Source organism: Vibrio nereis NBRC 15637 (assembly GCF_001591105.1).
Taxonomy (GTDB): domain Bacteria; phylum Pseudomonadota; class Gammaproteobacteria; order Enterobacterales; family Vibrionaceae; genus Vibrio; species Vibrio nereis.
In genome coordinates this window covers 1-81,754 of the sequence record NZ_BCUD01000015.1, presented here as the reverse complement: position 1 = coordinate 81,754, position 81,754 = coordinate 1, and the positions used below count along the sequence as shown (strand labels likewise).

Annotated in this window: 79 protein-coding genes; 28 read left to right on the top strand and 51 right to left on the bottom strand. The window is 44.9% G+C overall.

The genetic code is table 11. The features are described from left to right. On the bottom strand, positions 1-263 hold a 263-nt coding region (locus tag VNE01S_RS14830; protein WP_156472005.1), incomplete at its 3' end, for a class I tRNA ligase family protein. Positions 264-466: 203 nt separating this feature from the next. Here VNE01S_RS14830 and VNE01S_RS14825 point away from each other — a divergent pair. From VNE01S_RS14825 to VNE01S_RS14810, 4 genes are all read left to right on the top strand, one after another. Next, entirely contained in the window at positions 467-961 is a 495-nt protein-coding gene (locus VNE01S_RS14825) for a peptidylprolyl isomerase (protein ID WP_053393778.1), read from the top strand. A gap of 65 nt (positions 962-1,026) precedes the next feature. Next, positions 1,027-1,758 (top strand): UDP-2,3-diacylglucosamine diphosphatase, encoded by a 732-nt coding sequence (lpxH, locus tag VNE01S_RS14820; protein WP_053393777.1) that lies wholly within the window; start codon positions 1,027-1,029, stop codon positions 1,756-1,758. Between the two features lie 101 nt (positions 1,759-1,859). Beyond that, the gene (locus VNE01S_RS14815; RefSeq protein WP_053393776.1) at positions 1,860-3,068 is read left to right on the top strand and encodes an EAL and HDOD domain-containing protein; all 1,209 of its coding nucleotides are present in this window, start codon (positions 1,860-1,862) and stop codon (positions 3,066-3,068) included. A gap of 21 nt (positions 3,069-3,089) precedes the next feature. After that, on the top strand, positions 3,090-3,584 hold the full coding sequence (locus VNE01S_RS14810) for a YchJ family protein (protein ID WP_053393775.1): 495 nt from the start codon (positions 3,090-3,092) through the stop codon (positions 3,582-3,584). A gap of 63 nt (positions 3,585-3,647) precedes the next feature. Here the strand turns inward: VNE01S_RS14810 and VNE01S_RS14805 are convergent, their stop codons facing one another. Continuing rightward, positions 3,648-3,929 carry a YeaC family protein gene (locus VNE01S_RS14805; protein ID WP_053393774.1) on the bottom strand — a complete coding sequence of 94 codons (282 nt, stop codon included), beginning with the start codon at positions 3,927-3,929 and terminating at the stop codon, positions 3,648-3,650. A 105-nt stretch (positions 3,930-4,034) separates the two neighbouring features. On the opposite strand from VNE01S_RS14805, the gene VNE01S_RS14800 reads away from it, so the two are divergent. Further along, entirely contained in the window at positions 4,035-4,850 is an 816-nt protein-coding gene (locus tag VNE01S_RS14800; RefSeq protein ID WP_053393773.1) for a DUF2989 domain-containing protein, read from the top strand. 54 nt (positions 4,851-4,904) lie between these two features. On the opposite strand, the gene msrB is transcribed toward VNE01S_RS14800, so the two are convergent. Then, on the bottom strand, positions 4,905-5,306 hold the full coding sequence (msrB, locus tag VNE01S_RS14795) for a peptide-methionine (R)-S-oxide reductase MsrB (RefSeq protein WP_053393772.1): 402 nt from the start codon (positions 5,304-5,306) through the stop codon (positions 4,905-4,907). A gap of 336 nt (positions 5,307-5,642) precedes the next feature. Between msrB and gap the strand changes: the two genes are divergently transcribed. The 9 genes from gap (at position 5,643) to VNE01S_RS14750 (ending at position 15,041) form a co-directional block, all read left to right on the top strand. After that, on the top strand, positions 5,643-6,638 hold the full coding sequence (gene gap / locus VNE01S_RS14790; protein WP_053393771.1) for a type I glyceraldehyde-3-phosphate dehydrogenase: 996 nt from the start codon (positions 5,643-5,645) through the stop codon (positions 6,636-6,638). 138 nt (positions 6,639-6,776) lie between these two features. Then, on the top strand, positions 6,777-7,661 hold the full coding sequence (locus tag VNE01S_RS14785) for a D-hexose-6-phosphate mutarotase (RefSeq protein ID WP_053393770.1): 885 nt from the start codon (positions 6,777-6,779) through the stop codon (positions 7,659-7,661). Positions 7,662-7,877: 216 nt separating this feature from the next. Then, positions 7,878-9,914: a methyl-accepting chemotaxis protein gene (locus VNE01S_RS14780; protein WP_053393769.1), complete on the top strand. Its 2,037-nt coding sequence runs from the start codon at positions 7,878-7,880 to the stop codon at positions 9,912-9,914. A gap of 115 nt (positions 9,915-10,029) precedes the next feature. Next, positions 10,030-10,848: a 23S rRNA (guanine(745)-N(1))-methyltransferase gene (rlmA, locus tag VNE01S_RS14775; protein ID WP_053393768.1), complete on the top strand. Its 819-nt coding sequence runs from the start codon at positions 10,030-10,032 to the stop codon at positions 10,846-10,848. A gap of 72 nt (positions 10,849-10,920) precedes the next feature. After that, the gene (locus VNE01S_RS14770; protein WP_053393767.1) at positions 10,921-11,850 is read left to right on the top strand and encodes a ChaN family lipoprotein; all 930 of its coding nucleotides are present in this window, start codon (positions 10,921-10,923) and stop codon (positions 11,848-11,850) included. Between the two features lie 146 nt (positions 11,851-11,996). Further along, on the top strand, positions 11,997-12,353 hold the full coding sequence (locus VNE01S_RS14765) for a hypothetical protein (RefSeq protein ID WP_053393766.1): 357 nt from the start codon (positions 11,997-11,999) through the stop codon (positions 12,351-12,353). A 234-nt stretch (positions 12,354-12,587) separates the two neighbouring features. Continuing rightward, positions 12,588-14,165: an alkaline phosphatase gene (locus VNE01S_RS14760; RefSeq protein ID WP_053393765.1), complete on the top strand. Its 1,578-nt coding sequence runs from the start codon at positions 12,588-12,590 to the stop codon at positions 14,163-14,165. Positions 14,166-14,275: 110 nt separating this feature from the next. Next, complete coding sequence (locus VNE01S_RS14755; protein ID WP_053393764.1) at positions 14,276-14,575, top strand: ribbon-helix-helix domain-containing protein; 300 nt, start codon at positions 14,276-14,278, stop codon at positions 14,573-14,575. A gap of 70 nt (positions 14,576-14,645) precedes the next feature. Continuing rightward, positions 14,646-15,041, top strand: a complete 396-nt coding sequence (locus VNE01S_RS14750) for a VOC family protein (protein ID WP_053393763.1) — start codon at positions 14,646-14,648, stop codon at positions 15,039-15,041. Positions 15,042-15,110: 69 nt separating this feature from the next. Here the strand turns inward: VNE01S_RS14750 and VNE01S_RS14745 are convergent, their stop codons facing one another. Both VNE01S_RS14745 and VNE01S_RS14740 read right to left on the bottom strand, forming a co-directional pair. After that, positions 15,111-16,742 (bottom strand): mechanosensitive ion channel domain-containing protein, encoded by a 1,632-nt coding sequence (locus tag VNE01S_RS14745; RefSeq protein ID WP_245649902.1) that lies wholly within the window; start codon positions 16,740-16,742, stop codon positions 15,111-15,113. 249 nt (positions 16,743-16,991) lie between these two features. Continuing rightward, positions 16,992-17,432 (bottom strand): YcgN family cysteine cluster protein, encoded by a 441-nt coding sequence (locus VNE01S_RS14740; protein ID WP_053393761.1) that lies wholly within the window; start codon positions 17,430-17,432, stop codon positions 16,992-16,994. 135 nt (positions 17,433-17,567) lie between these two features. On the opposite strand from VNE01S_RS14740, the gene VNE01S_RS14735 reads away from it, so the two are divergent. The 4 genes from VNE01S_RS14735 to VNE01S_RS14720 all read left to right on the top strand — a co-directional run bounded on the left by VNE01S_RS14735 (position 17,568) and on the right by VNE01S_RS14720 (position 21,368). Next, positions 17,568-17,816 carry a YkgJ family cysteine cluster protein gene (locus VNE01S_RS14735; protein ID WP_053394072.1) on the top strand — a complete coding sequence of 83 codons (249 nt, stop codon included), beginning with the start codon at positions 17,568-17,570 and terminating at the stop codon, positions 17,814-17,816. Positions 17,817-17,930: 114 nt separating this feature from the next. Beyond that, positions 17,931-18,641, top strand: coding sequence for a winged helix-turn-helix domain-containing protein (locus VNE01S_RS14730; RefSeq protein WP_053393760.1), 711 nt, complete (start codon positions 17,931-17,933; stop codon positions 18,639-18,641). 9 nt (positions 18,642-18,650) lie between these two features. Beyond that, positions 18,651-20,303, top strand: coding sequence for an ATP-binding protein (locus VNE01S_RS14725; RefSeq protein ID WP_082331624.1), 1,653 nt, complete (start codon positions 18,651-18,653; stop codon positions 20,301-20,303). A 57-nt stretch (positions 20,304-20,360) separates the two neighbouring features. Then, positions 20,361-21,368, top strand: coding sequence for a DUF2860 family protein (locus VNE01S_RS14720; protein WP_053393759.1), 1,008 nt, complete (start codon positions 20,361-20,363; stop codon positions 21,366-21,368). A 94-nt stretch (positions 21,369-21,462) separates the two neighbouring features. Here VNE01S_RS14720 and recR read toward each other — a convergent pair whose 3' ends face one another. The 7 genes from recR to VNE01S_RS14690 form a co-directional block, all read right to left on the bottom strand. After that, a complete protein-coding gene (gene recR / locus VNE01S_RS14715) occupies positions 21,463-22,065 on the bottom strand; it encodes a recombination mediator RecR (RefSeq protein WP_053393758.1) in 603 nt (200 codons plus the stop codon). A gap of 16 nt (positions 22,066-22,081) precedes the next feature. Continuing rightward, positions 22,082-22,411, bottom strand: coding sequence for a YbaB/EbfC family nucleoid-associated protein (locus VNE01S_RS14710; RefSeq protein ID WP_053393757.1), 330 nt, complete (start codon positions 22,409-22,411; stop codon positions 22,082-22,084). Positions 22,412-22,520: 109 nt separating this feature from the next. Further along, complete coding sequence (gene dnaX / locus VNE01S_RS14705) at positions 22,521-24,653, bottom strand: DNA polymerase III subunit gamma/tau (RefSeq protein ID WP_053393756.1); 2,133 nt, start codon at positions 24,651-24,653, stop codon at positions 22,521-22,523. 12 nt (positions 24,654-24,665) lie between these two features. Next, positions 24,666-25,211 (bottom strand): adenine phosphoribosyltransferase, encoded by a 546-nt coding sequence (apt, locus tag VNE01S_RS14700; RefSeq protein ID WP_053393755.1) that lies wholly within the window; start codon positions 25,209-25,211, stop codon positions 24,666-24,668. Between the two features lie 173 nt (positions 25,212-25,384). Then, positions 25,385-25,750, bottom strand: coding sequence for a YbaN family protein (locus tag VNE01S_RS14695; protein WP_053393754.1), 366 nt, complete (start codon positions 25,748-25,750; stop codon positions 25,385-25,387). A 45-nt stretch (positions 25,751-25,795) separates the two neighbouring features. Continuing rightward, on the bottom strand, positions 25,796-25,927 hold the full coding sequence (locus tag VNE01S_RS19720; RefSeq protein WP_156309737.1) for a hypothetical protein: 132 nt from the start codon (positions 25,925-25,927) through the stop codon (positions 25,796-25,798). Between the two features lie 165 nt (positions 25,928-26,092). Continuing rightward, positions 26,093-27,190, bottom strand: coding sequence for a response regulator (locus VNE01S_RS14690; RefSeq protein ID WP_053393753.1), 1,098 nt, complete (start codon positions 27,188-27,190; stop codon positions 26,093-26,095). A gap of 239 nt (positions 27,191-27,429) precedes the next feature. Here VNE01S_RS14690 and VNE01S_RS14685 point away from each other — a divergent pair, with 239 nt between their 5' ends. Further along, positions 27,430-28,305, top strand: coding sequence for a LysR family transcriptional regulator (locus tag VNE01S_RS14685; RefSeq protein WP_053393752.1), 876 nt, complete (start codon positions 27,430-27,432; stop codon positions 28,303-28,305). A gap of 64 nt (positions 28,306-28,369) precedes the next feature. Here VNE01S_RS14685 and VNE01S_RS14680 read toward each other — a convergent pair whose 3' ends face one another. The 3 genes from VNE01S_RS14680 to fadI form a co-directional block, all read right to left on the bottom strand. Next, positions 28,370-28,918: an NAD(P)H nitroreductase gene (locus VNE01S_RS14680; RefSeq protein WP_053393751.1), complete on the bottom strand. Its 549-nt coding sequence runs from the start codon at positions 28,916-28,918 to the stop codon at positions 28,370-28,372. 101 nt (positions 28,919-29,019) lie between these two features. Then, positions 29,020-31,146, bottom strand: coding sequence for a fatty acid oxidation complex subunit alpha FadJ (fadJ, locus tag VNE01S_RS14675; protein WP_053393750.1), 2,127 nt, complete (start codon positions 31,144-31,146; stop codon positions 29,020-29,022). Beyond that, positions 31,146-32,453: an acetyl-CoA C-acyltransferase FadI gene (fadI, locus tag VNE01S_RS14670; protein WP_053393749.1), complete on the bottom strand. Its 1,308-nt coding sequence runs from the start codon at positions 32,451-32,453 to the stop codon at positions 31,146-31,148. Before fadI ends, fadJ begins: the two co-directional genes overlap by 1 nt. Before the next feature lie 671 nt (positions 32,454-33,124). On the opposite strand from fadI, the gene VNE01S_RS14665 reads away from it, so the two are divergent. The 4 genes from VNE01S_RS14665 to VNE01S_RS14650 all read left to right on the top strand — a co-directional run bounded on the left by VNE01S_RS14665 (position 33,125) and on the right by VNE01S_RS14650 (position 37,541). Beyond that, a complete protein-coding gene (locus tag VNE01S_RS14665) occupies positions 33,125-33,631 on the top strand; it encodes a sigma-70 family RNA polymerase sigma factor (RefSeq protein WP_245649901.1) in 507 nt (168 codons plus the stop codon). Beyond that, a complete protein-coding gene (locus VNE01S_RS14660; protein WP_053393747.1) occupies positions 33,624-34,355 on the top strand; it encodes a DUF3379 domain-containing protein in 732 nt (243 codons plus the stop codon). The genes VNE01S_RS14665 and VNE01S_RS14660 overlap by 8 nt, the downstream gene beginning before the upstream one ends. Positions 34,356-34,621: 266 nt before the next feature. Beyond that, positions 34,622-35,914, top strand: a complete 1,293-nt coding sequence (locus VNE01S_RS14655) for an outer membrane protein transport protein (RefSeq protein WP_053393746.1) — start codon at positions 34,622-34,624, stop codon at positions 35,912-35,914. Positions 35,915-36,233: 319 nt separating this feature from the next. Further along, the gene (locus VNE01S_RS14650) at positions 36,234-37,541 is read left to right on the top strand and encodes an outer membrane protein transport protein (RefSeq protein ID WP_053393745.1); all 1,308 of its coding nucleotides are present in this window, start codon (positions 36,234-36,236) and stop codon (positions 37,539-37,541) included. A 79-nt stretch (positions 37,542-37,620) separates the two neighbouring features. Here VNE01S_RS14650 and VNE01S_RS14645 read toward each other — a convergent pair whose 3' ends face one another. The 23 genes from VNE01S_RS14645 to sixA all read right to left on the bottom strand — a co-directional run bounded on the left by VNE01S_RS14645 (position 37,621) and on the right by sixA (position 58,930). Further along, entirely contained in the window at positions 37,621-38,400 is a 780-nt protein-coding gene (locus tag VNE01S_RS14645; protein WP_174522342.1) for an MlaA family lipoprotein, read from the bottom strand. Positions 38,401-38,460: 60 nt separating this feature from the next. After that, positions 38,461-39,681: a c-type cytochrome biogenesis protein CcmI gene (gene ccmI / locus VNE01S_RS14640; RefSeq protein ID WP_053393743.1), complete on the bottom strand. Its 1,221-nt coding sequence runs from the start codon at positions 39,679-39,681 to the stop codon at positions 38,461-38,463. Beyond that, the gene (locus tag VNE01S_RS14635; RefSeq protein ID WP_053393742.1) at positions 39,681-40,160 is read right to left on the bottom strand and encodes a cytochrome c-type biogenesis protein; all 480 of its coding nucleotides are present in this window, start codon (positions 40,158-40,160) and stop codon (positions 39,681-39,683) included. Before VNE01S_RS14635 ends, ccmI begins: the two co-directional genes overlap by 1 nt. Further along, positions 40,157-40,711: a DsbE family thiol:disulfide interchange protein gene (locus tag VNE01S_RS14630; RefSeq protein ID WP_053393741.1), complete on the bottom strand. Its 555-nt coding sequence runs from the start codon at positions 40,709-40,711 to the stop codon at positions 40,157-40,159. Before VNE01S_RS14630 ends, VNE01S_RS14635 begins: the two co-directional genes overlap by 4 nt. Then, the gene (locus VNE01S_RS14625) at positions 40,711-42,669 is read right to left on the bottom strand and encodes a heme lyase CcmF/NrfE family subunit (protein ID WP_053393740.1); all 1,959 of its coding nucleotides are present in this window, start codon (positions 42,667-42,669) and stop codon (positions 40,711-40,713) included. The genes VNE01S_RS14630 and VNE01S_RS14625 overlap by 1 nt, the downstream gene beginning before the upstream one ends. Beyond that, positions 42,666-43,151, bottom strand: a complete 486-nt coding sequence (ccmE, locus tag VNE01S_RS14620) for a cytochrome c maturation protein CcmE (protein ID WP_053393739.1) — start codon at positions 43,149-43,151, stop codon at positions 42,666-42,668. The genes VNE01S_RS14625 and ccmE overlap by 4 nt, the downstream gene beginning before the upstream one ends. Then, the gene (gene ccmD / locus VNE01S_RS14615) at positions 43,148-43,354 is read right to left on the bottom strand and encodes a heme exporter protein CcmD (protein ID WP_053393738.1); all 207 of its coding nucleotides are present in this window, start codon (positions 43,352-43,354) and stop codon (positions 43,148-43,150) included. Before ccmD ends, ccmE begins: the two co-directional genes overlap by 4 nt. A gap of 3 nt (positions 43,355-43,357) precedes the next feature. After that, positions 43,358-44,110, bottom strand: a complete 753-nt coding sequence (locus tag VNE01S_RS14610) for a heme ABC transporter permease (protein ID WP_053393737.1) — start codon at positions 44,108-44,110, stop codon at positions 43,358-43,360. Positions 44,111-44,218: 108 nt separating this feature from the next. Then, the gene (gene ccmB, locus VNE01S_RS14605) at positions 44,219-44,887 is read right to left on the bottom strand and encodes a heme exporter protein CcmB (protein ID WP_053393736.1); all 669 of its coding nucleotides are present in this window, start codon (positions 44,885-44,887) and stop codon (positions 44,219-44,221) included. 2 nt (positions 44,888-44,889) lie between these two features. Next, positions 44,890-45,510, bottom strand: a complete 621-nt coding sequence (ccmA, locus tag VNE01S_RS14600; RefSeq protein ID WP_053393735.1) for a cytochrome c biogenesis heme-transporting ATPase CcmA — start codon at positions 45,508-45,510, stop codon at positions 44,890-44,892. A 192-nt stretch (positions 45,511-45,702) separates the two neighbouring features. Further along, complete coding sequence (locus tag VNE01S_RS14595; RefSeq protein WP_053393734.1) at positions 45,703-46,197, bottom strand: DUF2802 domain-containing protein; 495 nt, start codon at positions 46,195-46,197, stop codon at positions 45,703-45,705. Then, positions 46,197-46,691, bottom strand: coding sequence for a chemotaxis protein CheW (locus tag VNE01S_RS14590; RefSeq protein WP_053393733.1), 495 nt, complete (start codon positions 46,689-46,691; stop codon positions 46,197-46,199). Before VNE01S_RS14590 ends, VNE01S_RS14595 begins: the two co-directional genes overlap by 1 nt. Positions 46,692-46,728: 37 nt before the next feature. Further along, positions 46,729-47,769: a chemotaxis protein CheW gene (locus VNE01S_RS14585; RefSeq protein ID WP_061781651.1), complete on the bottom strand. Its 1,041-nt coding sequence runs from the start codon at positions 47,767-47,769 to the stop codon at positions 46,729-46,731. Next, a complete protein-coding gene (locus tag VNE01S_RS14580; protein WP_053397050.1) occupies positions 47,762-48,538 on the bottom strand; it encodes a ParA family protein in 777 nt (258 codons plus the stop codon). The genes VNE01S_RS14585 and VNE01S_RS14580 overlap by 8 nt, the downstream gene beginning before the upstream one ends. 9 nt (positions 48,539-48,547) lie before the next feature. Next, the gene (locus tag VNE01S_RS14575) at positions 48,548-49,684 is read right to left on the bottom strand and encodes a protein-glutamate methylesterase/protein-glutamine glutaminase (RefSeq protein ID WP_053397049.1); all 1,137 of its coding nucleotides are present in this window, start codon (positions 49,682-49,684) and stop codon (positions 48,548-48,550) included. A gap of 24 nt (positions 49,685-49,708) precedes the next feature. Further along, the gene (locus tag VNE01S_RS14570; protein ID WP_053397048.1) at positions 49,709-51,892 is read right to left on the bottom strand and encodes a chemotaxis protein CheA; all 2,184 of its coding nucleotides are present in this window, start codon (positions 51,890-51,892) and stop codon (positions 49,709-49,711) included. 9 nt (positions 51,893-51,901) lie between these two features. Then, the gene (locus tag VNE01S_RS14565) at positions 51,902-52,621 is read right to left on the bottom strand and encodes a protein phosphatase CheZ (RefSeq protein ID WP_053397047.1); all 720 of its coding nucleotides are present in this window, start codon (positions 52,619-52,621) and stop codon (positions 51,902-51,904) included. Between the two features lie 33 nt (positions 52,622-52,654). Then, positions 52,655-53,023: a chemotaxis response regulator CheY gene (gene cheY, locus VNE01S_RS14560; RefSeq protein ID WP_053397053.1), complete on the bottom strand. Its 369-nt coding sequence runs from the start codon at positions 53,021-53,023 to the stop codon at positions 52,655-52,657. A 43-nt stretch (positions 53,024-53,066) separates the two neighbouring features. Then, positions 53,067-53,801 carry an RNA polymerase sigma factor FliA gene (locus VNE01S_RS14555; RefSeq protein ID WP_053397046.1) on the bottom strand — a complete coding sequence of 245 codons (735 nt, stop codon included), beginning with the start codon at positions 53,799-53,801 and terminating at the stop codon, positions 53,067-53,069. After that, positions 53,794-54,681 (bottom strand): MinD/ParA family protein, encoded by an 888-nt coding sequence (locus VNE01S_RS14550; RefSeq protein ID WP_053397052.1) that lies wholly within the window; start codon positions 54,679-54,681, stop codon positions 53,794-53,796. The genes VNE01S_RS14555 and VNE01S_RS14550 overlap by 8 nt, the downstream gene beginning before the upstream one ends. 13 nt (positions 54,682-54,694) lie before the next feature. Continuing rightward, the gene (gene flhF, locus VNE01S_RS14545; RefSeq protein WP_053397045.1) at positions 54,695-56,167 is read right to left on the bottom strand and encodes a flagellar biosynthesis GTPase FlhF; all 1,473 of its coding nucleotides are present in this window, start codon (positions 56,165-56,167) and stop codon (positions 54,695-54,697) included. 29 nt (positions 56,168-56,196) lie between these two features. After that, positions 56,197-58,284, bottom strand: coding sequence for a flagellar biosynthesis protein FlhA (gene flhA / locus VNE01S_RS14540; protein WP_061781650.1), 2,088 nt, complete (start codon positions 58,282-58,284; stop codon positions 56,197-56,199). 181 nt (positions 58,285-58,465) lie between these two features. Further along, a complete protein-coding gene (gene sixA / locus VNE01S_RS14535; RefSeq protein WP_053397043.1) occupies positions 58,466-58,930 on the bottom strand; it encodes a phosphohistidine phosphatase SixA in 465 nt (154 codons plus the stop codon). A gap of 289 nt (positions 58,931-59,219) precedes the next feature. On the opposite strand from sixA, the gene VNE01S_RS14530 reads away from it, so the two are divergent. After that, positions 59,220-61,994, top strand: a complete 2,775-nt coding sequence (locus tag VNE01S_RS14530; RefSeq protein ID WP_053397042.1) for an insulinase family protein — start codon at positions 59,220-59,222, stop codon at positions 61,992-61,994. Between the two features lie 52 nt (positions 61,995-62,046). On the opposite strand, the gene VNE01S_RS14525 is transcribed toward VNE01S_RS14530, so the two are convergent. Then, positions 62,047-62,643, bottom strand: a complete 597-nt coding sequence (locus VNE01S_RS14525; protein WP_053397041.1) for a VOC family protein — start codon at positions 62,641-62,643, stop codon at positions 62,047-62,049. A 246-nt stretch (positions 62,644-62,889) separates the two neighbouring features. On the opposite strand from VNE01S_RS14525, the gene argS reads away from it, so the two are divergent. Together argS and VNE01S_RS14515 are read left to right on the top strand one after the other, a co-directional pair. Beyond that, positions 62,890-64,623 carry an arginine--tRNA ligase gene (gene argS / locus VNE01S_RS14520; RefSeq protein ID WP_053397040.1) on the top strand — a complete coding sequence of 578 codons (1,734 nt, stop codon included), beginning with the start codon at positions 62,890-62,892 and terminating at the stop codon, positions 64,621-64,623. 105 nt (positions 64,624-64,728) lie between these two features. Then, the gene (locus tag VNE01S_RS14515) at positions 64,729-65,157 is read left to right on the top strand and encodes an HIT family protein (protein ID WP_053397039.1); all 429 of its coding nucleotides are present in this window, start codon (positions 64,729-64,731) and stop codon (positions 65,155-65,157) included. A gap of 64 nt (positions 65,158-65,221) precedes the next feature. Here VNE01S_RS14515 and VNE01S_RS14510 read toward each other — a convergent pair whose 3' ends face one another. The 5 genes from VNE01S_RS14510 to znuA form a co-directional block, all read right to left on the bottom strand. Continuing rightward, entirely contained in the window at positions 65,222-65,452 is a 231-nt protein-coding gene (locus VNE01S_RS14510; RefSeq protein WP_053397038.1) for a FeoC-like transcriptional regulator, read from the bottom strand. After that, on the bottom strand, positions 65,449-67,722 hold the full coding sequence (feoB, locus tag VNE01S_RS14505; protein WP_053397037.1) for a Fe(2+) transporter permease subunit FeoB: 2,274 nt from the start codon (positions 67,720-67,722) through the stop codon (positions 65,449-65,451). Before feoB ends, VNE01S_RS14510 begins: the two co-directional genes overlap by 4 nt. Next, complete coding sequence (locus VNE01S_RS14500) at positions 67,722-67,949, bottom strand: FeoA family protein (RefSeq protein ID WP_053397036.1); 228 nt, start codon at positions 67,947-67,949, stop codon at positions 67,722-67,724. Before VNE01S_RS14500 ends, feoB begins: the two co-directional genes overlap by 1 nt. A 783-nt stretch (positions 67,950-68,732) precedes the next feature. Further along, positions 68,733-72,056, bottom strand: a complete 3,324-nt coding sequence (locus VNE01S_RS14495) for a helix-turn-helix domain-containing protein (protein WP_245649900.1) — start codon at positions 72,054-72,056, stop codon at positions 68,733-68,735. 267 nt (positions 72,057-72,323) lie between these two features. Continuing rightward, positions 72,324-73,205 (bottom strand): zinc ABC transporter substrate-binding protein ZnuA, encoded by an 882-nt coding sequence (gene znuA / locus VNE01S_RS14490; protein WP_053397035.1) that lies wholly within the window; start codon positions 73,203-73,205, stop codon positions 72,324-72,326. A gap of 79 nt (positions 73,206-73,284) precedes the next feature. Here znuA and znuC point away from each other — a divergent pair, with 79 nt between their 5' ends. Then, positions 73,285-74,070 carry a zinc ABC transporter ATP-binding protein ZnuC gene (znuC, locus tag VNE01S_RS14485; RefSeq protein WP_053397034.1) on the top strand — a complete coding sequence of 262 codons (786 nt, stop codon included), beginning with the start codon at positions 73,285-73,287 and terminating at the stop codon, positions 74,068-74,070. Continuing rightward, entirely contained in the window at positions 74,063-74,848 is a 786-nt protein-coding gene (znuB, locus tag VNE01S_RS14480; RefSeq protein WP_053397033.1) for a zinc ABC transporter permease subunit ZnuB, read from the top strand. Before znuC ends, znuB begins: the two co-directional genes overlap by 8 nt. 82 nt (positions 74,849-74,930) lie before the next feature. Here the strand turns inward: znuB and purF are convergent, their stop codons facing one another. The 7 genes from purF to VNE01S_RS14445 form a co-directional block, all read right to left on the bottom strand. Beyond that, on the bottom strand, positions 74,931-76,445 hold the full coding sequence (gene purF / locus VNE01S_RS14475; RefSeq protein ID WP_053397032.1) for an amidophosphoribosyltransferase: 1,515 nt from the start codon (positions 76,443-76,445) through the stop codon (positions 74,931-74,933). 35 nt (positions 76,446-76,480) lie between these two features. Then, entirely contained in the window at positions 76,481-76,972 is a 492-nt protein-coding gene (locus VNE01S_RS14470; protein ID WP_053397031.1) for a CvpA family protein, read from the bottom strand. A gap of 62 nt (positions 76,973-77,034) precedes the next feature. After that, on the bottom strand, positions 77,035-77,586 hold the full coding sequence (locus VNE01S_RS14465; RefSeq protein WP_053397030.1) for an SPOR domain-containing protein: 552 nt from the start codon (positions 77,584-77,586) through the stop codon (positions 77,035-77,037). Then, positions 77,587-78,852 (bottom strand): bifunctional tetrahydrofolate synthase/dihydrofolate synthase, encoded by a 1,266-nt coding sequence (folC, locus tag VNE01S_RS14460; RefSeq protein ID WP_053397029.1) that lies wholly within the window; start codon positions 78,850-78,852, stop codon positions 77,587-77,589. 44 nt (positions 78,853-78,896) lie between these two features. After that, positions 78,897-79,823 (bottom strand): acetyl-CoA carboxylase, carboxyltransferase subunit beta, encoded by a 927-nt coding sequence (accD, locus tag VNE01S_RS14455; RefSeq protein WP_053397028.1) that lies wholly within the window; start codon positions 79,821-79,823, stop codon positions 78,897-78,899. 175 nt (positions 79,824-79,998) lie between these two features. Then, the gene (truA, locus tag VNE01S_RS14450) at positions 79,999-80,793 is read right to left on the bottom strand and encodes a tRNA pseudouridine(38-40) synthase TruA (RefSeq protein WP_053397027.1); all 795 of its coding nucleotides are present in this window, start codon (positions 80,791-80,793) and stop codon (positions 79,999-80,001) included. 89 nt (positions 80,794-80,882) lie between these two features. Continuing rightward, positions 80,883-81,754, bottom strand: an 872-nt coding sequence (locus tag VNE01S_RS14445) for a FimV C-terminal domain-containing protein (RefSeq protein ID WP_281178103.1), incomplete at its 5' end; no start/stop codon positions are given.

Here is an 81,754-nt window from a genome sequence, read left to right as displayed (position 1 = left end):
AACGAATCACAGCTCTCGCCATTTTCATTGGCTCGCTTGATGATCTTGTCATCAATATCTGTAATGTTGCGAACAAATGTTAGATCGTAACCAAGGTAACGAAGGTAGCGAGCCACGACATCAAACGATACAAACGTACGGCCGTGACCGATGTGACAGAGATCATAGATGGTTACCCCACAGACATACATGCCTACTTTACCGGCATTGATTGGTTTGAATTCCTCTTTCTGTCTTGTGAGTGTGTTATATATCTTCAACATGATCTCTATCTGATTATTGGGTTGAACAAAAATAGTGGCTCAGTATATCAACTGCTGACCTGTTAAGTCATCCTTTCTCGACGTAAAAAGACGTCAATAAGGCCTATACTCATGACTCAAGCTTAACTTTTCACGTGTAAAAGTCAGAAAAGTTACGATAGAATCGCAGGTTCAAATCAAAAACATACGTAAAGGACATAGTCATGATCACCCTTCACACTAATTTTGGTGACATCAAAATTCAGCTAAACGAAGAGAAAGCACCAGAAACAAGCGCAAACTTTCTACAGTACTGCCGTGACGGTTTTTACGACAACACACTTTTCCACCGTGTTATCGATGGTTTCATGATTCAAGGTGGTGGCATGGAGTCTGGCCTACGTGAAAAGCCAACTCGCGCACCAATTAAGAACGAAGCAAACAACGGCCTAAGCAATAAAGTAGGCACGCTAGCTATGGCTCGTACAATGGAACCACATTCAGCAAGCTCTCAGTTCTTTATCAACGTAAACAACAACACTTTCCTAGACTTCCGTAGCGAAAGCCTAGACGGTTGGGGTTACTGTGTATTCGCTGAAGTGGTTGAAGGCATGGACGTGGTTAACAAAATTAAAGGTGTAAGCACAGGTTCTTACGGTATGCATCAAGACGTACCACTTGAAGATGTTGTGATCACTGGTACTACTATCGAAGAATAATGGTAGTTGGGAAGAGTGTCATTCACTCTTCCCCTCTTATCCTTTCCCTCAGGTAACACATTTTTATGCCAACGCTATTTATTGCCGATCTTCACCTTTCTCCTTCCACTCCAGACATCAATCACTGCTTCAGCCACTTTATGCATTCAGAAGCTATTCACGCGGATGCGCTCTACGTTTTGGGTGATTTATTCGACTTCTGGATTGGAGACGACGACAAGTCAGAATTTGCTAATTTTGTTCGCAGGGAATTTAAGCAGCTCACAGACTCAGGTGTGCCTTGTTTTTTTACCCAAGGCAATCGAGATTTCCTGGTGGGTAAACGCTTTGCAAAAGAGACAGGCGTCACTCTTCTTGGCGATGAAACGGTTATCGATCTTTACGGCACAAAAGCGGTCGTTCTGCATGGAGACACTCTTTGTACTCGTGATGTTGGCTACCTAAAATTCAGAGAAAAGGTCCACCAGCCTTGGCTACAATGGGTATTCAATCGGATCCCGATGTTTATCAAAAAGAAAATTGTCGCCAAAGTACAATCCGGTATTCGAGATGAAAAACAAACCAAGTCACTCGATATCATGGATGTCACTCAGAGCGAAGTAGAGCGTGTGATGTCAGTTCAAAATGTGAACTTGATGATTCATGGTCATACACATCGCCCCAAAGTTCACACATTTGAGTCTAATAACAAGACTAACACTAGAATTGTATTAGGGGATTGGTACACTCAGGGCTCAGTACTGGTATACGATAAAAATAGTTTTGACCTCCAGAACCGGCCTTTTGTAGAAAAATAGTACACTCTAGCGATTTCAGGCGATATCCAATAGTCTTGCTTTTTTCTTGCATCCTAATGCATTGGCTCGCGGTCAGACTGCCTACGAGAAAGGTATACATCTTGAAATATTCGTACATAGCAAGACAACCTATACTGGACATCAACAAAAAAACGGTTGGGTACGAGCTACTTTTTAGAGATGGTCCAAGCAACACATTTCCTGCGATTGACCCTGAGCAAGCCACCAGCCGTTTGCTCTCGGACCATTTTTTATCAACCCACTATGCAACCTTAGGCAATAAATTAGGGTTTGTTAACTTTCCCTATCAGAGCCTAATCAATAAGGTACCGACTTTATTTCCAGCCGAAAGCCTAGTGGTTGAGGTGCTGGAAGATTGCTCGCCGACGACCGAATTGCTCAATGCAATTAAAGAAATGGCTGCGCTTGGCTATAAATTTGCCTTGGACGACTTCGTCCCTTCCAAAGAATGGAAAGCATTCTTACCCTACGTGAGCATCATTAAATTTGATATTCGCCAGATCTCTTTGCAAAAAGCTCAGGTTTTCATCAACCGCTTTGATCGCACAAGCATTCAGTTCCTCGCGGAAAAAGTCGAAACCTATAAAGAGTTCGAGCAGGCTAAAAAGGCGGGTTTTGAGCTGTTCCAAGGCTACTTTTTCAGCAAGCCAGAAATGATCCAGCGTAAATCACTAGAGCCTTCCTTTGTGACTGTGGTCCAGTTACTGACTGAAATTTCTCATCAAGATATTGATTACGAAAAAGTCGAAGCACTGATCTGTAAAGACGTGACGCTATCTTACAAGCTACTCACCTATGTGAACTCTTCCTCGTTAGTGAGCTGCAAAATTCAGTCATTTAAACAGGCGCTGGTTTACCTAGGTGAAGATAAGCTTCGCAAGTTTATCTCTTTGGTTTCCCTAGCCTCTAACCATGACAAAAAGCCCGACTGCCTTTATGGCCTTTCAATACAAAGAGCCCGATATTCCGAATTATTAATACGCCAACTCAACCTACACATTGAGCCCGGGCAAGCTTTTTTAATGGGGATGTTTTCGCTCCTTGATAGCCTACTTGATAGGCCAATAGAACAGATCATCGAAGAAATCCCTGTTGATGAAAACATTAAACAGGCTTTGAGTGATGGGACAGGTGAACTCGGGCAAATAATGGCTTTAATCAGAGCCTACGAGCTCGCAGAGTGGGATAAAGTCACCCGATATTGTGAAGAGTTTCATTTGGATCAAGATGCGATAAGCAAATGCTACGATGATTCGGTAAAATGGACATCTGATTTACTCTCTATCTAATTTTCCGTATTTGGAGTACCTATGTCGTTATGTCCTTGTGGCAGTTCAAAACCTTATAGCAACTGCTGTGAGCCTATACACAACGATCCAACCCAAGCACACACACCCGAGGAGCTAATGCGCTCTCGTTATTGTGCTCATGAGAAAAAGTTGGTCGATTTTGTTATAAACACCTACCACCCTAGCTGTCATGCAGAAGAGCAGCGCGCTGAAATAGCAGAATCTATTGAAAGCAACTGGTGTGGTCTAGAAGTCGTCTCTAGCGAAGATAGTACTAATGAAAATGAAGGCTTTGTCACCTTTAAAGCCTATTTCGAGTCGAATGGCCAGCAATACTGTTTGGAAGAACGCTCTCGATTTATCAAAGAAAGTGACCAATGGTTCTATATAGACGGAACCTTCCCCAACGAGGAAGAAGACGAACGTTTGTCACAACCGATCAGCAACTTAAAAGTTGGCCGCAACGACCCATGCATTTGTGGCAGTGGTAAGAAATTTAAAAAGTGCTGCGGATAACACCGAAGTAATCCAATTGAAAAGGCAGAGTTAACTCTGCCTTTTTTGATCTAATATAGAAGGTTATTGATTTGGATTTACTCTAACAATATCTTCTTGATTCGTTTGAAATTGCTTTTTGAGTTCAGCTTTAGACTTAAAGCTAATTTCACCGCCCTGAGCCACTGTCATATGCTGTGCTTCTTGATTATGTTTAGACTGGTACAGCATTACAGCTTGCATACAAGAATCTCTTTGCTCTTGAGTTAATGGGGTACCTTCAGGCCACTTTCCTGTCTCAACAGCAAAAAGTAGACGCTCATATGCTTCAGGTGTGATGGCATCAATTAACTGCTTTGCGTCCATGGTGTATCCTTTGATTTAATTAGATAGCAAAGAACATAACCAGCCACACCGTTGAGTCAAGAAACGATCAATAAATAAGTCTAACGGATCACAAGCGACACCAATATGAATAAAACAAACGTTGTTACCCTCAGCATTTTATGCCTGTCACTCGTAGGCTGCTTCGAAAATAGGAAAAACACCGAGCAATTGTGTGAAGATAACCCTGCCCTACAGTGTCAGCGACTCAACGTTGATGATGGTCAGTGCCGTGTCCCTCGCACAGACTTAATTTGGCATCGATTTGAAAGAATTAAAAACCCCACACCGTCGAATCAAATCGAGGAATATGACCTTCTAGGTAAATACAAAAAGTGTCTAGAGTTAGCTTCTCAGATCCAAGCAATTGATCAAACCGAATTAAAAGAACGTCGCTTTCACGCGCTGGTCAATGCAGGGGAAGATATGGAAAAAGTGGTCGCAGAACTAAAACGTTCTCAAACTCCTGAAGCTCTGTACTTTCTGTGGAGCCGTACTGGTAGCGACAGCGCAAGGCGTCAGTTTCTTCAATTAGAAGGAAGCCCCGAGCTTGATACCGCCGAAATGCAATACGCGCTTGCTACCTTTTACACCAGTCGCAACAACCAAAAAACACATGACTTGCTGATCCGCTCCTTGGAGCTCACCAATCGAGACAATATTAATACTGAAGTATTTAAAACACTTGCCAGTACAACCTATCAAATGAAACGCAAGGAGCACGCTTATATTTGGGCGATCGTTGCCAATCAATTTGGTGTACCTATAGCTTCAGAATCTGAACTTCACCTTCTTTATGGCTTTGAGAAAAGCAAATATAAACAATTGGCGCTTGAGGCAGAGAAACTGAAAGACGCGATTGAGTCTGGAAAGTTTAGAAGAGATCAGCTTTCCGATTACTGATAGTTCAATTGAAAGGATAAAACAAAGAGCGGCGAGATATTCGCCGCTTTTTTATCAATTGTTGAAAATTAACGACACCGAATTTACACAAAAACGTTCACCTGTCGTCTTCGGTCCGTCTGGAAAAACGTGACCTAGATGGCTATCACATACTGCACATCGTATCTCAGTACGCACCATACCGTGACTTAGATCCTCTAAATAGCGAATAGCCTTATTATCTATCGGGGCATCAAAGCTTGGCCAGCCACACCCCGAATCATACTTGTTAGAAGAAGAGAAAAGCGGGGTATTACAGCATGTACATGAGTAAATACCTGTTTCTTTATTATGCAGTAACTTACCACTAAATGGAGCTTCTGTTCCTTGCTTTCTACACACTCTAAACTCTTCATCGGAAAGCTTCTCACGCCAGTACTCATCGGGCTTCTCGAGTTTTTCTCTTTCTTGATTCACAGTCGATATACTCCATTTTACATATACAAAAGTTGACTTTTTTTGCGAAAAACTTGCGAACAATTACGTTTGTGGCACATACTTTGACACCATAATGAAGCGATTATTCTGTAAGCTAAGTTTTAGGCATTTAAGCTAATTTTACGTCAACTGGTTAGAGAAATAATTAGTAATTCGTTCAAAATACAACCATTTATGGCTAATTGTGAAAAAAAGCGACGCTTTTTTTTGACTTTAAACAAGTTAAGTCGGATTATCGGTTGCAGATTTTGACTGGATTATGTAATTTTACTACCAGTTATCTTTAATCAGAAATTAAGTTGTGGAGCAACTATAATGACTATCAAAGTAGGTATTAACGGTTTTGGCCGTATCGGTCGTTTCGTATTCCGTGCAGCGCAAGAGCGCAACGACATCGAAGTAGTAGGTATTAACGATCTTATCGATGTAGAATACATGGCATACATGCTTAAGTATGACTCAACTCACGGCCGTTTCAACGGTACTGTTGAAGTTGAAGGCGGTAACCTAATCGTTAACGGTAAAACTGTACGTGTTACTGCAGAGCGCAACCCAGCGGACCTTAAATGGAACGAAATCGATGTTGACGTTGTAGCTGAAGCAACTGGTCTTTTCCTAACTGACGAGACTGCACGTAAACACATCGAAGCTGGCGCGAAGAAAGTTGTTCTAACTGGTCCTTCAAAAGACGCTACTCCAATGATCGTTATGGGTGTTAACCAAGACACTTACGCTGGTCAAGACATCGTTTCTAACGCTTCTTGTACTACTAACTGTCTAGCGCCTATCGCTAAAGTTCTTAACGACAAGTTCGGTATCGAATCTGGTCTTATGACTACAGTTCACGCTACTACAGCAACTCAAAAAACTGTAGACGGTCCTTCTGCTAAAGACTGGCGCGGTGGTCGTGGTGCTTCTCAGAACATCATCCCATCTTCAACTGGTGCTGCTAAAGCTGTAGGCGTTGTTCTTCCAGAACTAAACGGCAAACTAACTGGTATGGCTTTCCGCGTACCAACAGCTAACGTTTCTGTAGTTGACCTAACAGTTAACCTAAAAGAAGGCGCATCTTACGACGCTATCTGTGCAGCGATGAAAGAAGCTTCTGAAGGCGAGCTAAAAGGTGTTCTAGGTTACACTGAAGATGCAGTAGTATCTCAAGACTTCATCGGTGAAGTTCAAACTTCTGTATTCGATGCTAAAGCTGGTATCGCTCTAACTGATAACTTCGTTAAAGTTGTATCTTGGTACGACAACGAAATCGGTTACTCAAACAAAGTTCTAGACCTAATCGCTCACATCTCTAAGTAATGTAAGCTTTTAGCGAAAGGTGTCTTTGTAATAGAAGACATTGAATGAAAAGGCGGCTCTCGAGTCGCCTTTTTAGTATCTGGAATCCAGTGCTACGCAAGGTACACGCGTAGCTACTTTTCATCAGGAACGTTACATATGGATTTACAATCTCTTCCAGTACTTACTGCTCTATCCGATTGCGTGACAATCGTAGAAAAAGACTCTGTAAAAATTATTCGAGTAGATCATGAAAAAGCATCTGCTGGAATTGCACTACATGGTGGTCACGTCGTGTCATTCAAACCCAAAGATCAGGACGATCTTATTTGGATGAGTAATAAAGCTATCTTTGATGGAAAAACCGCTCTGCGAGGTGGTATCCCGGTTTGTTGGCCGTGGTTTGGCCGCATCGCCGCTCCCGCACATGGCTTTGCCAGAAATTCGGAATGGGAGCTGATCGAACACCGTGAAAACGACCATGGTGTCATTGTCGAATTAGGGTTAATGGCAACGGAAGAAAGCCACCAACTATGGCCTCACTTATTTAGTGCTCGATTAACAGTAGAAATTACAGAGCAACTGAAAGTGACATTAAAAGTTGAAAATATTGATGAAGCAGCATGGACCTTCTCCGGAGCACTGCATACTTACCTCAACCTTGGCGACATTGAACAAGTAAAAACAACAGGTATGGGGCCAGAATATATAGACAGCCTCCAAAATGATGAAGTCATCATCGGTGGTAATGAGTTGATCCTCACAGACACCATCGACCGTGTTTATACTCAGCCTGAATCAGCGATATTTGTTTCAGATCCTTTATTACATCGTACTTTAAATGTAGAAAACCTTGGCCATAACAGCGCAGTACTGTGGAATCCTTGGTATGAAGGTGCGAAAGGAATGAGAGACATGGAGGACAATGGATACAAAACTTTCCTTTGTGTTGAATCAGCCCTTCACGCTCCAACTCTGGAACAAGGTAAAACACTCCAGCCTGGTGAAAGTCACGAACTCGTCACTATAATCTCTGCTCAGTAAGCGTGCTCTCGTCGTAGATTTACTCTGCGGCGAGCTTTTCCCTCTTCCCAAACTCCAAAACAATACAAGAATCGCATATACCGACCCCACTAATTACAAAATAGTTAATAAAAATCAAACTGGGCAATCGCCTCTCTCGCTATGATCCTGCTCCCAAAACTCTTACACAAAACCATATCCAAGTATGTAGGAGTCAAAAAGACAGGAAAGCTGCAAATGTTCGACAAATTCAAAAACCAAAGCGTTGGTTTTCAATTAAAACTAGTCATATTACTTTGCTTGTTGGTTTCTTTTGTAGGTACTGCGACTCTGGTTTATCGTAACGCCTCTCAAGTACTACTAGAAAGCACCTTAAAAGATCATCAATCCAACATTGAAGCCATGGCTCTGACTATTGCTGGTGAATTCAATGCTTATTTAGATACGGCCAAAGTCTTAGAATCAACATTCAGAAATGGCTACTTAGACGGTGTTCAGGTAGAAGCCTATCACGTTGATTTTCTTGGGAAGCGTATTAACGACATCACCAAGCAAGGCAAAAGCCTTATCAACGATACCACCCTAGTTGATAATTTCACGCGTGATACAGGCGCGGTTGCGACAATATTTGCGCAGGTTGGAGATCGCTTCATTCGTGTATCCACGTCACTAAAAGATTTAAATGGAAAACGAGTGGTAGGCACAAGCTTGGGCAAAAACCACCCAGGTTACAGCCGTTTAATGAGCGGACAGCCGTACTACTCTCAAGTGACACTATTTAATAATCAATACATTACCTATTATGCTCCGATCAAAGGCACTTCTGGCCGCATAGAAGGGATCTCTTTCATTGGGCTTCCGGTCGATCAAGCCGCACACGATCTATTCGATTCTCTTTCTGAGATCACATGGGGTGACACGGGTTACACCATCGTGGTTGACAACAATAAAGATAATTTAGGTAAGTATTTACTCCACCCAACAATGACTGATTCAGACCCTTCGATTATTGATGTGTCTGATTACAACGGCAATAAACCGTTTTATCGCATCTTTGAGCAAAAAAGTGGCTTAATACGCTACCCATATCAGTATCAATCTACAGTCGGTGAGAAATACCTGGTTTTCACAGAAGTACCTGGCTGGAACTGGAAACTTCTTGGGGGCACCTTTATTAAGGAAGTGACAAAAGGCAGTAATGACCTACTGAAACTTATCGTCATTATCGCGTCTGTTGCTGCGCTAGTTACCTTTTTAATCTTAACCATTTTCTTAAACCGCAGCTTGCAACCACTGACCGTCCTTAACTCTTATATGTCTCGTTTAGCGAAAGGTGAAGTAAGTCTACAAATTTCATCCTCTCAGCAGAAATCCAAAAACGAAATTGTAAACCTTAACAATGGCGTTGCGAGCATGGCACATCAACTACATTCATTGGTTAATGAGATTAGAATGACCAGCGATGCGGTTCAAAATGCTTCGGAAAATGTGTCTGCTAATGCAAGCCAGAATCTCCAGCAAGCAGACCTTCAACACACACAGGTAGAGCAAGCAGCTACAGCCATCGAAGAAATGGCGGCCTCTGCTCAGTCTATTGCTCAGCAAGTAGAAGCCATCGCGGAAAATGTTCGACTTACTAATAGCGGTACTCAATCAGGTCTAAATATGGTTGAAGGTGTCTGTGTTGACGTTGCAGAGCTTAATAGCCAACTAGAACGCTCTGCGCAGGCCATTGAGCAAGTCGATGCTGAAAGTGCCTCTATCCAAACCGTCACCAAGATGATTGATGAAATCGCAGAACAAACCAACCTTTTAGCGCTGAATGCCGCCATTGAAGCTGCACGTGCAGGTGAACACGGTAGAGGTTTTGCTGTTGTCGCAGATGAGGTTCGCACCCTGGCTCATAGAACGCAGTCCTCCGTTCAAGATGTTGTTTCAATTATCGAGAGTCTCAATGGCTCGACAAAAAACGCAGTGCAATTAATGGTTCAAAGCCAAACAAATGCAAGCGATGTGTTAGCAAAAGCTCAAGACGCAGGAGCTGCGCTAGAAAACATCGCAACGCAAGTGAATGCCATTGCCGCTCAGTCAGATACCATTGCTGCCACGTCGGAAGAACAAGCAAATGTGTCCCAAGAAATTTCCGTAAACGCAAACACCATAAGCGAACTGAACAAAGATAGCCGATCCACCAGTGCGAATACTGCACAAAGCTCAGCAGAGCTACAAACGCATGCGAGCGAATTGAAACAAAAAGTGGGCTTCTTCCACTAACTAAGTCATTATTGGGCAGGCACTCCCTGCCCTTTTAACGCCCATCTCAGCTAACCGCTAGTATGCGAATATTATTCCTGTTAAAATTTCGCCCCCATTTTCACTCTAAGCTGCTATGTCTTATACTTGTCCTCTTTGTCACCAAACTCTTTCTTTCTCTGAACGCACCTACCGTTGTGAAAACAACCACGCTTTTGATCTCGCAAAAGAAGGTTACGTAAATCTCATGCCGGTCAATCATAAACGTTCAAAAGATCCAGGCGACAACAAAGAGATGATGCAAGCAAGACGTCGCTTTTTAGAAAAAGACTACTACCAGCCGATGAAACACAAAGTGGCTGAATTATGTGCGCAGTATCTACAAGACACCAATCACCAACTATTGGATATTGGCTGTGGCGAAGGCTATTACACAACAGAAGTTGCGAAGCATCTGCAGCAGCAATCATCAAGCGCACAAACCTTTGGCCTAGACATCTCTAAAGTTGCCATTCGTTATGCAGCCAAACGTTACCCAAACTGCCAATTCAGTGTTGCATCGAGTCACCGCCTGCCATTTGCTGACCAGAGTCTGGATGGCATTTTACGTATTTATGCCCCTTGTAAAGCAGAAGAGTTAGCACGTACCGTGCAAGAGAACGGTGTAGTAATCACTGTTACGCCAGCGGGACGCCACTTATATGAATTACGTGAGCACATCTATCAAGATGTTCGTCTTCACAGTGAGGAGCCTGAACAGATCGAAGGGTTCACGCTCGAACACCAAGAAAAACTCTCCTACACTATGGAGCTAGTCAACGGCGACGCCTTAGATTTATTGCAAATGACGCCGTTCGCCTGGAAAGCCTCCGACGATCTGCGCGAGCAACTAAACTCTTCTAAGCTGTTTAAATGTGAGGCAGATTTCATGTTGAGAATTTACCGCAAAGTTTAGTAGCGACTCTCATCATCATTAAGCTATAAAAGCCTCCAGTGTCTTAGTCAATCAGCATATGGAGGCTTAAAAATGCGAACTATCATCAAAGCATCGCTGCTATCACTTTTCGTTATGGGCTGTTCAACGACCTCCGTTCAACCCATCTCCAGTTTCTATGACTATCAGCTCTACTCACCTCAATCAGAACCGATTCAGCTAAGCCGTTTACCCGCGAATATCGCTTCCGCCGACGTGATTTTAGTCGGAGAGTGGCACACTCACGCAGGTGTCCATCGTTTTCAAGCGGATTTACTCAAATCGCTTCTCAAACAAGACCCGACGGTAGCCCTCGCTATGGAGCAGTTCAGCCGAGATAAACAGGCCGTGATGAATGAGTATTTGGCAGGGAAGATTGGTGAACAAATGCTGATTAAAAACGGCAATGCCTGGCCCAACTATGAAAGTGATTACCGCCCAATCGTCGAACTTGCCAAAAGCAATAACCTAGACATCATTGCTGCAAATGCACCAAAATCGATTGTGAAGTGCATAGGCCAGCAAGGGATCGGATATCTCAAGAAGTTAACCCATAAAGAACGTACCTTTGTTGCAGAAAAAATCGATACTTCCTTCTCTGCTTACAAAGAAAAATTTATGGCATCGATGCACCATGGAGCGCCAGCTCAAACGGAAAATCAATACGCAGCACAGATAACATGGGATGAAACCATGGCAGAAAGTATCGTACGTTACTTGCAAGACAATCCTGAGAGCAAAGTGCTCCATATCGCTGGAAAATTCCACACTGAGCAAGGATTAGGAATAAAAGCCTCGATATTAAAACGCAAACCCGACCTGAATGTGGTCGTCATTACCCCCACTGCAAGCTTGGACAACAACGCTGGTAATGACTTTCTCCTGAATGTACTACCGCCACCTGCACGCTATGTTCAAATGGAGAATAGGAAGCAAGCGTTTCAGCACCTAAGTAACCGAAGTGAAAGTGTAATCTGCCGCTAGATAAAAATCATGTGGTCATTGCACGTTTACCCTTTAAACAGGCACGATTTGTGCTTGTTTGGTTTTTAGGCAAATTACGCATTTTTCACACAAGTTTTGCAAACATTGGTCGATAAGTAACTTAAGGATAGTGTAAGGAGTTCAGTATGACACCAGTAGGAATGGAGCCAGTAAAGCTGACATCTACCCAGAAGACGCAATCTTCTGCCACAAAAGCGGAAGCTCAACCTGCATCTTCACCACTAAAAGTAGAGCAAAATAAAGTCACCCTATCTTCAGAAGGGAAAGCTTTGTTGGCTGCCCTTCAGGAAATTGAAAAAGACGCGAAAGTGGCTGAAAAAGGTGAAAAGAGTGTTGGGGACAAAGTCGAATCTTTTGCTCACGGTGCATTAGGCATGGATCACCCAGACAAAATAGAGAAAGAAGAAGATGGCTCATACTCCGCTGGGCAATACTTGTCCGCAGCGGCAACTGTCGGCGGCATTTTGCTTGCTTTAGTCTAGAGTTACATCCTTTTATTTTACATTGTCGCCTAACCTGCTTATTCACCCGCGGTCCCAAACAGAACTGAATGGGAGAGCTGCTTGTTATCCCAAATCGTGACAAATGCAGCCCCATATTGCGCTTACCTTTCAGTCAGAGCACTCCTTCACTGCAATACAAATGACACATAAGCGACATAAATCTTAAACTTTTCAATGATTAAATCCCTCCGCTTGTAAAATAAGGATTAATCAATGAAGCATATTTCAAAAACTGTAGTCGCTGCATTGGCCACTTCAACACTTTCATTCAACACCGTCGCGGCTGAGATCAAAAACGTTATTTTAATGATTGGCGATGGTATGGGCCCACAACAAGTTGGGCTGTTAGAAACTTACGCGAATCAGGCTCCAAACTCTATCTACAAAGGTAAACATACCGCACTGAATACATTAGCTCAGGAAGGGGTTATTGGTTCGTCTCTTACTCACCCTGAAGACGCGATTGTGGTTGATTCGGCCTGTTCGGCAACCATGCTAGCAACGGGCGTTTATACGGCGTCTGAGGTGATTGGTATCGACTCGCAGGGTAATCACGTTGAAACGGTTCTGGAACAAGCTCAACGCCTTGGTAAAGCCACTGGCTTGGTGTCTGACACGCGTTTAACCCACGCAACACCAGCGGCCTTCGCTGCCCATCAACCGCACCGCTCGTTAGAGAACGACATTGCCTCTGATATGTTGGCAACAGGTGTCGATGTGATGCTATCAGGTGGTTTACGCCATTGGATTCCGAAATCGACCAATAACAAAGGTGAGACATACCAACAGCTAGAGAAACTCACTCAAGGCGATGTGTACCTTAAATCTAAGCGTAAAGACGACCGTAACTTACTAACAGAAGCTCAAAAAAGTGGTTATCAACTCGCCTTCAATAGATCCATGCTCGATGAAGCAAACGGCAACAAAGTTCTGGGCTTATTCTCATATTCTGGGATGAATGACGGGATTGCGTATACCGAAAGTAAGAAAGATCCCAACCGCAGCCAGCCCTCACTGGCCGAAATGACAGACAAAGCCATTAAGACACTCTCTAAAGATGAAGATGGGTTCTTCTTAATGGTTGAAGGCGGACAAATCGACTGGGCTGGCCACAGTAATGACGCCGGTACTATGCTGCACGAAATGATCAAGTTTGACGAGGCGGTGAACGCTGTCTACGAATGGGCAAAAGATCGCGACGACACATTGGTGATCGTGACTGCTGACCATGAAACGGGATCATTTGGCTTTAGCTACTCGTCAAACAACTTACCAAAGCCACAGAAGCGTGAGGGTAAAGCGTTTGAACAACGCGATTATGCGCCAAACTTCAACTTTGGCTCATTTGATATTTTGGCTGGCTTGTATAACCAAAAAGTCAGCTACTACGGCATGCTGAAGCAGTTTGACCAGCTAGACGGTTCAGAAAAAACAGCGGCGAAATTGGCAGAAATCATTAACAAAAACAGTGAGTTCCCAATCACCGCAGAACAAGCAGCCAACATTCTAAAAAGTAAGCCAAACCCATATCGCTTGGCTGGGCACAGCTACCTAGCGGAAGAAAATGTTCCTGCGATAAACGATTTTGATGCTTTCTATCCATACAACGACCGCACAAATTTGATCGCACGTGAGCAAGCTACGGGGCAAAACATTGTTTGGGGAACAGGTACTCACACTCATACACCTGTAAACGTGTTTGCATGGGGACCTGCGGAAAAAATTCTGCCCGTATCGAAAATCATGCACCACTCTGAACTGGGTGAGTTCATAAAAGAACAGGTGAAATAAAACTTTATTCAAGCGCTCTAACCGGAGCGCTTTTTATTTCTCGCCATCTATTGACGAGGTACGCGATAGAGACCAATATTTGCACTTGGGCTTACTATCAAACAATCTACATGTGTGAAATATTTGCTAAACAACCTCAAGAAAACTACCAATTTATTACGCGCTCTATCCGCATCGACGGTCACGCGACCAGTGTAAAATTGGAATCCAGTTTTTGGCTCATCCTTGAAGAGATCGCTTCTGCACAAAATATGACAGTACCTAAATTCATCAGCACGGTGTACTTAGAGGCGTTAGAACACAATGGAGAAGTGAATAACTTTGCCTCGCTGCTTCGCTGTGCATGCCTAACCTACGCCAGACATCCGGAAGTTACTCTTCAGCTCGCTAAGCAAGAACAATTGGCCTAAAAGTGTCGTACCTGAGTACTACCAAGCACAGCGAGAGAATGTGTACCCTTAGCGAAAATAAGGAGTACCCATGACAAAAATGATTCATACCATGATCCGCGTAAGCGATCTGGAACGTTCAGTTAAATTTTACCGCGACGCACTTGAGCTAGAAATTAAAGATCAATACGTTTTTGACGGTTTTTCTCTCACCTACTTGGCGAACAAAGAAACCGGATTTGAGTTAGAACTTACACACAACCATGACCAAAGCGAACCTTATGATCTAGGTAACGGCTACGGTCACCTTGCTGTTAGTGTTAGTGACATCGAATCTGCTCACCAAAGAATTAAGAGTCTTGGTATCGAAGCTGGCGACATCAAAGCATTTGATCACCAACAAAAACACTTAGCGACTTTTTTCTTCATTATGGACCCAGACGGCTACAAAATTGAATTTTTGCAGCGCCAAGGCCGCTATTTATAAGTTAAAAAATTTATAAGTTAAAAAATTTATAAATCAAAAAATTGAAAAGAGCGCCATTCGGCGCTCTTATTAGTTCTCTGGTGTACTGTCTTCTTTCACCATATGTAAGTGAACATCCTGCTGCGGGAACGGAATAGAAATTCCCTCGCGATCAAAGCGCAGTTTTACTTCCTTAGTCACGTCCCAATACACATCCCAATAATCGTCTGTTTTTACCCATGGTCGAACAATGAAGTCGACGGATGACGTATTGAGAGTATGCACTCTGATATTCGGCTCAGGGGTGCGTAATACGCTTGGGTGAGACATGACAATGTCAGTGAGCACACTTTCAGCTTTTAGCAAATCATCCCCATAGCCGATGCCAAACACCATATCGACACGACGGACTCTCTCATGGGTCACGTTTTTGATCACATCCCCCCAAATCTTACTGTTTGGAACAATAATGATCTGATTATCAAAGGTCTTGATCGTTGTGTTAACTAAGCTCATGTGGCTTACTTTGCCATCTACGCCACCTGCAAAGACAAAATCCCCCACATCAAACGGACGATAAATCAGTAGCATCATACCCGCTGCAAAGTTAGACAGTGTATCTTGCAAGGCAAAACCAATGATCACACCAGCAATACCAAAACCCGTTAGGACTGGCGTCAGGTTTAAACCAATTTGCGACAAGCCCACCAAGATACCGATGATCCACACCAAGTTGCCCGACATGGTGATAAAGAAATCCTGCATCAACTGAGACAGCTTAAGATTTTTGGTGACCACCGCTTTACTCACCAATTTACGTACCAGCTTCGCGATCATTTTGGTTGCTAACAAAATGATTAGAAAAACAAAAAGCTGGAAAAGATGTTGAGGCGCGTTGTTTCCTAGCCAATCCCAAACGCTGGATGACCAATGGGATAAGATCGAAAACATGACATCAGTTTCTAACAGATCTTGGGTGATATTCCCGGTAGTCTCAAAAATTAAGCGTTTGTATTCTGACGTATCAAGTTCCAACTGAGCCGCGATAGAAACCAATGAGCTTAAGCTATCGACTGCAATATTCATTCGTTGCTTCAATACCAACTGGCTTAACTGCAAAGATGACTTTTCAGATTCAGGGCTGGCAGATAACTGCTTGCCAACAACCTCCGCTTGCTGATTAAAATACTCAACAGAAGCAGACATCACACGTAGACGCTTGGCTACCAATTCACGCAGTTGAGCACGCGCGGTGCTTTCGTCCACGTCTAGCGCTTTAAGCCATTCAATATTTTGCCAACTTGCTTCGATCGCGTTGTCGAAATAATGCTGTAGCTCTTGGTAATCGTTGATCAAGGCTAAGCGCTCTTCCGCTTTGGCATTATTGATTTTCTCGTTAATCTCTTTGATTCTTTCGTCAAGGTAACGCTCAGCATTTTGGGAGTGCTTTTGCTGAGCCTTAACTTGTGCGACTAGCGTCTCTTTCGAGATGGACTCCCGTTGGATCGCACCCGCTAATACCGAGCGCAATTGTTCATTCTTTTGAAATAGCTTTAGCTGAAGCGCGTCTTTTTCTGCGCCGCTTGTCATTCCAATAGCTTCGTTGAGCTCAACCATCTCTTGATTGAGCGTTTCAACCTCTAACTCTATTTTTGACAAGCTCGGTATATCGGGTTGCTCTGGTGTCGAGACCTCCGCAGCAACTGAGAGGCTAAACGCCATCAAAATACAGAAAACAATATGTAGAAAATGACGGTGGAAGGTTTTATCCATAACGACCCCGAAAAGAAACCCAAGTTTTTGTTTGTTATATAGATAGCGTTAAGTGTACACCAGCATCTTGCTAGATTCGGCTAATTTATGGAAAGGAAATGTTTATAAAAAAATCGCCACGTTCAGAGAAACGTGGCGATAGATTTAGGAATGAGTACTTATTTTTTGGGAGAGCTTTTCGATAAACCCTTGAAAAGGCTACGCTCTGTTAGGATGGTTTAAAATATGGTCTTCCCAATCAACCACATCAATTTCATACACCACTTTATTACGCACACTCTCACCTGCGGCATGCATGGCCGATTTCGACCCTGTAATTAAAGGGTGCCATTCAGGTAGAGGCTGATGTTCGGCCAGCAAACGGTAAGCGCAGGTATGGGGCAGCCAAGTAAAATCATCGATATCTTCACGGGTTAGCTTGGTGCACTCCTCACCGGAAGTAAAACGGTTTGGGTAATCTTTACACGAGCAAGTTTTGCTGTTTAACCAACTGCAAGCCACATTGGTGTAGTAGATTTCGTCCGTGTCTTCATCCATAAGCTTATGCAAGCAGCACTTTCCACAGCCGTCACAAAGAGATTCCCACTCTTGTTCATTCATCTGCTCTAGTTTCTTACTTTCCCAAAATGGCGCGCTCATAGATCTTACTTCGTTATCGGACAGGGGTGCGATTTATACCGCTGTGACGAAAAAAGTTCAAGGGCAATGTTTGTGCTGATAGCCAATAAGATTTCTGCTACTATCGCGCCCTTCATTTTTCACGAGGTTGTTTTCATGGATTGTCGTTTAGGCTGTGGCGCATGCTGTATTGCACCAAGTATCTCTTCTCCTATTCCGGGTATGCCAAAAGGTAAACCTGCGGGCGTCCGTTGTATTCAACTGAACGAAGACAACCTTTGCAAACTTTTTGGCAAACCAGAAAGGCCAAAGGTCTGTCACGATTTTAAGCCTTGCCCAGTAGTATGTGGTTCCACAAATCAGCAAGCACTAGAAAATATCACCGAACTAGAACAACTTACCTAATCTTCCCAGAATCAAGTTGTGCCGCAATTTTAGCCAAATAGTCACAAACGGTCACAGAGATAGCGCGATTTATTCGCTATAGTTCCTCCATTACAAGCGAGGCTATGGAGAGCTATGGATACCGCGCAACCGCACATAATGTTGGTCGAGGATGACCGCGAGCTAGCAGAGCTGATCAGCGATTTTCTAGAAACTTATGACTTTAAGGTTTCTACTGTCTTTGATGGGGTGTCTGCTGTAGAGGCCATATTAAACCAGCAACCCGATCTCGTTATCCTAGATGTTATGCTGCCAGGCCAAAGCGGCATGGATGTTTGCCGCGAAGTTCGTCAGGACTACCACGGCATGATTCTGATGCAAACGGCTCTCGATGATGACATCGACCAAGTCATGGGATTAGAGCTTGGTGCCGATGATTACGTCGTAAAGCAAGTTCAGCCCAGATTGCTTTTATCACGCATACGAGCGCTTTTAAGGCGACAAGAACGGCTGCAAACCCAAACTGATAAGCCCATTCATCACATCACCATCGGTTCGTTAACCATCGATACTCAGCTTCGCCAAGTAACGCGAAGCAACCAGTCTATCAAGCTAACAACCGCGGAGTTCGAACTTCTTCATCTACTTGCCTGCCACGTGGGGAAAGTCGTGTCACGCGATGACATCGCACAAAGCATTCGCGGGTTTGAATATGATGGACTGGATCGTTCAATTGATAGAAGAGTGTCACGACTTCGCCGAAGGCTTAATGATGATCCAAACGAACCTAAACTGATTAAAACCGTGCGTGGGCAAGGCTATCAGCTTTGCTCTATCTCAGACTAAGGAGTTGCTATGCTGCGCTCATTTGCCATTCTTTGGTTCGCTGTATTTACGCCTCTGATACTCCTTGTCATACCCACAGACCTTAACCCCTTACAAGCCTTGTCTAAATCGATGAGCGAACGCTTCTTTAAACCAATTTATTCTACGTCCGTCAATTTATTGGAAGAACAGCTCCTTGCTCAACCTCCCGAACAGTGGCAAGAAACGATAAAGCAACACAACCAGTTTTTTTATAACCCGCTAAAGCTCAAAACTCTGCAAGACTTTCAGTCCCAACCTGACATCATCAATGAGCTCAGGCAAGGCAATATCGCATTTGAGTTTGACTCTCCAATGGCATTGCTAAAACGAGTCGGCCGCTCACAACACGTTATTTACTACGCCCTGCAAGAGTCAGAAGAAAGCGTTGTCGCCAATCAAGCAAAAGGCGCGCTCTACCTTGCGAAGCAAGATCTTTTAAAACACCCCAAAGAGCAATGGGGTGAGCGCCTAGCGTTAAACCACAGCGATCTGCCCATTACCATTAAGCTGGTCGAAAAACCAAACGTTCCTGACATATTGCTTGAGAAATTGGAAGCAACGGATGACTTCATTGCATCTCATACACTTGCCGATCGTTCCACCATTCAATTACTCACTCAAGTGGATAACGAGCATTGGATTTTAGTGGCCGACGAAGGGTCACGAACCGTGAAGATGAAGCTGATTACCTATGCCGCTGCAGCGCTATTTGGCTTAGTTTCTGCAACACTGATCTTGTGGGTCTACCCGCTATGGCGGGATTTAAAAGGATTGGCACGCACAGCGAATGCCTTTGGTCGTGGTGTCCTTACTCGCAGGGCCAAAACGTCATCGCTCTCCGTGGTGTCACAATTGAGTGATTCCTTCAATCAGATGGCCAATAACATTGAACAACTCATTGCCAGCCAAAGGGAGCTAACACGTGCGGTAGCGCATGATTTACGCACACCACTCTATCGGCTTCGTTTCGCTCTGGAAATGTTAGAAGATGAGACTGTGTCTGAGGCTCAAAAAAATAAGTACCGCCGAACGGCTATCAGCAGTTTAGACAGCCTCGACCAACTTATAAATCAAACGTTACTATTATCCCGTTATAACCGAGTCGCTGATGTCAGCCACTTTTCAGTGGTTAAGTTTGGTCAGCGACTTGCAAGAGAGCTCGAAGACTTTCAGCTAGAGCACTACCACTTTAACGTCAACTTCCGATGCGAAGATGAGTTGTTAAATCTAGATATTCTGATTGATGAGCGGGGGTTGATTCGCGCAATTAACAATTTACTTTCTAACGCGGCTCGGTTTGCCAAACACACCATCCAAATCACTTTTACACGTATTGATAACAACCTGGCCGTTATCGTTGAAGATGATGGTATAGGGATTGATAAAACCATGCGAGACAAGGTTTTTGAGCCCTTTATTCAACTCGACAATCAAGAACGTTCCAGCGATAAAGGTTATGGGCTGGGGCTTGCGATAGTTAAGCAGATCGCACTTTGGCATGATGGGAAAGTCACCGTAGAACACTCTCAGCTGGGCGGGGCCAAGTTTGTACTCTGTTGGCCTGTACGCGTTAAGCAGACACAACGCAGCAATGTGACCGACAGTGACACAAATCGTCTCAAAACAGACAAGGACTTATAGATCTACCACTGCTAACTTGCATGGAAGCCATAATTTTCAATTCACAAGGAGATAGGAATGAAGTTAACTCCGTGGGTAGCCGCATTATCGGTATCGGCGCTATCCTTAATAGCGAGCACACCTAGCCTTGCTCAGCCTGGCAAGAATGATCTTAAACCAGGACTTAGCGGCGCTGTGGGCATTAACCTAGGTTTGGTAGATGGTACATCGCAGTTCAATACCTCAGACGATAACGCGATTACATCGGATCTCAATAATAATGGGAAAAGCTACACCAGTGCCGCCCCTATGCTTTTAGGTCGTCTTCAATACTCGTTTGGCGACACTGCCATATTTGTTGGTAACAGCCGCGATCAAATCGCAGAGGCACAATTTCAAGCCGAGGTGGGGGTGATCCGCCGACTTTATGCAGACAATACAATAACCGTGGCTTTTTTCGGTAATGTCCCGAGCATGGACGAAACCTGGCAAGACCCCTACTTGATCGGCTCTGAACGCGAAACCAGTGATCAAACCATCATGGGCGGAAGAGTGGCATTAGATTTTGGCCTGCCTATCCCCGTCTCTATGTCATACGCGATCGCAAACAGTGAGGTTGAAAATGACGAAATAGGGATCAGCTTGCCATTAAGCAATTATAAACGCTCACTTCTTAAGCGTGATAGCGTTTATCAAAGAGCGACCCTCGATCTCTCGATACCCATCTCAGCCAACTTACGCCTAACCCCTGGTGTACAGTACACACTTAGGGATGCCGATGGTGAAGCACAAAGCCACCAACATCGAGCGATTCAATTGGCGGTGTCCGGTAGTATTCAGCGCCACTCGCTCACAGCGACGTTACGCATATCCGAAACCGAATATGACGCGATAAACCCTGTTTTTAATAAGAAAAGAGACAGCGACAACCTGGGCCTGTTTGCCGTGTATAACTATATGGGATTATTCTCTTGGCCGGGATCGATGCTCAACGTTATGGCGGGCTATTCAGAGTCTGATTCAGACATCACTTTCTATGACAGTGAGAATTTGTTTATTTCTGCTGGGGTTGGCTTTAGGTTCTAATTAGGTTTGAGATAGACATCAGCCTAGCCTAACCAAACACCCTCAAAAAAGCCGTGTATCGACACGGCTTTATCAAATCACAATATGGTTAAGCTTAAGTCAGTTTATGGCGACCTAGTAACGAGTGCGACAGCGTTGTGCCATCCACCAGCTCTAGCTCTCCACCGACAGGCACACCATGAGCAATTCGGCTGGCTGAGACCTGGTGCTCTTTGCACAGCTCCGCAATATAGTGAGCCGTTGCTTCACCCTCTACTGTCGGGTTCGTCGCCAGAATCACTTCCTGCACATCACCACGGCGTAGACGGTAATCCAACACATCTAATCCAATATCACTCGGACCAATGCCGTCTAACGGCGACAAGTGTCCCATCAGAACAAAGTAACGACCCGAAAATTGACCGGTCGCCTCTACTGCAGCAATATCCGCAGGGCTTTCTACCACACAAACTTGACCATTTTCCTGACGTTTCGGATTGGTACAAATATGGCAGACTTCTTCCTCAGTAAAAGTACGACATTCTGTACAATGACCAATTTCGGTCATTGCCTGACTGAGAGCATCCGCAAGTTGCAGGCCGCCCTTTCTATCTCGCTGTAACAAATGAAAGGCCATACGCTGAGCCGACTTGGGGCCAACCCCAGGCAGACAACGTAAGGCCTCCATCAATTGCTCCAGCATGTGACTGGTGCGCATTAATTACCCTTGCTGATTAGAATGGCATTTTCATGCCTGGTGGTAGTTGCATACCGCCAGTAACGCCATCCATTTTCTCTTTTTGAGTTTCTTCAACACGGCGTGCAGCGTCGTTGAATGCTGCAGCAATAAGGTCTTCAAGCATTTCTTTGTCGTCTTCCATCAGACTTTCATCGATGTTGACACGACGCACGCTGTGGCTACCAGTAATCGTCACTTTCACTAGGCCAGCACCAGACTCGCCTGTTACTTCCATATTCGCGATTTCTTCTTGAAGCTTTTGCATGCGCTCTTGCATTTGCTGGGCTTGCTTCATTAGGTTGCCCATTCCGCCTTTACCAAACATGTTCTTCTCTCTGGTTGTGAATACCTAGCCCTTTTAGTATGGCTTAGATATTTAGCTTGTCATTGGAATATTAAATGGGGCTAAGCGATAAGGCTTTCAACCCCAAAAGTTAAATCGGTCTTACACTATCTTTATCGAGCTGCGCTGCAAATCGCGTCTCGATAAACTGTACGTTTTTGTCGTTTTCAAGGCTGGTAAACGCTTGTTGTAGCTTACCTTGATAGAGCTTATCTCTCAGCTCTAGTGGCGTTTCACCACTTTCGCCAATTTCAACGCTTAAGTGGCACTCTTCACCCATGATTTCATTAATGGCTTGCAGAAGTTCACTTTGCGCTTTATCCGTATTGAGGTGCGATTGCTCTGGCCTCAATGTAAGTGAAATAGATGAGCCATTTTTCTCAAAATGAGAGTTAAGCGCAAGCTGCTCTGTGAGTTTTGCCGTCGAAAGTTGGCTGATCAATTCTGCCCATTGATTTTTAGCACGAGACTCTTCCACCAGCTTTTGCGTCATTTCCGGCGTTTTTTCATGCTCTAACGCTTTTTTGAGCTGTGTTGGCGTTAGCTCGTCATTTTTTTGCTCAACCTGCGGTAAAGTCGGCTTCCACTGATACGGCTCGTCTTTTTTCGGCTCAGGTGTCGTCATCGACTGACGGGTTGATAGCGGCGACACCTGCTCTGAACCACCGCGCTTTTGTGCAACACGATCGATTACAGATTCTGGTTTTGCAGATGCCGCTTTAGCCTTTTTTGGCTCACCACTCTGACTAGGCGTTAACCCTTTACGCTGAGAGCGCAGTTGATGTCGAAGCCCACTGATAGGCGATGAGCTCTTAGGTTCAGCGTGCTGCTCCTGTCTAACCTGACCTCTTTCTGGCTGGGATTGTGGTTCTGGTTGAGCTGGCGGCACACTCTGAGGCTCACCATACATAGGTGGTGCATCATAATGTGGTGGCTCTGAATCGTAACTTGGCGGAGGCGCCATGTCGCCACTGCTTGGTGGTTGCATCTGAGATTGCATCGGCGACTGACTTGACGGCTGTGGTGCCGCGACAGGTTGTGCCTCCGGAGCTTGGCGTGGCGCAGCAGCATTACTTGGTGCAGCTGGTTGCGACGGTGCCGATGCCACAGAAGTTGAAATAACGTTTGCCGTGGGTTGAGAAGCTGGTCTAAATGCGATCATGCGCAAAACGACCATCTCTAGGCCAATGCGTTCAGACGGTGCCAATGGCAAATCCTGACGACCTTTCAGCGCAATATGATAATAAAGCTGAACATCTTGCGGGGTTAATGCTCGGCTCAATAGCTCGATCTTCTCTGCATCTGGCTGAGCTTTATCCAAGCTGGACGGTAAAGCCTGATACATCGCTAAGCGGTGCAGCTGAGTGGCGAGCTGTTGTAGCAAACCATCCCACTCCACGCCATTTTGAGCCAACTGAGCAACCGTATCTAGCGCAACTTGAGACTGTTTAGAACTGATTGCCTCTAGCAAGTGAAGCGCTTGGTCAGTATCGAGAGTACCCAGCATATGGGCGACATTGTCGGTACCCACACTGCCGTTACCTAACGCGATCGCTTGGTCGGCCAAACTTAGCGCATCGCGCATACTGCCATCCGCTGCGTGCGCAATCATACCTAGCGCGCGCGGTTCTGATGTCACGCTTTCTTGAGCAAGAATATGGTCAAGCTGCTCATGAATGGTGTCGACACTGATCGGCTTCAGATGAAACTGCAGGCAACGAGATAAAATCGTAACGGGAAGCTTTTGCGGATCCGTCGTCGCCAACAGAAACTTCACATACTCTGGCGGCTCTTCTAATGTTTTAAGCAATGCGTTAAAACTGTGACGCGATAGCATGTGAACTTCGTCAATAAGGTAAACTTTAAAGCGACCGCGAGCCGGTTTGTACTGCACGTTGTCTAGCAGTTCACGAGTATCTTCAACCTTGGTGCGAGACGCTGCGTCTATCTCTAATAAATCAACAAAGCGACCTTGGTCGATTTCTTTACAAGTATCACACTGCCCACAAGGCGTCGCGGTAATACCCGTTTCGCAATTGAGTCCTTTAGCAAACAATCGGCCAATGGTGGTTTTACCAACACCACGCGTACCGCTAAATAGGTAAGCGTGATGAAGCCTATTTTGAGCTAAAGCGTTTTCCAGTGCTGTTAATACGTGGTTTTGTCCTACAACTTCACTGAATTTTGTAGGACGCCATTTTCGCGCTAAGGCAAGATAACTCATGAATAATACCGATTAGTGACCTTCAAACTCACAGATGCTGTAAACGTTAAGACCTAAGCCTTCAAGACGCTTATCACCACCAATTTCAGGAAGGCTAATCACAAAAGCTGCGTGTTCAACAACACCACCTAACTCACGAATCAATTTCGCTGTCGCTTCAATCGTGCCGCCAGTCGCTAGAAGATCATCAACAACCAAAACTTTGTCACCTTCCGAAATTGCATCAACGTGGATTTCTAGTGTATCTGTACCATATTCTAGATCGTATGTTTGAGCGATGGTTTTACGTGGTAGTTTGCCAGGCTTACGCACTGGTACAAAGCCAACTCCCATCTCTAGTGCTAGTGGTGCACCAAACAAGAAACCACGTGCTTCCGTACCCACAACTTTAGTGAATCCCATGTCTTTGTACTTCGATAGCAAAAGACCGATGGTTGCTTGGTAAGCCTCTGCGTTTTCCATCAAGCTGGTCACGTCGCGGAAAAGAATACCTGGCTTTGGGTAATCCTGAATGCTGTTGATGCTAGATTTGATCAGTGAGATTGTTTCAGTTGTCATAATTCATTACTTGGATAGGCTACCTTTGAACTGGCGCTGTGCCCATCATTCAAAGTTGTAGCATTGGTTATCTGCACAATGTCGCTTTTCAATCAGGCTCATACTGCTGATTCAAAATCACCGTGCCTTAAATACAAACGCCCACAGGTTAGTGGGCACACTTCTTGGCAATCTTAGTGATTTTCTGGCTGCTCAGCAAGGCGCTCAATCACAGGCAATCGAATAAACCAGCTCAATAGGATTATTAGCATCACCACGAGCACAATTTTTAACCAAAAATGAGGCACAATCCAAATTGAAAAGGCGAAGCTCGCAACCATACACAACGCGCCGCGTATCTTGACCTTGCTGGTCACTGCACCGTGACGATGCCAGTTATCTAAAATAGGGCCAAAGGTTTTGTGTTGGTGAAGCCAACGATGGAAGGTGGGGCTGCTGCGCATGAAACAGGCGCTAGCAAGAAGGACAAAAGGTGTTGTCGGAAGAATAGGTAGAAATATGCCCAGAAAACCCAGGCACAAACTTATGCTACCAGCAATATTTAAAGCAAGTTTACGAATACTGATGGTGAGCTCCGGTCTAGTTTAGTAGCCCGCGTATCCGTTAACCACGCGAATCCAAGTAAGAGTCGCTGGAAGAGTTGGGATCAATAGGGCTGCGATAAATCCAAAAAAGTAAAAGATATTATACGGTTCTTTAAAGTCTTGGTCTGCCATGGGATAACTTCTCTAATGTAGGTGACGATTTATCGACCTAAGGTTAATTATCAGTTAACACTTTGGGTCATTTTTGTTTTGGCAGACTATACCTTATTCGCCAGTTAACAAACACCGACTAAAAACAGGGTTATTAGCAACAATTAACTCGATAAAGGCAGCGCATTACGCGCTACCCCCTCGGTAAATGTCTAAACTGAAACTGCAGCTTCCCAGACTGTTCAGTGTTATTTGGCAAGCCGAGTGAATGGGCATCTCTTCAATAAAGTTTTTCACACAGCTGTTGCCTAACAACGTATTGGCTTGGATATGCTTCGATGTATATCCATTAGCAAACATACACTCAAGACCAGCAGGAAGAAGAGATAACATTCCGGACGAAAGATCCGCCACGCCGAATAACGCTCTTACCGGAACCGCCCCCGGATAGCATTTCATGCCATTTTCCAGAAGGTAAGCGAGATCTTTTAAATCCGCATTGAAGCACTTCAAATTACGTAAGTAGTCATGGAACAGCGCCCTGACGAGTAGCGTGGTGGCGGCGCCATCATCACTATCCGCAGCAGAGTCAACGATATAAAAGGCAAATTGTCCGTTTATCAACCAAGCATAATCAAACACCACTGGCATCACTTCTGCGGACTGTAGCAACTTATAACTACATCGCCAGTCACCTTGCGAGGTATCTCTCTCAGGCAGCAGCGCATGGAGTAAGTCTTTAGCCGCATTTCGGTTTTCTTGCAAAAACTTCAAGTGCCAATGCAACTCCTGCTCTTCGGGCATTTCACCGCTGTCGACTCTGAACCATTGACTTGAAAAGTCCCTTTGGTCACTCAAGTGGTTGTCTGTATCTTCCAGAGTGTTTTCTATCGAACAGATTAAGTGCTTGTGGTTACTGATCGGCTTGGGCAAAAAGTCTTTGATACCAAACTTCAAAGCGTTGGCAACATCAGACATATCTTCCGTTGCTGATACAACAATAAGCGGCAATGATGGGTACTCTAGGCTGACTTCTTCGACAAATTCAATACCGTCAAGAATAGGCATCGACAAGTCGCATAAAATCAAATCTGGCTCAACATCCCTCAGCTTTCTTAAACCATCTAGGCCATCTTCCGCTTCTACGACCTTATAACCTTGAGAACTCAAGTACGAAGAGGTTATACGGCGAAATATAGGATCGTCGTCAACCAACATAATAAGTTTCTCTCCCGGAGTGACGTTGAACGCGTCACTGGAAGACACTTCTACTGACTTGTACATAAACCTTTGCCTCACACAACACTTAAGTACGACTAGTTTGTTATTTTTATTGATAAGCTTTTACGCTCTTTAAAAAATAGTTCTAAAAGCTCATTTCTACAAATATGCAACAATTTAAACTCGTTGCATACTGGATGTGTGGAATATCAAATTTCGGTACACTAGTTGATATGACGCAATCTTTAGCGTTTGATATAGATATAAATTAACCATGTTCGTAAATATATGTGTCCGAAAGAATGAAATTAGATGATCTCAACTTGTTTAGGCTTGTGGTCGAGAATGGGAGCTACACAGCAACTTCCAGGAAAAATATGATCCCTGTAGCGACAATTACGCGACGTATACAGGCATTGGAAGATTCCCTTAACCTCCGCTTACTCAACCGACATGCGCGTAAACTTTCTCTGACAGAAGCAGGGGAGCGTTTTTATAACGAATGCTCTCCCCTACTAGATCGTCTGACCTCGACAGCGGAAGAAATTTCTGACGAGTGCCGCGGTGCAGCCGGGAAAATACGCATTACTGCGCCATCCAACCTGACGAAAAGAATGATGATGCCGATGTTTAACGCGTTTATGAAAGCGTACCCAGACATCAACATTGTGCTGACAACCAGCAACCATTCTGACCAACTGGACCCGACGGAATGGGATGTTATTTTCCGTGTTGGGCCTCAGCGTGATTCCAGCTTGATTGCACGTAAGCTCAGTTCCGTCGAGGATATTTTGGTGGCAAGCCCTTGCTACCTCCAGTCCAACCCTGCGCCCAAGCATGCTGAAGAACTGCACCAACACTGTTTGCTTAAAGGATCGCCACTGCTGAAATGGCAACTCACCAACCAAAATGGTGAAACAGTCGTCAACAACGACAAAGGGCGGTTTCAAGCCAACGCGTTAAATGTTGTGCGTAATGCCTGCTCTGACGGCTTGGGGATCACACTCATGCCAGATGTGATGATTAAAGAATACATTGAAGATGGCAGTTTGGTTCGGGTTTTAGAAGACTGGAGCGCGAACCCACGCGATATCTATATGTTATACAACCATAAAGATCACTTACCTGAAAAGGTAAGGCTGTTTATTGATTTTGTGATTGCTTATAACATCCACTAAACGACAAAGAGCTTGGTATTGACGACCAAGCTCTTTTCTTTTCGACTGATTTCGTTAGCGCTGCTTATAAGTATTCGACAAACTTACTTAAATCACGCTCTGGCACTTTCATCGGTGTACAGCCCGGTGTTCCCAAGTACAGGAAGCCAACAATTTCATCGTCCCCTTCCAAGCCAAACGCTTTGTGAACTTCTTCATGGAACATCCATTTACCTGAGCGCCAAAAACCTTGAAAACCTTGAGCAACCGCAGCCATTTGCATCGCTTGAACCGCACACCCGGCAGACAGGTATTGCTCTAATGTAGGGACTTTTTCATGCTGAGTCACGTTGGCAATGACAGTGATAACCATCGGCGCGCGAAATGGCGCATTTTTGACTTTTTCGACAACTGCATCATCGCTGTTTTCAGCCACTGCCGCTTTCACCAATATATCAGATAGTTTGTTTAACCCTTCACCTTGCGAAATAACAAAGCGCCATGGAGTCAGCCCAGCATGATCAGGCGCCCTTAAGCCAGCTTTGATAATGTTCTCTAGTGCTTGACCTTCGGGAGCAGGAGCCGCTAGCTTTGCGATTGAACGACGGTTGAGCAATAGATCTAAAGCATCCATTTGAAATCCTTCTGTTTAAGACTTTTCTCAGTATTTTTCTTGATAATAACTCTCAATAAGAAAAAAGGCGAACGTTACCGTTCGCCTTGTCGGATACCAAACTACTGGTCGTAAAAAGACTGCTCTAAACCAGCTCGGGTCAATAGACCATCACATGGCGCAAATCTATCGCCGTATTTTTGTGCGTGCTCATTCATGATCTGAACCAAGTTCTTAATTCCTATTTGATCCATGTAGCGGAAGGGACCACCTAAAAATGGAGGGAAACCAATACCAAAAATAGCACCAATATCGCCGTCGCGAGGGCTACGGATAATCCCCTCATCAAGGCAACGCACCGCCTCATTGAGCATTGGTAATACGCAGCGCATCGCGATGTCTTTCTCCGGCAATTTCGACTCAGGCGTCAAGCTCAGCAGTTTGTAGACGGACTTATCCACGTCTTTCTTTTTACCCTTGTAGGTATAGAAGCCTTTGCCGCTTTTACGCCCTTTACGATCATCATTGAGCAAGACATCGAAGACATCAGGCCCTTTGAAGCGTTCACCCAATTCTTCAACCAAAATCGGCATGATCTTCGCGCCAATATCCACCCCAACTTCATCAAGCAATGTGATTGGTCCAACCGGAAAACCAAAGTTGAGCAGCGCGTTGTCCAATTGCTCAATTGGCTCGCCAGACATTAATACCTGCGCCGCTTCGTTCATGTAAGGCGCTAAAATGCGGTTGACGTAGAAGCCCGCACTATCCTTCACCACAATTGGGGTTTTACCCTGCTTACGTGCAAATTCGACCACGGTAGACACTGTTTCGTCAGACGTGCCATCATGCGGAATGACTTCAACAAGTGGCATTTTTTCTACCGGACTGAAATAGTGCAGCCCGACCACATTTTCTGGGCGTTGCGCTTTTTCTGCGATTTGATGAATCGGTAGCGATGATGTATTAGTTGCAAAAATGGTTGTCGGTTGAGCATGTTCTTCAATATCCGCCACCATAGTCTGTTTCAGTTCCAGATCTTCAAACACGGCTTCGATAACCATATCGGTATGTTTAAAGCAGGTGAAATCCGTACCACCAGACAATTGCAGCATTTTCGCTTGTACCTGGGCTTTCGACAGAATTCGGCGTTTTCGCTGTGCTTCAAACAATTTGTAGTTGTACTTTAACGCGTTGAGTACCCCATCGTTTGACACGTCTTTGATTCGCACGGGCACTTTCGCTTTTGCCACACTCACGTGACTAATGCCTGCGCCCATCAAACCTCCACCAAGAACCGCAGCGCGTGCCACTTTCTTTGGCTGAGCCTCTGTGCCGTTTTCTTTCTTCATTTCCGTTGTGGCAAAGAAGATAGAGCGCAGCGCCCTTGATTCTGGCGTCATCACAAGTTCACCGAAGCGTTCGGCTTCTTTCTTTTGTCCTTGTTCAAACCCGTGTTCTAAACCATAGCGAATGACTTCCAAGATGGCGTCGGCTGCCGGGTAGTTTCCTCGCGTTTTATCATTCGTCTTTTTCGCCGCTTGCTCGAAAATGACTTTACGCCCCAACCCTGTATTCGCCATCAGCTTCTCTTTTGCAGACGCCTTACGCTTCGCTTTTTTCTTGCCCGTATTCTCTTCTACAAAACTTTTCGCCACATCAAGCAAAATGGTTTCTGGCACAACCGCATCCACCACTCCGAGCTTTTTCGCTTTTTTCGCGCGCAGTTGCTTGCCTGTCAGGATCAAATCGAGTGATGGGAGTAGCCCTATCAATCGCGGAAGACGTTGCGTCCCCCCTGATCCTGGCAGCAAACCAAGTTGCACTTCAGGAAGGCCTAAACGCGTTTTATCTGACTCCGTACATACGCGATAGTCACACGCTAAAGCGAGTTCTAAGCCACCTCCCAGACACGGCCCGTGGATAGCCGCGACCACGGGATAAGGCAACTCAGACAACTGTTTAAACATCTGCTGGCCTTTTTCAGCCAGTGCTTGAGCTTCTTCAGCTGTTGTGCACGCTTCAAGCATGCGAACGTCTGCACCCGCCACAAAATTGTCAGGTTTAAGCGAATGCAGAATTAAGCCTTTAACCGAGCTCTTCTGCTCATCAAGTTGTACAAACACGTCTTCCATTTCTTCGGCAAATGCCGCTTGAAGCGTATTCATCTTCTCACCTGGTACGTCAATCGATAACCAAGCGATGTTTTGCTCATCAATCGTTAAATTAAATGCTTTTTGTTCGCCCATTACTCAACCTCCAGAACCATTGCAGCACCCAGTCCACCAGCAGCACACGCTGTATTTAGTGCTAAGCCGCCACCGCGTCGTTTCAGCTCACGTAGTGTTTGCGTGATCATACGTGCACCTGTCGCCGCAAATGGGTGACCGTAAGCAATTGAACCGCCCAGCACATTAAACTTATCCATATCAATCTCACCAATCGCTTTTGAGCGGCCTAAATGATCCTGAGCGAACTTATCACTCGCGAACATCTTCACATTTGATAATGTCTGTGCGGCAAACGCTTCATGCATATCGATGAGGGTCAGATCTGACAGTTCGATGCCTGCACGCTCAAGCGCTAATGGCGTCGAATAAGAAGGCCCCATCAGCATGTCTTTTTCAACACCGATAGCCGAAAATGCGTAAGAGCGAATATAGCCCATAATATCTAGGCCAAGCTCTTTGGCTCGACCTTCACGCATCAATATAATTGCTGCAGCACCATCGGTGAGTGGTGTACTGTTCGCGGCCGTCACGCTGCCATATTGACGATCAAAGGCTGGCCTTAATTTCGCGTAGCCTTCTAGGGTCGAGTCATGTCTGACATTGTTATCTTGCGAGATCCACTGTTTATAAGGTTCAGGAAATGCCGTCATCACCTCCCCTTCTATTTTGCCCTCTTTCCATGCTTGAGAAGCCAGTGAATGTGAGCGATGGGCAAGCGCATCTTGTTCTGCTCTACTTATCGCATGGGACTTGGCCATCTGCTCAGCAGTTTGCCCCATAGATAAGCCTGTCGAGTACTCAGCCACCGCTGGCGGTACTGGCATTAAGTCCTTAAAAGAAAGGTTTTTTAAAATCTTTAACTTTTGCCCAACGGTTTTGGTTTTACTTAAAGCAAGTAAGTTTGAGGCGAGTTTTTTGGAGACACCAATAGGCAAGACTGAGGATGAATCAGCACCACCAGCAATACCTGCGTCGATCGTGCCAGACATAATGCTCTCGGCGACATTGACTGCTGATTGAAAGCTCGTCGCACACGCTCGGCTCACGCTGTAGGCGTCAGTATGAATGTTCATGCCTGTACCCAAAACGATCTCTCGGGCAATATTGGGCGCTTCAGGCATTTGTACGACCTGACCAAACACCACTTGCTCAATTAGCTTAGGATCGATTTCGCTACGCGCCATTAGCTCGCTAACGACCATTTTGCCTAAGTCAACCGCTGGCACCTGACGAAACTCGGTACTTTGGCGCGCAAATGGGGTACGCAAACCAGCAACGATTGCAACACGCTCACCAGAGCGAGTCTTCAACTCCTGTCTGCCCATTGTTTCTCCTTGGATAATAAGAGGTCTGACCACGTATTGTAACGAGATTGTTAACGCAATCAAACTATCGTTTGAATAAACGTGATTTAGAATCGAAAAGATTAGGGAACCTTATTAAGTAAAGGCACACTAAAATAGATATTTGGTAAACACCAGAGAGATAACAGGATCTTAGCAATCCGTTGGCTTCAGCAACGATGACATTTCTTTAGGCAAAAAAAAACCACACAGAACTGTGTGGTCGGAATGTATAAAGCAATTAACTTACGCCAATTGAAATAATCAGTTTCCTGATTAGGAGAAAGTAAAGTCAGCCTTCAAAAGGAAGTGTCATCTTGCTCAACACGCCGGTGATACCGACTAGATGACAGGTGTTACTATAACCGCTGAATTACATTAGATTTTGAAGTAGATCAATTTTAGTGGAGTTTCTGGGCAGTAATCGCAGATATGTCGAATTTGGAGTGAATAGAGCACCTTTGTAGCACTACCTTTAGGTTCTCGCTTCCGTTAGCTGTTCTTTGTTGCATACCCACCTCCATTGTGAATATTGCCTATTATTTGATTGGTAAAGTAAGCAAAATTTTAAACCACAGAGCGGTAGGGAGGCTCTTGTGTCAATAATTAACTTCTTTGGGAAGAAAAAGTCCCCACCTCCGGTCAACTCGGATATGGACAAGCAAAGAAAATATGAAGCGCTAGTGAGAGCGTATCACCGAGACTTATACCGCTATGCTTATTGGCTGTGTAAAGATCCAACGGTTTCCGAAGATCTCGTGCAAGAAACTTGCTTGAGAGCTTGGAAGTCGCTCGACAGCCTTCAAGATGAAAAAGCGGCTAAATCTTGGTTAATCACGATTCTAAGACGAGAAAATGCGCGTCGCTTCGAGCGTAAGCAACTGGACTTAGTTGATATTGATGACTTTGGTAATGAAGCCAAAGTAAATGACGATCCACATCATCAAACTGAGTGGATTCAAGCCCAGATCATGAAGCTTGATGTCGATTACCGTGAGCCGTTATTTCTACAAGTGGTGGCTGGCTTCAGTGGTGAAGAGATTGGCGCGATACTAGGTCTAAATAAAAATACCGTGATGACTCGCTTGTTCAGAGCGCGTAATCAGCTTAAAGAGTTGATTGATCCAGAAAACAATCGTAGGGGGCAGAAAAATGGATGAATTAGAATTTCGTCGTCGCATTATGTCCGATCCAAAATATAGAGACAGTGAACTCACAGCTGCAATAAAAGGAAGCGAAGCTAATAGTAAGTTTGCCGATGAAATTTTAGATCTGGATAATCAAATCGCAAAAGCTATGGCGGTAGATGTGCCTGTCGACCTTGCCGATCGTATTCTGTTCAATCAAACCTCAACAGCGCAAGAAGATAAGATCATACGCCCTAGCTTTGCCAAACGAGCGATGGCGATGGCGGCATCAATTGCATTTGTCGCGGGCTTACTAGTTGGACAAATAAACTGGGGCAACCTTGTGGTTCCGCCAGCACAAGCAAATATTGCTGATACGGCAATCAAACACGTTCTAGATGAAAAACCTTTCGTTGATAATCTTGATGAGCAAGTCCAATCTGCCCAGATCAATGCAAAAATGCTTCCTTTTGCTCATCAGCTTAGCGAACAATTTCCATACCATGTCTATTACCTGAATCATTGTGGGTTTGGTAAATCCAACGCGCTTCATATGGTATTCCAAGGGGAGCTTGGCAAAGTCACCCTGTTTATTGCAGGTATGGCCTCTGCTCAATCAGAGCAGTTTATTCAAAAAGGCATGTCTGGGGTTGTCGAACCGATGGGTAACACAAGTATGGTACTTGTCGGAGAGCAAGGTGAAAACGTAGCAAAAATCGCAGAAAAGATAGTCAAAATCATCAAACCATCAATTTAACAAAATGATAACATTTTGTGATCCACTTCAAGGCTTGAAACATTATTTCAAGCCTTTATTTTTGCTATTTTATAGAGCTTTAACTCTAAAAAGGCGTTTTTTGCAGCATTTTCCTGCCAGATAAGCATCATTTCCTTAATTTTATCGCCCTAATTGGCAATGGTCGGATTTCTATATTTTATACTAGAGTCTAGTATCAGCCACCACTGAGCTTTTGCTCAAAAATATCGCCCACCTAGAGGCGAAAAAATAAGGATAAAGCAAGAATGAACAACTCGCGTCTGTTTAAGAAATCACTTTTAGCAGTGACAATCACAACCGCAACACTCGCTTCACAGCAAGCAATGGCTGCGGGTTTCCAACTTAATGCTCAATCAGCGACCGGTATTGGCCGCGCATTTGCTGGTGACGCAGTTATTGCAGATAACGCTTCTGTAATGGCACGTAACGCAGCAGCAATGGCACTATTTGACAAAACTGAGTTTTCACTTGGTTTTGAAAGCATCACTTCGATGATCGAAGTAAAAGATGCAACTTACACACAACTATTAGTAGATGGTGCAGGTAACCCTCTACAAGCTCCCACCCAAACAAGCGCTAATTACGACGATGCCGGTGATACTTCAATCGCACCAAATATCCATCTAATCGTGCCTGTAAACGATAAGTTTGCATGGGGTATCAATGCGTACACAAACTTTGGCACCAAGACAGAGTTTGCTGATAGCTACCCTGCTGGTGAGTACGGTGGTACGACCGACGTCAAAAGCTTTAACTTGGGCATCGCTGGCTCATTTCGTATAAATCAACAATGGAGTGTAGGCGCAGGTCTTGACGCTATCTACGGTAAAGGGGAGCTAAAGCGTTCTCTTGCCAGCGGAACGGAACTTCTTGATGTTGATGCAGATGGTTGGGCTCTTGGCTTTAACCTAGGCACAGTGTACGAACTAAACGAAAATAACCGCTTTGGTTTAGCGTACCATTACTCTCCTAAGCTAGAAGCAAAAGGTGATATTAACTATGCTGGTTACTTAGCTTCTAATAGCGCTATCGAAGATACGCTATACATGCCGTTGCCTGATATTCTAGAGTTCTCTGGTTACCACAAATTAGAAGGTACTAAATTCGCCGTACACTACAGTGTGCAATACATTGGCTGGGACTCATTCGACGTACTTCAAGCCAAAAAAAGTGGCAAGCTAAATGACTACGAATGGCAAAATGGTATGCACTACGCTATTGGCGGTACATACTACATGAGCAACGATTGGACACTGCGCGCAGGCTACATGTACGACACGAGCGCGCAAGATGAACTAACATCAATTTCTGTTCCAGATTCTGACCGTCAATGGTTCTCGACTGGCTTCACATACCACCTAGATGCTAAGTCAAACATTGACTTCGGCTTTACTTACCTAATGGGTGATGATGTTGAGGTGAAAGAAAATAAAGTTCTTCCTACAGGCACCCAAGGTGTATATTTAGCAACTCAAGTCGAAGGTACAACGCGTGCTGACGCTATCCTAATGGGTCTTCAGTACAGCCGCAGCTTCTAAGCTTAAGCAAAAGTATGTACTTAAGGGTCGGTTTATACCGGCCCTTTTTTGTTTTTATATGTTTTATATTGGACAAAGATATGCATTTTTGTTCGCTCATTTTAAGCTTACACCTGTAATCACTAAAGGCAGTTCAGTGCTACATGTGTACGCTGAAATCAAACCAAATGAGCTAAAACACTAGTTATTTTAACTACCTAAAATAATATATAAGTATAAAACACTAAAATCAGCCATTTCTCTGCTTAGCATTTCTAAAGTAATAACTCTAACCTTATGATCGTTCGACTAAATTTGAATGAATTCAGCGAACATTACAATGAAAACGAATAAGACTCTCTTATCTTTCGCAGTGGCTTGTGGCTTAGCGACTGTATCGTCAACAGCTACTGCAGCAGGTTTCCAGCTAGCAGAATACTCAGCAACAGGTCTTGGCCGCGCATACGCAGGCGAAGCCGCTATGGCTGACAATGCCAGTGCACAATGGCGCAACCCTGCAATGTTAACTTACCTAGAAGGTACGCAAGTTTCGGTTGGTGCAATCTATGTAAACCCAAATTTAGATGTGGATGGTTCTGTTGATGGTTCTGAATCATTGAACAAAACGCTTCCTAAAAGCTCAGCCAAGTCGTCAGACTTCGCTCACGATGCAATCATTCCTAACCTATACATTTCTCATCGCTATTCAGACAAGTTAGCTGTCGGTTTTGCGTTAGGCACAAACTACGGCATGGAAACCGAATTAGGTACGGGCTTTGCCGCATCACACTTTGGTGATGAAGCCAGTGTGACCACCGTAGAAGCTAACTTGAATACTGGTTACCAAGTTGCAGAAACAATTAGTATTGGTGGTGGCGTTCGCTATATCATGGGTGAAGGCAGCTTTGGGGCCTCGGCACCAAAGGTCAACGCTTTTGGTCTTGATGAGGGCACCCCCCTAAAATACATGGAAGGTGATGATACCGCTTGGGGCTGGCAAGTTGGTACAGCATGGCAAATCAATAATGACCACCGTATCGGTTTCAGCTACAAGTCAGAGGTTGAGCTGAAGCTTTCTGGCAATGCAAAAATTCTCCAGAAACAAGCAGGTTTCCCTGTAGCAAACGATAAAGGTTCAATGGATTTAGCACTTCCTCAAACTGCTGAACTAGCTAGCTTCCACCAATTAACCGAACAGCTTGCAATGCATATGAGCGTAAACTGGACAGATTGGAGTAGTTTTAAAGAGTTATATGCGGATCTAAATACTCTAGACTCCCAAACAGTCAAAGTGGAAAACTGGGAAGACAACTATCGCTTTGCAGTCGGTGCAACTTATCAAGTGGATCCAAAGCTGGCACTACGCACTGGTATCGCTTACGACACATCAGCAGTTAACGATAAGAACCGTACGATCACCATCCCAGAAACTGACCGTACTTGGCTAAGCCTAGGTGCAAGCTATGACGTCACCACGCAATTCACCCTAGATGGCGGCTTCACTTATATCATTGCCAAAGACGCACCAATCACCGAATCTCGTGGTTATGCTTCTGATGATGCAGCACAAGCTGTTGGAGGCAAGTTTGTCGGTGAAACAACCGGTAATGTTTGGCTAATCGGTGTACAAGCTAACTACCGTTTCTAATCTATTGCTTTCATGCGTACATTAAAAAGGCTTGGTCATCAGTGACCAAGCCTTTCTTTTTCAGTATTTATAAACTGACCTAGTAATCATCTAGATATTCGTCTAAGTACGCTTCCTCTTCTTCATCGTACTCGTCCGTTTCAACCTCCGCCTTAAAGTCTTGGCGCTGAAGGTAAGCATCACGAGTTAACGCGTAAGGATCTGGCGAGTTATCTAACATCGCCTCTTGTGGTACTAAGGCCGCACGGCTCTCTAGCCCCTCTAATGCCCATTTGCCTAACCCGGCCCAAATATTTAAGTAGGAAAGAGGCACGTAGGTACCATCCACCACATCCACTGATTCCCTAACCGTCCACGGGCCATACCCCGGAACCATCACATAAGGACCATTACCAACGCCATAGTGGCCGACAGCATCGCTAAATGCTTTTTCGTTGTGATCTGTGATGCCTGCCGCTGATGCGATATCAATGAGACCAAGTAAGCCAAAGGTAGAGTTAATCCAAAAACGGTTAAAGTGGTCAACGGCTTTGGCCCCATTGCCCATGAGTATGTTATTGACGATACTGGAAGGCTCGTCCAAGTTTCCCAAAAAGTTAGCAATACCTGTGCGGATCGGAGATGGCGTGTAATCGACGTACGCTACAGCAGCTGGTCTTACAATATACGGGTCTAGATAGTCGTAGTTAATCGTCCACATAGTTCGGTTAAAGCCTTCGAACGGGTCATTAACTTCAGACTCCAACACAGCTGATGTTTCCTCACCGTCCCTCTCCTCTTGTGGCGTTCCAGCGCAACCAGACAACGCTAGAGCAGCACACATTATTAGCCAAAACTGAGACTTAATACTATTCTTCATTATTATAATTTCCATAAAAAAGGCCGGTATAATACCGGCCTTTATTGTTTCTAATGGCGGTTATTGGTACTGATTATCGATGACAACCTGCACAGGTTCGCCCATTTTAGCGACTTCACTCTCACCAAACCAGTCCCCTTGTTTCGTTGCGACATTACCATCGCTGTCGATGCGAACTCGAACTAACAAAGAATCTAGAGCAGATAGCTTACGTTCCGCGATCATGCTATTGCCATCATCTAAAACCACTGTACGTGGTAATTGACCAACAGGGTAGCGAGCCGCAGCAACCGGCATAGGTGAACCGTCTGCTGTATGGATAGAGACAATCAGTGCCGCATTTTGATCGACATTAACGTTATCCGCTACGGAGATTGTGACAGATACAGACTTGCCAGTACCAACCTTCTGACCCATTTGTTTCTGTGCATTCTCAATACTGCGACTTAACATTTGGTAACGGCTGTCTTGAGGACCAATCATTTGCTGCATAATACTCCAGTAGCGAATGGCCGCAGGGAAGTCTTTACGCTCAAATGCATCAAAAGCTAATAGAGAGAAAACGCGTAAATCAACGTAGTCATTCTTGACAAGATCGCCAAGAATGCGGCGAGCATTTTCTTGGTCAACATCATCTTGAGACAACATTAAGGCTTGCGCGTAACCTAGCATCACATCGGAATCTTTAGGCTCTATGCTGTAGGCTTTTTTCATTGAACCAATGGCAGTATCGACGTCTCGGTTTGCCAGGGCAATACGCCCAAGCAACAACCAACCTGTTGAATCTTCCGGTTCGTAGTGTAGGCGAGTTCTTAATGCCAACGTTAAGTCGCGCATTTCATCTTCGCTTAACGCTGCGCCTTCTGGTGACATTAACTTTTTAGACAAAGCTGGCAAGTTCGCCGATACTTGATGCCACTCCTGTACATCGTCGTATGCACCTAGCTTGGCGTACAACCCGTACGAAATACCAACCACAAGTAAAACAGACGGGATCAACACAGCCATAGGAGAGATTTGACTTCCTGTACCTTGCTTATCGTCTGCAGGAATATCATCAAGCAGAGACTGCTTCAAATCATCAATAAGGTCTTGCTGATCCTCAACTAAGCCTTCATCTGTCTCTTCTTTCAACTCAGAAAGTCGGTCTTTATAAAACGCTTTGTTCATTTCATCACGTAAAGCCGCATCATTATTTGCTTTTTGTCTGTATATAGGCAGAGCAAGCAAAATACAGCTGAAGACAATAAGAACAACCGAAGCTACCCAAAAAAGTGTCATTACTGCTTATCCTCATTGTTCTTTTCGTTCAGCAGTTCGTGCAAACGTGCTTCTTTATCTTTATCCCAAGACTGATTCTTCTTCGGCTGAACTTTTTTAGCTCGGCTTCTAAGAATGATAAAACCAAAACCAAACACAACCACAAACAATGGGCCTAGCCATAAGATAGAGGTCGCCGCCGTAAACGGAGGGTTATACGTAACGAAATTACCGTAACGTGCCGTCATGTAGTCGATAATTTCTTGCTTCGACTTGCCCTGCTTGGTCATTTCGTACACTTTTTGACGCAGGTCGACGGCAAGCTCCGCGTTGGAGTCAGCTATGGTGTTGTTCTGACATTTTGGACAACGCAGTGTGTTACCCAACTCTTTAAACTGTTGTTCTTGCTCAAGCGTTTCAAATTCATACACCTGAATCGCTGCTTGCGCTGCCATCGAGAGTGTTAGCGCAGCAAACAGTGAAATGATTAACTTTTTCATTGTTTCGCCTCCGCCAGCAACTCTTCATATATTGGCTTGAGTTTTTCGTTCCAGTTACGAGTGTTTACATCACCCACATGGCGGTAACGAATCACACCATTAGCATCGATTAAGAAGGTTTCTGGTGCACCGTAAACCCCCAAATCTAGACCAAGCATGCCATTACCATCAAATAAGCTAATGAGGTATGGGTTGCCTAAGTCATTCAACCAGCCAACAGCTTTAGTACGATCATCTTTGTAGTTCATGCCAATGATCTTAACGCCTTCGCTAGCCAGCTCATTTAGGTACTGGTGTTCTGCGTAGCAAGTTGGGCACCACGTCGCCCAAACGTTTAGTAGCAGAGGCTCACCTTTAAAGATCTCTTGGTCGTATAGTTTGCCCGGCTCTGCAAGGTCTTCTAAACGAAACTCAGGAACAGATTTCCCAACCAACACGGATTCAAGTTTGGTCGGGTCATCACCATGAGAGTTTTTGATAAGCTGAGTAGCAAACACCGCTACTAAGCCCAAAAACACAACCAGCGGAATAAATAGATGTTTCTTATTCATTATGCCTCCTGAGCCTTCGAAGCCTTTCTAAAACGGTAGCGCTTATCGCTGATTGCAATCGCTCCACCTAAGGCCATAAGCAATGCACCCGCCCAAATCCAACGAACAAATGGTTTGTGGTAAATGCGAACTGCCCAAGACTTATTATCTTCTAAGCGTTCACCCATAGCGATGTACAGATCGCGTGTTACGCCACGATCAATAGCTGCTTCTGTCATCATTGAACGCGCGGTGTTATAGAAACGCTTTTCTGCATGCAGCGTATTTACATACTCACCATTACGCGTTACTTCAAAGTCAGCAATGTAACCATCGTAGTTCGGACCATCTTTGTCACGAAGACCTTTAAAGTAGAAATCATAGCCTTGGATCTCATAGTGCTCACCTGGTGCCAAACGTACATCTCTTTCGATACTGTAGTTCTGTACCATTGCGATACCGATCACTGAAACAGCTAAACCAATATGGCCAAACATCATCGCCCAGTGGCTGCGCTGCAGCTTTTTAATACCCACTGAGAAGCTATGACGATGCGTGGCACGCTCGTGCAACTCAAAGCCATGCATAAAGATGATCCAAAACGCCATCACCCAACCTAAGTACGCCATAAACTGGAAGTATTCAGAGAACAAGGTGACACAGAGGCCCGCAAGCGCAAGCGATGCGACACCAGAAATTGCCATTGGCTTAATCAAGCCTGACAGATCATCTCTTTTCCAGCGAATCAGCGGGCCAATACCTAACAAGAATGAGAAAGGAATCATCAACCACGCAAACAACATGTCAAAGAACGGCGCGCCGATAGAAACAGAGCCCAAACCAATCTGTTTATGCACTAGTGGTAGCAAGGTGCCCACCAATACAACCACAAGAGCGGCAATCAGTAATACGTTATTGGCTAAAAGAGCATTTTCACGAGAAGCGAGAGCAAAGTTGCCGCGAACTCGTACCGAAGCCCCTTTCAGCGCAAACAACAATAATGAGCCGCCGATAACAAAGACTAGGAAACCGAGGATAAACATGCCTCGAGACGGATCCGAAGCAAACGCGTGAACGGAAACCAAGATCCCTGAACGAACAAGGAACGTACCCAGCAGGCTTAGCGAGAATGCTGAAATGGCTAACAACACGGTCCACGCTTTAAAGGTGCCACGTTTTTCGGTTACGGCTAAAGAGTGCATCAGGGCTGTACCTGCCAGCCATGGCATAAATGACGCGTTCTCTACTGGATCCCAGAACCACCAGCCGCCCCAGCCAAGTTCGTAATACGCCCACCAAGAGCCTAGAGCGATACCAAGAGTCAAAAATAGCCACGCAGCTGTCGTCCAAGGGCGCGACCAACGAGCCCAAGCCGTGTCCAAACGACCAGTCATTAAAGATGCGATAGCAAAAGAGAAAGCAACCGAGAAGCCTACGTAACCCATGTACAGCATAGGTGGGTGAATAATCAGACCAGGATCTTGCAGCAGCGGGTTCAGATCACGTCCATCGACTGGAAAAAACGGAAGCGTACGTAGGAATGGGTTGGAAGTAACGATGACAAACAGCAAAAAGCCAACACTGATCATCCCCATGACAGCAAGTACTCGGGCAACCGATTCTTGAGGCATACCTCGACTGAATGTTGCAACCGCGATGGTCCAAGCCGCTTGGATCAATACCCACAATAATAGAGAACCTTCATGAGCCCCCCAAACCGCGGTTAGACGGTAATACCAAGGCAATTGGCTGTTTGAGTTGGACGCAACATAGTTGAGCGTAAAATCGTTCGTATAAAATGCCCACAGCAGCGCACAAAACGAAATAAAGAGTAATAAGAACATTCCCCAAGACAGTGGTCTTGCAGTGTTCATTAACATGGTGTTATTTCTGGATGCTCCTACCAATGGCAATATACTTAACAGCGCTGCCATGGCTAAAGAGACAATCAGAGCGAAATGACCAATTTCAGCAATCATTGACCGCTTCCTTGTTTTTGTTGTTCTGAGTATTGAAGAGGTTGATGATTCTTCTGCATTGCTTCTGCAATTTCTGGTGGCATGTATTCTTCATCGTGCTTAGCCAAGACTTCAAAGGCTTCAACGGTCGTCGCGTCTTTCAATACACCTTGCGCCACAATGCCCTGCCCTTCACGGAACAGGTCTGGAAGAATCCCATCATAAAGAATGGTTACTTTGGGACCTACGTCGTGCAGTTTAAAAGAGACTCTTAAAGATTCTGGATCACGATTCACCGACCCCACGACAACCATACCACCTATACGTAGACGCTGGCCTACTTCCGGTTTTGTACCGTCATCTTTACCGTTAACAAGCTCTGTTGGCGTATAGAACAAATCCATATTTTGGTTCAATGCATAAAGCATCAGGCCGATTGTCGCGCTGATACCAATAAAGATCGCAAGAACAATGCCGAGCCTCTTTTTGCGTCTTGGGTTCATAGTGTGTTCTCCAAATTCTTAGCTGCTTCAATTCGTGCTTGTCTATCGACTTTTGCTTGCACTTCTTTAAGTAGTGCCTCGCCACGTTTTACACTGACATAAAGTACTATCAACATAGATAAAAATGTAATGCCGAAAGCACTCCAGACATAACCGGCGTACCCGCCCATAGCGAAAAAGTCGCTCAAAGATTCAAAATGCATGACTTAGTTACCTCTCTGAGACTTAGCTTCAGCAAGTTTAAGCACCCAAGGACGGTGGCTCTCTTTACTGATTATTTCGTTACGTAAGCGCACCATAGTGACGACTCCGAAGAAAAACGCAAAGCCAAAGATGTTCAGTAACAATGGCCACAACATGTCATTTGAAATCGAAGGCTTCGCAAATTTAGTGATGGTTGCTCCCTGATGAAGCGTATTCCACCACTCTACGGAAAAGTGAATAATTGGTAAGTTAACCACGCCCACTATCGCTAAAATACCAGCAGCTTTTGCCGCGGTCTTTTGATCATCAAAGGCATGATAAAGCGCGATAACGCCAAGGTAGAGGAATAGCAGAATGAGTTCTGAAGTTAAACGGGCATCCCATACCCACCAAGTTCCCCACATTGGTTTACCCCAGATAGCGCCAGTCAAAAGTGCGATGAAGGTGTAGACTGCGCCAATTGGAGCCATAGCGGATGCTGCCATATCTGATAGACGTACTTGCCAGACTAGACCAATAAAAGCAGCGATCGCCATCGACATGTATGCGCCCATAGACCAAATTGCAGCAGGCACGTGGATGTAAATGATTCTGAAACTATCTCCTTGTTGGTAATCAGCAGGCGCATATGCTAACCCCCATAGACTACCAGTAGCTAAGCACAATAGGGCTAGTATGGAAAACCAAGGCAAAAGCTTACCGCATAGCTGGTAAGTAGACTCAGGCTTGGCATAGGGATGGAGCCATTTCCACATGTTTTGTTCTCACTCTTACTTCAGTTCGTCTTGCTCGAAAACATCACAAGACAATATTTAGTTTTATAATTTATATACAGGGAAAATTTCGTGCTTGATCAAACGCAATTAATTCACACTTACTCTCAGTGCCGCGCTAATAGCAAAAGGTGTCAGAGTGAATGCTCCCATTAACATTGCACCCAAAATGGCCAATTGACCGTTGTACGCTACGCCCAACGAAGCTGCATCTATTGCAGATGTGGCGAAAATCAAAATCGGAATATAGAGTGGCAATACTAATAAACTTAAAAGCACACCACCTTTTTGCAAGCCAACCGTTAAGGCAACACCGATAGCCCCAATGAAGCTGAGCGTTGGTGTTCCAACCAACAAGGTCAACACAACGGAAAGCCAAGTATTGAAATCAAGTGATAATAGAACCGCTAACAGTGGACTGATTACGATAAGAGGCAAACCAGTTAACAACCAATGGGCAATTACTTTTGATATCACGACAATCGGTAATGGGACTGGCATCAGCATCATTTGTTCCAATGACCCATCTTGGAAGTCGTCCCTAAATAGTCGCTCTAAAGACAATAACGCGGAAAGTAACGCCGCAACCCAAACAATGCCCGCTGCAATACGAGCTAACAGGTTTGGCTCAGGACCAATGCTTAAAGGGAAAAGCGTAATAACAATGATAAAGAACCACAAAGGGTTAAAAACATCGGCTTGACGACGAAACGCGATAAGTAGTTCGCGGCGAACAATGCTATTCATAGTGCCTAACATGATTAATTACCCAGCTTTATTTTTCTAAGTTTCGGGTTATCTGTGAACATGTCCTGGTGTGTGGTTAGCACGACAATGCCACCTTTCTCTGCATGACTGAGGAAGAGAGACTCCAAGACTTTGACGCCCTGCTTATCGATAGCGGTAAGGGGCTCATCGAGGATCCACAGTTTATGTTGGCTGAGCCAAAGCCTTGCGAGCGCGACACGGCGTTGCTGACCGGCAGACAACTGTGCGACAGGAACGTCTTCACGTCCCGCTAAGCCAACTTTAACTAACGCGCTATAGATCTCTTCCTTACTCATCGACTGCTTAGAATGCACACTGAGATAAAACCTTAAGTTCTCGTAGGCTGTTAGATCGCGCTTCACGCCTGTCGAATGGCCTAAAAACAGTAAGTCTTCATGGTATGCATCACGGTTCGACTCAATATTTTCGCCATTCCAGAAAATTTCTCCGGTATCTCTATCGCCTAGCCCCGTCACAATACGTAGCAAGGTTGTCTTCCCCGTACCATTTCTTCCCTCGATTTGGACTAGCTCACCAGAACCTATGGTAAAAGAGAGGGATTCAAAGAGAATTCTTTCATCTCGAATAGCGGTAAGTTGAGATACTTCTAACATGTGCAATCACTACTATAATTTTGAGCCGCTATATTACCACAGCCTTTTCGGCACAACACAGCTATAGACCTATACGAATCACGAAACTGCGTAAGAATCTGTTAACAATTATGCACATGGCGACTTATCTAGCCCTAAATGGCTACAACTTGATACAAAAAAGGTGCCCTAAGGCACCTTTATAAAAGTTAATTATCGTCTGACACGTCTTTGTCGAGCCAGAGATTTCTGATTATCTGGATTGCTTTCAAGCGGTGGGATTTTTTCTTTTCCAGTGATCTTTTTCTGTAAGGACATCATTAATTCAGCTTCCGCTTTAGGAAGCTCACACTCTTCAATGAGTTCATTAAGATCTGCCCCTAACTGCACCATTTTACTGGCTCTGGAATACAAACGACCATCATTGTCTGTTTGCTCTAGCTCCGTAATCCTTTCATTCAGATGCTTGATAATGTCTTGCTGTTCACTGGCTCTTTGACCTAACCCTACGACAACTGAACGGACTTCAAGCAACTGCTTATTTGCTTTCTGTAACTCTTTGTCCAAGCTGCGGTTCTGCTGTCGAAGCTGTTCAAAAGCTTTCGCCTGCCCGTGTTTCAAGCGAATGAACGCAAGAACAAACAAACCAACAACAAAGGCTAACGACCCAAAAAGAATTGGGTCATCAGTGATCCAACTAAAATCCATTATAGGTGAGCCATCTCATCCCATTCGTCATCTGTTAGTAGTTTATTCAGATCAACCAAAATAAGCAGTTTACCATCACGGTTGCTCACGCCTTGAATAAACTTCGCGCTTTCATCTGTACCAACACTTGGAGTGGTATCGATTTGAGATGAGCGTAGATAAACCACTTCTGCAACGCTGTCTACCAGAATACCAATAACTTGATGCTCTGACTCAATCACAATAATACGTGTATTGTCAGTAGTTTCGCCATCAATCAAACCAAAGCGTGAACGCGTATCGATAACGGTCACGACATTGCCACGTAGGTTAATAATACCAAGTACGTAATCTGGAGCTCCTGGTACTGGAGCGATTTCAGTGTAACGTAGAACCTCACGTACTTGCATAACATTGATGCCGTAAGTTTCTTCTTCTAGTTGGAACGTCACCCACTGAAGCACTTCGTCATTAGACTGATCTTTTCTTACTTCTACTTCATTAGTTTGAGACATACCTAATCCTCTCTAAGCCTAAATCGGCATAAATGTTCTAATTGTTTAGTGCTTTGACATCAAGCCCTGCATCAAGCATCGAGATTAACGCATCAACATGGATCAACGCACACATTTTTTCTTTGACCATACCAGCAAGCCACGGACGTTTTCCCGCCGTTTCTCGCCAGCGAACCATTTCGGGTTGTAGAGACTCCGTCCCCATTAATTGAGTAGAGGCTAATCCCCACATGCTTTCACCAAGCATCACAATATACTGGTAAGCTTCTTTATATGTATCATCTTGCAACTTTTCAGGCATTACCCATTTAGCTGTATCAACAACGTCTAACTGGGCTTCACGACTACTTTGCAAGCCTAAATACCAAGCTGGCCGACCAATTAAGTGGCTCAGTTCAGATATTCTGTGGATACCACCTAATTCATCAAGAGGCACTGCAAAGGTCACGCCGTTTACATCAAAATAAAGCACCTGAAACTGCACGTCGCGCGCGCGCGATTGCCATGCTTCACTTTCGTTGCTGCCCGCTAGAGTTTCTGGCGAGGCCTCAATGTCAATGTCCTCAACTGCTTGAGGCTCACTACTCACCACTTCCTGCTCAATCTTCGGTTCAGCGGTGATTGTTTCATTAACTACTGGAGCAGGTTCAACCTCCCACTCTTGTATTTCTTCCGTAACCTGCTTTAGCTTTGCCTGAGCAATGGTTTCAGTGTTCTGCTGAAGCACATGATCAATATCTAAATCATCGACTGGGTTACTTGATTCCAGCTGCTTTAGCAAGCGCTCCACATCTTCGAGATTGGGCACATCCACATCAGCAACTGGCATTGTATAATCCGTAAGATCAGCAATGCGCTCTGGCTCTGGCTCTGGCTCTGGCTCTGGCTCTGGCTCTGGCTCTGGCTCTGGCTCTGGCTCTGGCTCTGGCTCTGGCTCTGGCTCTGGCTCTCCAGCGATTGTTTCATTCGAGTCTGAAACTACAACCAGTTTCTGCTCTTGCTCCACGCTGTCTTCTAGCAACGCTGAAAAATAATCATCTAATGCTTGCTCACTAGAAAGTGTCGACTGGCTACGCATCAATCGCTAACCTCTCTAGGTAAATCAACAATTGCTTGTATGCAAACACACCTCGACTGCCTGTTGCAAAATGTGAGACAGGTAGATGCTTTAAACTGGCATCACGGAACTTCGTATCGATTGGCACAGCAGAAGACCACACTTGATCAGGGTAGTCTTTCTTTAATTGTTGTAAGGTCTGCAACGATGCACGCGTTCTTTTATCATACATCGTTGGAACAATCGTAACGCTAAAAGACTGACCACGAGACTTCTGCATAATGGCGAGTGTACGCACCATGCGCTCTAGACCTTTCATGGCTAAAAACTCAGTTTGCACTGGAATTAATATGCGGTCACTTGCTGCAAGCGCATTGACCATCATCACGCCTAGAATTGGCGGACAATCGATGAGCACATAATCATAACGGTGCTTCAGTGCCGCTAAAGCACGTTTCAAAATGAGCCCCATACCGCTTCGGTTACCCATTACTCGATCAAGGGTAGCCAAAGACATATGCGCAGGAATAATATCTATTCCTTCAATATCAGAATGTATCACCAACGGCATAACACTCTGTTCTGTAAATTCTTTTAGCTGAAACAGGTCAAACAAACTCGCAGGTACACCGTCTGAGTCATAGCCAAGATAGGTAGTCAGTGAAGCATGCGGGTCCGTATCAACAAGCAAGACACGTTTGCCCTGTTTACTGAGTAAGCCAGCAAGGGTAATCGTCGTTGTGGTTTTGCCAACACCACCTTTCTGGTTGGCTATGCTCCATACAATCATGAAAGACCTCTATGCCAACCCGACTTCGACCAAGATCCGATCCGCTATTCGATCAAGGGGCAAATCCTCTGTAGATATCCCTGCTTTAGCAACCGCTTGAGGCATACCATATACAACGCAGCTGTCTTCATCCTGAGCCCAAATGGTTGAACCTGCATTTTTTAGCATTCTGGCACCTTCACGGCCATCCGCTCCCATGCCCGTCAACACCATGGATAGCACTTGATCTGAATACACTTTCGCAGCACTACCAAACGTCACATCAACGCAAGGTTTGTAGTTCATACGATCGCCACCGTCTAGGATGCGTAATTTTGCAGCCCCGGGACGACCTTCGATCATCATTTGCTTACCACCTGGCGCGAGGTATGCCACTCCTGGTCTCAATGCGTCGCCGTCCGCGGCTTCTTTTACTTGAATACGACATAGCGAATTAAGTCGACTCGCAAATGCCGCAGTAAACGTCGCTGGCATGTGCTGAATCAAAACAATCGGATGCGGATAATTAGGCGGTAATTTAGTCAGTATTTTCTGCAAGGCTACTGGCCCACCAGTCGATGTGCCGATCGCGGTTAGCTGATATTTTTTCCCCGACGCTCTAAAACGCGCAGGCGGCGCTGAATGATTGGCAGTTGGGCTCGTTGCCGTTCTGGACTGAAGAGAAGTTCGTCTAGCAGGCGTCGATGTGCTTGATGCTGTAACCTGCGTTCTTACAGGTGCTGCTGGCCTTGCTCGACGCATAAATGCACGTCGAGAAGCTATCTGAATAACTCGTTGTTGTAGCAGAGTTACCGCTTCATCTCGATTTCGTGCAATATCTTCAAACTTCTTCGGTAAGAAATCGAGAGCTCCCGCTTCCAATGCATCAAGAGTCGCTTTCGCGCCATCATGAGTTAGCGATGAAAACATCAAAATTGGGACTGGACATTTTGCCATGATTTCACGGACGGCTGTTATACCGTCCATCACTGGCATTTCAATATCCATGGTAATAACGTCTGGTTTTATACTGTTCGCTTTTTCAACGGCTTCTTTGCCGTTTGTCGCAACATCCACAACCTCTAAGCGAGCTTCAGAGTTAATAATTTCGCTTACGCGGCGGCGGAAAAAACTCGAATCGTCTACCACCAATACTTTAATCGCCATATCTTTCCTTCTACACCCTGCGATTTAGATTCGAGAAGCAGCAGCATACTGCTTAAGTAAATCAGGCACATCCAAAATAAGAGCAATATGACCGTCACTTGTGATTGTCGCCCCGGCCATGCCAGGAGTACCTTGTAGCAAGTGATCCAGCGGTTTAATGACCACTTCTTCCTGACCAATCAAAGTATCCACAACAAAACCAACTCGCTGGCTACCCAGTTGCACAATGACAACATGACCGTGGCCAGTACGTTGCTCTGCCCTACCTGTGTGAGGCGCAAGCCAATTTTGCAGATAGAATAATGGAATCGACTTGTCACGAACGATAATCGTTAACTGACCATCAACGACATTGGTACGACTGAGATCCAAATGGAAAATCTCATTCACACTTGCAAGTGGTAACGCGAACGGATGACCTGCAACCCCCACCATCAAGGTAGGAAGAATCGCAAGCGTTAAAGGAACCTTAATCGTGATCTTCGTACCTTTGCCCATTTCTGAGTCGATATCGATCGAGCCGTTCAGTGTGTTTATGGCCGTCTTAACAACGTCCATCCCTACACCACGACCTGAAATATCAGAGATTTTCTCCTTACTGGAGAAACCTGGCATAAAGATAAGGTTAAAACACTCTTTATTGGTTAGGCGAGATGCCGCGTCTTCATCCATAAGGCCGCGTTTTACTGCGATACCACGGAGCTTATCAGGATCCATACCACTACCATCATCAACGATAGCCAGTTCAATATGATCCCCTTCCTGAGATGCAGAAAGGATCACTTTACCTGTTCTTGCTTTACCTGCAGCCACACGAGCGTCTGGCATTTCAATACCGTGATCGACAGAGTTGCGTACCAAGTGAATCAAAGGATCAGCCAAAGCCTCAACCAAGTTCTTATCCAGATCCGTCTCTTCACCACGCATTTCTAATGTGATGTCTTTCTTTAATGTACGTGCTAGATCGCGAACAACACGTGGAAAACGGCCAAATACTTTCTTAATCGGTTGCATGCGCGTTTTCATAACAGCGCCTTGCAAGTCGGCTGTTACGACATCAAGGTTGGCAACCGCTTTGGACATTTCCTCATCGGCACTGTTCAGCCCAAGGCTCAATAAACGGTTACGTACCAATACAAGCTCACCGACCATATTCATAATGGTATCCAGCGTCGAAGTATCAACACGTACCGTTGCTTCAGCTTGAGGTTTTTTCGCTTGCGCAGCCTCTTTCTTAGCAGCCGCTGTCGGCTGTGCTTTCTCCGCAGGTTTAGGAGCTGTGTGAGCGGGTTCTACAGCAGGAGATGTCTCAGCTTTTGGGTTTGCAGCAACAGGTTTAGTTGCTAACTCTAGCTCTTCCACTGAAGGCCCTTTGCCTGCGCCGTGCAGCTCATCTAATAGCTTTTCAAACTCTGCATCAGTCATTAAGTCGTCATCACCCACTGCATCGTTCGACACCGAAGGCTCTGGTGGTGGAGAGGTTGGTGCGATATTCGAAGATTCACCCGGAGCTTTACCAACGCCATGTAACTCGTCTAACAACTTTTCAAACTCATCATCGGTAATATCGCCAGTAGCTTCACTACTAGGCTGGCTTTCTTCAACCGGAGCTGGTGCCGAGGACGCATTACCTGGAGCGCTGCCTTTTCCGTGCAGTTCATCCAGTAGCTTTTCAAACTCATCTTGCGTGATCTCGTCAATAGAATTTGCAGACACATTGTTTACAGGCTCTGGGGCAACGACTGGTTCCTCAACCTTTGGCGCCTCAACCTCAGGTTGTTCATCCTGAGGTTCGGTCACATCTTGCTCATCTTCAGAAGCAGGCTTACTTAGACGATGTAATTCATCCAACAATGACTGTTCAGCAGGGATCAATGGTTCACGATCTTGGACGGCTTGGAACTGTTCGTTTACCGTATCCAAAGCTCTTAACATGGTATCCATTAAACTCGCATTCACCTGGCGCTGGCCGTTGCGAAGCGTGTCAAACACGTTTTCAGCACCATGACATGTATCCACCAGCTCAGCGAGCGACAGGAAGCCAGCCCCACCTTTTACAGTGTGGAAACCACGGAAAATAGCGTTTAATAAATCTTTGTCTTCTGGATTGTTCTCTAGCTCGACCAACTGCTCCGAGAGAAGCTCCAGTATTTCACCAGCTTCAACCAAAAAGTCCTGAAGGATATCTTCGTCTAAATCGTAGCTCATATATTACCTCTAAAACCCAAGACTCGAGAGCAAGTCGTCAACTTCGTCTTGTGATGAAACAGCATCATCCCTTTCACGAGGATTGAGTATTGGACCCTCTGGGTCACTCGATGCTTTTTTCTTGTTATCTGTGCTGTTTTCTAACTGTCCGTTGCCAAATGCAGTCAGTATTTCTACTAATCTGCCTTCAACTTCGTTTACCAAAGTAATCACTCGGCGAATAATCTGACCAGTCAAATCTTGAAAGTCTTGAGCCATCAGAATCTCGGTTAGTTGCCCTCGTAATTCTGAGCTATTGCCCTCTACCTGACCTAGCAGATCGTCAATGCGATGACACAATGCTTTAAACTCTGCTAGATCGATTCTTCCATGCATCAGTTCATTCCATTGAGGACGCACTTGGAGTAGACCTTCATGTAAGTTGTCTGCTATTGGCATACAGCGATCAACTGCATCCATCGTTTTATTTGCAGCAACCTCAGTCTTGTCAATGACGTACTGAAGGCGATCCCTTGCATCCGGGATTTCGTCATTGGCGATTTCGCTCATTCGAGCGTCCGTACTGAACTGATTAATGGCTTCGTGGAGGTCTCGAGTCAACTCCCCTATTTCTTGTAAAACAGGTGTCGATGTTCGTTCATATAGGTCTTTAACAAGTACGTTAGCTTCTTGCTGTTGACCGTTTTCTAATAGCTCTACGAGTTGTTTCGCCTGATCTAATGAAATCATTCTGATTTGGCCTTTGCACCGTGAGTTATTGACTTATAGACGTTCGAAAATCTTATCTAGTTTTTCTTTCAGCGTAGCCGCTGTAAATGGCTTAACAATGTAACCATTGACACCTGCTTGTGCCGCTTCGATGATTTGCTCGCGCTTTGCTTCCGCTGTAATCATCAGTACTGGCAGGTGTTTTAATTGATCGTCTGAACGAATATGTCTAAGAAGGTCGATACCTTGCATGCCTGGCATATTCCAGTCGGTTACAACAAAGTCGAACTCACCTTTCTTTAACATTGGCAACGCCGTTAAACCATCGTCGGCTTCTTGGGTGTTATTAAAACCCAAGTCGCGAAGCAGGTTTTTAACAATACGGCGCATTGTTGAAAAGTCATCAACAATAAGGATCTTCATGTTTTTATTCAAAATTGCCTCCACTGAGTTCGATATCAGTGTTTTACTCATTGTTTGTCCACACACTTAACTTTGTGCGTAAACGTTGCATAGATTGGCTAAGTATCTGACTAACGCGTGACTCGCTTACCCCGATAACTTCACCGATTTCTTTTAAGTTTAACTCTTCGTCATAGTAAAGCGAAAGTACTAGAGCTTCTCGCTCTGGTAAAGATTCTATTGATTCAATCAATGCTTTACGGAAAGATTCATCAGCCACACCTTGGAAAGGCGTGTTTGCTTCATCATTATCTTCAGGGCTTATCACATCTTCAGAAACACCAAGGTCTTCTATTCCGACCAAGCGCGAACAGTTGATGTCTGTCAGTGCCGAGTGATACTGATCTAATGTAGTACCTAAGTACTGGGCGACTTCTGCATCTGTTGGGTCTCGATTAAGCTGACCTTCAAGCTCAGAAATCGCTTGGTTAATCTCGCGATTCTGTTTATGCACAGAACGTGGAACCCAGTCTCCCCGACGGATATCATCCAGCATTGCACCACGAATGCGGATACCAGCGTACGTTTCGAAACTTGCGCCTTTACTGCCATCGTAGTTTTTCTGCGCTTCAAGCAAGCCAATCATACCCGCTTGAATAAGGTCTTCTACCTGAACACTCGGAGGCAAACGCCCAAGCAAATGATGAGCAATACGCTTCACAAGCACCGAGTACTTTTCTAAAAAAGCTCGTTGACTGTTCTGGTTTGCGTACTGGTCATAGGTCAGCGCCTTATTCACCAAATGGTTCCTCTAGCGGTTCAGTTCTGTTCAGTAGCCGTTCGACAAAAAACTCAAGATGTCCACTTGGTGTGTTTGGTATTGGCCAAGTGAGTGCTTTATTTGCTAATGAGCCAATCGCTAAAGCGGCCGGTGAGCGAGGGAAAGCATCCACAACGATCTTCTGTTTCTTTACTGCTTGTCGAACTTTATCATCTAATGGGATACATGCTACGAGCTCAAGGCTCACATTCAAGAATCGCTCTGTGACCAACGTCAACTTTGCGAATAATTCTCGACCTTCACGATAACTTCTCACCATATTCGCGACGATTTTAAAGCGCTGAACATGGTGGTCTTTACTCAGTAGTTTAATCAATGCGTACGCATCAGTTATTGATGTAGGTTCATCACAGACCACAACAACAACATCTTGTGCGGCACGCGAGAAGCTCACCACCATGTCTGAGATACCCGCTGCGGTATCAATCAGCAACACGTCCATTTCGTCTTCAAGGCTGCCAAAAGCACGAATAAGTCCGATGTGTTGAGCATGTGATAATTCAGTCATTGACTGAGTACCTGACGTTGCCGGAATGATTTTTATGCCATGAGGGCCTTCGACAATGGCGTCTTTTAATTCACACTCACCAGCGAGCACATGCCCTAGATTACGTTTAGGTCTTATCCCGAGCATCACATCAACGTTGGCGAGACCTAAGTCTGCATCAAGCACCATAACTTTTTTGCCCTGGCGCGCCATACTAATCGCCATGCCTAATGTTACGTTGGATTTACCCACGCCACCTTTGCCGCCAGTAACAGAGATAACCTTAGTTAGAGAAGGTTTTGTTAAGCGGCGCAGACCGCTTGCTTGGTCTTGTATCATATTATTTGTCATCATCGTCCGCCGCCTAGAACTTTTCCACTTCACTGTTCCAGTAATGAGGCTCATCGTCTGTAGACTTCTCAAGTAATTCGTTTGCTTTGGCTACCATGTATTTAGGCTGCGCAATCACAATGTCTTCAGGAACACGCTGTCCATTCGCGATATACGCAACAGGCAGTGCATTCTGAACCACCACGCTTACAAATTCACCGAGACTCAATGACTCATCTAGCTTTGTCATAATGCATCCCGAAAGCGGGATGCGTTTAAAGTGATCAATGGTTTCCTGCAGTACTTTTCGTTGGGCTGTTGCAGGAAGCACAAGGTAGCTGTGAATCAACTCACCGCTTTCGTGCATTAAGGTATCCAGTTGCTCTGATAATCTGACATCTCGTTGCCCCATTCCTGCCGTGTCTACTAATATCAGGCGACGATTTCGCAACTGGTAGATTACATCGGCCAACTCTTTAGAATCTTTAGCAACTTTTACCGGGCAGCCCATAATACGTCCATAAATGGCCAGTTGTTCATGTGCGCCAATACGGTAGGTATCCGTTGTTACTAAAGCCACGTTGTCTGACCCCCATTCCATCGCAGCACGCGCGGCTAGCTTAGCAACGGTTGTCGTTTTACCAACGCCAGTCGGACCAAGTAGCGCAACCACGCCACCACGCTTTAAAATATCTTGTTTAGAAATAGGGATTTGATCCGACACTAACCCTAAAAGCGCTTTCCAGGCTTTGGTGGGTGGCGTATCTTCAGGTATGTAACAAGCAAGCTGATCGGCCAAATCTGACGAGACACCCATTCGTTCTAGGCGCTTAATTAACATCGCTCGTAGAGGCTCACGTCGCTCGACTTCCTGCCACATAAGACCAGAGACCTGATGCTCAAGTAGACGTCTTATCGACATCATCTCTTCTTTCATGTCTTCCAAGTCTTCACTGGATAGCGCCGCTTCATTTTGGCGCCCTCGCTCGAATCGCGTTGGGTCCAAACGGGCTTCAGGTCGCTCAATTCTTCGGTCTTCAGAGATCAAACGTGCCAGTGGAGAGTCTTCTTTGACCTGCACATTGTCCGAATTCGAACGAGATGATTGACGTTGAAGCAATGCAGACAACGAGTCTGACATTTCTTCTTCCCGCTCATCTTGCTCTGGTTTGCTTGTGCTGTATTGCTTTAGCATGCTCGCAAACCGTTTGGTCATTGAGCGGCCAGAATCAGCATGGGTCTGCAAAGTCACTCGGTCATCGTCAAGTTCGCGTTTTGACGGCGTAGGCAAGGAGGCTGGAGCTTGGCGAGGCGTATGGCGAGGATTTGAGCCATATCCATTTGTTGCCGAACTATTGGTTGCGCCTTCACTATCCGTAGCGGCCACTATTTCAACACCACCTGCGACTTTTTTATTCGACATGATCACCGCATCCTCACCCAACTCCCCTTTTACTTGGAGCAGTGCAGAACGCATGTCTTTGGCAAAAAATCGTTTAATCTTCAATTTGGATACCGTTTCATTTCACACTGTTCCTAGTTACCAACTGCTTGAACAATGCGAATTTGTTTTTCGTCTGGGATTTCTTGGTAAGAGAGAACTCGCAATGATGGAATCGTATTTTTGACAAACTTAGCCAAGGTTGAGCGTAAGACACCCGAAGTCAGCAGCACTGCTGGCTCCCCTTTAAGCTCTTGCTCTTGGGTTGCTTGGCTCAATGAGGACTGCAGTCTTTCTGCTAATCCAGGCTCAATGCCGGCCGACTCTCCACCTGATGCCTGCATAGTTTGATGCAATATTTGTTCCAGCTCAGGGATAAGTGTAATTACAGGCAGTTCTGGCTCTATACCATTGATTTCTTGGACAATTAATCGTCTTAGTGAGATACGCACTGCCGCAGTAAGAATGTCAGGTTCTTGACTCTTACTTGAGTATTCGGCCAAGGTTTGAACAATCGTACGGATATCTCGAATCGGAACGGCTTCATTAAGTAAATTTTGCAGTACTTTAACCACAACCCCAAGTTGCAGCTGATCGGGAACGAAGCTCTCCACCAGCTTCGGTGCACTTCTGCCCAGCATTTCCAGCAAGTTTTGAACCTCTTCATGACCAATAAGCTGAGATGCATTATTCGTAAGAAGTTGGCTCAAATGCGTCGCGAGTACGGTTGATGAGTCAACAACGGTATAGCCTAGCGCTTGCGCATGCTCTCTTTGTTCTTCACGAATCCAAACCGCTTCCAAGCCGAAAGCTGGGTCTATGGTCGGCTCGCCATCGATCATTCCGTAGACCTGGCCCGGGTTAATTGCTAACTCCATATCAGGGCGAATTTCAGCTTCTCCCACAGCAACTCCCATCAAGGTAATTCGGTAGCTGTTGGGCGTCAGTTCAAGGTTGTCACGTATGTGAACCGCGGGGATCAGGAAGCCAAAGTCTTGCGATAACTTTTTACGCACACCTTTTACTCGTTCAAGTAACTCACCGCCTTGATCTTTATCAACCAATGGAATCAACCGATACCCGACCTCTAAACCAATAATATCAACAGGTTGGACATCATCCCATGATAGCTCTTTTGGTGTAGGTGCTTCTGACTCGCTAGTCGCTGGCAAATTCGGCTTTTCTGCCTGTATTTTCTGCTTACGTTGAATCCAATACGCCCAGCCGCCAGCCATCGCTGCCAACAGTAAGAAAGCAAAGTGCGGCATGCCCGGCACAATCCCCATAACACCTAAGATACTTGCTGTAATCATCAGTGCTTTGGGGTTGTCGAACATCTGGAAGACAAGTTGCTGCCCCATGTCTTCGTCAGCATTTTGACGAGTCACCATGATTGCAGCACCAATAGAGAGTAACAGTGACGGGATCTGAGCCACAAGGCCATCACCAATGGTTAATAGCGTGTAGATTTGAATCGCTTCACCAAACCCAAGTTCATACTGGGCCATGCCGATGGACAAGCCACCGATGATGTTAATGAACAGGATCAAAATACCGGCAATCGCATCGCCTTTAACGAACTTTGAAGCACCATCCATCGAACCGTAAAAGTCCGCTTCTTTAGTCACCTCTTGTCGGCGTGTTCTCGCTTGCTCTTGGTCTATAAGCCCAGCATTTAAGTCCGCATCAATCGCCATCTGTTTGCCTGGCAACGCATTAAAGCGAGCACTGACTTCCGAGATGCGCCCTGCACCTTTGGTAACAACCATGAAGTTAATGATCATTAAGATCAGGAACACCACTAAACCAACTGCATAGTTACCGCCTATCACCACGTTACCAAATGCGGCGATAACACTACCTGCGGCTTCTGGTCCTTCGTGACCGTATAGTAATACCACACGGGTGGATGCGACGTTCAAGGCCAAGCGCAACAGGGTTGCTATTAATAGAACCGTCGGAAAAGCTGCAAAATCTAAAGGTCTGCGCGTGTATACCGTAACCAGCAATACAACCATTGCTAATGCGATATTGAAGGTAAAAAACAGATCAAGCAAAAATGCTGGGATAGGTAATACCACCATGGCCAACGTAGCCAAAACCATGATTGGTGCACCAATCGCAGGCATAGCTCGCTGTGGTATGGGGGGTAACTTATCTGCGAACGGCAAAGATAACTTCATAGATGAGCAGCAATAATTGTCTATATAAAGAGGGAATTAGCGGAACATGCAATATCCAGTCCAGTCGACATGTCAAATAAATGACTCGCCATAAAGACTGCAGCAAGAAGAGAGGTTATGGCATCTACCAGACTCTCCCTACGTGCCCGCTTTCTTATCAATGTTAAAGTAAAGCCACGTTTTATGGCTGAATGTTAAATACGATCTCACCACTGCGCTTCTCAGAGCAGTAGTCAATGCAAATTAGGCCTGATGTTGGAAACATAGGAGGCACCATATCTGGCACAAATTCGGACACCAAGTACCCCACTAACGGTAAATGCGAAACCAATAAAACAGATTCGAGTTTTTCTATATCAACCAACGCACTCACGTACTCGGCCACTTGCTCTGAATCCCCATAGGGCGTGATATCCGGGCTGACTTCAATTTGTTTAGCTTCAAACTCTGTCGCGATTTCCTGCCATGTTTGTTGAGCGCGGATATAAGGGCTAATAAGCACCTTATCAAAGCACTGATAACCTTGTTCAACGCAAGCTTTAGCAACAGCAGCGGAGGCACTGCGCCCCCGTTCGGTCAATGCTCGCTCTGCATCACTCTGCGCAAAGTGCTCTGCTTCCCCGTGACGCATAATAAATATTTTCATTGCTTCATCCTAAACTAGATCTGGAAATGGTTAATTTGGAGACCACTTGCTCTTATTATGTTTTGACATCAATGCTGAAACGCTGTGTATCATTTTGATCTCTCTAAAGGTGATTATACCAAGTCAGTTGCGAAAGACTCCGGCGCTTTATCACTGTTTAGCAAAAATCCTTTCCTTTAACTTGGAAGTATTTTGGTTAGATTTCTCAATCAGATAGTTGCACACGCTGCTATCCGAGTCATAATTATAAAAAACTCATCCCACACTTTATCAGACCGGAGAGAGTCTCGTGCATATTAGCCCTAATGACACCAACCTGTACCGTTACCTTACCCTTAACAACGGAATTAGGGTTTTGCTCATCCATGATGCCAGCGCGCAGAAATCCGCCGCAGCACTTGCCGTTAATGTCGGCCACTTCGATGATCCCTCAGATAGAGAAGGCTTGGCACACTACCTGGAGCATATGTTGTTTCTAGGGACAGAAAAGTATCCGAAAGTAGGAGAGTTTCAAAGCTATATCAGCCAACATGGTGGGGCAAATAACGCTTGGACTGGAACCGAGCACACCTGTTTCTTTTTTGATGTCACACCCAACGCATTTCATCCAGCACTTGATCGCTTTAGCCAGTTTTTTAGCGCCCCTCTCTTTAACCCCGAAGCGCTCGATAAAGAACGCCAGGCCGTCGACTCAGAATACAAACTTAAACTCAATGATGATTCAAGACGCCTTTACCAAGTTCACAAAGAAATCGTCAATCAAGAACACCCATTCAGTCAATTCTCAGTAGGGAACCTTGAAACCCTCTGCGATAGACATGGCCAATCTATCCGTGATGAGATCATAGACTTCCACTATCAGCAATACTCGGCAGATTTGATGACGCTTACTCTGGTTGGGCCACAAACCCTGGACGATCAGGAAGCATGGTGCAAAGAGCTCTTCTCATCCATTCCCAACCACCAGCTCGCCGAAAAGTCTATCGATATTCCTTTCAGTGGTGATGAGTCTACGGGTGTACAGGTTACCGTCGAGCCTATCAAAGACATCCGAAAACTTATGCTTACCTTCCCTATGCCTGGGATGGATAAACATTATCGCATCAAACCGCTTTCCTACTTCGCGCATTTACTTGGCTATGAGGGAGAAGGCAGCTTAATGCTGTCGTTGAAAGAACAGGGTTGGATCACGTCGCTTTCTGCGGGGGGCGGCACCAGTGGAAGCAATTACCGAGAGTTTACGATCAGTTGCGCGTTAACGCCTTTAGGGCTTAAACATACCAATGAAATCGTTCAGGCTATTTTTAGCTTCATTGAATTAATTAAAACTCAAGGCTTGAATGAGTGGCGTTATCTAGAAAAAAAAGCGGTATTAGAATCTGTGTTTCGCTTTCAGGAACCAACTCGCCCGCTCGATCTTGCCAGCCATCTGGTGATTAACCTTCAGCACTATCAGCCAGAGGATGTGATCTATGGCGATTATGTGATGGATGGCTATGATCAAGAACTGCTTGAGTCACTTTTAAGCTATTTCACCATCGACAATTTGCGAACCACTCTGATCGCCAAAGACTTAACATACGATAAAACCGCGAAATGGTACTTCACCCCTTATTCCGTCACGCCATTTAGCCAACAACAACGCACCGAATTCAGCGCGCCATCTTTATTAGATTTTAGACTTCCGAATGAAAACCCTTTCATTTGCTACGACCTTGACCCACAACCACTGGAAGCTGAGCACAAAACTCCCGTAACCCTTGAAGAATTACCAGGCTTTCGGCTTTGGCACCTCCAAGACCATGAGTTCAACGTACCCAAAGGGGTTGTGTATGTCGCAATTGACAGCCCTAAAGCGGTAGCAACACCAAGAAACATCGTCAAAACCAGACTTTGTGTTGAGATGTTCCTCGACAGCTTAGAAAAAGACACCTACCAAGCAGAGATTGCAGGCATGGGTTACAACATGTACGCACATCAAGGCGGCGTGACCCTGACTATTTCGGGCTTTAGCAAGAAGCAACCAGAGTTAATGCGGATGATTTTGGAGCGTTTTGCCAAACGTGACTTCAGCCAACAGAGATTTGATACCATCAAACAGCAGCTTCTGCGTAACTGGAGAAATGCTTCTCAAGATCGACCTATTTCGCAACTTTTCAACTCACTCACTGGCATTTTACAGCCGAACAATCCACCTTATGCGGCCTTGGTCGAAGCATTAGAAACCATAAAAGTCGACGAGCTACCAAGCTTTGTTGAAGCCATCCTTTCTGAGTTACACGTGGAAATGTTCGTCTATGGGGATTGGACAAAGGAAGACGCTCTAGCACTGGGTACAACTTTAAAGGATGCGCTTCGAGTTCAAAATCAACAATATGAGGAGTCACTCCGCCCACTGATTATGCTCGGGAAAAATGGCAGCTTTCAGCGCGAAGTATTTTGTGACCAAGAAGACTCTGCCGTGGTGCTTTACTACCAATGTGATGACACCAGCCCAAGAAGCATAGCGCTCTATTCTTTAGCCAATCATCTGATGTCTGCGACATTTTTCCATGAAATACGGACTAAGCAGCAGCTCGGTTATATGGTGGGTACAGGGAATTTACCGTTAAATCGTCATCCAGGAATCGTACTTTATGTTCAGTCACCCAACGCCGCTCCTACAGACTTGGTGAGCTCGATTGATGAGTTCTTAAATGCGTTTTATATGGTACTGCTTGAGCTCAATGAGTATCAGTGGCATAGCAGCAAACGAGGATTGTGGAATCAAATTTCAACCCCAGATACCACACTAAGATCGCGGGCGCAGCGGATGTGGGTCGCCATTGGCAACAAAGATTACGAATTTAATCAGCGAGAAAAAGTGCTCGAAGAGCTCAAAGGCCTCGACCGTGCCGATATGATTCGTTTTGTCGTGAACGAGCTTAAGCCCAGAACCGCGAACCGGTTAATCATGCATTCGCAAGGCAACGCCCATCACGAAGCAGAAAAATTACATCTGGGGCTAGAAATAGGGTCAATTGAAGAGTTCCAACTAAGACCAAAAGATGTGGAACTTGGTTAAACCACGTTAGCGATTGGGGCTATTCCAATACGTAATAGCCCTCTAATGGCGATTAGCCCTGCTCCGACTCGATGATGCTTTTGATCGGATGAGGATGAAGTTTGATACACACACCTTTATGTTTAAAGGCAACGGTTGGGTTATTCAAACGCTCACCTTCCCCTTTAGGGCTCGATAATTTTATATTTACGCCGTTATCAGCGAGTTGCTCAAACTGCTGATCAAACTCAGGAAACCTCTGTTTTAGATCGTTTAAATACTCATCTGCCGTTTCAGCTTCGGATGGCACAACAAACTCAACATGTTCCCAACTTTGCTCTGGGTAGACTTTCCCTTCAGCCGGATAAGGTAGTTCAAGGCACTCTATTTCCCAGCCCAAAAAACAAAGAGGCTGATGAAACTCCAGCACAATAATTGGACGGCCATTAATAATAGCGTTCGAGATCTCTTTCCCCTGTTTTAACCACTCTTGATGAGCCAATTGTGCGAGTTCTACATCATTGATACGCAATGCGACATGATCTGCCTGAAAACTAGACAAATCGATATGCAAGATTTGGCTTAAACCTTGGATTTTATGCATAAATTCGTCTAGTTTTTCACACAACTGCGAAGGCATTAATTCAGCGTCAATCAGTCTTTGAGACATTTTCTTCCATCCAAAACATTAATTTTTCTACGATAGTAACAAGATCGTCAGGAAAAGTAGAAAATTTCCCAGATCCTTCCCTATAAGAGCGTCAATAAACTTGGTATTATGTGTGTCAAATTATGAAGTAGATTGAGATATGCATTCACTTCCCTTTTTGTGGATATTATCCAAGATAAGCGCTCTGCTTACTTGAGTTAAAAGAATGCATACCAAACCAATTCCCTAGAATTGAAGGAAGCGCGTGTGAATATCCAAGCACTTATTAACGACAAAGTATCTCAGGCTCTAGAAGCCGCTGGCGCACCTGCAGGTAGTCCTGCTGCTGTTCGCCAATCTGCAAAACCTCAGTTTGGTGATTACCAAGCGAATGGCGTAATGGGCGTAGCAAAAAAACTAGGTACTAACCCTCGCGAATTTGCGCAAAAAGTATTGGATGTTCTGGATCTTGACGGCATCGCGAGCAAGACAGAAATCGCAGGTCCTGGTTTTATTAACATTTTCCTAAGTGAAGAGTTTCTAGCGAAACAAGCTGAGTCTGCACTTGCTGACGCTCGCCTTGGTGTGACTGCTGAAGAGCAAAAGACTATCGTTGCTGACTACTCTGCACCGAACGTTGCAAAAGAAATGCACGTTGGTCACTTACGTTCAACCATCATTGGCGATGCTGTTGTTCGTACTCTTGAATTCCTAGGCCACAAAGTTATCCGTGCAAACCATATTGGCGACTGGGGAACTCAGTTCGGTATGCTTATCGCAAACCTTGAGCGAGTTCAGCAAGAGTCTGGTGAAGTGTCAATGGAGCTTGCTGATCTTGAAGCATTCTACCGTGAATCGAAAAAGCTTTACGATGAAGACGAAGAGTTCGCACTTAAAGCACGTAACTACGTAGTGAAACTGCAAGGCGGTGACGAATACTGTGCTGAAATGTGGAAGAAGCTCGTTGACGTGACTATGGTGCAAAACCAACGCAACTACGACCGTTTGAACGTATCACTGACTCGCGATGACGTAATGGGCGAAAGCATGTACAACGACATGCTGCCAGGCATCGTTGCAGACCTTAAAGAAAAAGGTATTGCACAAGAAGATGACGGTGCGCAAGTTGTATTCCTAGACGAATACAAAAACAAAGACGGCGAAGCGATGGGTGTTATCATCCAGAAGCGTGATGGTGGCTTCCTGTACACGACAACGGATATCGCATGTGCGAAATACCGTTACGAAACGCTAGGTGCCGACCGCGTACTGTACTTTATCGACTCTCGTCAGCACCAGCACCTAATGCAAGCTTGGTCAATCGTGCGCAAAGCCGGTTATGTTCCTGAAGAAGTGACTCTAGAGCACCATGCATTCGGTATGATGCTAGGTAAAGATGGTCGTCCATTTAAGACTCGTGCTGGCGGCACTGTACGTCTTGCTGATCTACTGGATGAAGCCGAAGAACGCGCTGTTAAGCTCATTGAAGAAAAGAACCCAGAACTCGACAGTGAAGAGAAGACCAACATCGCGCGTACAGTGGCGATGGCTGCTGTTAAGTACGCAGACTTGTCTAAGCACCGTACAACTGACTACATCTTTGATTGGGACAACATGCTAGCGTTTGAAGGCAACACAGCGCCTTACATGCAATACGCTTATACTCGTGTAGCCTCTATCTTTGCGAAAGCTGGTATCTCTATGGACGAGTTGTCTGGTGAGATCAAACTGACTGAAGATAAAGAGAAAGCTCTGATTGCTAAACTGCTTCAGTTTGAAGAAGCGGTACAGTCTGTTGCTCGCGAAGGTCAACCACACATCATGTGTAGCTACCTATTCGAACTTGCAGGTCAATTCTCTAGCTTTTACGAAGCTTGTCCTATCCTTAACAACGAAGATGACGCAATTAAGCAGAGCCGTCTGAAACTGGCTGCGCTTACTGCTAAAACCATCAAACAAGGTTTGGATCTTCTTGGTATCGAGACGCTAGAACGTATGTAATCTAGTTTTTCAGGTTAAGCAAATAAAAAGGTTGGCGTGAGAACGTCAACCTTTTGTTTTATTTGGCGTATACTCACAAAAACAAACCATAATGAGATGACCGAAATGAGCTTTGAACTCCATCCTCAATTGGCAAAAGATACCACCGTTATCGGCCACTTCCCGCTTTGTGTCGCCCTGCTCCATAAAGACAATGCTGTCCCTTGGGTTATATTGGTTCCTAAACGTGAAAACCTGAAGGAACTGCATCACCTTCCAATGCAAGAGCAGCAGCAGTTTCTACTTGAATCACAAGCGGTCAGTCAGGCATTAGAGGCGACTTTCCAACCTGATAAATTAAACCTGGGTGCTCTGGGTAACATGGTTCCTCAATTACACATCCATCATATCGCTCGATTTAAAGATGATGTCGCTTGGCCAGGACCAATTTGGGGGAATACCCAAGGAGAATTTCGCAGTGAGGAAGAGCAGCAAGCACTGCTAACACGCATTGGCAACGTTCTATCACTCAGTAGTTTGTTTAGACGCGTATAAGTGGAACTTCCTGACTCACATTCAATATAATAGAGCCGCTCTATAAGCGGCTTTATTATTCACGTCACATTATAGCAGTTATGGACAGAGCATTTTGCTGCACAATCGAGTAACGAATCCGAGTGACTCTATCCGCTTTGTTGGTGTCGATATAACGAGAGATAACGCCTTTCTTTATCCATACCGAAAGCATTGCATCAACACCATCGACACTTAGCGCAAATTTCTTCGCTAAATCTGACTGGCTAACACTGCCTTTTTCTTCAATATATAGCTTTAACTCTGACAAGATCATGCCACCTGAGCCTCCAAAGCTAGCTGTTTATTGCCAATCGATTTCAACGCTTGATAACTGACAAAAAACACAAGTAAAATACCTGCAATCCAAGCGCTACTTGTCACAGGATGCTGAGTTAGGTGGGTGACCTGATAAAAAATCGTCGCAGAACCATACGCTAACCCCATAGTCCATATCGCGATAAAGCGGGCAAACTTGTCTCCAAATTCTCGCACGTACGCGCCCATCGCCGCGACACATGGCGTATACAGCAAAATAAAAATCAAGTATGCAAATGCCGCATTACCCGTCACAAAGTGCTGTTTTAAGTTACCAAAAATTGACGAACTTACTTCCTGCTCTTCAGCAACCGCTGCGCTGTCTGTCAGATCGCCGACTTCAATACCTAAAGGATCGGAATAACTCAGCCCCATCAAATTTTCTGGAATAGACACGACGGCTTCTTCAAGACTAGACAGAAGATCGTAATCCGCACCCTCTTCTTCGGTAGGCGCATAAAGGTTGTTCAACGTACCAACTACCGCTTCTTTGGCAAAAATACCGGTAATAATACCAACCGTAGCAGGCCAGTTGTCTTCCTGGATACCAATAGGGGCGAACACTGGAGTAACCACTTGTGATGCTTTTGATAATACGGAGTTTTCACTGTCTTCATGGCCAAACGAACCATCCGTTCCTAAAGAGTTAAGGAAACTCAGTATCGTTACAACGACAACAATCGTTTTGCCTGCTCCAAGCACAAAGCGTTTTAACTTTTGCCAGGTTTTGATCAAGACATTTTGCACGGTCGGCAGCTCATAATCTGGCATTTCCATGACCAAGCTATCGCTAGAACCCGGATAGAGCGTTTTCTTTAGTACAAAGCCAGTAAACACTGCAGCAACAATACCGAGTAAATACAGCGCGAATACGACATTTTGGCCACTTTCAGGAAAGAACGCAGCAGCAAACAAAGCATAAACAGGTAAACGCGCCCCACAGGACATAAAAGGCGCCATAGAAGCAGCAAGTTTACGCTCACGCTCTTGATCCAGTGTTCTAGTCGCCATAATGGCAGGTACGTTACAGCCAAACCCAAGGACTAAAGGCACAAACGCTTTTCCAGGCAACCCTATCTTCTGCATCACTTTATCTAATACGAACGCGGCGCGAGACATGTAACCAGAACTCTCTAAGATCGCTAAGAAAAGGTACAAGCAGGCAATCACCGGAATAAACGTTGCTACGGTCTGAATACCGCCCCCGATACCATCAGCAACAAGGGTAACCAGCCAAACCGGGAGGTGATCATCAAGCAGGTAATGCCCCCCATCTACGAGTAATGCCCCAACACTGATATCAAAGAAATCGATAAAGGCGCTTCCTACATTGATGGAGAACATAAACATCAGGTACATCACAACAAAGAAGAATGGCACACCAATCCATTTATTTAGAATGATACGATCGGCTTTCTCAGTGAAGCTGTGGCTTAACTTTCCTTCCGCTCGGCGAACATTCTTACAATGCTTGTGTAGGAACGTGTATTTAACATCGGCGACAAGCAAATCAATATCTAGCGTAATATGTGTTTTTTCTGCGGTAATTTGCTCACGCTCAGACTGAGTCATGGAATTAAGAACTAGCAGGTCGTTTTCTAACGCTCGAATGGCTAAAGCTCGTGAACAAACACTACCCTGTTCAGTATAAAGAGGCTCTATCGCTGTAATCGCATTCTCGAACTCTTCGCCGTAATCGAGTCGGAGTTCATCCAGAGCAACACCTTGTACAAGCACTTTGTGCAAGCGCTCTTTGAAGGCTTGAACCTGAGACTTGTTGTTCGCTGAAATAGCGAAAACCGGACAACCTAACAATGTCTCTAGCGCTTTAATATCAATAGATTGACGCTCTCGTTTTAACGCATCCATCTTGTTTAGCACCACAACCATAGGACGACCGAGCTCACGCAGTTGGAGTGTCATATATAGGCTACGCTCTAAACAAGTCACATCCACAACATTGATGATCAGGTCAGCGGGATGCGTTAACACGGCTCGTGAAGCAATGGATTCATCGATACTATTACCATCGTTACCGCTATCCAAAGCATAGATACCAGGCAAATCGGTAAGCAAAAACGCATCTCCGGAGTGCGTATACTTACCTGTTTTTTTCTCAACCGTCACACCTGCCCAGTTTCCGACTTGCTGCTTCGCACCAGTTAAACCGTTAAATAGTGTTGTTTTACCGCTATTTGGGTTACCGACCGTTAATATTTGGTACTCCATTATTTAACCTCTACTGTTACTGAGTCGGCAATTTTGGTGCGTACAGCCATAGAGACTCCTCTGACTTCAATCTGCAATGGGTCACCCAGCGGTGCTTTTCGAATCAACTTAACCTCTGTTTTGGGCAGTAACCCCATCACCATTAGCTTTTTTCTTACGTCTGTAGAGAGTTCAGAAAGATTTGAAATTGTGGCTTGTTGGCCTACTTGAAGCTGTGAGAGTTTCATTAACAAGGAGCCTTCAGGTAAATGAGAAAAGTTATTATTAATAATCGCAATAATACTCTTGTCACCCTTCCACAATCTTGCCTGAAATCAATAATTCCATTTTTAACACGTCATTTTCGTTAAATTTAACCACGTCAATTTCGTTAAAAATATACCTCGTGCACAAAACAAAAATAGAGTGATAAATCTAAAATAGATTAATATCATTAATTATCAATAACTTAATCAATCTGTCGTTTTTCTTATATTACAATGGCGTTAATTTTATAAGGAAAAACAGAAGACATGGTTATAGTGAATCCATCGAAAGGGCATGTACCTTAAGATTTTAAATTCCAGAGGTGGCGCCTCCCAGCGTCACTCCGGCAGCAAGCGAAGGTGTCGTTGGCACCCGTGGTATAGTCCCCCCGGCTATACCACGATATTTTTTTTATTATCGTTCTCACATATATTCCCTCTTCCTCAAACTCTAAACTTTCCTTATTGAGCATCACTCGCGCAAAGTGTAAAAAGTAGAACTCTACTCGAATATCAGACTGAGCCTAATGTTTCATCAGAGCCCTAGGGCAAGCTTTCATCTTGTGAACAGTGGCTTGTAATAAGGCGCTCTGAGTAATTCATTCAGCCGAAAGGCTGAGGTTCTATAATCGATAGGGACACATTAGAAGAGGATTAACGGGAAGATACCAGCGCTAATAAAACCAAAGATAGCGTTTGATACCTCTTATGAGTAGCAGCATCCCTCCTAGCCGACTAGAAGCATGAGGTAGTCACATATGAGGGTTAACTGTCTTGTTGTTCAACAAATTGCGTTGGTGACATACCAAATCGATGTTTAAAACGCTGACTAAAGTATGATGGGTCATTAAAACCACATTCAAATGCAACTTCAGACACTTTTTCACCAGCAAGTAAGCGACGGCAAGCATTATCCAAACGGACTTCAGTCAGATATTCAGTAAATGTTTTCTCTATCATCGACTTTAATCTACGCTGAAGGCTTCTTTCAGAAACGTAGAGCATTTTTGCCGCGGTGGACGTACTAAATTCCGGGTCAGAATAATGCTCCGAGACTAACTGTTGGACTCTGTCTAGCCATGGGTCATCCATTGTCGTTTGTTCATCAGTCTCTTCAGCATTTTCAATTGACTCTTCTGCCCATACTTCGCTTGTTTTCCAACGTATTTCGAGTAAGTTGCGCTCAGTCGAGGCGTGGATATTTAGAGTTCCTCCACTTTGTGCAACCATAACTTGGGCTTGTTGAATAAAAGAGGCATGATGACTTTCATCTATGGCTTCGCCTTCATCGATAATAGAAAGTGCGATCATTTCTCCTTCTTGACGTGTTGACGCAACAACCGTCTGATTTCGGTAACAACGCTTAACTAGGTTGTCTAACAGTAGGTTTAGCAATTCGTCTAAATTTGAACTTTCTAATGTCACGAAATAATCACAATCTGCATCAGATTTAAGCTCAATATTAACCCCAGATTTTGTCAGTTCATCTTCCCATCCATCAAGCACAGACTGCAAAATAAGTGTGAGGTTATATACCGCAGCAGAATCACTGTTGGTACTCTTTAAATGAAGGAGCAAGTCCAGCTCTTGGAGCAAAGAGTTCACCAATTTTCGATTCCCTACCCCCAGATTGAAGAGCACTTCATTAGTAGGGTTCACCAGTCTTTCTTTTAAAGCATTGATTGACTGATTGACAATAAGCCGACGTATTTGCAATTGTTTACGAAGTTGCTGGTTATTGCTCAACAAAATTCGGCTCTGATGGCGCAACTGGTTGGTTTTTAACTCAACTTGAGATCTTAGCTGTCGGTTTGCTCTTCTCATCATCTTAGAGCGCCAATACACAATCCCTCCAACCGTCAAAATGAATCCAAGGATATACATCGCCAAGGCATAAGGGGTCACAAACCAAGGTTTAGCCACAACAAACGAGAACGGAGTACTTTCGCCTCGTTGTGTATCATTAAAAACAGCACGCACTTCAAGTTGGTATTGGCCTGGAATAAGATGTTCAATGCTCAATGTGAAACCATCAAGCAATTGCCAGTCTTCATTATTCAACCTGTATTCTAAACTGACTTTGTTTACCTGCGGCAACACACCGAATTTAAACGCAATGGATTCGCCAAAATCGATCTCTGGCGCAATGGAAACGGGTGCGCCTAGCGATTGTAATTGTTGATTCACTTTAATCTGGCTAACGATGACTTGGACCGCCGGTGTTTTACTCACTGCCAGCTCTCGCGTATTTACTTTAATTAGATTGATGTGTGAACCGAGCAAAAGCACATTTTTATCATTAATGCTGTGGCTACATAACCCCGATGAGAACTCGTTACTGACTAGCCCGAAAGGCTCTCCGTAATGTCTTAACAAGTGACCTTGATTTGAGTATTGCGTTAAACCAGACGAAGAGGTCAACCACAGTCCATCAGTATTGTTTATCAGACATTTCGGCGTTATGTGTTCATCTAGCAGGGTTAATGGTTGAACGTGCCTATTATCAAGATTGAATTTGTAGACACCATATCGACCGGCAACCCACACCTCGTTATCAGAGGTTTGTACAATACTGATAACCAGACCAAATGGAGCGCTCTCTCTAATGAAATGAATTTTTCCATCACGTAGTACATATACTCCGTGCTCTGTGCCCAAAATCAACTCACCTCGATTGAGGACTGTCATTTTCGTGACTTGCGCAGGAAGGTACTTTTGAGTCATCCATTCCGAGCCATAATAAGTCAGCAATTCCTTGTTAAGCTGATAACTCCAAAGCTCATTTTCACTCGCGATCCAAAGAGTATTTTGCTGATCAATATCGACAAAACGAATGGCAGATGTACCAAGTACGTCGGGGATTGGGTAGTTATTTAGTAACTTACCTGTTGCCACATCCACTCGGCGAAGTCCTTGCGAGGTCGCTAACCACAATACACTCCCTTTCTCCGTCAAGTCATAAACTTTGCCACTGTATATCAATTCTCGCTTTTGATACTTATTACTTAAAGTCAACGTGTAAACACCGGACTCGCTTATCATCCAGTAGCCTTCACGGCTTTCCATAGGTATCAAAGAGTGGGGTCGATCTGTACTGAACTGCGGAGAAAAAATGTTACTTGGGTAGCGCTCAAATTTATGAGAAAAGAGCGAGAAGTAGCGAATCCCTCTATCCGTGGCAATCCAAACCCCCCCCGCTTGGTCATTGAGCAAAGCATAAATTTTTCCATTAACAATCGCGCGGTTACTTAGCTCAGAAGGTTGCAGTAATTTAGTCTCATTCGTTAAGAAGGAATAAACAAGCAACCCTTTTTCCGTACCAATCCAGTATTCATTGCCCGTTTCAGTAATACTGAGCACATGTGAGCCTTGTATATGCTTAACTGGATTGTTGGGGTCAGTAATATCGAAAACCAGCGCACCTTTGAGTGAACCGATAACAATTTCACGCCGCTTATCCGAGTAATAAAGAGTCTCAGTATAATTTTTACCTGAGCTAGTCACATGCTCGAACCCAGAATCATCAGAGAGATAAACACCAGCATCAGTAGCTAACGCCCATTTAGATAACACTAGTTGTGCATCATTAATTCGAATGGAAGAAGATTGGCTGAACTTATAGAGTTCGTATAATGAATAAGAGCTAAGCGCGCCTGTATCAATGTTGTAGGTATAAAAATTGGAATCATCCACTACCCAAATAAAACGTTTGGACGAGCCTATACGACTGATGACCGAACCTGGCTTCAAGCTGAAAGCCAGTTCTCTCTCTTGTTTGGGTATTGTGCGATAGATTTCATTTTGGAAGAACGTCCAGAATGCATTATCTAGAAAGGCAACTTGGTCGGTGTCGTGTTCAAGGGCAGAGCCAGATTGAGGCATGATGTTCTGACCATCAAAGAACAAGATCTGATTTCGAACATCCTGAAGCCATACTCCCCCTGTATCAGCGAGGAATAGGCGCTTAGCAGCGAATACTTTTCCCTGATCTTGTGTGGGCAGTGGGTAAAACACCGCAGGCGTCGACTCCACCGCAATGGCTACATTCGCTATGCAAATAGCAATAACGAACCAAACGGCTCTAATCACCAATTAAATCCCTAACAGCAACAATTATAAGTGCAAAAGTACTTTATCCTACCTACCAAATGTGTGTAGTCAAAGCATCTATTATTTTATAGGGATAATTATCTAATAATATCAATAATAAACAAGTTGGTTAGCAAACTTGGCGCGACTTTTCCGAACAGCTCGCAACGCATAAGCGAATTTGAGGAAATATCACGCAACGCTGTATCAAAAAAGGGAGTTATAAACTCCCTTAGTGATATTTGTCGAGCGAACGATGCAAAGCCGCTACTTCTGATCACTCAGACATTGGTAAAAGCTATCGGCTAATTGCTCACGCAGCATAAAGTAAGCGTTCTCTTCTTGCTCGATATCAGTTCCCAACGGATCAAGAACTCCCATTTTAGCGTTGCTGCCACGGATTACTGATTCAACAACCGCGGGAGTAAATTGAGGCTCTGAAAAAACACAACTTGCTTGCTGTGACGCCAGAGTCTTACGAATTTTAATTAAAGTCTTTGCGCCAGGCTTTCTATCAGGACTAACGGTAAAATGCCCGAGATGATTAAGGCCAAAATCCTGTTCGAAATAACCATAAGCATCATGAAATACGTAGTAGCCACGGCCTTTTACTGCTTCCAGCTTTTGCTTGATCTCTTGTTGTTGTCGAGCAAGCGTTGACAAAAACTCCTGCAAATTTTTCCGGTATGCATCTGCATTGGCTTTATCTATCAGTACTAACTGCTCTGTGATAGCTTCCGCTACTTGTTGAGCTGGACGGTAACCTAACCAAAAATGAGGGTCGTGATTACCGTGCTCATGTCCATGATGGTCATTGTGATCACCGTTGAACTCTCGTAACTCTAAGCCAGGAATGTCGCTTATGGTTAGGACTCGCTCTTGGTTTTCTAGCAACTTAGTCATAAACGGCTCTAGATCTTGTCCAAACCATATCACTAAGTCTGCTTTCCGAACTCGCTTTACATCAGAAGGGCGTAATGCATAGTCATGAGGAGACGTATTTGACGCCAAAAGTACGTCAGGCACTGAAACGCCTTTCGTTAACTCAAGCGTAATAAATTGAATTGGCTTGATACTGGTAAGTACAGTACTCGCCTGAGTGCTGAATACAGCCAACACTGTAACAAGGAGTGCAAAAATGCGTTTCATAAAACAAAACTACTATCTAGTCGAACAAGGGATTAAATGTTACATTATAACATTATATAATTGCAAATGAGTGCTATTCATGTCGACATTGGTCGAACTCACTAACATCTGTGTTCAATTTGATGAACGAAAGGTTCTCGACAGAGTCTCTCTAAAACTGAATCGCGGTGAAATCACGACGCTTATCGGTCCTAATGGGGCAGGAAAATCCACATTGGTCAAGGTCCTTTTGGGCCTTCAGCGTAAGTACAGCGGTCAAGTCAAGAAAATCGACAATCTAAAGATCGGTTATGTCCCCCAAAAACTTAAGCTCAATGAATCACTACCGCTAAATGTAGATCGCTTTATTCGACTTTCAGGAAAGTACAGTAAGCAAGAAGTCGTTGAAGCAACAAAGTTAGTCGGTGCTGAGCACTTGCTGAACTCAAATATGCACTCTCTATCAGGCGGTGAGAACCAGCGAGTACTGCTAGCTCGAGCTCTGCTTCAAAGGCCAGATTTACTTGTGTTGGATGAACCAGCGCAAGGCGTTGACGTGCAAGGGCAGATAGACCTGTACGATCTGATTGATACGATACGTCACCGTTTCAACTGCGCTGTATTTATGGTCTCTCACGACTTGCACCTGGTAATGGCCAAAACAGATGACGTCGTTTGTTTGCATCATCATGTATGTTGCTCAGGGACACCAGCCGCTATTAGTCAACACCCAAGCTATATCGCGTTATTTGGTACTCACCGCAACGAAGCTTTGGCTCTTTACCACCACCATCATAGCCACCACCATCACGATTTATCAGGTCAACCGGTATCTGGTGATGCAGAAACGTGCTCTAACCACTCTCACGGCCACCATCATGATTGAGTTTTTACTACCTTCAATATTTGCCGGCATAGGCATTGCTATCATTGCGGGGCCACTTGGCTCATTCGTTGTCTGGCGAAAAATGGCCTATTTTGGCGACACACTTGCGCATGCTTCTTTGATGGGTATTGCTCTTGGTTTTTTGCTTGACGTAAACCTGTATCTAGCCCTAGTGGTATGCTGCTTAGCATTGGCTGTTGTTTTGGTCACTTTGCAAAAACAGCAGCAGGTAGCCACTGATACGCTACTGGGTATTTTAGCGCACAGCTCTCTGTCTCTAGGCCTAGTTGCCGTCAGCTTTTTAGATGATGTACGCATCGATCTTATGAGCTACTTGTTTGGCGATTTACTTGCTGTCAGCCCAAGCGATCTTATCTACATCTATGCCGGTGCGGCAGCTGTATCGGTCATTTTAATGATATTTTGGCGTTCACTTTTAGCAACCACAGTCAGTGAAGACCTCGCGGCGGTGGACGGCCACAATGTAGAGTTAATGCGACTGATTCTGATGCTCATGGTTGGCCTTGTTATCGCTATCGGAATGAAGTTTGTTGGCGCTTTGATCATGACATCCCTGCTGATCATACCTGCCGCGACCGCCCGTCGCTTTGCTCAAACACCGGAACAAATGGCGATTACGGCCTCCATTATTGGCGCCATTTCCGTATTACTAGGCCTAAGCTTGTCTTGGCACTTTGATACACCAGCAGGGCCATCTGTGGTGATCAGTGCCGCGACACTGTTTATGCTATCTCAGCTGACTAAAGCTCGTAGCTAACGGCTACCGACTGATTTAATTCGCATAAAAACAATAAAGGCTTCCCAAAGGAAGCCTTTATTTACATTAGGAGCGAAGCCACTTAAGCACCTTCGTTATGCAGCTCTAAGTTAACAAGCTCTTGCTGCATGTCACGTTCTGTTTTCGCATCATCACTGCGTAGCGATTCTAAGAAATCGAGGTATTTCTGATCGATATCACCTGTCACGTATTCACCGTTGAAAACAGAAGTCTCGAATTTAGCGATATCTGTATTACCAAGGCCGACAGCTGAGACTAAATCATCCAGTTTTTGGAAGATTAACTCATCCGCACCAATTTGCTTGCAGATGGCGTCATTGTCACGCCCATGCGCAATAAGTTCATTCGCGCTTGGCATATCAATTCCATACACGTTAGGGAAACGAATTTCCGGCGCTGCTGAAACCATAAATACTTTTTTCGCACCCGAATCACGGGCCATCTCGATAATCTGCTCGGATGTTGTTCCACGAACAATAGAGTCATCAACCAGCAAGACATTCTTGTCTTTAAATTCTGAACGGATAGCGTTCAACTTACGGCGCACTGATTTTTTACGCTGTTGCTGGCCTGGCATAATAAACGTACGGCCAACGTAGCGGTTTTTAACAAAACCTTGGCGGTATGGCTTATCAATCGCTTGAGCGATCTGCAAAGCGATATCACACGATGTTTCTGGGATTGGAATAACCACATCAATATCCAAGTGATCGAAGTCATCACGAATACGATCCCCTAACTTCTTACCCATTTCAACGCGCGCGCTGTACACCGAAATCTTATCAATGAATGAGTCTGGGCGAGCAAAATAAACAAACTCAAAAATACATGGATTTAGCGATGGGTTATCTGCACATTGCTTAGTATGTAGCTGGCCATCAAATGTTGCGTAAATAGCTTCGCCTGGCGCGACATCACGAATAAAGTCAAAACCGACGGCATCAAGTGCCACAGATTCAGATGCCACCATATACTCCATTTGGCCGTTCACTTCGCGCTTGCCTAGACATAGAGGGCGAATGCCATTTGGGTCACGAAAAGCAATCATACCGTGGCCGATAATCATAGCTGTTACAGCATACGCTCCGCGAATCGTACGATGAACGTTGGTAACCGCGCGGAAGACATCTTCTGCTGTTACATTACCTTTAACGGTATCAATCTCGTGTGCCAATACGTTAAGTAATACTTCCGAGTCAGACGTTGTATTGATATGACGGCGATCTTTTTCAAACAATTTTTGACGAACTTCTACCGCGTTTGTCAGGTTACCGTTGTGAGCGAGAGTAATGCCAAATGGTGAGTTTACGTAGAATGGTTGAGCCTCTGAAGCACTTGAACTACCTGCTGTTGGGTAGCGAACATGACCGATACCAACATTTCCCTGGAGTCTTTGCATGTGTTTTGCTTCAAACACATCTTTGACTAAACCGTTCGCCTTTCTCAGACGAAAACGATTGCTTTCTATGGTACAAATACCCGCAGCATCCTGGCCACGATGCTGCAATACCGTCAACGCATCATAGATAGACTGGTTTACAGGCGTAGTGCCCACGATTCCAACAATACCACACATGTCTTAACCCTCGATTTTCGACAATGACTGGCGCACTAAAGCGCGCCAGATAAGAAACTAGATGTTGCTTGCAAGTGTTCAAAAAAAGGAGCGATGATGCGACTGAACTCTGGCACCAACTGCGACCCTTTCCACCACTCTGAGTCTGGAAACGATGTAAACGCATCCATAAAAAATAGTGTCGCAGAAACAATTAAAACACCGCGTAAACCGCCAAATACGATTCCCAACACTCTGTCTGTTCCTGACAAGCCTGTTTTTTGCACCAGTTGCGCGATGACGTAATTCACGACCGCCCCAACTACTAGCGTAGCAACAAACAAGGCTGCAATTGCGGCTCCATTTCGAAACATGTCATCTTCAATATTGGTAAAGTACACCGCAAGTTTTGCGTAGTACTGACTGGCAACAAAAAAAGCACCAAACCAAATAACTAATGACAATGCTTCTTTCGCGAAGCCACGAACTAAACTGATCAAAGCCGACAGGCCGATCACACTTAAAATGACAATATCTAACGGATTCATCTGTTCTTACATCTTAAGTTGGCGCGCATTTTAACAGAAAAAACGCTGACGCAAACGTTTTCTTATGGATTTAGCGGTTTAAATTTGAGCAATTGACCTTTTGAGCCAGTAATTTTTTCAAGTTCAATAACTTGTTGCTCCAACTTACTCTTCGAAACTTCAGGGCCAATTATTACCCTTGTGAAACCATTTTCTGGTTTGGTATGAGCTTGGTAACCGCGCTTTTTTAAATCACTAACAAGGTTCTTAGCGTTTTCTGCATTCTTCAAAGCCATGAGCTGAATTATCCACGCACTATCTTGATATTCATTACGCTCAGGAACCTCTCTGACCACTGCTGTGACTTCTTTGGGCTGTTCGACCTCAACTGGCTGAGCTGGGGTATCCTCGATAACCACTTCAACCGGAGACTCAGGCAGACTTACCCCATCATCAATAGGATCGAGTACCTCGAAGCTCTCTAGGTCGTTCCCCGTTTCAGGCTTAATAGGGATACTGGTGATCTCTTCCTTGTAGTGTGTTTTTTTACCATCCAACACATCCGGTAAAACAATCACTCCAATAGAAACTAATACGATAGTACCAACCAATCGATTTTGAAATTTGCTTGCCATTTATACTCCTTTGCTCTGCCAGTGCTCCAAAACTTCTCCAACCGTATGGAAAGAGCCAACGACAAGAATGACATCCTCAGCCTTTGCATGTGTCATTGCAGCTTCAAAAGCCTTTACCGGAGAATCATACTTATCATTGCTCCCCGGCAAATACTGACATAGCTCATCCGCTGACGCTGCTCTTGGTCCCTGTAGAGAGGCCGGATACCAACTTGACGCAATTCGAGACAACTCGCAAAGGGTCTGCTGAATATCTTTATCATGCAGCATAGCAACAACCGTATGGATGTTCTTACTGGCATACTGCTGAGCCACTTTTTCGACAAGGTAGCCTGCTGAATGTGGATTGTGGGCGACATCCAACAAGATCGTCGGTTTATCATTGATGACTTGCATTCGGCCAGGCAAGTGCGCGCCATTTAAACCATTGACGATGTTAATATCGGTAATGTCGAGGTGTGATGTCGCTAACGCCATAAGCGCTGTGGCCGCATTTTGCAGTGGTAGCCCTGGAACAGGCAAGTCTTCAAGTGCATAGGAACCATGCACCCACTTCCACTTTAGATCCGATGTTTTCTCGTACGAGTACTGTATCCCGACTTGGTACAACTCTGCGCCAATATCATCGGCATGAGCGGCAACCGTTGAAGGCGCTTTAGGTTGACCACATATTGCTGGCTTGCCGCTTCTATAGATACCCGCTTTTTCAAACCCGATGACGTTAATATCATCGCCAAGCCAATCAACGTGATCAATCGCTAGGCTGGTGATTACTGATACATCGTGGTCAACGACATTGGTCGCATCTAGACGTCCACCTAGACCAACTTCAAGTAGGACGACATCTACACTCTCTGTTTGGAAAAGTCGTAAAGCCGCTAACGTGCCAAACTCAAAAAAGCTCAGGCTAATATCACCACGTTGCTGTTCGATGAAAGCGAATGCTTGCGCATGTTTTTCATCATCAAGATCATGGCCGTTGACGCGTACGCGCTCGTTATAACGGATTAAATGAGGAGAGCTATAAACACCAACTGAATAGCCAGCATCGAGTAAGATGGCCTCCATGATAGCGCAGGTAGAGCCTTTGCCATTGGTGCCAGCAACAGTGATAACAGTAGGAGCAGGTTTGGTGAGGTTTGCAGACTTTGCGACAGCTTGAACACGATCTAAACCAAGATCGATCGCTGATGTGTGGATACTTGCTAAATAATCAAGCCACATCGCAAGTGGTGATGTGGCTTGTGGAATTTGGGGTTGATTCATCTAACTTAAACCAAAAAATTGCGGTTGTTTGTTAGTGTCTTACTTTACCCTTTTTCGTCGACTTCTGGTACATCATAAGTTTCTTCATTTGGCGAATCATTCACAGAAACAACCAATGGAGACGCTTGATCCGTCATTTTAGCAACCAGGCTCGCGATACGCTGGCGCATTTCACGGCGGTCAACGATCATATCAATGGCACCGTGATCCAGTAAGAATTCGCTACGCTGGAACCCTTCAGGCAGATCTTCACGTACTGTTTGCTCAATCACACGACGACCTGCAAAGCCAATCAATGCTTTAGGTTCACCGATGTTGATATCACCAAGCATTGCTAAACTTGCAGAAACACCACCCATTGTTGGGTCAGTCATTACCGAAATAAAAGGTAGACCCTTTTCAGACAAACGCTCTAATGCTGCACTGGTTTTTGCCATCTGCATTAACGACATGAGTGCTTCTTGCATACGAGCGCCACCGCTTGCAGAGAAACAAACCAAACCACAATTGTTTTCGATTGCCGCTTCTACTGCACGAACAAAACGAGCACCGACCACAGAGCCCATTGAGCCACCCATGAAAGAGAATTCAAATGCACACGCTACGATTGGCAAGCCTAGTAACTCACCCTGCATAACAACCAGTGCATCTTTCTCACCACTGTTCTTTTGAGCAGCTGAAAGGCGGTCTTTGTATCGCTTAGAATCTTTGAATTTAAGCTTGTCTTGTGGTTCCAGATCGTTAGCAAGCTCTACGCGGTTACTTTCATCAAGGAAAGTTTCCAGGCGACGACGAGCTTTCATACGCATGTGGTGATCACATTTTGGACATACTTCTAGGTTACGCTCTAGTTCAGCGTGGTAAAGCACCTGTTCACAAGATGTACATTTAGTCCATACACCTTCTGGAATGGACGCTTTACGTGAACTTACGATGTTGCTTTTTTCTAAAATCTTTTCAAGCCAACTCATGGAAGACCTTTTCTCTATTAGTCCCGCGCAAAATGCGAGGGAAACAAATTCTGAATTTACGCGTGAGGATTAAAGCATATTAAATGCCAGCTGTAGATAAAAAACTGGTTGTACCTATTTTTGAGCTTATCTCTCACACACTAAAAAGATGATAATGTAGACAATTTAACACGGTTTAGTTCAAATTATCTGGCAAAAATAGTGGCCCAATCGGCACTCTTGGTAATTCGAACTCTTCCGGATAATCAACATCCACCAAGTACAGCCCTTCTGCCTTAGCGGTTGCCCCAGCTAGCCTACGATTCTTCTCTTCCAGCAACCACTGAATCCATTCTGGTTCTTGCTCACCGCGCCCGACACAAATTAGACTGCCAGTGATATTACGCACCATATGGTGTACAAAAGCATTCGCTTTAATATCAATCACAACATACTGGCCATGGCGTGTAACGTTCAAATGCATCATATTTCGCCAAGGACTGCGAGACTGACAATGAACGGCTCTGAATGACGTAAAATCATTTTCACCTAGCAGGTATTGCCCTGCACGATGCATTTTTTCTTCATCAAGTTGGCCATGGTAATGGCTTACACCAGAAGATAAAATCCCTGGTCTCAAGGCGCTATTAAAGATGATATAACGGTACCGGCGTGCGGTTGCCGAAAAGCGAGCATGAAATTCTTCAGGAACCTCTTTAGCCCAGCGAACAGCAATATCACTCGGTAGATTTGCGTTCGCTCCCATCGTCCAGGCAACCGTTTTACGGTTTGCTGTTGTATCAAAGTGTACGACTTGGCCAGTACCATGCACCCCTGCATCAGTACGCCCTGCACATTGAACTTCCACAGGGTGGTTTGCAACGATACTCAGAGCTCGTTCCAGTTTTTCCTGTACACTTTTAACTTCTCTTTGACGCTGCCAGCCAAAGTAATGAGTGCCGTTGTACTCAATACCTAAAGCGATTCTCATCTTGGATTTCTCTTAGAAAATGGGGCGGGAAGTATAAACATTTTTGATAAAAAAAATAAGGGGGCTCTTCAGCCCCCTTAATGGATTTACTAGCTCTGAACAAGACTGTCTATAAGATTTTTAGCTTCACGGCGGATTTCATCACTACCATCCACTATGGCCTCTTCAAGCAGCTTTCTGGCTCCTGTCGGATCATTCATTTCCATATACATTTTGGCTAGGTCAAGTTTACCTGCCGCTTCAGTATTTGCACTGCTGTCATCGTAACTGTCGATATCACCGATCACATCCGGAAAATCGTTAAGCCCCACATCAAGTTGCAGCGTATCATCAATCTCTTGCTCACCTTCAGCTTCCACTTCAGCCATCAGCTCGTCAATCGTTCTGTACTGATGGTCCCTTGGGTTAAAGCCTTCAATTTCCTTCTGGTCTTCCCAATTTTCATCCGAAATTGTCGCCTGCGCGGGTGGATTTCCTTGAGACCAAATAGCCTGATCTTCCTCAGGAATATCATCACTGATTTTGGCTTGTTGCTCAGGAGAAAGAGAGAAGCCATTCCAATCCTCTCCCCCCATGTCGAGCATCGCATCGATATCTAAACCAGCACTGTCTGAAGCTGTCGCATCGATTGGCTGCTCAAAATCGAACCCAGGCTTGCCGTTGTCAGTGCTTTCTGAAAGCAGCTCATCAAATGCTTTCTCATCAAACTCTGCGTGTGGATAGCTGTCATCGATATCGTCAAGCGCACTGTCAACTGATAGCGTATCATCTTGAGTATTATCCAGCTCTTGCTGCGGGTCCGCCGCCGAAAGTTCAGGCTCAAGGTAGTTGCTATTAAACAGCTCGGCGAGAGCGTCTTGTTCGCTATATTCTGGCAGTTCTGAGTCATCAATATTGAATGGCTCTTCGACTTCAGCAGGTTCGGCAGTCTGCGCTTGTGGCTCAGCTTCTGGCTCTGACG

What these genes read in the sequence shown, in the direction of transcription:
- gap (WP_053393771.1), top strand. Translation starts at nt 5,643, where the DNA reads ATGACTATCAAAGTAGGTATTAACGGTTTTGGCCGTATCGGTCGTTTC.
- sixA (WP_053397043.1), bottom strand. Translation starts at nt 58,930, where the DNA reads ATGAAAATATTTATTATGCGTCACGGGGAAGCAGAGCACTTTGCGCAG.
- VNE01S_RS14635 (WP_053393742.1), bottom strand. Translation starts at nt 40,160, where the DNA reads ATGAAAAAGTTAATCATTTCACTGTTTGCTGCGCTAACACTCTCGATG.
- VNE01S_RS14655 (WP_053393746.1), top strand. Translation starts at nt 34,622, where the DNA reads ATGAACAACTCGCGTCTGTTTAAGAAATCACTTTTAGCAGTGACAATC.
- VNE01S_RS14610 (WP_053393737.1), bottom strand. Translation starts at nt 44,110, where the DNA reads ATGTGGAAATGGCTCCATCCCTATGCCAAGCCTGAGTCTACTTACCAG.
- folC (WP_053397029.1), bottom strand. Translation starts at nt 78,852, where the DNA reads ATGAATCAACCCCAAATTCCACAAGCCACATCACCACTTGCGATGTGG.
- VNE01S_RS14720 (WP_053393759.1), top strand. Translation starts at nt 20,361, where the DNA reads ATGAAGTTAACTCCGTGGGTAGCCGCATTATCGGTATCGGCGCTATCC.
- VNE01S_RS14730 (WP_053393760.1), top strand. Translation starts at nt 17,931, where the DNA reads ATGGATACCGCGCAACCGCACATAATGTTGGTCGAGGATGACCGCGAG.
- VNE01S_RS14810 (WP_053393775.1), top strand. Translation starts at nt 3,090, where the DNA reads ATGTCGTTATGTCCTTGTGGCAGTTCAAAACCTTATAGCAACTGCTGT.
- VNE01S_RS14580 (WP_053397050.1), bottom strand. Translation starts at nt 48,538, where the DNA reads ATGATTGTATGGAGCATAGCCAACCAGAAAGGTGGTGTTGGCAAAACC.
- VNE01S_RS14565 (WP_053397047.1), bottom strand. Translation starts at nt 52,621, where the DNA reads ATGATTTCATTAGATCAGGCGAAACAACTCGTAGAGCTATTAGAAAAC.
- VNE01S_RS14630 (WP_053393741.1), bottom strand. Translation starts at nt 40,711, where the DNA reads ATGAATAAGAAACATCTATTTATTCCGCTGGTTGTGTTTTTGGGCTTA.
- recR (WP_053393758.1), bottom strand. Translation starts at nt 22,065, where the DNA reads ATGCGCACCAGTCACATGCTGGAGCAATTGATGGAGGCCTTACGTTGT.
- VNE01S_RS14465 (WP_053397030.1), bottom strand. Translation starts at nt 77,586, where the DNA reads ATGGCAAGCAAATTTCAAAATCGATTGGTTGGTACTATCGTATTAGTT.
- ccmE (WP_053393739.1), bottom strand. Translation starts at nt 43,151, where the DNA reads ATGAACCCAAGACGCAAAAAGAGGCTCGGCATTGTTCTTGCGATCTTT.
- VNE01S_RS14650 (WP_053393745.1), top strand. Translation starts at nt 36,234, where the DNA reads ATGAAAACGAATAAGACTCTCTTATCTTTCGCAGTGGCTTGTGGCTTA.
- VNE01S_RS14740 (WP_053393761.1), bottom strand. Translation starts at nt 17,432, where the DNA reads ATGAGCGCGCCATTTTGGGAAAGTAAGAAACTAGAGCAGATGAATGAA.
- ccmI (WP_053393743.1), bottom strand. Translation starts at nt 39,681, where the DNA reads ATGACACTTTTTTGGGTAGCTTCGGTTGTTCTTATTGTCTTCAGCTGT.
- accD (WP_053397028.1), bottom strand. Translation starts at nt 79,823, where the DNA reads ATGAGTTGGCTTGAAAAGATTTTAGAAAAAAGCAACATCGTAAGTTCA.
- VNE01S_RS14710 (WP_053393757.1), bottom strand. Translation starts at nt 22,411, where the DNA reads ATGTTTGGTAAAGGCGGAATGGGCAACCTAATGAAGCAAGCCCAGCAA.
- VNE01S_RS14660 (WP_053393747.1), top strand. Translation starts at nt 33,624, where the DNA reads ATGGATGAATTAGAATTTCGTCGTCGCATTATGTCCGATCCAAAATAT.
- VNE01S_RS14780 (WP_053393769.1), top strand. Translation starts at nt 7,878, where the DNA reads ATGTTCGACAAATTCAAAAACCAAAGCGTTGGTTTTCAATTAAAACTA.
- fadJ (WP_053393750.1), bottom strand. Translation starts at nt 31,146, where the DNA reads ATGGGCGAACAAAAAGCATTTAATTTAACGATTGATGAGCAAAACATC.
- VNE01S_RS14595 (WP_053393734.1), bottom strand. Translation starts at nt 46,197, where the DNA reads ATGGATTTTAGTTGGATCACTGATGACCCAATTCTTTTTGGGTCGTTA.
- VNE01S_RS14800 (WP_053393773.1), top strand. Translation starts at nt 4,035, where the DNA reads ATGAATAAAACAAACGTTGTTACCCTCAGCATTTTATGCCTGTCACTC.
- VNE01S_RS14470 (WP_053397031.1), bottom strand. Translation starts at nt 76,972, where the DNA reads ATGAATCCGTTAGATATTGTCATTTTAAGTGTGATCGGCCTGTCGGCT.
- fadI (WP_053393749.1), bottom strand. Translation starts at nt 32,453, where the DNA reads ATGGGCAGACAGGAGTTGAAGACTCGCTCTGGTGAGCGTGTTGCAATC.
- VNE01S_RS14575 (WP_053397049.1), bottom strand. Translation starts at nt 49,684, where the DNA reads ATGGCGATTAAAGTATTGGTGGTAGACGATTCGAGTTTTTTCCGCCGC.
- apt (WP_053393755.1), bottom strand. Translation starts at nt 25,211, where the DNA reads ATGACAACTGAAACAATCTCACTGATCAAATCTAGCATCAACAGCATT.
- VNE01S_RS14665 (WP_245649901.1), top strand. Translation starts at nt 33,125, where the DNA reads ATGGACAAGCAAAGAAAATATGAAGCGCTAGTGAGAGCGTATCACCGA.
- VNE01S_RS14550 (WP_053397052.1), bottom strand. Translation starts at nt 54,681, where the DNA reads ATGACAAATAATATGATACAAGACCAAGCAAGCGGTCTGCGCCGCTTA.
- ccmD (WP_053393738.1), bottom strand. Translation starts at nt 43,354, where the DNA reads ATGCATTTTGAATCTTTGAGCGACTTTTTCGCTATGGGCGGGTACGCC.
- VNE01S_RS14570 (WP_053397048.1), bottom strand. Translation starts at nt 51,892, where the DNA reads ATGAGCTACGATTTAGACGAAGATATCCTTCAGGACTTTTTGGTTGAA.
- VNE01S_RS14760 (WP_053393765.1), top strand. Translation starts at nt 12,588, where the DNA reads ATGAAGCATATTTCAAAAACTGTAGTCGCTGCATTGGCCACTTCAACA.
- VNE01S_RS14725 (WP_082331624.1), top strand. Translation starts at nt 18,651, where the DNA reads ATGCTGCGCTCATTTGCCATTCTTTGGTTCGCTGTATTTACGCCTCTG.
- cheY (WP_053397053.1), bottom strand. Translation starts at nt 53,023, where the DNA reads ATGAAGATCCTTATTGTTGATGACTTTTCAACAATGCGCCGTATTGTT.
- VNE01S_RS19720 (WP_156309737.1), bottom strand. Translation starts at nt 25,927, where the DNA reads ATGGCAGACCAAGACTTTAAAGAACCGTATAATATCTTTTACTTTTTT.
- VNE01S_RS14785 (WP_053393770.1), top strand. Translation starts at nt 6,777, where the DNA reads ATGGATTTACAATCTCTTCCAGTACTTACTGCTCTATCCGATTGCGTG.
- znuA (WP_053397035.1), bottom strand. Translation starts at nt 73,205, where the DNA reads ATGAAACGCATTTTTGCACTCCTTGTTACAGTGTTGGCTGTATTCAGC.
- VNE01S_RS14525 (WP_053397041.1), bottom strand. Translation starts at nt 62,643, where the DNA reads ATGTCTCAAAGACTGATTGACGCTGAATTAATGCCTTCGCAGTTGTGT.
- znuB (WP_053397033.1), top strand. Translation starts at nt 74,063, where the DNA reads ATGATTGAGTTTTTACTACCTTCAATATTTGCCGGCATAGGCATTGCT.
- truA (WP_053397027.1), bottom strand. Translation starts at nt 80,793, where the DNA reads ATGAGAATCGCTTTAGGTATTGAGTACAACGGCACTCATTACTTTGGC.
- VNE01S_RS14515 (WP_053397039.1), top strand. Translation starts at nt 64,729, where the DNA reads ATGAGCTTTGAACTCCATCCTCAATTGGCAAAAGATACCACCGTTATC.
- VNE01S_RS14645 (WP_174522342.1), bottom strand. Translation starts at nt 38,400, where the DNA reads ATGAAGAATAGTATTAAGTCTCAGTTTTGGCTAATAATGTGTGCTGCT.
- VNE01S_RS14685 (WP_053393752.1), top strand. Translation starts at nt 27,430, where the DNA reads ATGAAATTAGATGATCTCAACTTGTTTAGGCTTGTGGTCGAGAATGGG.
- VNE01S_RS14680 (WP_053393751.1), bottom strand. Translation starts at nt 28,918, where the DNA reads ATGGATGCTTTAGATCTATTGCTCAACCGTCGTTCAATCGCAAAGCTA.
- VNE01S_RS14510 (WP_053397038.1), bottom strand. Translation starts at nt 65,452, where the DNA reads ATGATCTTGTCAGAGTTAAAGCTATATATTGAAGAAAAAGGCAGTGTT.
- rlmA (WP_053393768.1), top strand. Translation starts at nt 10,030, where the DNA reads ATGTCTTATACTTGTCCTCTTTGTCACCAAACTCTTTCTTTCTCTGAA.
- ccmA (WP_053393735.1), bottom strand. Translation starts at nt 45,510, where the DNA reads ATGTTAGAAGTATCTCAACTTACCGCTATTCGAGATGAAAGAATTCTC.
- ccmB (WP_053393736.1), bottom strand. Translation starts at nt 44,887, where the DNA reads ATGTTAGGCACTATGAATAGCATTGTTCGCCGCGAACTACTTATCGCG.
- flhA (WP_061781650.1), bottom strand. Translation starts at nt 58,284, where the DNA reads ATGAAGTTATCTTTGCCGTTCGCAGATAAGTTACCCCCCATACCACAG.
- VNE01S_RS14500 (WP_053397036.1), bottom strand. Translation starts at nt 67,949, where the DNA reads ATGAAACTCTCACAGCTTCAAGTAGGCCAACAAGCCACAATTTCAAAT.
- lpxH (WP_053393777.1), top strand. Translation starts at nt 1,027, where the DNA reads ATGCCAACGCTATTTATTGCCGATCTTCACCTTTCTCCTTCCACTCCA.
- znuC (WP_053397034.1), top strand. Translation starts at nt 73,285, where the DNA reads ATGTCGACATTGGTCGAACTCACTAACATCTGTGTTCAATTTGATGAA.
- VNE01S_RS14770 (WP_053393767.1), top strand. Translation starts at nt 10,921, where the DNA reads ATGCGAACTATCATCAAAGCATCGCTGCTATCACTTTTCGTTATGGGC.
- VNE01S_RS14585 (WP_061781651.1), bottom strand. Translation starts at nt 47,769, where the DNA reads ATGCGTAGCCAGTCGACACTTTCTAGTGAGCAAGCATTAGATGATTAT.
- VNE01S_RS14745 (WP_245649902.1), bottom strand. Translation starts at nt 16,742, where the DNA reads ATGGCGTTTAGCCTCTCAGTTGCTGCGGAGGTCTCGACACCAGAGCAA.
- VNE01S_RS14735 (WP_053394072.1), top strand. Translation starts at nt 17,568, where the DNA reads ATGGATTGTCGTTTAGGCTGTGGCGCATGCTGTATTGCACCAAGTATC.
- VNE01S_RS14690 (WP_053393753.1), bottom strand. Translation starts at nt 27,190, where the DNA reads ATGTACAAGTCAGTAGAAGTGTCTTCCAGTGACGCGTTCAACGTCACT.
- VNE01S_RS14765 (WP_053393766.1), top strand. Translation starts at nt 11,997, where the DNA reads ATGACACCAGTAGGAATGGAGCCAGTAAAGCTGACATCTACCCAGAAG.
- feoB (WP_053397037.1), bottom strand. Translation starts at nt 67,722, where the DNA reads ATGGAGTACCAAATATTAACGGTCGGTAACCCAAATAGCGGTAAAACA.
- VNE01S_RS14755 (WP_053393764.1), top strand. Translation starts at nt 14,276, where the DNA reads ATGTGTGAAATATTTGCTAAACAACCTCAAGAAAACTACCAATTTATT.
- dnaX (WP_053393756.1), bottom strand. Translation starts at nt 24,653, where the DNA reads ATGAGTTATCTTGCCTTAGCGCGAAAATGGCGTCCTACAAAATTCAGT.
- VNE01S_RS14750 (WP_053393763.1), top strand. Translation starts at nt 14,646, where the DNA reads ATGACAAAAATGATTCATACCATGATCCGCGTAAGCGATCTGGAACGT.
- VNE01S_RS14590 (WP_053393733.1), bottom strand. Translation starts at nt 46,691, where the DNA reads ATGTCTCAAACTAATGAAGTAGAAGTAAGAAAAGATCAGTCTAATGAC.
- VNE01S_RS14805 (WP_053393774.1), bottom strand. Translation starts at nt 3,929, where the DNA reads ATGGACGCAAAGCAGTTAATTGATGCCATCACACCTGAAGCATATGAG.
- VNE01S_RS14825 (WP_053393778.1), top strand. Translation starts at nt 467, where the DNA reads ATGATCACCCTTCACACTAATTTTGGTGACATCAAAATTCAGCTAAAC.
- VNE01S_RS14625 (WP_053393740.1), bottom strand. Translation starts at nt 42,669, where the DNA reads ATGATTGCTGAAATTGGTCATTTCGCTCTGATTGTCTCTTTAGCCATG.
- purF (WP_053397032.1), bottom strand. Translation starts at nt 76,445, where the DNA reads ATGTGTGGTATTGTTGGAATCGTGGGCACTACGCCTGTAAACCAGTCT.